At 69.4% G+C, this 111198-nt stretch carries 111 protein-coding genes, 1 tRNA gene and 1 pseudogene (2 of these 113 only partly in view); 52 read left to right on the top strand and 61 right to left on the bottom strand.

The genetic code is table 11. The features are described from left to right. On the top strand, window positions 1–838 hold the 3' portion of the coding sequence (locus tag F3H10_RS01365) for a methyltransferase domain-containing protein (protein ID WP_149783062.1). The gene continues 182 nt to the left of window position 1, outside the view; the window shows 838 of its 1020 coding nt (coding positions 183–1020); the start codon falls outside the window, past its left edge; it ends in the stop codon at window positions 836–838. A gap of 586 nt (window positions 839–1424) precedes the next feature. Beyond that, window positions 1425–1712: pseudogene (locus tag F3H10_RS01355) on the top strand (DUF5779 family protein); the annotation flags it as partial. A 23-nt stretch (window positions 1713–1735) separates the two neighbouring features. Here F3H10_RS01355 and F3H10_RS01350 read toward each other — a convergent pair. The 3 genes from F3H10_RS01350 to F3H10_RS01340 all read right to left on the bottom strand — a co-directional run bounded on the left by F3H10_RS01350 (window position 1736) and on the right by F3H10_RS01340 (window position 3029). After that, window positions 1736–2173 (bottom strand): RNA-binding protein, encoded by a 438-nt coding sequence (locus tag F3H10_RS01350; RefSeq protein ID WP_149783059.1) that lies wholly within the window; start codon window positions 2171–2173, stop codon window positions 1736–1738. Window positions 2174–2185: 12 nt separating this feature from the next. Beyond that, a complete protein-coding gene (locus tag F3H10_RS01345) occupies window positions 2186–2374 on the bottom strand; it encodes a DUF1918 domain-containing protein (protein WP_142986002.1) in 189 nt (62 codons plus the stop codon). Between the two features lie 73 nt (window positions 2375–2447). After that, on the bottom strand, window positions 2448–3029 hold the full coding sequence (locus F3H10_RS01340) for a DUF7524 family protein (RefSeq protein ID WP_149783058.1): 582 nt from the start codon (window positions 3027–3029) through the stop codon (window positions 2448–2450). Window positions 3030–3132: 103 nt separating this feature from the next. Here F3H10_RS01340 and F3H10_RS01335 point away from each other — a divergent pair, with 103 nt between their 5' ends. Next, the gene (locus F3H10_RS01335; RefSeq protein ID WP_149783057.1) at window positions 3133–4002 is read left to right on the top strand and encodes a universal stress protein; all 870 of its coding nucleotides are present in this window, start codon (window positions 3133–3135) and stop codon (window positions 4000–4002) included. Between the two features lie 26 nt (window positions 4003–4028). Here F3H10_RS01335 and F3H10_RS01330 read toward each other — a convergent pair whose 3' ends face one another. After that, window positions 4029–4229: a methytransferase partner Trm112 gene (locus tag F3H10_RS01330; RefSeq protein ID WP_149783056.1), complete on the bottom strand. Its 201-nt coding sequence runs from the start codon at window positions 4227–4229 to the stop codon at window positions 4029–4031. Window positions 4230–4345: 116 nt separating this feature from the next. On the opposite strand from F3H10_RS01330, the gene F3H10_RS01325 reads away from it, so the two are divergent. Next, a complete protein-coding gene (locus F3H10_RS01325; RefSeq protein WP_149783055.1) occupies window positions 4346–4624 on the top strand; it encodes a ribonuclease P protein component 4 in 279 nt (92 codons plus the stop codon). 90 nt (window positions 4625–4714) lie between these two features. On the opposite strand, the gene F3H10_RS01320 is transcribed toward F3H10_RS01325, so the two are convergent. The 3 genes from F3H10_RS01320 to F3H10_RS01310 form a co-directional block, all read right to left on the bottom strand. Beyond that, window positions 4715–5416 (bottom strand): HAD-IIB family hydrolase, encoded by a 702-nt coding sequence (locus F3H10_RS01320; protein ID WP_149783054.1) that lies wholly within the window; start codon window positions 5414–5416, stop codon window positions 4715–4717. A 74-nt stretch (window positions 5417–5490) separates the two neighbouring features. Then, on the bottom strand, window positions 5491–6660 hold the full coding sequence (locus F3H10_RS01315) for a Cdc6/Cdc18 family protein (RefSeq protein ID WP_149783053.1): 1170 nt from the start codon (window positions 6658–6660) through the stop codon (window positions 5491–5493). Between the two features lie 85 nt (window positions 6661–6745). Then, window positions 6746–6946, bottom strand: a complete 201-nt coding sequence (locus F3H10_RS01310) for a hypothetical protein (RefSeq protein ID WP_149783052.1) — start codon at window positions 6944–6946, stop codon at window positions 6746–6748. 121 nt (window positions 6947–7067) lie between these two features. On the opposite strand from F3H10_RS01310, the gene F3H10_RS01305 reads away from it, so the two are divergent. Next, entirely contained in the window at window positions 7068–7469 is a 402-nt protein-coding gene (locus F3H10_RS01305) for a hypothetical protein (RefSeq protein ID WP_149783051.1), read from the top strand. A 15-nt stretch (window positions 7470–7484) separates the two neighbouring features. On the opposite strand, the gene F3H10_RS01300 is transcribed toward F3H10_RS01305, so the two are convergent. Then, a complete protein-coding gene (locus tag F3H10_RS01300; RefSeq protein ID WP_188127837.1) occupies window positions 7485–8579 on the bottom strand; it encodes a hypothetical protein in 1095 nt (364 codons plus the stop codon). Continuing rightward, window positions 8580–10121, bottom strand: coding sequence for a glycerol kinase GlpK (glpK, locus tag F3H10_RS01295; RefSeq protein ID WP_149783050.1), 1542 nt, complete (start codon window positions 10119–10121; stop codon window positions 8580–8582). A gap of 384 nt (window positions 10122–10505) precedes the next feature. Here glpK and glpA point away from each other — a divergent pair, with 384 nt between their 5' ends. From glpA to F3H10_RS01275, 4 genes are all read left to right on the top strand, one after another. Next, complete coding sequence (glpA, locus tag F3H10_RS01290) at window positions 10506–12323, top strand: anaerobic glycerol-3-phosphate dehydrogenase subunit GlpA (RefSeq protein WP_149783049.1); 1818 nt, start codon at window positions 10506–10508, stop codon at window positions 12321–12323. Further along, window positions 12310–13710: a glycerol-3-phosphate dehydrogenase subunit GlpB gene (gene glpB / locus F3H10_RS01285; RefSeq protein WP_149783048.1), complete on the top strand. Its 1401-nt coding sequence runs from the start codon at window positions 12310–12312 to the stop codon at window positions 13708–13710. The genes glpA and glpB overlap by 14 nt, the downstream gene beginning before the upstream one ends. Then, window positions 13707–15272 (top strand): anaerobic glycerol-3-phosphate dehydrogenase subunit C, encoded by a 1566-nt coding sequence (locus F3H10_RS01280; RefSeq protein WP_149783047.1) that lies wholly within the window; start codon window positions 13707–13709, stop codon window positions 15270–15272. Before glpB ends, F3H10_RS01280 begins: the two co-directional genes overlap by 4 nt. Window positions 15273–15353: 81 nt before the next feature. Continuing rightward, window positions 15354–16262, top strand: a complete 909-nt coding sequence (locus F3H10_RS01275; RefSeq protein WP_149783046.1) for a hypothetical protein — start codon at window positions 15354–15356, stop codon at window positions 16260–16262. A gap of 262 nt (window positions 16263–16524) precedes the next feature. On the opposite strand, the gene F3H10_RS01270 is transcribed toward F3H10_RS01275, so the two are convergent. After that, window positions 16525–18177, bottom strand: a complete 1653-nt coding sequence (locus tag F3H10_RS01270; RefSeq protein ID WP_149783045.1) for a DUF7282 domain-containing protein — start codon at window positions 18175–18177, stop codon at window positions 16525–16527. 550 nt (window positions 18178–18727) lie between these two features. On the opposite strand from F3H10_RS01270, the gene F3H10_RS01265 reads away from it, so the two are divergent. The 11 genes from F3H10_RS01265 to F3H10_RS01220 all read left to right on the top strand — a co-directional run bounded on the left by F3H10_RS01265 (window position 18728) and on the right by F3H10_RS01220 (window position 27313). Continuing rightward, the gene (locus F3H10_RS01265) at window positions 18728–20137 is read left to right on the top strand and encodes a CRTAC1 family protein (protein ID WP_149783044.1); all 1410 of its coding nucleotides are present in this window, start codon (window positions 18728–18730) and stop codon (window positions 20135–20137) included. 79 nt (window positions 20138–20216) lie between these two features. After that, the gene (locus tag F3H10_RS15880) at window positions 20217–20390 is read left to right on the top strand and encodes a DUF7576 family protein (protein WP_188127836.1); all 174 of its coding nucleotides are present in this window, start codon (window positions 20217–20219) and stop codon (window positions 20388–20390) included. Window positions 20391–20432: 42 nt separating this feature from the next. Continuing rightward, window positions 20433–21158 (top strand): ribosome assembly factor SBDS, encoded by a 726-nt coding sequence (locus F3H10_RS01260; protein WP_149783043.1) that lies wholly within the window; start codon window positions 20433–20435, stop codon window positions 21156–21158. Between the two features lie 76 nt (window positions 21159–21234). Continuing rightward, window positions 21235–21714: a YbaK/EbsC family protein gene (locus F3H10_RS01255; RefSeq protein WP_149783042.1), complete on the top strand. Its 480-nt coding sequence runs from the start codon at window positions 21235–21237 to the stop codon at window positions 21712–21714. Window positions 21715–21811: 97 nt separating this feature from the next. Continuing rightward, window positions 21812–22789 (top strand): alpha/beta hydrolase, encoded by a 978-nt coding sequence (locus F3H10_RS01250; RefSeq protein ID WP_149783041.1) that lies wholly within the window; start codon window positions 21812–21814, stop codon window positions 22787–22789. A 114-nt stretch (window positions 22790–22903) separates the two neighbouring features. Next, a complete protein-coding gene (locus tag F3H10_RS01245; protein ID WP_149783040.1) occupies window positions 22904–23968 on the top strand; it encodes a metal ABC transporter substrate-binding protein in 1065 nt (354 codons plus the stop codon). Between the two features lie 86 nt (window positions 23969–24054). Continuing rightward, window positions 24055–24798, top strand: coding sequence for a metal ABC transporter ATP-binding protein (locus F3H10_RS01240; protein WP_149783039.1), 744 nt, complete (start codon window positions 24055–24057; stop codon window positions 24796–24798). Then, entirely contained in the window at window positions 24795–25862 is a 1068-nt protein-coding gene (locus F3H10_RS01235) for a metal ABC transporter permease (protein ID WP_149783038.1), read from the top strand. The genes F3H10_RS01240 and F3H10_RS01235 overlap by 4 nt, the downstream gene beginning before the upstream one ends. A 111-nt stretch (window positions 25863–25973) precedes the next feature. Further along, window positions 25974–26258: a DUF7545 family protein gene (locus tag F3H10_RS01230; protein ID WP_149783037.1), complete on the top strand. Its 285-nt coding sequence runs from the start codon at window positions 25974–25976 to the stop codon at window positions 26256–26258. Between the two features lie 97 nt (window positions 26259–26355). After that, on the top strand, window positions 26356–26790 hold the full coding sequence (locus tag F3H10_RS01225) for a thiol-disulfide oxidoreductase DCC family protein (RefSeq protein WP_149783036.1): 435 nt from the start codon (window positions 26356–26358) through the stop codon (window positions 26788–26790). 4 nt (window positions 26791–26794) lie between these two features. After that, window positions 26795–27313 carry a GIY-YIG nuclease family protein gene (locus F3H10_RS01220; RefSeq protein ID WP_149783035.1) on the top strand — a complete coding sequence of 173 codons (519 nt, stop codon included), beginning with the start codon at window positions 26795–26797 and terminating at the stop codon, window positions 27311–27313. Here F3H10_RS01220 and F3H10_RS01215 read toward each other — a convergent pair. From F3H10_RS01215 to F3H10_RS01205, 3 genes are all read right to left on the bottom strand, one after another. Beyond that, window positions 27310–27753, bottom strand: a complete 444-nt coding sequence (locus F3H10_RS01215) for an acyl-CoA thioesterase (protein ID WP_223174168.1) — start codon at window positions 27751–27753, stop codon at window positions 27310–27312. The genes F3H10_RS01220 and F3H10_RS01215 overlap by 4 nt on opposite strands. A 174-nt stretch (window positions 27754–27927) precedes the next feature. Beyond that, complete coding sequence (locus tag F3H10_RS01210) at window positions 27928–28380, bottom strand: bifunctional nuclease family protein (RefSeq protein ID WP_149783033.1); 453 nt, start codon at window positions 28378–28380, stop codon at window positions 27928–27930. Between the two features lie 45 nt (window positions 28381–28425). Beyond that, the gene (locus F3H10_RS01205; protein ID WP_149783032.1) at window positions 28426–29169 is read right to left on the bottom strand and encodes an ArsR/SmtB family transcription factor; all 744 of its coding nucleotides are present in this window, start codon (window positions 29167–29169) and stop codon (window positions 28426–28428) included. 153 nt (window positions 29170–29322) lie between these two features. Here F3H10_RS01205 and F3H10_RS01200 point away from each other — a divergent pair, with 153 nt between their 5' ends. The 3 genes from F3H10_RS01200 to purM all read left to right on the top strand — a co-directional run bounded on the left by F3H10_RS01200 (window position 29323) and on the right by purM (window position 32854). After that, entirely contained in the window at window positions 29323–31068 is a 1746-nt protein-coding gene (locus F3H10_RS01200; protein WP_149783031.1) for a TraB/GumN family protein, read from the top strand. 6 nt (window positions 31069–31074) lie between these two features. Then, window positions 31075–31743 carry a M50 family metallopeptidase gene (locus F3H10_RS01195; protein ID WP_149783030.1) on the top strand — a complete coding sequence of 223 codons (669 nt, stop codon included), beginning with the start codon at window positions 31075–31077 and terminating at the stop codon, window positions 31741–31743. Between the two features lie 70 nt (window positions 31744–31813). Further along, window positions 31814–32854, top strand: coding sequence for a phosphoribosylformylglycinamidine cyclo-ligase (purM, locus tag F3H10_RS01190; protein ID WP_149783029.1), 1041 nt, complete (start codon window positions 31814–31816; stop codon window positions 32852–32854). Between the two features lie 389 nt (window positions 32855–33243). Here purM and F3H10_RS01185 read toward each other — a convergent pair whose 3' ends face one another. From F3H10_RS01185 to F3H10_RS01175, 3 genes are all read right to left on the bottom strand, one after another. Beyond that, window positions 33244–33540 (bottom strand): DUF6360 family protein, encoded by a 297-nt coding sequence (locus F3H10_RS01185; protein WP_149783028.1) that lies wholly within the window; start codon window positions 33538–33540, stop codon window positions 33244–33246. 15 nt (window positions 33541–33555) lie between these two features. Then, entirely contained in the window at window positions 33556–35322 is a 1767-nt protein-coding gene (locus tag F3H10_RS01180) for a nitrite/sulfite reductase (protein ID WP_149783027.1), read from the bottom strand. Between the two features lie 90 nt (window positions 35323–35412). Further along, window positions 35413–35721 carry a hypothetical protein gene (locus F3H10_RS01175; protein WP_188127835.1) on the bottom strand — a complete coding sequence of 103 codons (309 nt, stop codon included), beginning with the start codon at window positions 35719–35721 and terminating at the stop codon, window positions 35413–35415. A gap of 216 nt (window positions 35722–35937) precedes the next feature. Here F3H10_RS01175 and F3H10_RS16420 point away from each other — a divergent pair, with 216 nt between their 5' ends. Then, window positions 35938–36063: a hypothetical protein gene (locus F3H10_RS16420; protein ID WP_262488547.1), complete on the top strand. Its 126-nt coding sequence runs from the start codon at window positions 35938–35940 to the stop codon at window positions 36061–36063. After that, window positions 36060–36314, top strand: a complete 255-nt coding sequence (locus F3H10_RS01170; protein ID WP_149783026.1) for a hypothetical protein — start codon at window positions 36060–36062, stop codon at window positions 36312–36314. Before F3H10_RS16420 ends, F3H10_RS01170 begins: the two co-directional genes overlap by 4 nt. A 48-nt stretch (window positions 36315–36362) precedes the next feature. Here F3H10_RS01170 and F3H10_RS01165 read toward each other — a convergent pair whose 3' ends face one another. The 11 genes from F3H10_RS01165 to F3H10_RS01115 all read right to left on the bottom strand — a co-directional run bounded on the left by F3H10_RS01165 (window position 36363) and on the right by F3H10_RS01115 (window position 46876). Next, entirely contained in the window at window positions 36363–36902 is a 540-nt protein-coding gene (locus F3H10_RS01165) for a CBS domain-containing protein (protein ID WP_149783025.1), read from the bottom strand. A 48-nt stretch (window positions 36903–36950) separates the two neighbouring features. Then, window positions 36951–37331, bottom strand: a complete 381-nt coding sequence (locus F3H10_RS01160) for a DUF555 domain-containing protein (RefSeq protein WP_149783024.1) — start codon at window positions 37329–37331, stop codon at window positions 36951–36953. A gap of 82 nt (window positions 37332–37413) precedes the next feature. After that, the gene (locus F3H10_RS01155) at window positions 37414–38412 is read right to left on the bottom strand and encodes an isocitrate/isopropylmalate family dehydrogenase (protein ID WP_149783023.1); all 999 of its coding nucleotides are present in this window, start codon (window positions 38410–38412) and stop codon (window positions 37414–37416) included. Continuing rightward, the gene (gene leuD, locus F3H10_RS01150) at window positions 38409–39065 is read right to left on the bottom strand and encodes a 3-isopropylmalate dehydratase small subunit (RefSeq protein ID WP_149783022.1); all 657 of its coding nucleotides are present in this window, start codon (window positions 39063–39065) and stop codon (window positions 38409–38411) included. The genes F3H10_RS01155 and leuD overlap by 4 nt, the downstream gene beginning before the upstream one ends. Continuing rightward, window positions 39062–40483 (bottom strand): 3-isopropylmalate dehydratase large subunit, encoded by a 1422-nt coding sequence (leuC, locus tag F3H10_RS01145; protein WP_149783021.1) that lies wholly within the window; start codon window positions 40481–40483, stop codon window positions 39062–39064. Before leuC ends, leuD begins: the two co-directional genes overlap by 4 nt. 97 nt (window positions 40484–40580) lie before the next feature. After that, window positions 40581–41633, bottom strand: a complete 1053-nt coding sequence (ilvC, locus tag F3H10_RS01140; RefSeq protein ID WP_149783020.1) for a ketol-acid reductoisomerase — start codon at window positions 41631–41633, stop codon at window positions 40581–40583. Window positions 41634–41643: 10 nt separating this feature from the next. Then, on the bottom strand, window positions 41644–42297 hold the full coding sequence (ilvN, locus tag F3H10_RS01135) for an acetolactate synthase small subunit (protein ID WP_149783019.1): 654 nt from the start codon (window positions 42295–42297) through the stop codon (window positions 41644–41646). Continuing rightward, the gene (gene ilvB / locus F3H10_RS01130; RefSeq protein WP_149783018.1) at window positions 42294–44129 is read right to left on the bottom strand and encodes a biosynthetic-type acetolactate synthase large subunit; all 1836 of its coding nucleotides are present in this window, start codon (window positions 44127–44129) and stop codon (window positions 42294–42296) included. Before ilvB ends, ilvN begins: the two co-directional genes overlap by 4 nt. Window positions 44130–44535: 406 nt before the next feature. Beyond that, on the bottom strand, window positions 44536–45717 hold the full coding sequence (locus tag F3H10_RS01125) for a LeuA family protein (RefSeq protein ID WP_149783017.1): 1182 nt from the start codon (window positions 45715–45717) through the stop codon (window positions 44536–44538). Between the two features lie 213 nt (window positions 45718–45930). After that, window positions 45931–46242, bottom strand: a complete 312-nt coding sequence (locus F3H10_RS01120) for a DUF7111 family protein (protein WP_149783016.1) — start codon at window positions 46240–46242, stop codon at window positions 45931–45933. Between the two features lie 91 nt (window positions 46243–46333). Further along, window positions 46334–46876 (bottom strand): carboxymuconolactone decarboxylase family protein, encoded by a 543-nt coding sequence (locus F3H10_RS01115; RefSeq protein WP_149783015.1) that lies wholly within the window; start codon window positions 46874–46876, stop codon window positions 46334–46336. A 121-nt stretch (window positions 46877–46997) separates the two neighbouring features. Between F3H10_RS01115 and F3H10_RS01110 the strand changes: the two genes are divergently transcribed. Together F3H10_RS01110 and F3H10_RS01105 are read left to right on the top strand one after the other, a co-directional pair. Next, complete coding sequence (locus tag F3H10_RS01110; protein ID WP_149783014.1) at window positions 46998–47927, top strand: 1,4-dihydroxy-2-naphthoate polyprenyltransferase; 930 nt, start codon at window positions 46998–47000, stop codon at window positions 47925–47927. Continuing rightward, a complete protein-coding gene (locus F3H10_RS01105) occupies window positions 47927–49006 on the top strand; it encodes a mandelate racemase/muconate lactonizing enzyme family protein (RefSeq protein ID WP_149783013.1) in 1080 nt (359 codons plus the stop codon). The genes F3H10_RS01110 and F3H10_RS01105 overlap by 1 nt, the downstream gene beginning before the upstream one ends. 33 nt (window positions 49007–49039) lie before the next feature. Here F3H10_RS01105 and F3H10_RS01100 read toward each other — a convergent pair whose 3' ends face one another. Beyond that, on the bottom strand, window positions 49040–49591 hold the full coding sequence (locus F3H10_RS01100) for a hypothetical protein (protein WP_149783012.1): 552 nt from the start codon (window positions 49589–49591) through the stop codon (window positions 49040–49042). An 87-nt stretch (window positions 49592–49678) separates the two neighbouring features. Then, window positions 49679–50044 (bottom strand): hypothetical protein, encoded by a 366-nt coding sequence (locus F3H10_RS01095; protein ID WP_149783011.1) that lies wholly within the window; start codon window positions 50042–50044, stop codon window positions 49679–49681. 109 nt (window positions 50045–50153) lie between these two features. Here F3H10_RS01095 and F3H10_RS01090 point away from each other — a divergent pair, with 109 nt between their 5' ends. After that, on the top strand, window positions 50154–52868 hold the full coding sequence (locus tag F3H10_RS01090; RefSeq protein WP_149783010.1) for an AAA domain-containing protein: 2715 nt from the start codon (window positions 50154–50156) through the stop codon (window positions 52866–52868). Window positions 52869–52928: 60 nt separating this feature from the next. Here the strand turns inward: F3H10_RS01090 and F3H10_RS01085 are convergent, their stop codons facing one another. Continuing rightward, on the bottom strand, window positions 52929–53999 hold the full coding sequence (locus F3H10_RS01085; protein ID WP_149783009.1) for a pyridoxal-phosphate-dependent aminotransferase family protein: 1071 nt from the start codon (window positions 53997–53999) through the stop codon (window positions 52929–52931). A 109-nt stretch (window positions 54000–54108) separates the two neighbouring features. Between F3H10_RS01085 and F3H10_RS01080 the strand changes: the two genes are divergently transcribed. Together F3H10_RS01080 and F3H10_RS01075 are read left to right on the top strand one after the other, a co-directional pair. Beyond that, the gene (locus F3H10_RS01080) at window positions 54109–55008 is read left to right on the top strand and encodes a YqcI/YcgG family protein (RefSeq protein WP_149783008.1); all 900 of its coding nucleotides are present in this window, start codon (window positions 54109–54111) and stop codon (window positions 55006–55008) included. Next, the gene (locus F3H10_RS01075) at window positions 55001–55579 is read left to right on the top strand and encodes a cysteine hydrolase family protein (RefSeq protein ID WP_149783007.1); all 579 of its coding nucleotides are present in this window, start codon (window positions 55001–55003) and stop codon (window positions 55577–55579) included. The genes F3H10_RS01080 and F3H10_RS01075 overlap by 8 nt, the downstream gene beginning before the upstream one ends. A gap of 74 nt (window positions 55580–55653) precedes the next feature. Here the strand turns inward: F3H10_RS01075 and F3H10_RS01070 are convergent, their stop codons facing one another. Then, entirely contained in the window at window positions 55654–56844 is a 1191-nt protein-coding gene (locus F3H10_RS01070; protein WP_149783006.1) for a trans-sulfuration enzyme family protein, read from the bottom strand. Window positions 56845–56966: 122 nt separating this feature from the next. Between F3H10_RS01070 and lipA the strand changes: the two genes are divergently transcribed. Next, on the top strand, window positions 56967–57908 hold the full coding sequence (lipA, locus tag F3H10_RS01065; RefSeq protein ID WP_149783005.1) for a lipoyl synthase: 942 nt from the start codon (window positions 56967–56969) through the stop codon (window positions 57906–57908). 6 nt (window positions 57909–57914) lie between these two features. Here the strand turns inward: lipA and ggt are convergent, their stop codons facing one another. Then, on the bottom strand, window positions 57915–59543 hold the full coding sequence (gene ggt / locus F3H10_RS01060; protein WP_149783004.1) for a gamma-glutamyltransferase: 1629 nt from the start codon (window positions 59541–59543) through the stop codon (window positions 57915–57917). A 165-nt stretch (window positions 59544–59708) separates the two neighbouring features. On the opposite strand from ggt, the gene F3H10_RS01055 reads away from it, so the two are divergent. Then, entirely contained in the window at window positions 59709–60635 is a 927-nt protein-coding gene (locus F3H10_RS01055; protein WP_149783003.1) for a DMT family transporter, read from the top strand. Between the two features lie 45 nt (window positions 60636–60680). Here F3H10_RS01055 and bcp read toward each other — a convergent pair whose 3' ends face one another. Further along, window positions 60681–61148: a thioredoxin-dependent thiol peroxidase gene (bcp, locus tag F3H10_RS01050; RefSeq protein ID WP_149783002.1), complete on the bottom strand. Its 468-nt coding sequence runs from the start codon at window positions 61146–61148 to the stop codon at window positions 60681–60683. Window positions 61149–61269: 121 nt separating this feature from the next. Between bcp and F3H10_RS01045 the strand changes: the two genes are divergently transcribed. Both F3H10_RS01045 and map read left to right on the top strand, forming a co-directional pair. Next, window positions 61270–63321 carry a histidine kinase N-terminal 7TM domain-containing protein gene (locus F3H10_RS01045; protein WP_149783001.1) on the top strand — a complete coding sequence of 684 codons (2052 nt, stop codon included), beginning with the start codon at window positions 61270–61272 and terminating at the stop codon, window positions 63319–63321. 75 nt (window positions 63322–63396) lie between these two features. After that, on the top strand, window positions 63397–64305 hold the full coding sequence (gene map, locus F3H10_RS01040) for a type II methionyl aminopeptidase (protein WP_149783000.1): 909 nt from the start codon (window positions 63397–63399) through the stop codon (window positions 64303–64305). 32 nt (window positions 64306–64337) lie between these two features. Here map and F3H10_RS01035 read toward each other — a convergent pair whose 3' ends face one another. The 5 genes from F3H10_RS01035 to F3H10_RS01015 all read right to left on the bottom strand — a co-directional run bounded on the left by F3H10_RS01035 (window position 64338) and on the right by F3H10_RS01015 (window position 68487). Then, window positions 64338–65441 (bottom strand): ATP-NAD kinase family protein, encoded by a 1104-nt coding sequence (locus tag F3H10_RS01035; RefSeq protein ID WP_149782999.1) that lies wholly within the window; start codon window positions 65439–65441, stop codon window positions 64338–64340. 258 nt (window positions 65442–65699) lie between these two features. Next, entirely contained in the window at window positions 65700–66386 is a 687-nt protein-coding gene (locus F3H10_RS01030) for a competence/damage-inducible protein A (protein WP_149782998.1), read from the bottom strand. A gap of 101 nt (window positions 66387–66487) precedes the next feature. After that, window positions 66488–67264 carry a DUF5803 family protein gene (locus F3H10_RS01025; RefSeq protein ID WP_149782997.1) on the bottom strand — a complete coding sequence of 259 codons (777 nt, stop codon included), beginning with the start codon at window positions 67262–67264 and terminating at the stop codon, window positions 66488–66490. A gap of 3 nt (window positions 67265–67267) precedes the next feature. After that, window positions 67268–67963, bottom strand: a complete 696-nt coding sequence (locus F3H10_RS01020; protein WP_149782996.1) for a DUF2110 family protein — start codon at window positions 67961–67963, stop codon at window positions 67268–67270. Beyond that, window positions 67963–68487, bottom strand: a complete 525-nt coding sequence (locus F3H10_RS01015; protein ID WP_149782995.1) for a transcription factor — start codon at window positions 68485–68487, stop codon at window positions 67963–67965. Before F3H10_RS01015 ends, F3H10_RS01020 begins: the two co-directional genes overlap by 1 nt. A gap of 131 nt (window positions 68488–68618) precedes the next feature. Here F3H10_RS01015 and F3H10_RS01010 point away from each other — a divergent pair, with 131 nt between their 5' ends. Then, complete coding sequence (locus F3H10_RS01010; protein WP_149782994.1) at window positions 68619–69578, top strand: hypothetical protein; 960 nt, start codon at window positions 68619–68621, stop codon at window positions 69576–69578. 51 nt (window positions 69579–69629) lie between these two features. On the opposite strand, the gene F3H10_RS01005 is transcribed toward F3H10_RS01010, so the two are convergent. Then, window positions 69630–71108, bottom strand: coding sequence for a PAS domain-containing protein (locus F3H10_RS01005; protein WP_149782993.1), 1479 nt, complete (start codon window positions 71106–71108; stop codon window positions 69630–69632). 120 nt (window positions 71109–71228) lie between these two features. On the opposite strand from F3H10_RS01005, the gene F3H10_RS01000 reads away from it, so the two are divergent. Continuing rightward, a complete protein-coding gene (locus F3H10_RS01000) occupies window positions 71229–72710 on the top strand; it encodes an ATPase domain-containing protein (RefSeq protein ID WP_149782992.1) in 1482 nt (493 codons plus the stop codon). Window positions 72711–72756: 46 nt separating this feature from the next. Here F3H10_RS01000 and F3H10_RS00995 read toward each other — a convergent pair whose 3' ends face one another. After that, complete coding sequence (locus F3H10_RS00995; protein ID WP_149782991.1) at window positions 72757–73308, bottom strand: tRNA (cytidine(56)-2'-O)-methyltransferase; 552 nt, start codon at window positions 73306–73308, stop codon at window positions 72757–72759. A gap of 167 nt (window positions 73309–73475) precedes the next feature. Here F3H10_RS00995 and F3H10_RS00990 point away from each other — a divergent pair, with 167 nt between their 5' ends. Both F3H10_RS00990 and F3H10_RS00985 read left to right on the top strand, forming a co-directional pair. Next, on the top strand, window positions 73476–74537 hold the full coding sequence (locus tag F3H10_RS00990) for a phosphoribosylaminoimidazolesuccinocarboxamide synthase (RefSeq protein WP_149782990.1): 1062 nt from the start codon (window positions 73476–73478) through the stop codon (window positions 74535–74537). A gap of 169 nt (window positions 74538–74706) precedes the next feature. Continuing rightward, entirely contained in the window at window positions 74707–75162 is a 456-nt protein-coding gene (locus F3H10_RS00985; RefSeq protein WP_149782989.1) for a DUF4112 domain-containing protein, read from the top strand. A 280-nt stretch (window positions 75163–75442) separates the two neighbouring features. Here F3H10_RS00985 and F3H10_RS00980 read toward each other — a convergent pair whose 3' ends face one another. Further along, window positions 75443–76408, bottom strand: coding sequence for an asparaginase (locus F3H10_RS00980; protein ID WP_149782988.1), 966 nt, complete (start codon window positions 76406–76408; stop codon window positions 75443–75445). 123 nt (window positions 76409–76531) lie between these two features. Here F3H10_RS00980 and F3H10_RS00975 point away from each other — a divergent pair, with 123 nt between their 5' ends. Then, window positions 76532–77710 (top strand): M24 family metallopeptidase, encoded by a 1179-nt coding sequence (locus tag F3H10_RS00975; protein WP_149782987.1) that lies wholly within the window; start codon window positions 76532–76534, stop codon window positions 77708–77710. A 33-nt stretch (window positions 77711–77743) separates the two neighbouring features. On the opposite strand, the gene F3H10_RS00970 is transcribed toward F3H10_RS00975, so the two are convergent. Both F3H10_RS00970 and F3H10_RS00965 read right to left on the bottom strand, forming a co-directional pair. Next, window positions 77744–78280: a DUF4870 domain-containing protein gene (locus F3H10_RS00970; protein WP_223174156.1), complete on the bottom strand. Its 537-nt coding sequence runs from the start codon at window positions 78278–78280 to the stop codon at window positions 77744–77746. Window positions 78281–78364: 84 nt separating this feature from the next. After that, complete coding sequence (locus F3H10_RS00965) at window positions 78365–79348, bottom strand: D-2-hydroxyacid dehydrogenase (protein ID WP_149782986.1); 984 nt, start codon at window positions 79346–79348, stop codon at window positions 78365–78367. Window positions 79349–79480: 132 nt separating this feature from the next. Between F3H10_RS00965 and F3H10_RS00960 the strand changes: the two genes are divergently transcribed. Continuing rightward, window positions 79481–80758, top strand: coding sequence for an amidohydrolase (locus tag F3H10_RS00960; RefSeq protein ID WP_149782985.1), 1278 nt, complete (start codon window positions 79481–79483; stop codon window positions 80756–80758). Between the two features lie 31 nt (window positions 80759–80789). Here F3H10_RS00960 and F3H10_RS00955 read toward each other — a convergent pair whose 3' ends face one another. Next, window positions 80790–82151 carry an aminotransferase class III-fold pyridoxal phosphate-dependent enzyme gene (locus tag F3H10_RS00955; RefSeq protein ID WP_149782984.1) on the bottom strand — a complete coding sequence of 454 codons (1362 nt, stop codon included), beginning with the start codon at window positions 82149–82151 and terminating at the stop codon, window positions 80790–80792. A 192-nt stretch (window positions 82152–82343) separates the two neighbouring features. Beyond that, window positions 82344–84041, bottom strand: a complete 1698-nt coding sequence (locus F3H10_RS00950) for a BCCT family transporter (protein ID WP_149782983.1) — start codon at window positions 84039–84041, stop codon at window positions 82344–82346. Window positions 84042–84429: 388 nt separating this feature from the next. Here F3H10_RS00950 and F3H10_RS00945 point away from each other — a divergent pair, with 388 nt between their 5' ends. Further along, a complete protein-coding gene (locus tag F3H10_RS00945) occupies window positions 84430–85584 on the top strand; it encodes an arginase family protein (protein ID WP_223174155.1) in 1155 nt (384 codons plus the stop codon). 42 nt (window positions 85585–85626) lie between these two features. On the opposite strand, the gene F3H10_RS00940 is transcribed toward F3H10_RS00945, so the two are convergent. From F3H10_RS00940 to gcvH, 6 genes are all read right to left on the bottom strand, one after another. Further along, window positions 85627–86487 carry a serine hydrolase gene (locus tag F3H10_RS00940; protein ID WP_149782982.1) on the bottom strand — a complete coding sequence of 287 codons (861 nt, stop codon included), beginning with the start codon at window positions 86485–86487 and terminating at the stop codon, window positions 85627–85629. Window positions 86488–86668: 181 nt separating this feature from the next. Beyond that, window positions 86669–87178, bottom strand: a complete 510-nt coding sequence (locus F3H10_RS00935) for a metallophosphoesterase (protein WP_149782981.1) — start codon at window positions 87176–87178, stop codon at window positions 86669–86671. 87 nt (window positions 87179–87265) lie between these two features. Beyond that, window positions 87266–87667: a hypothetical protein gene (locus F3H10_RS00930; RefSeq protein WP_149782980.1), complete on the bottom strand. Its 402-nt coding sequence runs from the start codon at window positions 87665–87667 to the stop codon at window positions 87266–87268. 144 nt (window positions 87668–87811) lie between these two features. After that, window positions 87812–89242 carry an aminomethyl-transferring glycine dehydrogenase subunit GcvPB gene (gene gcvPB, locus F3H10_RS00925; protein WP_149782979.1) on the bottom strand — a complete coding sequence of 477 codons (1431 nt, stop codon included), beginning with the start codon at window positions 89240–89242 and terminating at the stop codon, window positions 87812–87814. 1 nt (window position 89243) lies between these two features. After that, complete coding sequence (gene gcvPA / locus F3H10_RS00920) at window positions 89244–90563, bottom strand: aminomethyl-transferring glycine dehydrogenase subunit GcvPA (protein ID WP_149782978.1); 1320 nt, start codon at window positions 90561–90563, stop codon at window positions 89244–89246. A 220-nt stretch (window positions 90564–90783) separates the two neighbouring features. Continuing rightward, window positions 90784–91167 carry a glycine cleavage system protein GcvH gene (gene gcvH / locus F3H10_RS00915; RefSeq protein ID WP_149783175.1) on the bottom strand — a complete coding sequence of 128 codons (384 nt, stop codon included), beginning with the start codon at window positions 91165–91167 and terminating at the stop codon, window positions 90784–90786. 203 nt (window positions 91168–91370) lie between these two features. On the opposite strand from gcvH, the gene tmk reads away from it, so the two are divergent. Continuing rightward, window positions 91371–91970, top strand: a complete 600-nt coding sequence (gene tmk, locus F3H10_RS00910) for a dTMP kinase (RefSeq protein WP_149782977.1) — start codon at window positions 91371–91373, stop codon at window positions 91968–91970. Between the two features lie 139 nt (window positions 91971–92109). Here the strand turns inward: tmk and F3H10_RS00905 are convergent, their stop codons facing one another. Beyond that, entirely contained in the window at window positions 92110–92430 is a 321-nt protein-coding gene (locus F3H10_RS00905) for a hypothetical protein (RefSeq protein ID WP_149782976.1), read from the bottom strand. 82 nt (window positions 92431–92512) lie between these two features. Then, complete coding sequence (locus tag F3H10_RS00900; RefSeq protein ID WP_394349698.1) at window positions 92513–93097, bottom strand: DUF5813 family protein; 585 nt, start codon at window positions 93095–93097, stop codon at window positions 92513–92515. Between the two features lie 126 nt (window positions 93098–93223). Here F3H10_RS00900 and F3H10_RS00895 point away from each other — a divergent pair, with 126 nt between their 5' ends. Continuing rightward, window positions 93224–94540 carry a carboxylate--amine ligase gene (locus tag F3H10_RS00895; protein ID WP_149782975.1) on the top strand — a complete coding sequence of 439 codons (1317 nt, stop codon included), beginning with the start codon at window positions 93224–93226 and terminating at the stop codon, window positions 94538–94540. Between the two features lie 31 nt (window positions 94541–94571). Here F3H10_RS00895 and F3H10_RS00890 read toward each other — a convergent pair whose 3' ends face one another. Both F3H10_RS00890 and F3H10_RS00885 read right to left on the bottom strand, forming a co-directional pair. Next, window positions 94572–95567 (bottom strand): LLM class flavin-dependent oxidoreductase, encoded by a 996-nt coding sequence (locus F3H10_RS00890; protein ID WP_149782974.1) that lies wholly within the window; start codon window positions 95565–95567, stop codon window positions 94572–94574. After that, window positions 95564–96697, bottom strand: a complete 1134-nt coding sequence (locus tag F3H10_RS00885) for an acyl-CoA dehydrogenase family protein (RefSeq protein ID WP_188127834.1) — start codon at window positions 96695–96697, stop codon at window positions 95564–95566. The genes F3H10_RS00890 and F3H10_RS00885 overlap by 4 nt, the downstream gene beginning before the upstream one ends. A 159-nt stretch (window positions 96698–96856) precedes the next feature. Here F3H10_RS00885 and F3H10_RS00880 point away from each other — a divergent pair, with 159 nt between their 5' ends. After that, on the top strand, window positions 96857–98365 hold the full coding sequence (locus F3H10_RS00880) for a class I adenylate-forming enzyme family protein (protein WP_149782972.1): 1509 nt from the start codon (window positions 96857–96859) through the stop codon (window positions 98363–98365). A gap of 249 nt (window positions 98366–98614) precedes the next feature. Here F3H10_RS00880 and F3H10_RS00875 read toward each other — a convergent pair. Further along, window positions 98615–98688 (bottom strand) — tRNA-Ile (locus F3H10_RS00875). 113 nt (window positions 98689–98801) lie between these two features. Continuing rightward, entirely contained in the window at window positions 98802–99458 is a 657-nt protein-coding gene (locus F3H10_RS00870) for an FxsA family protein (protein ID WP_149782971.1), read from the bottom strand. A gap of 116 nt (window positions 99459–99574) precedes the next feature. Here F3H10_RS00870 and F3H10_RS00865 point away from each other — a divergent pair, with 116 nt between their 5' ends. Then, the gene (locus tag F3H10_RS00865; protein WP_149782970.1) at window positions 99575–100282 is read left to right on the top strand and encodes a DUF1405 domain-containing protein; all 708 of its coding nucleotides are present in this window, start codon (window positions 99575–99577) and stop codon (window positions 100280–100282) included. Window positions 100283–100349: 67 nt separating this feature from the next. Continuing rightward, a complete protein-coding gene (locus F3H10_RS00860; RefSeq protein ID WP_149782969.1) occupies window positions 100350–101396 on the top strand; it encodes a hypothetical protein in 1047 nt (348 codons plus the stop codon). Window positions 101397–101733: 337 nt separating this feature from the next. Here F3H10_RS00860 and engB read toward each other — a convergent pair whose 3' ends face one another. Then, window positions 101734–102354 carry a GTP-binding protein EngB gene (gene engB, locus F3H10_RS00855; RefSeq protein WP_149782968.1) on the bottom strand — a complete coding sequence of 207 codons (621 nt, stop codon included), beginning with the start codon at window positions 102352–102354 and terminating at the stop codon, window positions 101734–101736. A gap of 89 nt (window positions 102355–102443) precedes the next feature. Then, window positions 102444–103163 (bottom strand): DUF4013 domain-containing protein, encoded by a 720-nt coding sequence (locus tag F3H10_RS00850; protein ID WP_149782967.1) that lies wholly within the window; start codon window positions 103161–103163, stop codon window positions 102444–102446. A 211-nt stretch (window positions 103164–103374) separates the two neighbouring features. Between F3H10_RS00850 and F3H10_RS00845 the strand changes: the two genes are divergently transcribed. Next, complete coding sequence (locus F3H10_RS00845) at window positions 103375–104145, top strand: 5-formyltetrahydrofolate cyclo-ligase (protein WP_149782966.1); 771 nt, start codon at window positions 103375–103377, stop codon at window positions 104143–104145. 107 nt (window positions 104146–104252) lie between these two features. Next, on the top strand, window positions 104253–105050 hold the full coding sequence (locus F3H10_RS00840; protein ID WP_149782965.1) for a ZIP family metal transporter: 798 nt from the start codon (window positions 104253–104255) through the stop codon (window positions 105048–105050). Here the strand turns inward: F3H10_RS00840 and F3H10_RS00835 are convergent. Further along, a complete protein-coding gene (locus F3H10_RS00835; protein WP_149782964.1) occupies window positions 105047–106531 on the bottom strand; it encodes a cytochrome P450 in 1485 nt (494 codons plus the stop codon). The two genes, F3H10_RS00840 and F3H10_RS00835, sit on opposite strands and share 4 nt — an antisense overlap. 121 nt (window positions 106532–106652) lie before the next feature. On the opposite strand from F3H10_RS00835, the gene F3H10_RS00830 reads away from it, so the two are divergent. Both F3H10_RS00830 and F3H10_RS00825 read left to right on the top strand, forming a co-directional pair. Continuing rightward, complete coding sequence (locus F3H10_RS00830) at window positions 106653–107363, top strand: helix-turn-helix domain-containing protein (RefSeq protein WP_149782963.1); 711 nt, start codon at window positions 106653–106655, stop codon at window positions 107361–107363. A gap of 278 nt (window positions 107364–107641) precedes the next feature. Then, a complete protein-coding gene (locus tag F3H10_RS00825; protein ID WP_149782962.1) occupies window positions 107642–108091 on the top strand; it encodes a GNAT family N-acetyltransferase in 450 nt (149 codons plus the stop codon). A 270-nt stretch (window positions 108092–108361) separates the two neighbouring features. On the opposite strand, the gene gatE is transcribed toward F3H10_RS00825, so the two are convergent. Next, on the bottom strand, window positions 108362–110245 hold the full coding sequence (gene gatE / locus F3H10_RS00820) for a Glu-tRNA(Gln) amidotransferase subunit GatE (RefSeq protein WP_149782961.1): 1884 nt from the start codon (window positions 110243–110245) through the stop codon (window positions 108362–108364). 121 nt (window positions 110246–110366) lie between these two features. Here gatE and F3H10_RS00815 point away from each other — a divergent pair, with 121 nt between their 5' ends. Both F3H10_RS00815 and F3H10_RS00810 read left to right on the top strand, forming a co-directional pair. Continuing rightward, window positions 110367–110762, top strand: coding sequence for a DUF7344 domain-containing protein (locus F3H10_RS00815; protein WP_149782960.1), 396 nt, complete (start codon window positions 110367–110369; stop codon window positions 110760–110762). Continuing rightward, a protein-coding gene (locus F3H10_RS00810) for a DICT sensory domain-containing protein (RefSeq protein ID WP_149782959.1) crosses the window boundary here: on the top strand, window positions 110759–111198 show its 5' portion. It continues 265 nt past the right edge of the window; the window shows 440 of its 705 coding nt (coding positions 1–440); its start codon is at window positions 110759–110761; its stop codon lies beyond the right edge, outside the window. The genes F3H10_RS00815 and F3H10_RS00810 overlap by 4 nt, the downstream gene beginning before the upstream one ends.

Genomic DNA, 111198 nt, shown 5'->3' with positions numbered 1-111198 from the left:
GTGGGGGATCCTGCCCGACGAGGTGGTCTACCGCGGATACGACCTCCGCGAGGAGGCGATCGACCGCGCGGTCGGCGGGATCGCGACGTGGGCCGACGGCGCGGGCTACGTCCTCGAGATCGAGGAGGGATCGACCGGTCCCGACGCGGGTCCGGGTCGAACGCTCCGTCTATCGGGCGAGGACGACTCGTCCGCGACCGCGACGTTCGCCGCGGCGGACGCGGTCGAGGTCGCCCGTCGAACCGACGCGGAGTACGACCTGCTCGTCGGCTGTGCGTTCCTCGACATCGTCGACCTCGACCGGGCGCTCGGCCCGCTCCTCGGACTGGTCCCGGACGGGCTCGCGTACTTCCCGATCACCTTCGACGGGGAGACGTTCCTCCGCCCGTCGTTCGGGGGAGACGGGACTATCGACGGTTCGATCGAACGGGCCGTCCTCGATGTCTACCACGCGACGATGGACGCGCCGGACCGTCCGGGCGGGAGCCGCACCGGACGGGAACTGCTCGAGGCGCTGCCCGCCGCGGGAGGCGAGGTCGTCGCCGGCGGCGGCTCGGACTGGCTCGTGACGCCGCCGTACCCCGACGACGAGGCGTACTTCCTCCACTACCTCGTCGACGGGATCGAGGGGGCCGTCAGCGAGGCGATCGCGGACGACGGAGACGTGGACGGTTCGTCAAGCGTCGCCGGCGCGGACGCCGCCGCCCGGCTCTCGCCGGAAGCGGTCTCGGAGTGGGCCGAGGCGAGACACCGCGGGATCACGGAGGGTCGACTGACCTTCGGCGCGCACAACCTCGACGTGCTCGCACGCGTCGAGTCGGACGACCGGATCGAGTGACCGTTGACCTGCTCCCTGTTTCGAAGGGCCTCGCGGGCGCTCGGAGGCGCGCCACCGCATCGCGAGTCGGTCGTCCTCCCGTCTTCGTGAGGTCGTCGTCTCGCCTTTGCGACTGACGAGGACTTCTCCCCTGAGGGGTATTTTGAAGAAACGTATACGTACACATTAACTATACGTACGGGATTTGAGACCGAATCATGGCGCATAGCCCAGAACACGTCGAGGAGTTCGTTTGCGAGGACTGCCAAGTGATCCATGCGGGTACGCCGGTTCAGAGTTCATCCGGCGGGCATGCGTTCGAACCACCCGAATCCTGCGGCGTGTGTGGCGGGTCCGAGATGGTTCCGACCGAAAATTGGGTCCACCAACAGGAGTGATAACCCACCTCGGCGGTCGAGTATCCCGGTTCACCGTCGCCGATCGGTTTCTGTCACCAGCGAGTCCGTTGAGGGGAAACTGCTCACGTCAGTGACGGGCTGATTCGGCGTCGTGATCTCCGTAGCCGGCTCGAGACCGACCGCCGAGCCTCGTTCCGCGCCGGGGCCCTCCCCCGAACGCTTTTGCCGGCGTGAGTCGTCGCTCGGGTATGAGCGACTGGGACCTCGACTTACGCGACGCCGAAGAGCAGATGGACGAGGCGTTCGCCGACGCCGGCGACGTCGTCCTCGGCGTCCTCGACGGGACGACCGACCCGGAGACGTGGATCCGCAGCGTCGACTACGGCAACACGCTCGTGTTGTCCGTCGAGGGCGACCTCAACGAGCTCGCTGCCGGCTTCGCCCGCGAGATCAAGGACATGGGCGGCGAGCTGATGCACTTCCGCGGGTTCCTTATCGTCTCACCTCCCGGGACCGGCATCGACACGGACCGGCTGGACGGGTAGTCCCCCGACCGCCGCTACGACGCGTCGGCGAGCCGGGAGAGCGTCTCGCGGGCGTTCTCGACGGCCGCCTCTTTCTTCGCCGGGTACGCCTCGACCTTCGCCCGGACGGTGATCCCGGGGCCGAGCCGCACGTCGCCGCGGAACGCGGCCTGTTTGTCGAGCCGCATGAACAGCGCGCAGTTGTCGTCGACCCGCTGGTCGAGCTCCTCGAGCACGCGGTCGAGGTCGTCGAGCTCGGCGATCCGGTCGAGCACGTGGCGCATCCCGTCGGCGCGTTCGATCCGCGCGGAGAGGACGACGATCCGGTCGCCGTGATGCCCCACGTTCTCGACGCGGTCGAGCTCGGCGTCCTCGGGCAGCAGCGAGCGGAGCGCCTCCTCCACGCGCTTCTCATCCTCGGTCGCGTACGAGAACGCCCGGAGGTCGACGTAGTGGAACGGGACTGCGGGCACGGGCGAGGGGGGTTACTCCTCGCTCTCGACGGCCTCGAGCGACTCCTCCGGAACGCCCGTCTCCTGGCCGTCCTCGAAGCTCACCGTGTAGGTCGCGTCGCCGAACATCGTCTCCATCACCTGCGTGATCCGCCCGGTCTCGCCGTCGTACTCGCTGTGTTTGTCGTGGAGGACGACCTCGTCTTCCTTCTCGAAGCTCATGTCTCACGGTTCCGCCGGGACGCTTAAAAGCGCGCGGATCCACCCCGAGCGGCAGTCTTCGGGGTTCCGCTCCTCACCACAGCAGGTACAGCGCGGCCGCGAGCGTCACCGCGAGGACGACGCCGACGGCGAGGAAGACGAGCACGCTATCGATCGCGAACGCGGCCGCGACGCCGAGCGCGACCGCGAGAAACGAGACGAGGAGCGCCGGCACGCCGCCGCGTTCTATCGCCCGTTCGAGCCCGGCGACGACTCGGCTCGACAGCGGAGCCGGCGGGCTGCGCTCGGGCGGTTTCGAGAGCCGCTCGTCGACGACGACCTCGTCCGGGGCCACCTCCGGCGGCGGCTCGATCCGCACGTCGACGTACGCCGTGTTCGATCCGTACCCCGTCACGACCTTCAGCTTCCCGCGGACCGGCTCGTCGACCTCGACGGCCGAGACGTGAACGCGTTTGACCGCGTCGTCCTCGACGTAGTGGTTCACCTCGGCGATCGAGGCGACCCGATCGAGGTCGTCGTCGAGGTGGAGGTGGACGTGGGTCGATCGGCCGCGGTTCGCGAGCTCGATGGAGAACGGAGCGGTCGTGGCGAACCGGTCGGGGGCGCTGATCGAGTGGACTTCGTCCCCGTTCAGTTCGACGGCGAGGGTCGACACGCGTAGTAGCTCACGCCGCGGTCAAAAAAAGATTCAGTTAATTGAGGGCGAATCGGACCGATGCGAACCCATTAGCCCCTCGGGCTCGTAGCCCTCGGCGACCATGTACGACGACGTCCTGCTGCCGTTCGACGGGAGCGACGGGGCCGCCGACGTTCTCGAACACGCCGCCGACATCGCGCGCTTCGCGGACGCGACGGTCCACGTCCTGTTCGTCGCGGACACCGCGCGCGACAGCGTCACCGTGATCGAGGGCGAGACCGTCGACGCGCTCGAACGACGGGGCGAGCGCGTCGTCTCGGAGGCGACCGAGGAACTCGCGGCGGCGGGCGTCGACCACGACGCCGAGGTCCGTCAGGGGAACCCCGCGCCGACGATCGTCGATCACGCCGAACGGGAGGGCCACGACCTGATCGTGATGCCGACGCGCGGTCGGCGGGGGCTCTCCCGGCGCCTCCTCGGCAGCGTCTCGGAGAAGGTCGTGCGGAACGCGTCGGTTCCGGTGCTCACGGCGCGGACCCGCCCAGACGAGCGGCTCGCGTTCCCCTACGAGGGGATCGTGGTCCCGACGGACGGAAGCGTCGGGGCGGACGCCGGGGTCGACCACGGCCTCGCGCTCGCCGCCGCCCTCGACGCGACGGTCCACGCGCTCGCCGTCGTCGACGACGCCTTCGACCCGCTTGAGGGCCTCCTCGGCACCGACGCGGACGAGGACGAGGCGACGGCCGCCGCGAACGCCGCCCTCGACGACGTCGTCGCCGCGGCGGAGGAGTACGGGGTCGATCGCGTCGAGCGACACGTCGAACGCGGGGACCCCGTCGAGGCGATCCGCGACCGCGTCTCCGCGGACGGCGCGGACGCGGTCGTGATGGGTGCGACCGGGGAGCACGGCGACGATCGAGTCCTGCTCGGGAGCGTCGCGGAGCGGACCGTGCGGACCGCGCCGGTCCCGGTCCTCACGGTGCGGGAGTGAGAGCGGAGAAGGCGACGACTCGACGGTTACGCCGCGGCCTCCTCCTCCTCGCGCATGTCCGGCGGGAGGAGGTTCGGGATCCCGTCCTCGATCGGGTAGACCTCACCGCACTCCGTACACGTGAGCGTCCCCTCGAGGACCTCCTCGTCGTCCCGCTCGTCGACATCGAGTTCGAGGTCGGCCTTCTCGAGCGGACAGCAGATCACGTCCATCAGGGATTCCTTCATGCCGCCCGGTTGGCGTGGACCGTTCAAAAAGGATGCGGGTCGGCCGGGTTTCGGACCGGGGAGTCGGTCCCGCCGCCGACGACAACGCCTTTGTGCCGCGGTCGCCCCGAACGCGTATGGGGATCCCCGAGGAACGGATCGAGCGGCTGTTCGGGCTCGCCCGCGAGGCGGTCGTCGACGACGAGTACGACCGCGCGCGGGAGTACGTCCGCCTGGCGCGGCGGATCGCCGAACGGAACCGCTGTGGCGTTCCCCGCGAGTTCGAGCGGAAGACCTGTGACGACTGCGACGTGTACCTCCGGCCGGGAAGGACGAGCCGAGTCCGGCTCGGGCCCGGTCGCGTGGTCGTCCGCTGTCGCGAGTGCGGCGCGACGGGTCGGTACCCGTACGCCTGATCGGACGAACGATCCGAGCGGGATCAACGCCGCCGATCGACGGGATCAACGTCGCCGATCGACGGGATCAACGTCGCCGGTCGACCGGGATCAACGCCGTCGTCCGGGCGGCGTCTCGCCCGCCGCCAGCGCCTCGAGGACCGCCGCGGTGCCGTCCATGTAGCCCGCCTCGAGGACGACGTCCGCCGCCGCGGTCGCCGCCGGATCCGCGTTGGCGACGGCGTAGGCGGTCCCGGCGACCTCGAACGTCGAGACGTCGTTCTCGCTGTCGCCGACCGCGACGAACGCCTCCGGGTCGACGCCGAGCGAGCCGGCGACCCGCGCGAGCCCCTCGCCCTTGTTCACGTCCGGCGATTTGACGTGGAACGCGTAGCCGGTGTCGACGACCTCCACCTCGTCGCCCGCGGCCGCGGCGACCTCGCGCAACAGCGCCTCGTCGGCGTCGACGGAGACCGCCACCTCGGTCTCGCGCCACCGGTTCACGGTCTCGTCCCCGCCCCAACCCAGGTCGCCGCCACGTTCGAGGAACGCCTCGATCACGGCGCGAGGAGCGGAAGGGTCCGCGAGGAGGCTCGTCTCGTCGTCGACGTGGACGACCCCGCCGTTCTCGGCGATCACGGTCGCGTCGCGGCCGAGGAATCCCGCGAGCGCGACCGGATACGGGAACGCCTTGCCGGTCGCGAGCACCACGGGGGCCTCCCAGTCGGGCAGCAGCTCGAGGACGCGGGGATCGAGCCGGCCGTCGACCGTCGTCAGCGTCCCGTCGATGTCCAGCACGAGGGGCGGAACCATACGCGAGCCTCCGGAACCGCGGAGGCAACTGTCTTCCGTTCGACGGGGCCGGAGAGAAGGACGGAGGTCGGGATTCAGGCGCGGGCCGACCGGTCGAACAGCTCGCGGTAGACGAGCGTCGGAAACCGCGGGACGAGCCGGCTCGGCGGCCGTCCCTTGCCGTCGCTCCGCCGGACGGTCACTCGGTCGAGCAGCCCGGCGTCCGCGAGCTCGTAGAGCACGCGCCGCACCGTGGACGCCGACAGGTCGACGCGCCGCCGCGAGGCGATCGTCTCCGTCGCGGCGCTCACCGAGGACCGGTCGGACTCGGGCAGCGTCACGAGTTCGTAGAGGAGCCGGCGGCGGCTCTCCGAGAGCGACAGGACGCGACCCAGCGTGACGCACGGCTTCGGGACCTCCTCTATCCCCGCGTCGACGTCCTCGGGACGGATCGTCGAGACGCCCGCCCGCTCGGCGCGGATGGCGGCACCCGAGATCGCCGCGAGCGCGTCGTGGGCGTCGCCGGAGGCCCACTCGCCGATCTCCCGGACCTGGTCGTGGCTGAGCGCGTCGCGGCCGAGCCCCGTCGAACACCGGCTCGTCAGCAGTTCGACGAGCACGTGCCGCCGGTACCGCGAGAGCGCGACCGACTCGTCCGGGTCCCAGTCGATCTCCTCGGGCGGCTCGCGGCCGAGACACACCGGAACGATGTGGCCGCTCACGTCGGTGAGCCACTCGACGACGGTCGACGCGCTCGGCGTCTCGGGCTCGTTGGTGTGGTCGACCGCGACCACGACGTCCGGACCCGTCCGGACCGCGTCCCGGAGCGACTCGGCGAGGTCGTCGGTCCCGATACCGTGGTCGGGGACCGTCTCGTCGCCGACGGCCGCGAGCGCGTCGTGGTAGAGCCGGAACCGCGTCGAGGCCCGTCTGGCGTCCACGTAGACGAAGCCCGGAAGCGTCGGCTCGACCGCCCGCGTCGACGTCTGGATCGCCTGCGGCGGGCCGCTGTGGGTCGCGAGCCGGGAGAACAGCGCGGAGACGACGGCGGACTTGCCGCTGCCCTTCGGGCCGTGGACGTAGGTGCTCGGCGGCAGCGCGCCGGAGAAGGCCGGACTGAACGCGTCGAGCAAGCGCTCGAGCGCCGGCCCCCGCCCGATCGGCGACTCGAGGTGGAACACCGGGGAGACGGCGTCAAAGTCGACGAAGACGCCCGCCCCGGTGTCGTATCCGAGTCGCCGCTCGATCCGGTCGTCGATGTTCACGCTACCTCCTCCTGGGTACGGGAATAAAACCGGCACGAACCGCGGTCGGCTCGTTCCGGCCGCCGACCGGCTCGGCGACGCTCCCCTACCAGTGGTTCGGCTTGTACCGGTTGATGAGAAGCGTCGAGACGACGAAGACGATGCCGCTTATCGCGCCGGCGAGCACGCCGGCCACGACCCGCACGCCGAGCGGCCCCTCGGCGGTCACGGCCATCACGACCGTGACGACGGCCGCGACGAGCAGCATGTTCCGTCCGTCGCGTCTCTCGAGACCGAGCGTGTTCATGTCCGCCGATCGGCGTGAGATCGGTTAAATCCACCCCAGCCGGGATCGTCCCGGGTCGGGCGATCGTGAAGGGCGACGTTCCGACCACACACTTAACCCACCCGAACGCGTCTCCGGGGGTATGTCGGAACAGCCGTTCCACGAGTCGGTAGTCGCCGCCGACAAGCGGAGCAAGGTGATCGCGCTGCTCGTCGCGATCGCCGCGTTCCTTCTCGTCCGCGAGCTCGTCGATGACGTCCAGTTCGCGTCGATCGTCGCCGCGACCGCCGGCATCGGTACCCGTCTGTACATTCCGTACCACGCGAGCATCCGGGTTCCGGAGCCGGAGCGGACGCCGCTCAGCGAACATCCGACCGCGGGCGAATACCACCACGGTGCCGCCGGTATCGGTCTGGTCGTCCTGTCGGTCGTCGCGGTCGCCGCGTTCGTCTTCACTCACGGACTCGTCACCTCGATCGGTGTCGGGATCATCTCTGGTGTTGTCTCCTATGTGATGCTTTCTTCGGCGCTTCCGGCTCAATAAAAAACGCGCGTCGGCTCAGGCTCCGGGTACCCAGATCGATCCGAGGATCCCGAGGATCGACAGGAGCGCGAGGATCGAGGACGTAATGAAGATCGCCGCCGCGGGCGGGTCCACGTGGGTGTCCCCGTGAGCGTAGAACACGCGCTGGAACGCCTCGCCGATGACCGCGCCGAGCAGTCCGAACCCGGCGCCGGCCAACAGCCCGACCGTCGGGCTGAAGCCCGCTCCCGTGAACGCGGCCCACGCGGTCGCCCCCGGAAGCGTCATGTGGTGGGTGACCGGGATCCGGTCCACGCCGAGGTTCAAGAAGAGCAGCGTCGCCGCGCTGATCCCGAACCCGAGGAACACGTTGCCGGTCTGGATCGTGGCGTAGGCGGCCGCCAGTCCGGCGACCGCTCCGATCGCCGCGACGTGCGACCACTTGTACATGTTCGGCAGCCACGGCTCGACGGCGAGGCGGTCCTCGCTGTCCTTCTCGCCGTCACCGGGCATCTCGCCGGGTTCCCGCATCTCTCCGCGCTCGAAGGGACCCATGTCCATGAACCCGTTCGCCTTGTCGCTGACGACGCCGATCACCGAGTAGCCGAACACCGCCCGGTGTAACAGGGCGCTGGCGACGACCGTGAACGCGATCGGGTCGGTCGGGATGGCGAGGTTCCGAAGGGTCTGTTCGAGCACGATCCCGAACACCCCGAAGAGCGCCCCGACCGCGAGGATGTCCGGCTTGCTGCCGAGCGCGAAGCCGATGTCCTTCGCGTTGTGGTAGTCGAACCCGGACTCCATCTCGCCGTTCTTTGCGGCGTACGCCGCCGCGGCCGCACCGCCGGCGAAGGAGATGTGCGGGCCGAACACCGGACCGAAGCCGACGCCGACGCCGACCCCCGATGCCGCGTCGCCGCCGAAGACGCCGGCGATGACGAGGAATCCGGTGAAGATGAACGCCGGCAGCGCACCGAGGGCGGCGCCGAACGCGCCGCCGGCCGCCGCACCGAGCCAGTACGTCGGGTCGAGGAGGATGTTGAGAACCGCGTCGATCGATCCGGCGTTCCAGCCGGCCGACTGTGCGAGCACGTCTCCCGACGCGAGCAACGCCGAAGCCTCGGCGCTCATCTACTCGTCCCCCTCGTCGTCTTTCGCCCAGTCGAGCGACTTCTCGACCGCGTCGCCCCACCGGCTGTACAGTTTGTCGACCTCCGCTTGGCTCTTCTCGGGGTTGAACTCGCGGTCGACCTGCCAGTTGTCGCGAAGCTCGTCGACGGTGTCCCAGTAGCCGACCGCCAGCCCGGCCGCATACGCCGAGCCGAGCGCGGTCGTCTCGTCGACCTCCGGCCGCGCGATCTCCGTCTGGATGATGTCCGACTGGAGCTGACAGAGGAAGTTGTTCTTGACCGCGCCGCCGTCGACGCGGAGGCTCGTCGTCTCCACGCCGGAGTCGGCCTCCATCGCCTCCGCCACGTCGCGGGTCTGGTAGGCGATCGACTCGAGCGTCGCCCGCACGATGTGTTCCTTGCTCGTCCCGCGGGTCATCCCGACGATGGTCCCGCGCGCGCGGCCGTCCCAGTGGGGCGCGCCGAGCCCCGTGAACGCCGGGACCATGTAGACGCCGTCGGTCGACTCGACCGACCGTGCGAGTTCGGCGGTCTGGGCCGCGTTGTTGATCAGGTCGACGTCCTCGAGCCACTCGATCGCCGCGCCGGTGATGAAGATCGAGCCCTCGAGCGCGTACTGGACCGGCTCTCCGGACATCTGGAAGCCGATGGTCGTCAGGAGTCCGTGGTCGGACTCGACGGCCTCGGTGCCCGTGTTCATCAGGTAGAACGAGCCGGTGCCGTAGGTGTTCTTCGCGTCGCCCTCGTCGAAACAGGTCTGGCCGAACAGCGCGGCCTGCTGGTCGCCGAGCGCGCCGGCGACCGGGACCTCCTCGCCGAGGAAGCCGTCCGCGTCGGTGTGGCCGTAGTACTCCTCGTCGGAGGAGGGCCGAACCTCGGGGACCATCTCCTTCGGCACGTCGAACTCGTCTAAGAGCTCGTCGTCCCACTCCAGCTCCCGGATGTTGTACAGCATCGTCCGGGACGCGTTCGTCACGTCCGTGATGTGGTTGCCCGTGAGGTTGTAGATGAGCCACGAGTCGATCGTGCCCATGACGAGTTCGCCCTCGCGGGCTCGGTCGCGGAGGTCGCCGCCGCGGGAGCTCTGCATCTTGAGCGGCTCGGCGTTGTCGAGGATCCACTCGGTCTTGGTCGCGGAGAAGTACGCGTCGGCCTCGAGGCCCGTCTTCTCGCGGATCTCCTCGACCTTGTCCGCCTCCTGTAGTTCCTCGACGCGGTCGGTCGTCCGGCGGTCCTGCCAGACGAGGGCGTTGTGGACCGGCTTGCCGGTCTCGCGGTCCCACACGATCGTGGTCTCGCGCTGGTTCGTGATCCCGATCGCATCGAGCTGGCTCGCCTCCAGGCCCGCGTCCGCGAGCCCGTCGAGGACGACCTCCTGCGTGTTCTCCCAGATCTCTATCGGGTCGTGTTCGACCCATCCCGGGTTGGGATAGATCTGTTCGTGCTGTTCGTAGGCGTTCGCGACGACCTGCCCGCCGTGGTCGAACACCATGAAGCGGGTTCCGGTCGTCCCCTGGTCTATCGCACCGACGTACTGTGTCATGTTCTGGATCCCTCCTGCGGCGCTGGTCCGGCCGAAACGACGACGCCACCGTCCGTGTCCCGATCCGATCCGGGACCGAATCCGTCTCCCACCCCGCCCCGAAACGTCGCGTCCGGGCCACGCGTCGGCCCGTAGACCGGGAACGCGGGGTCGCTGTCGTCGCCGCCACGGCATATCTTCACGGAAGCTACCACGCCATCCGTGAACATAATGTACTACCATAATAATCTTCCTGTTAAAATCCGGATATCACCTCGCATAAAAAAGACTTATATATAAATATGTGGGTGAATCCCCCGGCGAGTCGGTGTGGATATCCCTGATAGTTATGAACGGGTCGGTGCGAGAGGTAAAGTAAAGTGATCCCGGTCCAAGCCCTATGACATGGACGATCAAGTGGACGTCGTCGTCGTCGGTGGGGGGTCGACCGGCTGTGGCGTGATACGGGACCTCGCGCGCCGGGGGCTCGACGCGGTCCTCGTCGAGAAGGGGAACCTCACGCACGGGACGACCGGGCGGATGCACGGGCTCCTCCACAGCGGCGGGAGATACGCCGTCTCGGACCAGAAGAGCGCGCGCGAGTGTATCGAGGAGAACCGGGTGCTCCGCGACATCGCCGCCCACTGCGTCGAGGAGACCGGGGGGATGTTCGTCAAGCGGCCCGAGGACTCCGAAGAGTACTTCCAGGAGAAACTCGAGGGCTGCCGCGCGTGCGACATCCCGGCGGAGGTGATAGACGGGGAGGAGGCGCGCAGGCGCGAGCCGTACCTCGCGCGCGACGTGGAGAAGGCCATCGTCGTCCCCGACGGCGCGGTCGATCCCTTCCGTCTCTGCGTGGCCAACGCGGCCGACGCCCGCGAACACGGCGCGCGCGTCGAGACCCACGCGGCGGTGACCGACGTGCTCGTCGAGGACGACGAGGTCGTCGGCGTCGAGATCGAACACGACACGGGACCCGGCAAGCGCGTCCACCGCGAGCCGGGCACCACCGAGGAGATCCGCGCGCGCTACGTCGTCAACGCGACCGGTGCGTGGGCCGGGCAGATCGGCGAGATGGCCGGCGTCGACGTGGAGGTCCGGCCGTCGAAGGGCGTGATGACCGTGATGAACACCCGGCAGGTCGACACCGTGATCAACCGCTGCCGGCCGAAGGGCGACGCCGACATCGTGGTCCCCCACGAGACCGCCTGTATCCTCGGAACGACCGACGAGGAGGTCGACGACCCCGAGGACTACCCGGAGGAGGAGTGGGAGGTCGACCTGATGATCGAGACGCTCTCGGAGCTCGTCCCCGCGCTGAAGGACGCCCGCACGCTCCGGTCGTTCTGGGGCGTCAGACCCCTCTACGAGCCGCCCGGAACGGGCACCGACGACCCGACCGACATCACGCGCGACTACTTCCTCCTCGACCACGCCGAGCGCGACGACCTCCCCGGCATGACGAGCATCGTCGGCGGGAAGCTCACCACCTACCGGATGATGGCCGAGTCGATCACCGACCACGTCTGTGAGAAGCTCGATCACGACGCCGACTGTGACACCGCCGACGCGCCGCTGCCCGGCTCCGAGGACTTCAGCGTCCTGCGCGACTACATGGAGGAGTTCGGGATCCGATCGCCGATCGGCCGCCGGTCGGCCCAACGGCTCGGCTCGCGGACCGACGACGTGTTGGGAGGGACGGACCCCAACCCCGTCGTCTGCGAGTGCGAGGGCGTCACCCGCGCGGAGGTCCGGAACGGCATCGAGGAGGCCGGCTCCGACCTGAACGCGGTCCGGCTGCGGACCCGCGCCTCGATGGGGAACTGCCAGGGCGGCTTCTGTACCCACCGGATCGCCTCGGAACTGGCTGCGGAGTACCCCGGACCCGTCGTCCGCGACGCCGAGGACGAGCTCTACCAGGAGCGCTGGAAGGGCCAGCGACACGCGCTGTGGGGCCGCCAGCTCTCGCAGGCGATGTTGAACCACCTGCTCCACGCGACGACGATGAACCGCGACGGCGACCCGGCGACGACCGACGCGGACGTGGACTTCGGCGCGTTCGACGCGGGGCCCGCGGGGTCCGGCGAGTCCGCAGGCGACGGCTCGTCGTCGGACGACTCGGGGTCGGACGACTCGCCCGCGGGCGTCACGGCGACCGACGGCGGGCTCGACGCGACCGGAAGTCCCGACGCGACCGACGGGGGGATCGATGGCGATCGATAGCGAGGTCCTCGTCGTCGGCGGCGGGATCGCGGGGATCACGGCCGCGATCGCGTCCGCCCGCGAGGGGGCCGACACGCGGCTCGTCTCGCACAAGGCGAGCACGCTCCGGCAGGCGTCCGGGCTGATCGACGCGCTCGGCTACCTCCCCGCGACCGAGCCGGCGAAGCCGCTGCGGGAGGGGCCGCCGACCGCGGGCCGGAACCTCGACCCCGACGAGTGGCCCGACCCGGAGGGGCCGCTCTCGGACCCGTTCGAGGCGATCGACCGGCTCCCGGAGGACCACCCGTACCGGCTCGTCGGCGCGGACGCGCTCCGGGAGGGGCTCGAACTGTTCGACGAGCTCGTCGGCGACGCGTACCTCGGGGGCCACACCGACCGGAACGCGCTGGTCCCGACGTTCGGCGGCAGCGTCAAACCCACCGCCCGCTACCCGGCGTCGGCGGCGGCCGGGGTCGCGAGCGACGACCGCCCGACGCTGATCGTGGGGTTCCGGTCGCTCACCGAGTACGACGCGCGGGCGTTCGCGGACCGGCTCGACGCCGCGGGCGTCCCGTTCGACGTGGCCGGCACGGAGGTCGAGTTCGCGGAGGCGTTCCGCGCGGACGCGAAGATCACCCGCCTCGCGAAGGCGCTCGACCGCGACGAGGAGATCGACGGGACGCCCGCCCGCGAGGCGCTGGCGAAGGCGGTCGGCCCGCACCTCCACGACGTGGTCGACGAGGAGGGCGGCGTCGACCGCGTCGAGCGAGTCGGGTTCCCGGCGTTCCTCGGGGACGACCACGCGGCCGAGGTCCGCGCGGACCTCGCCGACCGGCTCGGCGCGGACGTCTTCGAGGTCCCGATGGGGCCGCCGAGCCTGCCGGGACTCCGGCTCGAGGACCTGCTGTACGACGCGCTCGACGACGCGGGCGTCCGGTTCGAGACCGGGACGCCCGTGGTGGGATACGCGGTCGACGACGAGGTCGAGGGTGACGGGAGCGGCGACCGGATCGACCACCTCGTGATGGACCGGAAGGGCAGCGAGGTGCCCTACGGCGCGGAGGCGGTCGTGCTCGCGACGGGCGGGCTGGTCGGGAAGGGGCTCGACTCGGACCGCGACGGAGTGCGCGAGCCGGTCCTCGACCTACACGTCCCGCAGCCGGCGGACCGCTACGAGTGGTTCGTCGACGACGCGTTCGGCGAGCAGCCGTACGCGCGGTTCGGGGTACGACCGGACGAGCGGCTGCGCCCGCTCGACGAGACGGGGGAGGTGGCGTACGGGAACGTTCGGGTCGCCGGCGCGGTCGTCGGCGGCGCGGACGTGGCGCGGGAGAAGTCCGCGAGCGGCGTCTCGCTCGCGACCGGCCTCGTGGCCGGCCGCGAGGCGGCACGGGAGGTTCGACAATGACACGACACACAGGGAGCGACGACGAGACGGACGGGATCGACGGATCGAACCGAGACGGTCGAACGAACGGCGACGACCGCTGCGGCTGTGGGTCGTCGCCGCAGCCGAACGTTCCGGAGATCGGCCGCGACGAGCGGCCGGCGATCTTCGTGCCCGACGACGGGGAGGAGGCGGGAACCGCCGCAGAATCGTCCGCAGCGGACGGACGGACCGGGTCGCCCGCGGCGGACGCCCCCCGAACGGCGACCGACGGGGGCGTCGAGAGCGCGACCGGCGGCAGCGACTCGACCGAACTCGACCCCGACGCCTACGACCCGATCGACGTGTTCCCCGAGGGGGACCTCGACCTGCGCGACGGGGCCGACTCCTGTTATAAATGTACGTCGTGTGACACGTCCTGTCCGGTCGCGGAGGTCGACGACGAGTTCCCCGGCCCGAAGTTCCAGGGGCCCGAGCAGTGGCGGCTCAAGCGGAAGGACGACCACGACATCGACGAGTCGATCACTTCCTGTTCGAACTGCATGCGGTGTGACGACGCGTGTCCCTCCTCCGTGCCGCTCTCGCAGATGCACAACGAGGCGCGCGGCCAGTTCGTCGAGGAACAGATGGAGAAGCTCTCGCTGGAGTACGTCCGCAACCGCATCCTCGCGAACTACCGGACCTCGGCGCGGCTGGCGAGCGTGGTCCCGCGGCTCTCCTCGTTCGCGATGAACTTCGGACCCGCACGCTGGGCGATGGACAAGGTGCTCGGGATCCCGAAGGAGCGGGAGTTCCCCGAGTTCGCGACGACGACGTTCCGCGAGTGGTGGCGCGACCGCGGCGGCGCGCAGGTCGAGAACCCCGACAAGCGCGTGGCGTACTTCCACGGCTGTTACTCCAACTACAACACGCCGGAGGTCGGCAAGGCGATGGTGCGGGTGTACGAGCACTTCGGCTACGAGGTCATGGTGCCGCCCCAGAAGTGCTCGGGGACGCCGATGTTCGCCAACGGGATGTTGAAGGACGCCCGCCGGCACGCCGAGACCAACGTCGAGAACCTGATCGAGGCGATCGGCGACGGCGCGGACGTGATCGCGTCGTGTACCTCCTGTTCGATGTCGCTGCGGCAGGAGTACCCCGAACTGTTCGACATCCACGGCATCGAGGACGTCTCCGATCACACCTTCGAGGCGCTGGAGTACCTCCGGATCCACGAGGACCTGAACGACGAGCTGGCCGAGGCGCGCCCGGAGGACGACCGGTCGTTCGCGTACCACGCGCCGTGTCACGCCCGGAACCAGGGGCTCGCCCGGCAGGCCGTCGAGACGTTCCGCGACGTCGACGGCGTCGAGATGGAGGACGTGGGGGACTCCTGTTCGGGTATCTCCGGCACGTACGGCTGGAAGAGCGAGAAGTACGAGAAGTCGATGCAGATCGGCGAGGAGATGTTCGGGCACATGGAGGACGCGGAGGGCGAGGTGGGGATGACGGAGTGTCCGACCTGCGCGATGCAGATGGAACACGGCACCGGTTACGAGATCGAACACCCGCTCCAGCTGCTCGAGGAGACGCTCGTGGCGTAGGCGGGCCGATCGTCACCTTCGTTTTCAGATCCGATAACGGAGGACCAACGTTTATCTCCGATAGCCGGCTGATCCGAGTACGTGACCCTCGGACAGCTCGTCGATCGCTTCGAGAGCGCGGAGCGATCGATCGTCGTCGTCAACCGGAGCGATCCGGACCCGGTTCGGAACATGCTCGTCGAGACGTTCGGCGACGGGACCGTCCGTGTGACCGAAGAGGACCTCCGAGGCGACGGGGGAGCCGCGGCGGACGTTCTCGAGGCGATCGCCGCAGGCGGTTCCGTCGAGGCCGACACGCTCTCGTTCGGTGACGGCGTCGGCGACGACGTCGCGAACGCGGAGAACCTCGTGTTGCTGATCGAGGGCGACGAGGTGGTCGCCGGATCGACGCTCGAGGAGCTCGGCGACGCCATCCTGTTCGTGAACTCGGACCTGTACACCACCGGCGCTCGCGGGCTGGACGATCTCGAGTTGCCCTCGGTGATAACCGGCCTCGACGACACGGTGTTCACCCTGCGCGGCTATCCGGAGTCGAACCGACAGAAGCTGCTTTTGATAACCGTCTCGCGGTTCATCGAGCGGGCTGCCCTGACCGCCGGTTCCGGCACGCTCCGGTCGTCGTTCCAGCGGCTCTCACGGCTCGAGGACGAACTCGGCACGCGACGGGTGTACGACCGCGTCGCTTCCGACGGCATCGACACGCACCTCTACGGCGTTCCCGACGACCCGCCGACCGACCTCGGGGCCACGATCCACGGCGGGCGTTCGAGCGACTTCACGAAAAGTTGGTTCGTCGTGTTCGACCCGCCGGACGGGCCGAGGGTCGTCGATGCGGAGACGGACCTCGAGCGGGCGGCGGACGGCGGCGTCGGGCTGCTCGCGGTGGAGACGGAGCCGCGGGTCTGGCGCGGCGTCTGGACGTTCGATCCCGACCGGCTCACGGCGATCAACCGGTACATCAGGCGAAACCTCTCGGCCGCGGGCGGGTGACGCCGCGACGGGACCGAACGATCGCACAACCGGTTCGCGGATCGCTACCCGTCGTTCCATCGTTCACCTCGCCGGGAACGATGCCATCGAGTTGGCCCTCGCATTCGCTCACGACGGTCGTCCCGTTAGGACCGATCGCTCCGTCACCGTTTGAATCGTTACTCGGGTTTCGAAAGCCGTTCTCTCGTGAGGATAAAGGCTACGTTAGACGACCGAGCCCGTGAACTCGGCAGAAGGAACGGATCTGAGGAAACCGGGTTAGCTACCCGTCCTCAGGAGTTTCCGGCTGCTCCTCGTCGCTCTCGTCAGCATCGGAGTCGTCGTCGCCAGCATCGGAGTCGTCGTCGCCAGCATCGGAGTCGTCGCCGTCTTCGCCGTCATCAGCATCCGCACCGTCGTCAGCATCGCCGTCTTCACCGGAGTCATCGTCGGCATCTCCATCTTCGCCGTCGTCGCTCTCGTCTTCACCGGAGTCGCCGTCTTCAGCATCGCCGTCGTCGACATCGTCACCGTTGTCAGCGTCTCCGTCTTCACCGGAGTCGTCGTCGCCAGCATCATCATCGCTGTCAGCGTCACCATCGTCCGCATTCTCGCCGTCTTCAGCATCCTCTCCGTCGTTCGCATTGCCGTCGTCGCTCTCATCTTCACCGGAATCGCTCTCGTCTTCACCGGAATCGCCGTCGTCAGCGTCGCCGTCGTCAGCATCGCCGTCGTCAGCGTCGCTGTCGTCAGCGCCGCCGTCTTCATCGGAATCATCGTCGTCAGCATCATCTCCGTCATCGGCATCTCCGTCATCGGCATCTTCATCGTCGTCGTCCGGGGCTTCGATCGTGATGATCGCGTCTTGCCCGAAATCGTTCGAGAAGACGCTGTGGATGTACATGCCTGCGGGAGTCCCGTCGGTGGCTATCTCGAACTGAACGTCCGTCGAGGTCTCGCCGTCGAGCTCGACGTTTCGAGTCTCCACGAGGTCGCCGTCGAACCGGAACTGGACCGGCTGTTCGTGGGCGAACTCGTTGGGATTCGAGACGGTGGCGCTCACGGTGACGTCGTCGCCTGCGGTCGCCGAGTCGGGTGCGGTGAGGTCCGAGATCTCGAAGGAGACGATCTCGTCGACGATCAGGACCTGAGCCGGCTGCCCGTCCTCACGCGTGTACACGCCGTGGATGTACGCGTCGGAAGCGACCTCCGACGTGTCGACGGAGGCAGTGAAGTCGGTCGATTCGCCGGCATCGAGGCTGACCCGCTCGCGGGCAGACACGTTACCGTCGAACCGGTACTCCACGGTCTGTGTGTCCGCCTCGTCGTTGGGGTTCTCGACGGTCGCACTGACGTTCAGCGTGTCGCCCCGTTCGACGACCTCGGAGGCGGTCAGGTCAGCCACGACGAACGATTCACCGGTGGTCTCCGCGGTTTCCACGGTGACGTTCGCCGAATCGGTTATCGCCGACCCGTCGGCGGCGTACGGGCCGTCCTCCGACCCGTCGCTCGCGACGAAGTCGTAGGTCTCGTTCCCGTTCGTGTCGCGATGCGGCATCGCGATCAGCGTCTCGTTTTCGGTTAGTTCCGTCCGGTCGAACGTCGCTCCCGGAACGCCGTCGAACAGCGTGACCGTTACGTTCTCGTTTTCCCCGGGTTCGAGGTACTCCGAGACGCCGATCACGCTCCCGGTGACCTCCCCGTCGAGCAGGCTGTCGTCGTGGATAACCACGAACCCGCCGTCGGACGTGTTCACCGAATCGACGGTCACCGACGTGCCGTCCGTCGTCTGGTCGGAGAACGCCACCGTGGCGTCGTTGCCCGCCGGAGCATCGACCTGTGGCCGCAGTTCTTGGGCTCCGACCATCCCCGCGACGGAGCTCATCATCACCGCCGCGAGTACGATCGCGATGAGTTTCTTCGTTGAATCTTCCATGTGTGTTGTAACTCAGCTCAACCGTCGCGTTTCGTCCGTCGAACTGTCCTCCGCTCGCTCGTCTACGACCCTCGTGTGAACCACAAACACAGCACGACCCGGCCTTGCTTTGTTATGCAACGCGGTGGTTCGATTTCGATCAGCTTACTCTCGCCCGATGTTCTCCGCTAACGGCCGGGCCTCTGTCGTGACCGATAAGCATCGCTTAGTAGCGAGTTCCGGCGGTATCGCCCGGATTACCCCGGAGGATCACCGGGCGTTCAGGATCCCTGACACGGGGAGTAATCCCTACCAACCGACGCGTGACGGAGGTTCCGCGTCGGCGACACCGGTGTCGCCGTAAACGCCACCCGGAGGGAATCCCGTCGGGAGGGGCGGATCTCGACAGACTCACGGCGATCAACCGGCACGTCGGGCGAAGCCTGCGACCACGGGCGGCTGAGCCGACCGCGACGATCCCACGGCGAAACGCGGGGCGACGAAGTCAATAAACGGCACGTCGGGGTATCCAACCCGTGCGTTCATTACCCCTGGGCGGTGACGGGCGGCCATGTTCGCGGACCGTTCCGACCTGCTCGCCGATGCCGACCCCGTCCGCGGATACGGGGTCGCCGTGACGCCGGGACGGGACGGACCGCTGGTCTTCGTCGCCGGATACGGGAAGCCAAACCGGCTCTACGCACGCGAGAACGGCGGATCCGGTCGGTTCGCCGACACCGCATGCGGGATCGTGGCCGACGGCGACAGACACGCGATGGGCGTCTGTGCGGCCGACGTCGACGCGGACGGCTGCGAGGAGATATACGTCCACAACTGCGCCAACAGCGTCGGCGTCGCCGGCGACTCCGACCTCCTCCTGGACCGGTTGGAGGCCGACCGATACCGGTGGACCGACGCCTTCGCGCTGCCCGTCAACGCCGACCGGCTCAACTTCCGGGCCGGCCGGTCGGTCGCCGCGCTCGACCGGCTCGGAACCGGTCGGTACGGCGTCGCCGTCGCGAGCTACGGTGCGCCGCTGGCCTTCTACGAACTCGGCGACGACGGCGAGGCCTCGGACATGGCCGATGCTGTCGGGCTGGCGGTCGAGGACGGCTGCCGGTCGTTGCTTCCCGGCCCCCTGTGCTCGGCGGGGACCGACCTGTTCGTCGGCGTCGAGTCCGGGCCGAACCGGCTGTTCCGCAACGATGGCGGCCACTACGAGGCGGTCGACGGCGGGCCCGACCTCGCCGACCCCGCCGGGGACGCCCGAGGGGTCGCGCTGGTCGACGAGGACGGGTCCTTCGCGCTCGCGGTCGGCAACTGGGAGGGGCACAGCCGGCTCCTCAGGCCGGACTCCTCGGGACGGTACCGCGACGTCGCCCCGTCGGAGCTCCGCGCGGCCGAGGGCGTTCGTTCCGTGGTCGCCGCCGACTTCGACAACGACGGACGACAGGAGCTGTTCTGTAACGGGTTCGGGGAGACGAACCGCCTGTTCGAGCGGGTCGATCCCGCGGAGAACGCCGGGTCGGCCGAGCCGCGGTGGGCTCCCACGGAGACCGGAGCGGCGGCCGAGCCGAGAGGGTTCGGAACGGGCGCGGTCGCCGCGGACGTCGACGGCGATGGGATCTTGGAACTCGTCGTCGTCCACGGCGAGGTCGCCGCCCAGCCGATCTCGGTGTACGCCGCGCCCGAAGCGGCCGAGAACGACTGGCTTCGCGTCCGCCCGACGACGCCGCAAGGCGCGCCGGCCCGGGGAGCGATCGTGAGGCTCCACGTCGCGGGCGGTGGAACCCAGCGTCGGGTGATCGACGCCGGCGGCGGGTACCTCTGTCAGACCGAGCCGGTCGCACACTTCGGGGTGGGAGACGCGGAGCCGTTACGGGCCGTCGTGCGCTGGCCGGACGGCCGCGAGCGGACGATCGTCGACCCGGAGCCGAACGTCGAACTCGACGTGGCGCACCCGACGGTCGTCGGCGAGTGACCGGACTGCGGTGCGAATCCCGGCCGGCCAGAACTGCCGCGCTTCGCGGGTTCAAGTGGCCGGGAGCCCACGGACGGGTATGGTGGATCCGACATCCGACCTCGGCGAGGAGGACGAGGCGTCCGCGCCGCGGTGTGCGTCCTGCGGGGAGCCCGCCCTCGGCGTCGAGAGACGGACGGTGACGTGGGTGGCGGGCGGCTCGGTCGAACGACGGCACTTCTGCGGGGAGGCGTGTCGAGAGGAGTGGGGGTGAAAGCGCGGGAGGCTTTTTACTACGGGGTGAGAACCGTTCCGTATGATATCACTCGACGAAGCGGTGACCGCGAGACTTGAGTCACACGGGGAGCGATTCGAGGTCCTCATCGACCCGGACGCCGCGCTGGCGATGAAACGCGGGGAGTTCGAGGGCGAACTCGAGGACGTGATCGCCGCCGAGGACGTCTTCGAGAACGCCTCCCGGGGCGACCGGCCCGCCGAGGAGGACCTCGAGACCGTCTTCGAGACGACCGACCCGCTCGAGATCATCCCGCAGGTGGTCGAGCGCGGCGAGATACAGATCACCGCCGAGCAGCGCGAGGAGATGCAAGCGCGCAAGCACAGACAGCTCGTGAACACGATCACGCGCAACGCCGTGAACCCGCAGATGGACGACTCGCCGCACCCGCCCGAGCGGATCGAGCGGGCGTTGGAGGAGGCGGGCTTCCAGATCGACCCGATGGAGCCGGTCGAGAACCAGGTTGACGACGCGCTCGAGGCGCTCCGGCCCGTCATCCCCATCCGGTTCGAGGAGGTGACGATGGCGGTCCAACTCCCCGCGGACTACGCGGGCTCCGGACAGGCACAGATCCGGGAGTTCGGCGATCTGGAGCGCGAGGAGTGGCAGAACGACGGCTCGTGGGTCGGCGTGCTCACCTTCCCCGCCGGGCTTCAAAACGACCTCTACGACCTCGTCAACGAGGTCACCTCCGGGGAGGGGGACGCCCGCGTGATCAAGGACAAGGACGAGTTGCGGACGCGGTGAGGGTCCCCCGCCTCCGGATCGTCCGACGTTCACCGCATCCCGAGGCTTGATGCCGCGCGACCGCGCGGGATCCGGCATGCATCAGCGAGCCTCGGAGTTCGCGGAGCGGGCGCACGACCGATACGGCGTCGACCTCGAAGTCCTCGAGTTCGACGCGGGCACGAAGACGGCGGCGGCCGCGGCGGACGCGGTCGGCTGTGAGACCGCGGCGATCGCCTCGACCATCGTCGTCTCGCTGTCGGGCGGCGACGACCTCGTCGCCGCGATCACGAGCGGGGCGAACCGCCTCGATCTGGACGCCGTCGCCGAGCACTTCGGCGCGTCGTCCGCCTCGATGGGCGACCCCGAACGGATCCGCGAGGTCGTCGGCTGGAGCATCGGTGGCGTCCCGCCGATCTGCCACGACGAGGCGATCCCGACGGTGATGGACCCGACGCTCGAGACGTTCGAGACGGTGTACGGGGCCGCGGGGACCCCGAGCGCGGTGTTCGCGATCGAACCGGGGCGCCTCGCCGACCTGGCGGACGCGACGGTCGTCGACCTGACGGAGTCGTAGGCCGCGGGGTCGTCCCCGGCGGAGACCCGCCGGAGTCGAAGCGGCAACATGCCCGATCGATCCTGACGTTTATCGCATCATCGAGCCAATCGGTACCATGGCACGAGACCTACCACCGATGGATCCGGAGCTGTCGGCGACGCTCGAGGCGATCCCGGACGAGTTCCTGCTCGCGACCGTCGTCGACTTCGACGACCTGCCAGCGACGCGCGAGCGGATGACGCAGTTGATGGAGACGATGCTGGAGGAGGTGCCCGACCGGCCCGGCGTCGAGTCCGAGGACGTGACCGTCCCCGGGCCGGCGGAGGACCGGGACCTCCCGCTCCGGATCTACCGGCCCGTCGACGCCGAGGGGCCCCTTCCCTGCGTGTACTGGATCCACGGCGGCGGCATGGTGTTGGGCGACTTGGACCAGGACGACCCGACGTGTGAGCGGCTCGTCGAGGAGGTCGGCTGCGTCGTCGTCTCGGTCGACTACCGGCTCGCGCCCGAACACCCCTACCCCGCCCCCGTCGACGACTGCTACGCCGGACTGGAGTGGGTCGCTGGAAACACCGCAGACCTCGAGGTGGATCCCTCCCGGATCGCGGTCGGCGGCCAGAGCGCCGGCGGCGGGCTCGCGGCGGCCGTCGCGCTCCGCGCGCGCGACGAGGGCGGCCCCGACCTGTGTCACCAACACCTGATCTACCCGATGTTGGACGACCGGAACGTCACCGAGTCGAGCGAGCAGGTCACCGACATCGGGATCTGGGACCGGGAGATGAACGTCCGAGCCTGGGAGGCGTACCTCGGTGATCTGAGCGGCACGGACGACCTTCCGCCCTACGCCGCGCCGGGGCGGGTCGAGGACCTCTCGGGACTGCCGCCGACGTACCTCGACATCGGGACCCACGACGTCTTCCGCGACGAGACGAGCGCGTACGCCGAGCGGCTGCTCGGCGGCGGGGTGGAGACCGAGTTCCACCTCTGGCCCGGCGCGTACCACGCCTACGAGACGTTCGCGCCCGAGGCGCGGATCTCACGGGAGACGTGGCAGGCGCGCGTGAACGCCCTCGACCGGGCGTTCGACGAGTAGTCACGGGACGACCCGGCGGGCGTTGTTAACTCGGGCGGCCATACTCGATCCGTTTTATTAAATTTGTCTTGTGAAATAACAATTCTTTTGTGTTAATCGCGCGTATCGATCGGCATGGGCGACACGCGCAGATCGGTGTTGCGGCGGAGCGGAGGACTCCTCGGCGTCGGCGCCGCCGGATCCCTCGCCGGGTGTGCCGGCGCGGGTGGCGGGTCGGGTGCCGGCGGCGGATCGGACGGGAGCGCCGCGGGGATCGACTCCGGCTACGCGATGTTCTTCCCCCTCCACGACTGGACGAACAGGGTCGCCGGCGACCACGCGACGTTCACGAACCCGGTCGACGTGGGACAGCTCGGCCACGGATGGGAGCCGAGCGGGAACCTCACGGCCGAGGTGGCGTCGAGCGACGCGTTCGTCTACTTCGACACGCCCGAGTTCACGTGGGCACAGGACGTGGCGTCGACGCTCGAGTCGGACTACGACGGCGTGGCCGTCATCGACGGACTGAGCGGCCTCGACGAGCAGCTGCTCGCCTGGGATCACGGGGAGGAGTCACACGAGGGGGAAGGAGAACAGCAAGAGGAAGGAGAACACCAGGAGGAGGGCGACCACGAAGCGGAAGACGACCACGACCACGGGGACGAGATCGACCCGCACGTCTGGGTCGACCCGGTCCTCGCGAAGGGGGTCGTCGACACGATCGCGGCCGAACTGGGCGAGGCGGACCCGGACAACGCGGACGACTACGCCGCGAACGCCGAGGCGTACACCGCGGAACTCGACGAGGTGGACGAGGCGTTCGCCTCCACCGTCGACGCCGCCGAGCGCGACGTCGTCGTGCTCGCCGGCCACGACTCCTTTCAGTACCTCTCCGAGCGGTACGGCTTCGAGATCCACTCGCCGGTCGGCGTTTCACCGCAGAACGAGCCGAGCGGGAGCGACATCGCGGACACGATCGCGGTCGTCGACGAGAACGACATCGACGTGGTGTTGTACGACCGGTTCGAGTCGCCGAACCTCGCCGAGACCGTCGTCGAGAACAGTAACGCGACGGAGACGATGGCGGTGACGTCCGCGGGCGGGTCGACCCGGGAGTGGAACGAGGCGGGATACGGCTACCGCGAACAGATGCTCGAGGTCAACGTCCCCGCCTTCGGGCGCGCGCTCGGCGCGGAGTGATGGGGGCGTTCGACGCCCACATCGACCGCGTCGTCGATTCGAATGGAAGAGCTAAACGTTCGGAGGACGGAACGTCGGCACACACAGTGGACCCGGCCATCGAACTCGAGGACGTGACGTTCGCGTACGGCGACACCCCCGCCGTGAGAGACGTCTCGCTCACGGTGGAGGCGGGGGACTTCCTGGGGCTCGTCGGCCCGAACGGCTCCGGGAAGACCACGCTCCTCCATCTCATGTTGGGCCTTCACGCTCCCGACGAGGGGACGGTCAGGCTGTTCGACCGGCCGATCGACGAGGTCGACGACGGGAGCCGGATCGGGTACGTCTCCCAGCAGGCGACGAACCGCGGCGGGGCGATGCCGGTCACCGTCCGCGAGTGCGTCACGATGGGACGGTTCGCCCACGTCGGACACGGTCGGCTCGGTGGAGAGGATCGGGAGGCGGTCGCGACCGCGATGGAGACGGTCGGCATCGTCGACCTCGCGGACCGGCTGATGAACGAACTCTCGGGCGGCCAGCGCCAGCGCGCGTACATCGCCCGGGCGCTGGCGAGCGAGGCGGACCTGCTCGCGCTCGACGAGCCGACCGTCGGCGTGGACGCCGAGTCGCGTGACGCCTTCTACGCGCTCCTCGACCGGCTCAACGACGACGGGATCACGATCGTGTTGATCGAACACGACATCGGCGTTGTCACCGACCGCGCCGACCACGTCGCGTGTATCAACACCGAACTGTACCACCACGGCGACACCGAGTCGTTCGTCGAGAGCGACGCCCTGGCGGACGCCTACGGCGCGACCGGACAGGTCGTCCACCACCACCACCCATGAGCGGCGACGGACCGAACTCGGGAAAGCCGACGACCCCGGAGAACGCCCCGGCGCGCGGCCGTCGCCGGACCGTCGAACTCGCCGGCATGGCCGCCACGACCGCCCTCTCGGCCGCCATGATCGGGTTCGTGCTCCTCTACTGGGCGCAGGACCTGCCGGTCGCGAGCGACCTGTACGCCGGCTTCCGCGCGCTCGGACGCTCGATGGACGCCGCGTTCGGAACCAACGTGTTCAGACACCCGTTCATGTGGCAGTCGATGGCGACCGGCGTGCTCATCGGCGTCGTGGCCCCACTCGTCGGAACGTTCCTCGTCCACCGCGAGATGGCGCTCATCGGCGAGACGCTCGCGCACACGGCCTTCGCGGGGGTCGCCTTCGGCTTCCTCCTGAACGCGGTCACGGGCTGGGACGCCCCGCTACTTCTCGTCGCCCTCGTCGTCGGTATCGTCGGCGCGATCGGCGTCCAGTGGCTCACGGAACGGACCGACGCCTACGGCGACGTGCCCATCGCGATCATGCTCTCGGGGAGCTTCGCGGTGGGGACGCTGATCGTCAGTTACGGCCGCGGGCTCACCGGGATCGCCATCGAGGGGTACCTCTTCGGCAACCTCGGGGTGGTGACCGTCGAGGGCGCGCGGCTGATGGCCGGACTCTCCGTCGTCGTCGTCGTCGCGGTCGCGGCCACGTACAAGCAGCTGCTCTTCATCACCTTCGACGAACAGGCCGCCCGCGTCGCTCGATTGAACGTGACGGGTTACAACACGTTGCTCGTGGTGTTGACCGCGGTGGTCGTCGTGGGCGCGATGCAGGTGCTCGGCGTGATCTTAGTCGCCGCGATGCTCGTCGTCCCCGTCGCCGCGGCCTCCCAGATCGCCCGGAGCTTCCGGGAGACGACGTACCTCTCGGTGATCTTCGGCCAGCTGTCGGTGATCGGCGGGTTCGCGCTCGCGATCGGCGGGGAGCTGCCCTCCGGCGGGTCGATCGTGGTCGTCGCGATCGCGATCTACCTCCTCACCGTCGCCGCCTCCGGCTTCTCCGTCCGGGCGATCTCCGCACACGGCTGATCGCCGGGTCATCGCCGTCACGGGTCGACGGCCCGTGTATCGTCCGGTCGTCCGTGCGCGCACCGAGCACGGTTTCCACAGACCCTTATGTCCCGACCGCGAGTCGGAGGTATGGGAGAGACAGAGACCTACACCGTCACCGGACCCGACGGCGAGGAGGAGTCGTTCGAGCTACCCGCCGGCCTCGTCGACGTGCTCAGCGAGCAGGGCGAGCCGTCGACCCGCGTCGTCAGCGACGTCATCGTCCAGGCGATGGCCCAGCAGGCGCACGTCATCGCCCACCACAGCGAGGGCGGCGTCCCCGACGACATCGCCGAGATGAACGAGACCGCGGAGGAGCTCTTCGAGGAGCGGTTCGGCCAGTCGCTCGAGGACGCGCTCGGCCACTCGCACTAGTCGGGTCGAGCCGGTCCGACTTCGCGGTTCGGAGGGGCCGGCGATCGCCACCGACCGCGGGCGACTTCTTAAGTCGGGTCGGAACGTACCTTCACCCATGAGTGACCCGACGGACTCACCGGTGTTGATCTTCGACGGTGACTGTCCGTACTGCTCGATCGCGGCGGTCGCGCTCCGCCGGCTCGACGACGTGGCGGCGGTGCCGTGGGAGGCCGATCCCGTCGGCCCGTTCCTCGACGCGCAGTTCGGCGCGCGGCCGTTCGCGATGGTGCTCGTCGACCCCGACGAGCGGCGGGTGTACGCGGGCCGGGCGGCGGCCGAGGAGCTCGCCGAGCGGGCCGGGACGCCCGGGATCGTCGGCGGGCTCGTCCGCGACAACTACGACCGGATCGCCGGCGTCGTCGGCGCACTGTCGGGACGCGACCGCGACCCCGACGACTTCCACGACGCCTACGATCTCACCGACGAGGCCGCAGCGCTGGTGGAGACGCTTCGACCGGCCGCGAGCGAGCCGCCGGAACCGACGGCGTGAGTGGATGACCGAACCGAACGCGGTCGCGTCGTCGAGGACGGAGCCGGAGCGGACGGAACCCGACCGCGACCTCCCCGCGGACGCCCCCGGCGGGACCTACACCCTCCTCGTCGACCTCCCGTCCGCGACGACCCCGTCCGTCGGCGCGCTCGGAGCGCGTCGGTTCCCCGCCGGCGGGTACGCGTACACGGGCAGCGCGCTCGGCTCCGGCGGGTTCTCGCGCGTTCGCCGGCACCGCCGGACCGCCCGCGGCGACCACGACGTGCGCCACTGGCACGTCGACTACCTGCTCGGCGAGACGGACGCCCGGATCGACCGGGTCGTCCACGCGCCCGGCGTCGACGCCGAGTGCGCGGTGGCCGCGCGGCTCCCGGAAGGACCGGTCGACGGGTTCGGCGCGTCCGACTGTGAGTGCCCGAGCCACCTCGCGGCCGCGGCGAGCCTCGACGACTTGGCCGGGCAGGTGATCCGCGCGTACGACGCCGAGGGGGCGAGCATCCGGATCGCGGACGTCGACGGCTAGACGTCGTACCGGTCGACGACCTCGCGGAGCTGTTCGCGGCGTCCGTCGACGGCGCGCGTTCGGAGGGCCTCCTCCGCGTCGGTCGGGCACGCGAGGTCGGGGACCTCCGTCGGCCGGCCCTCGTCGTCGAGCGCGACGAACGTGAAATACGACGCGGTCGTGCGCCGCTCCTCGCCGGTTCGCGGGTTCTCGGCGCGGACGTCGACTTTCACGTCGAGGCTCGTCCGTCCGGTGTTGAACACGTATCCCTCGATCACGACGACCTCGCCGGTCTCGATGGGGGCGATGAAGTCGACGTGGTCCATCGACGCCGTGACCACCTGCCGGCTCGAGAAGCGCATTCCCGCTATCGCGCCGCAGACGTCCATCCAGTGCAACACCGTCCCGCCGAGCGCCCGCCCGAGGTTGTTGGTGTCGTTCGGCAGGAGCATCTCGGTCATCTCGGTGTGGGAGTCGGCCAGCGTCGCGTCGTTCGCGCTGACGGCCGGGTCCGATCCGTCCTCCGACGGTTCCGCGTCGAGGTCGCTCATGCGTCCGCTCCGGCGGGCGCTCACTTGAATCCGCGGCACCGGCACGTCGCGGGGGTGGATCGCCGTGGCCGCGTGTGGTCGCGGCTACGGACCGTCGCGGCTACCGTCGCCGAAACGGATCGAGTCGGGCGGCCGACCCGCCTCGTCTATCACCTCCTCGGAGACGACGATGGGACACTCGACGCGGACGGCGAGCGCCAGCGCGTCGGAGGGTCGCGCGTCGAAGACGAACCGCTCCGGCTCGCCCGACTCGTAGCGCTCGGCGTCGACCTTCGCGTAGAAGGTCCCGTCCGCGAGGTCGTCGATCCGGACCCGGTCTATCGCCCCGCCGAACTCGGTGAGGATCTCCACGAGGAGGTCGTGCGTGAGCGGCCGGTCGAACGGTTCTCCCTCCAGGACCGTCCCGATCGATCGGGCCTGGTCGCCGCTGACGAAGATGGGGACGTACTCGTCGCGGACGCTCAGGACCACCGCCGGGACGTCGCCGCCGGGTGCCGACCCGGCTCCGACCCCGACGACCTCGGCTTCGTGTTCCATACGGGTGGATGGTGGCACGCGCATGAATAGCTGTCCCCGGCGACATCAGGGAGCAGTTCGGCCCCGCCGGTACCAGTAGAGCACCCCGAGCGAGAACACGAGCGCGGCTCCCAGAAAGAAGACGACGCCGGGCTCCGCGAGCACCGCCGCGGGGTCGGTGAGGAGGTCCGTCGTGAGATCGCCGGCGACGTCGAGGACCCCGTCGCTCGCCTCCGCGTCCACCGTCGGCTCCTCGGGAGACGCGTCCGGCTCCGTGGTGGCGATCCCCACGTCGCCGCCGTCTCCGGAACCGCCGCCGGCGTCGTCGCCGTCGGCGGCCCCGGTGTACCGCTCGGCCGTGGCGTCGGGTGTCGCCATCGCCGCGAGGCGTTGGACGGCGAACGCGGCGACCCCGAGGAGCGCGTACCCGCCGAGGAGCCGCTTCAGCGCCGTCTTGATCCCGGAGGACTGCTCCTCGCTTCCCGCGAACAACACCAGCGGCTCGTCGGCCGGCGCGTACACGTTCATCTCGCGACCCTTCTCGGAGTAGGTCGTGTCGATGACGTCGACGACGTCCGCGTCCTTGAGGTTCGAGAGGTGGTACTGAACGTTCTGGAGGGAGGTGTCGAGCTCGTCGGCGAGTTCGGAGGTCGTCGCCGGCCGCTCGTGAAGCGTCGAGAGGACGTTCCGGGCGGTCTCGGAGCCGAGCGCCGCGAGCAGCTCTTCGGCTTCCTCGTCGTCGACGCCGACGACGCGCGGATCACGGTCGTCGGGTTCGGGGTCCGGCAGGGAGGGCAACAGCCGCGACATACGCGGGTATGCGCGGGGTGTGGATACAAATCTGTTGGGACTCGCGCGCCACGTCCGAGCGACCGACGTGTCGATCCGACGGAAAGGAGGGCCCCACGACCGCTCGATACCGACTCACAAGCACTAAACGCCGGGACGCAGTACGTCGGGGTGATGACAGAGACGCCCGAGGGATCGGCCGACGCCGCGCCGGCCCCCTCCGAGAGCACCCCCGTCGCCGCCGAGGACGGAGAGACCGGGTCGGTGACGGTCGTCGGCACCGCACACGTCTCGGAGCGCTCCGTCGAGGAGGTCGAGGAGGCGATAACGCGGGAGCAGCCCGACGTCGTCGCCGTCGAACTCGACGAGGGCCGCTACCGACAGATGCAGGGGGAGACCCCCGACGACCTCGACGCGAGCGACCTGCTGCGCGGGAACACCGTCTTCCAGTTCCTCGCCTACTGGATGCTCTCGTACGTCCAGACCCAGCTCGGCGAGCGGTTCGACATCGAGCCCGGCGCGGACATGAAGGCCGCCGTCGACGTCGCCGAGCGTCTCGGGATCGACGTCGCCCTCGTCGACCGTGACATCCAGACCACGATCCAGCGGTTCTGGGCGCGCATGACGCTCGCCGAGAAGCTCCGGATGGTCGGCGGACTCGCGTTCGGGGTCACCGACTCCCGCGTCGTCGGCGTGGTCGCCGGAATCTTGATCGGCGTGATCGCCGGGCCCGCGATCGGCCTCTTCGGCGGCTCCTTCGGCGTCACGGAGCCGATCCTGACCAGCGTCACCGCGGGGATGCTGGCGGCGGTCCTGGTCGCGCTCGTCGTCGACCAGGTCGGGAAGGTCGGCCTCTCGCCGGACGCCCGGCTGTACGCCGCGGCCACGGTCGGGCCGGTCGCGGGCGTCGCGGTGGCGGCCTCCGGCGTCGCGGACGGACTCGTCGCGACGTACCTCGGCGGGCTCACGGTCCGGGCGATCGGCAGTCTCGGGCTCGGACTCGCGCTCGGGCTCTCGGTCGGCGTCCTCGGCGCGGCGCTGCTCGGGCTGTTCGGGCTCGCGAGCCCCGACGACGACGCGGAGTACGGCGGGATCGAGGAGATCGACATCGAGGAACTCACCGACACCGACGTGGTGACGATGATGATGGAGGAGTTCCGGCAGTTCTCCCCTGGCGGCGCGGAGGCGCTCATCGACGAGCGCGACGCGTTCATCGCCCACCGGCTCGTCGCCTTACGCGAGGCCGGCCGCGACGTGGTCGCCGTCGTCGGCGCGGGCCACCGGGCCGGGATCGAGGGCTACCTCGCGAACCCGGCGACGCTGCCGCCGATGGCGGACCTGGTCGGCGAGGAGTCGGGACGGGGATTCCCCTGGAAGAAGGCGGTCGGCTACGCGATAACGGTCGGGTTCGTCGGCTTCTTCGTCCTGCTCGCGATGGCCGGCGTCCGGAACGGGTTCCTGTTCCGGCTGTTCGGCGCGTGGTTCCTGATCAACGCCGCCTTCGCGTTCGGGTTCGCGAAGCTCGCCGGCGCGCGGTGGTCCTCGGCCGGCGTCGGCGGCGCGGTCGCGTGGATGACCTCGATCAACCCGCTCCTCGCGCCCGGCTGGTTCACGGGCTACGTCGAGTTGCGCCACCTGACGGTGAACGTCGGCGACATCGGCACGCTCAACGAGCTGTTGGCCGACGAAACGCGCCCGCCCTCGGAGCTCGTCTCCGAGATGCTCGACGTGCCGCTTTTCAAGCTCATCGTGGTCGTCGCGATGACGAACGTCGGCAGCATCGTCGCGAGCTTCCTCTTCGCCGTGTACGTCCTGCCCGCGATGTTCGGCGACATCGGCGGCGTCGAGGAGGTCTCCCGGCTGATGATACAGGGCGCGCGTAACAGCGCCGAACTACTCCGCGGGCTGATCGCCCCCTGACACACCATGGCAACGAACATCGCCGGCCGCCGGATCGGCGGCCTCTACTTCAGCGGCACCGAACTCAGAGACCTGCTCGTCGCGTGGCTCGCGCTCGGCGCGGCGTTCACGCTCTTCTTCGTGGGCGGGAGCGCCGGCATCGACCGGATCGTCGCCGCCGGCGTGGTGCTCCCGCTCCTCGTCGGCCTCCTGACCGCGGGCGTGGCCTTCCTCCTCCACGAGATCGCCCACAAGGTCGTCGCCGTGCGCTACGACCAGGTGGCGGAGTTCCGCGCGGACAACGGGATGCTGTTCCTCGCGGTGGCGAGCTCCCTGCTCGGGTTCATCTTCGCCGCGCCCGGAGCGGTCCACCACCGCGGACGGCTGACCGCGGGCCAACACGGACGGATCGCCCTCGCCGGCCCGGTCGTCAACCTGCTCTTGATGCTCGTCTTCCTGCCGGTGTTGTACGCCGGGACGCTGGTCGGCAGCGACGTCGTGGCGCTGGTCGGCGAGCGAGGGATCGCGATCAACGTCTTCCTCGCCGCGTTCAACCTGGTTCCGTACGGACCGCTCGACGGGAAGACGGTGCTGAACTGGAGCCGGGGGGTCTGGGCGGCGACGTTCGTTCCTTCGGTCCTGCTCACGGTGCTTCTCGTGTTCGTGCTCGGGCTCGGGTTCGGCGGGCCGTTCTGAGGCGGCCGCGGCGTCCTCCCGTCGAGGCCGCAAACGGTGTCCTTTTGCTCCGGCGCGCTACGACACGCGTATGACCGAGAACGGCGACGGGAGCGATAGCGGCGGTGACGGCGATCGTGGCGGCGACGACGGCGACGAACTCACGTACGCCGACGCGGGCGTCGACATCGACGCGAGCGAGGCGGCGACCGCCGCGCTGATCGGGATGGTCGGCGAAGGCGAGGGCGACTACGCCGGCCTGCTCGACATCGGCGACCGCTACCTCGCGCTGGCGACCGACGGCGTCGGGACGAAGCTGCTCGTCGCCGAGGCGCTCGCCGACTACTCGACGGTCGGGATCGACTGCATCGCGATGAACGTCAACGACCTCGTCGCCGCCGGCGTCCGCCCGGTCGCGTTCGTCGACTACCTCGCGGTCGACGAGCCGAACGAGGAGTTCGCCGAGCAGGTCGGCGAGGGGCTCGCCCGCGGCGCGGAACTCGCCGACATCGAGCTCGTCGGCGGCGAGACCGCGGTGATGCCCGAGGTCGTCCGCGGGCTCGATCTGGCCGGGACCTGCGCCGGCCTCGCCGCCAAGGAGGGCGTGTTCGACGGCGAGGCGCAGGCGGGAGACGCGCTCGTCGGGTGGGAGTCGTCGGGGATCCACTCGAACGGGCTGACGCTCGCGCGCGAGGCGGTCACGCGCGCACGCGAGTACACGGACCCCGCGCCCTTCGACGGGTACGACACCCTCGGCGAGGCGCTGTTGGAACCCACGCGGATCTACACCGACCTGCTCGATCCCATGCGCGAGCACGGGGTGCGGGCAGCAGCCCACGTCACCGGCGGCGGCTGGACGAACCTGACGCGGCTGGGAGCGTACCGCTACGTCGTCGACGAGCCCTTCGATGCCCAGCCCGTCTTCGGGTTCGTACAGTCGGAGGGGAACGTCTCCGACGAGGAGATGCACCGCACGTTCAACATGGGGACCGGCTTCGTCGCCGCGGTCGATCCCGAGGCCGCCGAGTCGCTTGCGGCGGCGACGGACGGACGCGTGATCGGTCGGGTGGAGGAGAGTGGCAGCGGCGGCGGCGACGCGGGAAGCGTCGCGATCCGCGGACTGGAGTTATAAGAGGCGACAGTCGCCCGGATCCACGCCGTTGCCGACTGGATCGACGCCACCGAATCTCCAGTCATTCGATAGTACGAAGCAGAAAACAGGGTCGTGCGGATCCCCGCCAAAGCCCCAGTCGTGAGGGCTCGATGCGCTCGCTGTGCTCCTCACTCAGTCGCTATCGCTCCTTCGTTGCGGTGCTTGCGTCGCGCGTCTTCGTCCTCACGACTGCCCCTTTGAGTCCCCCTCCCGAACCGCACAGCACTGCGACCGCACCTCACGCCTCCCCAGCCTCGTTGCTCGCGCGTTCGCGCTCGCAACTCCCTCGCGTTCCGGTCGCGGGCCGCCGGCCCGCGACCGGGCGCGCCACCGCCAGATCAATCGGTGAGTGATGCCGCCGCCGCGATTCACTCGTCGTCGGCGTCGCCCTGCGCGGCCTCGACGCGGTCCGCGGCCGACTCCAGCGCCTCGGCGAGGGTTCGCGCCTGCGCCGGCGACAACTCGACCTCGTCGGCGTGTGCCGGGAGGTCGTCGATCGCCGTCTCGTCGAGTTCGACCTGGAGGTCGACGCGGTCGGGGTCCTCCCGCGGCGCGGTGACGTTCACGATGCCCGGCGCGTCCGCCTCGAAGTCGTGTCCTCGCGCCCGCGCGTCCACGAAGTCCAGCGTCGTGTACGCGTTCACGCGGAGCAGTCGGTCGCTCATCTCTACCCCTCCATCTCAGTCGTCCGCCGGGGTCGGCGGGGCGTCCTCGAGCCCGTCGTCCTCGGCGTACGGGTACCAGGTGCGCTTCGTGTTGTGCATCATCGGGTCCTCGTAGTCGGTCTCCTCGGGGTCGACGAACGCGTCGAGTTCCTCGTCGTCGTGGCGGGCGACGAACGCGCGGAACGACTCGCCCTCCTCGCGCCGGTCGGCGAAGGTCTCGAGCAGGTTGGCGATCGCGCCGGGCACCTCGTCCACGGGCACGCGCTGGGTCACCCAGCGCGCGAACCCGGGGTCCTCGCCGAGCCCGCCGCCGAGTCCCACGTCGAGCGCCTCGACCGGGTCGCCGTCCTTCCGCGTCTTCATGCCCCGGAGGCTCACGTCGGCGATCTGCGGCTGCGCACACGACGCGGTACACCCCGAGAGGTGGACGTGGAACTCGTCGACGTCGGCGGGGAGTTCCGCGTTCTCCTTGAGCCAGCGGGCGAACCGGACCTGCCGGTTCTTCGTCTCGACGATGGAGAGCGAGCAGAACTCCGTGCCGGTACACGCGACGGAGCCGCGCATGAACGGCGACGGGTCCGGCGAGTAGTGCTCGAGTAGCGGCTCCTCGAGGAAGTCCTCGAGGGCGTCGTCGGGCACGTCGGTGACGATCACGTTCTGCCGCTGTGAGAGCCGGACCTCTCCCGATCCGTACTCCTCGGCGAGGTCGGCGAGGTCGAGCACGTCGGCCGCGCCCATCCGACCGACGAGCACGTTCAGGCCGACGAAGTTCGTCCCGTCCTTCTGGTCGTGGACGCCGATCAGGTCGTTGCGCTCTCCCTCGCCCGCGTTGTAGGTGTACTCTTCGCGGACGTCCCGGCCGGCGCTCTCGAGTTCGAAGTCGACGTACTCCTCTTGAAGCGTCTCGCGGACCTCCTCCGCGCCCCACTCGTCGACGAGGAACTTCACCCGGGCGTTGTATCGGTCCTCGCGGTCGCCGTAGTCCCGGAAGAGCCCGGAGAGCCCGCCGGCGACGTCCGGGACTCGCTCCGGCGGCACCCAGACGTCGATGTCGCGGGCGAACCGCGGCTCGTTGCGCGCGAGCCCGCCGCCGACCCGGACGTTGAAGCCGACGACGTCCTCGCCGCCCGCCGCGCCGTCCCCGTCGACCGCCTTGTAGGCGGGCTCGAACGCCAAGTCGTTGATGTCGCCCTGTCCGGAGCCGTCCGCGGAGCCAGTCACGGAGACCTTCCACTTGCGGGGGAGGTTCTCGTGGTCCTCGTTGCCCTTGAACGTCTCGTTGAGCTCGCGGATGACGGGCCAGGCGTCGATCACCTCCTGACCGTCCTTGCCGGCGACGGGGTTCCCGACGATGTTCCGCCAAGAGTCGCCACACGCCTGCTGGGTGGAGAGCCCGTTCTCGTCGAGCTTCTCGAAGATCGCGGGCACGTCCGAGAGTTCGATCCAGTGGAGCTGGATCGACTGGCGGGTGGTGAAGTCGGCGTAGGCGTCGCCGAAGATCGGGTTCCTCCCCGGGCCGCGGGCGTACTCGTCGGCTATCTCGCCGACGACGCGGAGCTGTCCGGGTTCGAGCACGCCGTTCGGCGTCCCGATCCGCATCATGAAGTATCCCTCCTGGCCGTTCCGCTGGTGGTACAGCCCCCACCACTTGAACCGCTCGAACCAGGCGTCCCGCTCGTCGTCGGGGATCGAATCGAACCCCGCCTCGGCGAACTCGAAGAGGCGCTCGCGTACCTCCTCGCCGTAGGCCTCGGATTTCCATTTCTCGACGTCCGTTGGCATCGTGTTCCGACACACGGCCGCCGATCACATAGGGGGACCCGTGGAGTCAACGTTGCCCGGTGCCCCTCCGAAGGGGCAACACCTGCCGGGTCAGTCGCGTCGCGTCCGGCGGACGCAGGAACGGTCGAACTCGACGAACTCGCCGCCCCGTATCCGGCCGACCGGGAGCCAGTCGGTGATCCCGGTCTCGCCGCACGCGATACACTGACCGTAGACGCGGACCTCCACTCGTGACCCGTCGACGCCGACCTCCTGGAAGTTCTCGACGACGAGGTCCGCCAGATCACAGCCACAGAAATCGGGCGCGTCGAGCCGCCAGAGTTCGCTCACGCGGACCTCACGGCCGTCGTCGATCGATATCCACGCCCCGTCGTCGAGCACGCGCAAGCGAGTGGTCACACCCCCGCTTCGAGCGCGAGGACCCAATGTGTAGCGGTGCTCGCAAGCCGGGTCGACGTCGGGGACGGAGTGGATCGAGAAAACCGCCCGACAGCGGGCCGGTCGGGTCCGATATCGGCGTCACGAGTACCGGACATGGGTTCCGCTACCCGGGAGTAGTGGTTCGATTTACTCGTGAGGCGTCCCTTATGATCGGGGCAGTCGTAGGCGGGATCGATGACCGAGACGACACCCGAGACCGTTACCGACCCCCCGAGCGATCCCGACGGCGGCGGAGCACATCGCCAGCACGCGTCCGCCGACGTCGCGCCCGAGCTGTTCGAGCCAGGGGTCGACCGATGACCCAGAGACGCCAGTCTCGGCGGCGGACCGCCAACGGCGGCGGTTCCCGACCGTCCCCGGACGACGTCGAGAGCGACGACTCGGCCGGCGAGCGATCGACCGAGGAAACCGCGAGCACCGATCCGGATCCGGACGCGGAAGCGCCCCGAAAACCGGCGGGCGGCGACGAGGCCGATCACCTCGAGGACCTGAAGGACGGTGCCGGCTGTACGGAGATCTGGGAGCACCTCTCGGAGAGCCGCGAGGAGTGACTCGCAAGCGGAGCCGACTGACGCGCCGAACCGAGCCCCCGAACGTGCCTACGACAGGTGTGCGGCGATGTCGGCCTCGGTGAGTATCCCCACCGTCTCCCCGCCGTCGGTCACCATCACGGCCTTGTAGTGGTCGAGCAAGTTCCGGACCTCGTCGACGGTCGCGCCGGGCGCGACGGTGGGGAACGACTCGCTCATCACCTCGCTGACGGGGTGATCGCCGACGTTCTCGCCCGCGTGGACCACGTCCCCCTGGCTGATCGAGCCGACGGGGACGCCGTTCTGGAGAACGGGGAGCTGGGAGTACGCCTCCCGCTCCATCAGCTCGACCGCGTCGCTCACGGCGTCGTCGGGGGCGACGCTGATCACGGTCTCGTTCATCAGGTCGGACGCGCGTACGACCTCCCCTTCGGCCTCCTGGAGGGCGTTCACGATCCGCCGCAGCGTCGAGAGCCGCGGATCGACGTCGCCGCCCTCGATGCGGGCGATGAGCGGCTGTGAGACGCCCGCGGCGTCCGCGAGCGCGCTCTGGGTCAGTTCGAGCGACGTGCGTCGTTCGCGCAGGTCCTGTGGCGTCGGAAGCTCCATACGGCTAATAACCTCTGGTTATTAGAAAAGGTTTCGGCGGTCGGTCGTTCAGCGCGCGCCGTCGTCCGTCTCGTCGTCCTCGTCCGCCTCCGTTTCGACGATCTCGATGACCTCGAGCGGGACGTCCCGGAGCGCGCCGCCGACCTCGCTCTTCGCGATCCGCTCCGCGTGCTCCTCGCTGTCGGCGTTGAAGACGTCGATCTCCAGGAGGAGTCCGACGAGCGCCGTGTTCGCCGCGAGGAAGGCCGCGTCGAACGGCTCCCCGCAGGCGGGACAGCCGGTGACGCCGGGCTCGACCTCGACGTACTGCTTGTCCGTCTCGTTGAGTCGCTTTCCGGCCTCGCTGACCGCGACGCCGATGGCGTCGTCGGTCTCCTCGACGTCACGGACCAACCAGGCTGCTTCCATCGCGACCGCGTAGTTGCTCATACCCCTCCGAGGTGCCGCAGGGTTTCGTCTCTTGTGGTTCGTTGGCGGCGTCTCGGAGGAAGCAGTGGAGGGGGGAGACGACCTACAGCCGGTCGACGATCGCCGCGGTGACCGCCTCGGTCGTCGCGTCCCCGCCGAGGTCCCCCGTCCGGGGGCCCTCCGAGAGCACCGACTCGACCGCGGTCCGGACCCGCGTGCCCTCCTCGACGTGTCCGAGGTACTCGAGAAGCATCGCGGCCGAGAGCACCGCCGCCGTCGGGTTCGCGATCCCCTCGCCGGCGATGTCGGGCGCAGTGCCGTGGACGGGCTCGAAGAGCGCGTTGTCGTGGCCGACGTTCGCCGAGGGAAGCAGGCCGAGCCCGCCGACGAGCCCCGCCGCCAGGTCCGAGAGCACGTCGCCCGCGAGGTTCGGACAGACGACCACGCCGTACTGTGAGGGGTCGAGCGGGAGCTTCGTCGCGAACGCGTCCATCAGCTCCTCGTCGGCGTCGACGCCGCGCTCCTCGGCGACGGCGAGCACCGCCTCGCGGAAGCGCCCGTCGGTCTCGCGCATCACGTTCGACTTGTGCGCGACGGTGAACCCCTCCTCGGGGTCGCCGGCGGGCCCGCGACCGTCCTCGACGAACTCGCAGGCGTACTCGGCCAGCTCGCGGGAGGCTGAGGACGTGACCACGCGCGTCAGCGTCGAGAGGTCGTCGCTGAGCCGGTCCTCGTGGCCGGCGTAGACGCCCTCGGTGTTCTCACGCAGGAAGACCACGTCCGTCTCCGGGCGCAGCGCGTCGACGCCGGGATACGCCTTCGCGGGCCGGACGTTGACGAAGGAGTCGACCGCCTCGCGCAACGGGAGGATGACGTCCGCGGCCGTCTCGCCGGCCGCGCCGAACAGCGTCGCGTCGGCGTCGGCGACCTGTTCGTACGTCTCCGCCGGGAGCGCCTCGCCGGTCGCCTCCCGAACCGCGTCGCCGGCCTCGCCCTCGACGAACTCGAAGTCGACCTCGAGCGCCTCGAGCACCTCGATGGCGGCCGGGACGACCTCCCGTCCGATCCCGTCGCCCTCGATGACGGCGATCTCGTGGCTCACGCGCCGTCCCCCGGAACGTCCTCCTCGGGGACGTACGGCAGCGACCGGGCGGTCTCACGGACCGCCCCCGCGTTCGCGCCCATCAGCGCCGTGGTGTCCCAGACGCCCTCGACGAGCGCCTTCCGCTGGGCGTCGTGGACCGTCGCGTCGATCACGGTGTCGTCGTAGGTGATCGTCTCGGCCGCGACGTCGATGTCGATCTCGGCGTCGGGATTCGCCTCGACGTAGTCCTGGAGCGCCTCGATGGACTCCTGGTCGGCGGTGACCGTCGGGACCCCGAGCGCGAGACAGTTGCCCGCGAAGATCTCCGCGAACGACTCGCCGACGACGGCGTCGATCCCCCAGCGCATCAGCGCCTGCGGGGCGTGCTCGCGCGAGGAGCCGCAGCCGAAGTTCGCGTTGACGACGAGCACGTTCGCGCCCCGGTACTGCTCCTCGTTGAAGGGGTGGTCCTTCTCGTTGTCGTCGTCGTCGAACCGCTGGTCGAAAAAGGAGAACTGTCCCAGCCCGTCGAAGGTGACGACCTTCATGAACCGGGCGGGGATGATCTGGTCGGTGTCGATGTCGTTCCCGCGGACGGGGATCCCCGTCCCGGTGACCTCGGTCACCTTCTCGGCCGGTGCCTCGCCGGCGCTGAACTCGGGCGAGCTCATACGGTCGCCACCTCCTCCATCTCGCGCACGTCGGTGACCTCACCGGTCACCGCCGCGGCCGCGACCATGATCGGACTCATCAGGACGGTCCGGCCGTCCTTCGAGCCCTGCCGACCGACGAAGTTCCGGTTCGAGGACGAGGCGCTCGCCTCGTCGCCCTGGAGCTGGTCGTCGTTCATGCCGAGACACATCGAACAGCCGGGCTCACGCCAGTCGAAGCCGGCGTCCTTGAAGACCTCGTCGAGCCCCTCCGCCTCCGCGGCGTCGCGGACGCGCTGGCTGCCGGGGACGACCATCGCACGCACGTCGTCGTCGACCTCGCGACCCTCGACGAACGCCGCGGCCTCGCGGAGGTCCTTCAGCCGCGCGTTGGTACACGATCCGAGGAACGCCACGTCGATCTCGTAGCCCTCCATCGTGTCGCCCGGCTCGACGCGCATGTGTTTCTGCGCGCGACGGGCGGTGTCGCGGTCCTCCTCGGGCAGGTCCTCGGGGTCCGGGATCGGCTCGGTGATCCCCGCGGTCTGTCCGGGGGTGGTCCCCCAGGTGACCGTCGGCTCGATGGCCGAGCCGTCGATGGTGACCACGTCGTCGTACTCGGCGTCGTCGTCGGTCCGGATCGACTCCCAGTAGGGTTTCAGCCGCTCGAATTTCTCGGGATCGTTCTCGAAGGCGTCCGTCCCCTCCAGCCACTCGTAGGTGGTCTCGTCGGGGTTGACGTACCCCGCGCGAGCGCCGCCCTCGATGGACATGTTACAGATCGACATCCGACCCTCCATGCCCAGCTTCTCGATGGCCTCGCCGGCGTACTCGTAGACGTAGCCCACGCCGCCGTCGGTCCCGAGCTTCCCGATGATCGTCAGGATGACGTCCTTGGCGGTGACGCCCTCGCCGAGCTCGCCGGTGACCTCGATCCGACGGACCTTCTGTTTCTCCATGGCGACGCAGCCCGTCGCCAGCACGTCGCGGATCTGTGAGGTGCCGATGCCGAACGCCAGCGCGCCGAACGCGCCGTGTGTCGACGTGTGCGAGTCGCCACAGACGATGGTCATGCCGGGCTGGGTGAGCCCCTGCTCCGGCCCGATGACGTGGACGATGCCCTGATCGCCCGAGTCGGGATCGGAGAAGTCGATCCCGGACCCGCGGACGTTCTCCTCGAGTTCGGCCATCATCTCCTCCGCGGCCTCGTCGCGGTACGGCCGGTCGCGGTTGCCGGTCGGCACGATGTGGTCGACCGTCGCGTGCGTGCGCTCGGGGAACGCGACCTCCTGATCGCGCTCCTTCAGCATGCCGAACGCCTGCGGACTGGTGACCTCGTGGACGAGGTGGAGCCCGACGAACAGCTGGTCCTGTCCGGTCGGCAACTCCGTCACCTTGTGGCGGTCCCACACCTTGTCGTACAGCGTCCCCTCGCTCATCGGGGATCACTCCGGGATCGGGGATCACTCCGGGATCGGGGATCACTCCGGGAACCCGCGGGCTCGTCCGAGCGGTTCGCGTCGCCGCTCCCGCCCATCAGGCCTTCACCTCGGCCGACTCCTCCTCGTCCTCCTCCTCCTGCCAGGCGAACAGCCCGCGCAGCTCCTCGCCGACCTCCTCGATCTCGTGGTTCTTCTCGGCGTGACGGAGCTGGGTGTAGGAGGGTCGACCGGCCTGGTTCTCCGCGATCCACTCACGGGCGAACTGGCCGTTCTGGACCTTCTCGAGGATCTCTTCCATGTTCTCGCGGGCGTGCTCGTCGACGACGACGTCGCCCTGGGTGAGCCCGCCGTACTCGGCGGTGTCGGAGACCGAATCCCACATGCCGCCGAGCCCGTCCTCGTACATCAGGTCGACGATGAGCTTGAGCTCGTTGAGACACTCGAAGTACGCCATCTCGGGCGAGTAGCCGGCGTCGACGAGCGTCTCGTACCCCTGCTTCACGAGCGAGGTGACGCCGCCACAGAGCACCGCCTGCTCGCCGAACAGGTCCGTCTCCGTCTCCTCGCGGAACGACGTCTCGACGACGCCGGCGCGGGTACAGCCGATCGCGGCCGCGTACGCGAGCCCCTCGTCGTGGGCCTCGCCGGTGGCGTCCTGGTACACCGCCAGCAGGCCGGGCGTCCCCTCGTCGTTCTCGTAGTTCCGGCGGACGAGGTGGCCCGGCGACTTCGGCGCGACCATCGTCACGTCGACGTCCTCGGGCGGCTGGATCTGGTTGTAGTGGATGTTGAACCCGTGCGCGAACTGGAGCGTGTCGCCCGCCTCCAGGTTCGGCTCGATGGCGTCCTCGTAGACGTCCGGCTGGACGGTGTCGGGAACGAGTACGCTCACGATGTCGGCCTCGGCGGCCGCCTCGGCGGGGGTCGCCACGCGGAGCCCGTCGCCCTCGGCGGCCTCGCGCGAGGAGCTGCCCTCGCGGAGACCGACGACCACGTCGACTCCGCTGTCGGAGAGGTTCTGGGCGTGCGCGTGCCCCTGCGAGCCGTAACCGAGCACGGCGACGGTCTTCTGGACGATCGCCTCGCTGTCGGCGTCGTCGTCGTAGTATACTGTCGAATCGAACGTCTGGTTGTCGTCTTCTGTCATGGTGTGTGGATCAGTCTGTGTTCGGCGTCGTCGGTTCGCCGGCCGTTCCGGGTTTCTCTCCTGGCGCGGTGGGGATGTTCCCCCGTGCGAGCGCGGTCTGACCGGTCCGGGCGATCTCGATGATCCCGAACTGGTCGAACGCGTCGATCGCGTCGTCGATCTTCGACTCGTCGCCGGTGAGCTGCACCGTGATCGTCTCCGGCCCGGCGTCGAGCGTCTGGCCGTCGTACATCTCCGCGACGGCGTGGACCTTGTCCGGCTCCTCGCCGTGAACCTTGAGCAGGACGAGCTCGGACGTGACGGCGCTGCCGGAGACTTCGCCCACGGAGATAACGGGCTTCAGCTTCGCCATTTGTTTTTCGATCTGGTCGATCCCCGGGTCGGTCTCCTCGACCACCATCGTGATGCGGGAGTGACCCTCGACGGTCGTCGGCCCGACCGTCAGGCTCTCGATGTTGAACTGTCGGCGGGAGACGAGCCCGGAGACGCGCGCGAGCACGCCGGGCTCGTCCTCGACCAGCGCGGAGATGACCGCGCGCCGGGAGTCGTGTTCCGCCTCGACGACGGGGTCGATCCGGTGGCCCTCCAGGTTTCGACGCCCCTCCGGCTGGGGGCGCTCGTCCGGTGCGGGACCGGGCATGCCGGCCGCGTCCTCCCCGCTCATAGCTGGTCCTCCGTGAGCGCGAACCGGCCGTTCGCTCCGCCGCTCGGCACCATCGGCAGCACGTTCTCCTCGGGGTCGACGTGGAAGTCGATCACCGCGGGCCCGTCGTACGCGAGCGCCTCCTCGACCGCCGGGGCGACCTCGTCGTAGCCGTCGACGCGGATCCCGAGCGCGCCGAACGCCTCGGCGAGCTTGTCGAACTCCGGCATCCAGTTGTAGTCGGAGGCCATGTGCCGCCCCTCGAAGAACGCGTCCTGCCACTGGCGCACCATCCCGATGTACTCGTTGTTGAGCACCGCGAACGTGATGTCGAGGTCCTCGCGGACGGCGACCGACAGCTCCTGCATCGTCATCAGGAAGGAGCCGTCGCCGTCGAAACAGATCACGTCGCGGTCGGCGTCGCCCATCGCGTCGGCGGCGACGCGCGCGCCGACCGCGGCCGGAACGCCGTACCCCATCGTGCCCAGTCCGTGCGAGGAGACCCACGTTCGGGGCTCCGTGTACGTCCAGAACTGGGAGGCCCACATCTGGTGTTGGCCGACGCCGGTCGTGACGATGGTGTCGTCGTCGGTCGCCTCGTCGAACGCCTCGACGACGAACTGCGGTTTGAGCGGCTCGTCGTCGGGCGTCGCGTACGTCATCGGGTACGTCTCCTTCCACTCCTGACACTGCTCGCGCCATTCGTCCGCGTCGGGCTCCTCGTGGATCGCCTCGAACAGCTGGTCGAGGACGGTCCCCGCGTCGCCGACCAGCGGGTAGTCGGCGTACACGTTCTTCGAGATCTCCGCCGGGTCGATGTCGATGTGGACGACCTCGGCCTCCGGCGCGAACGTGTCGATCCCGCCGGTGAGCCGGTCGTCGAACCGCGTGCCGACCGCGATCAGACAGTCGGTGTGGGTGATCGCCATGTTGGCGTAGCCGGTCCCGTGCATCCCCGCCCACGAGAGCGACAGCTCGTCGTCCTCGGGGAACGAGCCGATCCCCGGCATCGTCGTCGTGACCGGGATCTCGTACGTGCGCGCGAACTTCCGCGCGGCCTCGCTTGCCTCCCCCTTGATCACGCCGCCGCCGAACAGACACAGCGGCCGGTCGGCCTCCTCGATCGCGCGGGCCGCGGCCGCGACAGCGTCCTCGCGGGCGCTCGGGTTCGGGTCGGTCCCCGCCGGCGCCTCCGCGGGACCGGGCGACTCCTCCGTGTCGTCCAGCGTGACGTCCTTCGGCAGGTCGACGAGCGTCGGGCCGGGCCGGCCGACCCGCGAGAGCTCGAACGCCTCGCCGACGACGTCGCCGACTGAGTCCGCGTCGCCCGCGAAGTAGTTGTGTTTCGTGATCGGTCGCGTGACGCCGACCGTGTCGGTCTCCTGGAACGCGTCGTTGCCGACGAACTCCGTGGGGACCTGCCCGGTCAGCGCCAGCATCGCGTCGCTGTCCATGTCGGCGTCGGCGATGCCGGTGACGAGGTTCGTCGCGCCGGGGCCGGACGTGGCCAGACAGAGGCCGGGCTCGCCGGAGACGACGCCGTACGCGTCGGCCGCGTGAGCGGCCCCCTGTTCGTGAGCCATCGTCAGGTGGCGGATCGACGAGCCGTACAGCGCGTCGTACACCGGCATGATCGCTCCGCCCTGCACGCCGAAGGCGGTCTCCGCGCCGGCGGCCTCGAGGGCGGCGACGACCGACTCCGCGCCGGTCGACACCGCCGTCGGCGTCTCGCCGTCTGGTCGGTTCTCCTCGCCGGCCGGGTCCGCCGCGCCCGGGCCGTCCGCGTCGGCCGGGTCGGACGCCGGCTCGGCGTCGGGGTCGTCCTCTCGTGGGTGTGCTGCTGAATCGCTCATCGTGTGTGGTGTGTTTGTGTCTCTCGAGTTCGAGCGTCGGTCGATCCGGACGCGGGTCGCGCCGTCGAATCGACGGCGGTCGACGAGTCGTAGTCGGCGCGCCGGCGTCCGTCGGTACGTCGGGTCGGTGAGGAAGGGGTGTGGTAGGGGATCAAACCCCTACGATGGCTACAGCGACGGCTCCCGTCCGAACGTCGTCCGCGCGGGTGTACCGTGACCGTCGCATTCGATCCGAACCCACGTGGGCCGCCTATAAATTCCTGTCGGCGTGAGCGATCCGTGCGCCGACCCGTCGGCACACACCGGGCGTCCGGCGTGGATCCGTCAGGGACGGATCCGCCAGCGGGCCGACCGCACGACGCGTTCGGCAGTCGCTGGCGAGTCGTTGCGACCACGGAGGAGGCCATCAGATCCGGACCTCCTCCTCGCGCTCGACGCCGGCCTCGCGGGCGAACCGCTCGACGTCGCCGGCGGTCACCTGCCGCTTGCCGGACCCGTACTCCTTGACCCGCTTCGTGATCTCGCGGACCTCCCCGTCGGAGGGATCGAAGCCGGCCTCGACCAGGTGCTTGCGCACGCTGTGGGTACCCGTGTGTTTCCCGAGCACGAACTCGCGTTCCGCGCCGACCATCTCGGGGGTCATCACGCCGGTCTCGAACGTGTCCGTGTTCTCGATCACGCCCGCGGCGTGGATGCCCGACTCGTGGGCGAACGCGTTCCGTCCGGTGACGGGCTTGTTCGCCGGCACCGGGATGTCCGAGGCGTCCTCGACGATCCGCGCCAGCTTCGTGATCTGGGTCGTGTCGATCCCGGTGTCGACGCCGTAGACCGACTCGACCGCCATCACGACCTCCTCGTAGGCCGCGTTGCCGGCGCGCTCGCCGATCCCGTTGACCGATACCTGCGCCTGCTCGGCCCCGTTCTCGAAGCCCATGACCGCGTTGGCCGCGGCCATCCCGAAGTCGTCGTGGGTGTGGACGTCGACGCGGGCGTCCGTCGCCTCGACGACCGCCTTCACCGTCTTGCCGAAGCTCGTCGGCATCGCGACGCCGCACGTGTCCGGGATGTTGATCCAGTCGGTGCCGGCGTCCGAGACCGCCTCGACGATCTCCGTCAGGTAGTCGGGGTCGGTCCGCGTGGCGTCCATCGGCGAGAACATGCACTCGACGCCGGCGTCTTTCACCTGCTCGACGGCGTCGACCGCGCGTTCCTTCGCCTCCATGCGCGTCGCGTGCATGGAGTCCTCGAGTTGGACGTCGCTCGTCGAGACGAACACGTGGACCATCTCGACGCCCGAGTCGATGGCGGCCTCGATGTCGCCCTCGACGACGCGGGCGAGCCCACAGACGGTCGTGTCCGTCGCGGCTGCGATATCGCTCACGGCCTCGAACTCCGCCTCGGAGTTCACCGGGAACCCGGCCTCGATGACGTGGGTCCTCATGTCGTCCAGCGTCGCCGCTATCTCGCGTTTCTCGTCGTAGCTGAACGAAGTACGTGGTGACTGTTCGCCGTCTCGTAACGTCGTGTCGAAGATCCGTACAGGACCGATTTCGATGTTAGAAGCTATCGTGCCCTGGAAGAACTCGATCCGCCGGGGTGTCCGACGAAGCCTCCGTGATGTCTGTCATCGACTGACAGCAGAACGTTCGTCTACTTAAGAGTTACGTCCCTCGGGGGATCCGATCGTTCGATCAGTCGCCGTCGTGTGCGGCGGAGACGTGGCGGAAATCGGCGGGAGATCGCGTGAGAGAAGTGAGGGGAGAAGTGATGGTGGGAGTGAGAGGAGAAATGACGAGGGGAGTCACATCCCCATGTCGGCCGCGGGGTCCGGCACGGGGAGGTCGTGGACCGCCACCCCGAGCAGCTCGGCGGCGTGATCGAGCGCCATGTCGAACCCGTAGTACCGCTCCAGTTCGTCGCCGTCCGGGCCGGTCCGGACCTTGAGCATGGCGTATCCCTCCCGGTTCTGTGCGACCGTCGCCGTCCGTCCGTCCGCCGAGAACGTGAGCAGCCGCTCGGCGTCCGTCTCCTCGTAGCGGGCCGTGACGCCCTCCGCTTCGGCGGTCGCCGTCCCGTCCGATCCGACGTGATCCGACTCCGTCGTGTCCGTCATACGCGACGTTGGCCCCGAGCCCTGTCGTATCTGTCGGTCCGGATCTCCTCACCCCGGATCGCCTCGACACGCTGCGTCGATCCCCTCCTGCTCACCGCGGGTCCCACCCGTGGAACGTCGTCCCCGGCTCCAACTCGAGGTCGAACGCGCGAATCAGCCCGCCGAGCGCGGCGTAGCCCTGCGCGGTGGCGGCGATACCGACGACCTCGTCCTCGTCGTACAGCGCCTCGATCGACTCGTGGGTGACCGCGTCGACCGACTCCTCGGCGACGGCGCGAACGTACTCCACGAGGGTCCGCTCGTCGCCGTCGAGCGCGGTCGGATCGTCCGTGCCGATCCCGGCGATGACCGCGTCGTCGATGCCGACCTCGCGCGCGATGTTGACGTGCTGGTGCCACTCGTAGCGGTTGTCGATCGTCGCCGCCGTCGCGAGGATGACGAGCTCCCGTTCCCTGTCCGTGAGCCCGCTGTCGTGCCACAGCGAGCGCAGGAACGCCCGCATCCCCGCGAGCACCGCCGGGTTGTTGCCGAGCGATCGGTACACGTTGAGCGGCTTCCCCTGGAGGACCGACTCCAACAGCTCCTCGTGTTCGTCCGGGACGTCCGCCGCCTCGACGTATGGAACGCGCGCCATACGTCCGAGGCGGTCCCGCGAGGGTTAGGTGTACGTGAGTCGGTAGCGTTCACCGCGAGTCGGTTCGATCGGGCGGCCGCCGATGGGAAGCTTAAGGGGCGAGACCGACCAAGCGTCGGTAATGGCTACGGAGGTCTCGCGTCGGCGGGCGTGGGTGATCGCCGCGCGACCGCAGACGCTCCCCGCGGCGGCCGCGCCCGTGATCGTCGGCGTCGGGCTCGCGATCGGGGCGGGCGTGTTCGCCCCGCTCCCGGCGCTCGCGGCGTTCGTCGGCGCGGCGCTGATCCAGATAGGGACCAACTTCGCGAACGACTACTACGACGCGATCCAGGGAGCCGACACCGACGACCGCGAGGGGTTCACCCGCGTCGTCGCCAGCGGACTCATCGACCCGCCGGAGGTCAAACGCGCCATGTGGCTGACGTTCGCGGCCGCGATCGGCGTCGGCACGTACCTCGTCGCCGTCGGCGGCGTCCCGATCCTCGTCATCGGCCTCGCGAGCGTCGCCGCCGGCATCGCCTACACCGGCGGCCCCTACCCGCTCGGCTACCACGGGCTCGGCGACGTGTTCGTCTTCGTCTTCTTCGGCGTGATCGCGGTCACGGGCACCTACTACGTCCAGGCGGCCGCGCTCGTTGGCGGGACCTTCCCGCTGTGGATCCCCGATGGGACCGTCACGCTCGCGGCCGTCGTCGCCAGCCTGCCGGTGGCCGCGCTCTCGACGAACATCCTCGTCGTCAACAACGTCCGCGACCGCGAGGAGGATGCGGAGACGGGCAAGCGAACCCTCGCCGTCCGCTTCGGCTACCGGTTCTCCCGGGTCCAGTACGTCGGCCTCCTCGCGCTCGCGTACGTCACCCCGTTCTGGTTCGTCGCGGCCGGGGACGGCCTCGCCCCCCTGCTTCCGCTCGTGACCCTCCCGCTCGCGGCTGCCGTCGCCCGAACCGTCCTGACCGAGACCTCCGGCGACGCGCTCAACCCGGCGCTGGAGTCGACCGGCAAGCTGCTCGCGGCCTACGCGGTCGCGTTCGCCGTCGGCCTCGCGCTCTGATGCGGATCCGTCCCTTCTCCCTCACGCTCGCGAGCCCCCTCCGGACCGCCCGCGAGGAGCTGACCGAACGGGAGGGCTTCCTCGTCGGCGTCGGGTTCGACGGTGGCGAGGACGGTCCGGTCCCCGGCGTCGGCGAGGCCACGCCGCTGCCCGGCTGGACCGAGTCGTTCTCCGCGTGTGAGGCGGCGCTCCGGGAGGCGGGGTCGGACACGGCGTCGGCCGGCCGGGTGGCCGCCCCCGAGGACCTCGCCGTCATCGACGCCCGCGAGACGCCCGCCGCCCGCCACGGCCTCGCACTCGCGCTCGGGGACGCGGCCGCCCGCGAGGCGGACCGGTCGCTCGCCGATCACCTCGCCGATCGAGCCGACGCACCGAACCCCGCCGATTCCGTCCCGGTGAACGCGACGATCGGGGACGGTACCCCGGAGTCGACGGCGGCGGCCGCGGCGCGCGCGGTCGAGGACGGCTACCGCTGCCTGAAGGTGAAGGCGGGCGCGCGTCCGCTCGCCGACGACCTCGACCGGCTCCGGGCGGTTCGGGAGGCGGTGGGATCCGCGATCGACCTCCGCGTCGACGCCAACGGCGCGTGGGACCGCGCGACCGCGCGGCGGGCGCTCGACCGACTGAAACCGCTCGATATCGCGTACGTCGAGCAGCCGCTCCCCGCGGCCGACCTCGGCGGAACCGCCGGGCTTCGCGCGGAGAGCGAGGTGCCGATCGCGCTCGACGAGTCGCTCGCGGCGCACTCCGTCGCGGACGTGTTGGCGGCCGGCGCGGCCGACGCGCTCGTCATCAAGCCGATGGCGCTCGGCGGTCCCGACCGCGCGCTCGACGCGGCGCTCCGGGCCCGCGAGGCGGGCGTCGATCCGGTGATCACCACGACGATCGACGCGGTGGTCGCGCGGACCGCGGCGGTCCACGTCGCGGGCGCGGTCCCCGAGGTCCTCCCCTGCGGGCTCGCGACCGGCGACCTGCTCGCCGCGGACCTCGCGCCGGATCCCCGTCCGGTCGCCGACGGTCGGATCGCGGTTCCGGACGGTCCGGGGATCGCGGACGGCGCGTTCGACGAACTGGTGTGAGGACGGCAGGTGGGAGGGGCGAACGCCGGACCCTCAATGGAAGCCGCGGTCGACGTCGTCCTCGTCGATCAGGTCCTCGAGCTCCGCCGAGAGCAACTCCTCGGCCTCCTCGAAGGTGTCGCCGAGCTCGTCGAGCTCGTCGGGACGCCCGTCGAACTCGTAGGCCATGGGGCCGAACGCCGGCGAGTCGATCGCCTCCATCACGTCCTCGAAGAGGTGGTTTGGCTCCGTGGGGGCTTCGGCGTGGACCTTCAGCGTCTCCTCCAGTCGGGTCGCCACGTCCTTCGCCTCGTCCTCGTTCTCGGGCGGCGTGCGCACCGCGAACCGCCCCGCCGAGTCGTCGCCGGGAAGCAGCGGGTCGAGCTCGTCGTCGACCTTCCGGGCCACTCGAGTTCCGACCCCACGGAGGTCGCGCGGGTTCTTCGCGTACGTCTTCAGGTGGTAGACGCCGACGCTCGGATGCCCGAAGTAGAGGTCCTCGCCGAGCCCTCCGCGTCGGGAGCCGGCGACGGCGCGCCAGCCGTCCGGGTCGGTCGAGTCGCTCGCGACGTCCGCGAGGATCTCCTGCCAGTCGCGTACGCGCATGTCGGCGTCACGTTGCGACGGAGCGCGCATGAGGGTGTCGGTCGCGGCGACCGGGCTCGCGGACGCGTGTCACGACCGGACGGAACGTTACCGCTCGTACACCGGTTTCCCCCGATCGCGCGTGTGAGAATACGATTCCCAGGCGATCAGAAGCGAGCCGCCGATCAGGAAGAGGTACGGGATCGCCCCCTCGGACCCGGCGATCAGATCGGCCGACCCCCAGAGCACGAGGACGCCGTAGAGCGCGATCCGGAAGCGGGCGGTGTCGTACCCCTCGCGGAACGTCCCCCAGACGACGACCCCGGCGATGTAGAGGCTGATCAGCGCGTCGCCGGCGGCCGCGAGCCCGGCGCTCGAGACGCGGAGGTACGCGCTCGCGACGGACAGCCCGGCCAGCACGACGACGAACCCGACGACGACGGGTCGCCCGTACCGGTCGTACACCTCGCTCATGTGCCATCCCACGCGGCGAGGGATAAGGAATCCTCGGGTTCTCCCCGTCGGCGTCCGGATCCGTCCCCCGCACCGACAGCGTTTTTCGCCGCGGCCGAGGATGGAGGGCGTGAACGTTCGGGGACCGATCGTCTCCGTCGGGGAGACGCGGACGGTGTCGACGTCGTACGGCGAGCGCGACCTCCGCGAGCTCCGGATCCGCCCGGAGCGCGGAGCCGGCGACCCGGTCGACGTGACCCTGTGGGGCGACTGGACGGAGACGGCCGAGCACGCCGAGCCCGGCATGGAACTGCTCGTCACGGGGGCGGAGGAGGACGACTACGGAGGAGAGACGGGGTACGCGACCACCGGCGACTCGTGGGTCGTGCTCGAGCCCGACTTCCTCGTCGACGTGACGGGGATCCGGTCGTGGGTCCAGTGTCCCCGGATGTACTACCTGAACAAGCTCTCGGGGATCCCCCTCAACTACCCGGTCGTCAAGGGGACGATCGTCCACGAGGTGTTCGGCGACCTCCTCCGTGGGATGGACCTCGAGGCGTCCGTGAGCGACCGCGTCGAGGAGGCGGGCCTCGAGCTCGGCCTGCTCGGCTACGAGACGGCGGAGGTGGAGGACGAGGTCCGACGCAACGCGGCAGCCATCGAGGGATGGCTCGCGCAGGGAACGCTGACCGACGAGGACACGTGGCGCTCGGAGTTCACGCTCCTCTCGCCGACCTTCGGGCTGAAGGGACGCGCCGACGCGCTGCGGCGCGGGACCCCCGTCGAACTCAAGACGGGCAAGAACACGAACCGCGAGCCGCGGTTCCAGGACAAGATCCAGGCGGCCTGCTACGCGCTCATGCTCGATGAGCGCGGCGTCGACCCCGACATCGGAACCCTCCTGTACACGAAGAACACCGCGCTCGACCGCAACGAGGAGAGCGGCGACCTCGCGCCCGCCAAGGAGTTCACCGTCGGCGACGGCCTGCTGAAGTTCGTCGTACGCGAGCGAAACGCGCTCGCCGCGATGGAGTGGCGCGCGCTCAACGACCCCGGCGAGCGCCCGACGGTGCCCACGGGGTACGAGGCGGACGCGAACTGTAACTACTGTTTCGAGCAGGACACGTGTATGGTCGTCTCCGGCCGCCTCGACCAGGAGTCGAAGGCGGGGCAGGTTGGAAATCCCGTCCCCGAGGACGAACGCGACTACTTCGACCGCTTTTACACCGCCATCGAGGAGGAGCGACGCGAGACGCACGCGGAGTACCGGAAGCTGTGGGAGCAGAGCCCCGAGGAGCGGGCGGCCGACGACCGGGCGCTGATCGACTTGGAACCCGTCTCGCGGACCGAGATCGACGACAACCGCTGGGAACTGCGCGCCCGCAAGCCCGACGACGCGGTCTCCAAGCTGCGCGAGGGCGACGTGGCGCTCGCGAGCGACGGCGACCCCGTGACCGGCCACGCCGAGCTTGGGCGGATCCGCGAGCTGGGCGAGGAGGTCGTCGTCGAGACGGACGAACCGGTCGACCTCCGGCGGCTCGACGTCTACCCCTCGGAGATCTCCGTCGACCGGATGCTCACCGCCCTCCACGATGCGGTGTTGAAGGGGGGAGAGCGCCGGAAGGACGTGGTCTTCGGCCGTCGCGAGCCGGAATTCGCCGGAAGGACTGCCGCCGTCGACGGCGACCGCGGAGGCGACGCCGCCGATCGCCCGACCTACATCGACAACAACGCCGCCCAGAACGACGCGGTGTCGCTCGCGGTCGACGCCGAGGACTGCGCGCTGATCCACGGCCCGCCGGGAACGGGCAAGACGTACACCATCGCGCGGACGATCCGCGCGCTCGTCGCCGACGGGAACCGGGTGTTGCTCTCGGCGTTCACGAACCGCGCCGTCGACAACGCCCTGGAGGCGCTTCGTGATCAGGGGTTCGACGACGTGCTCCGGGTCGGCAGCGAGACCGGCGTCCGGACCGACATGCAGGACGTGCGGCTGATCGAGCGCGGCGACCCGAACCGGAAGGCGGCGGAGCTTCGGGACGCCCCGGTCGTCGCGGCCACGACCGCCGCCTGCGGCTCGCGGGTCATGCGCGAGTGCGAGTTCGACGTGGCGCTCGTCGACGAGGCCTCACAGCTCACGGAGCCGAGCACCCACGCGGCGATCACGCTGGCGGACCGGTTCGTGCTCGTCGGCGACCACGAGCAGCTACCTCCCGTCGTCCGAGCCGAGAACGACCTGAAGACCTCCCTCTTTCAGCGACTCATCGAGGCGTATCCCGACGCGAGCGTGATGCTCGACCGGCAGTACCGGATGAGCCAGCGGATCCAGGCGTTCGCCTCCCGGGAGTTCTACGACGGCGCGTTGCGCCCGGCGACCCCCGAAGTGGCCGGCCAGCGGCTGTCGGACCTCGGCGTCGACCCGGCGGCGTTGCCCGACGGACTCGCCGGGGGGGTCGACTTCCACGACCCCGGCGGGGAGCGCGACGGCAACCGGAACGTCCGCGAGGCCGAGCGCGTCGCCGAGGTCGTCGAGGCCTATCTCGCGGCCGGCGTCGACCCCGACGACGTCGGCGTCATCGCCCCCTTCCGCGCGCAGGTCGCGGAGATCGGCCGCCGCACGGACGTGACCGTCGACACCGTCGACCGGTTCCAGGGCTCCTCGAAGGAGGTGATCGTGGTCTCGTTCGTCGCGACGGGCGACCTCGACGGGCCGATCTTCGAGGACCACCGCCGGATGAACGTCGCGCTCACCCGCGCGAAGAAACAGCTCACGCTCGTCGGCGACGCCGATGCGCTCGCCTCCGAACCCTTCTACGGGCGGATGCTCGAGTGGGCGCGGCAGTAGGCGTGGCGACTGGCGACGGGCGTCGGGCGTCTGCGGAGGCGTCCGGCGAGAGCCCCGCGCTCACAACACGGCGTCGAGCGCGTCCATCGTCTCGTCCACGCGCTCGACGCGCGCGGCGTGGCCCATGTGTCCGACCCGCAACACGTCGTCGGCGAGGTCGCCGAGCCCGGTCGCGACGAGCACGTCGTGTTCCTCGTGGAGCCGGTTCTGGAGCTCTTCCGCCCGGCCGGGGACCTCGAAGGCCGTCACGGTCGGCGAACAGCGGTCGAGGTCGGCGAACGGCTCCAGCCCCAGCTCCGCGCCGCGCTCGCGACAGCGTTCCGCGGCCGCCTCGTGGCGGGCGTGGACGTCGTCGATCCCCTCCTCGAGGAGGAGCGAGAGCGCCTCCGACAGCGCCACGACGTTCGTCGTGAGGTGGGTGTAGGGGAACCCCTCGTCGGTGTCGCGCCACGGCAGGAAGTTCGTGTACAGCGAGTGCGGGTCGCGTTCCTCCATCGCCGCCCACGCGCGGTCGCTGATCGCGGCGGTCGTGAGCCCCGGTGGCGCGCTGAAACACTTCTGGGAGGCCCCCAGACAGACGTCGATCCGGTCCGTCGGGACGGGCGTCCCGCCGAGCGAGGAGACGGCGTCGACGACGGTGAGGACCTCCCCGTCCGCCGCCTCCAGCAGGTCGAGGGCGGGGGCAAGGTCGTTGAGCGTCCCGGTGGGCGTCTCGCAGTGGACCATCGTCGCGACGTCGAAGGCGGCGTCGTCGGCCGCGAGCGCGTCCTCGAGGTCCGCGAGCGGGAGCGGTTCGTCGTAGGGGGCGTCGACCACGGTCGCCTCGCCGCCGTACGACTCGACGAAGTCCGCGAAGCCGTCGCCGTAGAGCCCGTTCGACAGACACAGGACCTCGGTGCCGGGCTCGACGAGGGAGGCGACCGCGGCCTCCAGCCCGAGGATCCCCTCGCCGCCGGGGACGACGACGTCGTGGGAGTCGCTTCCTTCGAGGCCGTATACGGTTCTCAGCCGCGAGACGAGGTCGCCGTAGATCCCCTGAAACGCGGGGTCGACGTCGGGGTTGATCAGTTCGCGGCTCATCGCGTCGCGGACGGGTTCTGGGACCGCGGTCGGCCCCGGCGTCATGAGCATACGTCGTCACTCGCGGCCGACGGAATAAACGTCCCGGCGGTGCGGGGCGACCCTCTCGAGACGCGGGTCTCGCCGAAAGCCAAAAGCCGGTCGCCCACGGAGAGAGTCCATGAACGAGCCCGGAACCGAGGGCGTGCTGTTGGACCAGGAGACGCTCCACGGTCGGCTCGAGGACGCTCCCGGCTGGCTCCGGGAACACTACCGCACGTTCCGCGAGTCGATGCTCGGCGAGCGCGACGGGTCGCCGTTCCCGTGTTACTTCGGGATCGAGGTCGAACGCGAGGGCGACCTGCTGTACGCGGCGTGTGGGTCAACGAGCGACCCGGCCGCGCTCCTCCGCCTCCGCGACGTCCTCTCGGAGTACCTCGAGACCTACCCGGACCACGCGGAGCGGGCACCGCTTGCGGTGTTCTTCCGTCCACCCGGAGGGGACGAGACGGATCCGACGGACGCGACGGAGGCCGACTACCACGAGGCGCTCTGGCACGTCCTCGAGTTCCTCCACGTCCACGACCCAGAGCCGTGGCCCGAGGACATCCCGACCGACCCCGACGACCCCTACTGGGAGTTCTGTTTCGGCGGCGAGCCGCTGTTTCCCACCTCGCGGGCCCCCTTCTACGACGAGCGGGCCAGCCGCTACTCGCCGGTGGGCCTGGAAGTCACCTTCCAGCCGCGCGCGGTCTTCGAGGGGATCACGGCGGACACGGAGGCCGGAGAGCGCGCCCGCGACGCCATCCGCTCCCGGATGGAGGCGTACGACGGGGTCTGCCCGCACGCCGACCTCGGCGACTGGGGCGCGGCGGGCGACCGCGAGTGGAAGCAGTACCTCTTCCGCGAGGACGACGAGGAGAGCCCCGACGAGTGCCCACTCCGGCCGACCCGCGAGCACCCGAAGGCCCCCGCCGAGCTGCTCGAACGCGGCGCGTGGCGACGGTTCGCCGGCTCGGACGGTGCCGCCGGCGGATCGGGCGAGTCGCCGGCGACGGTTCTGGGGGTCGGCGATGACTGACCCGTCGCACGCCGACGCGGACACCCCGCTCCCCGACGACGCCGTCCTGCTCCTCGTCGACTTCCAGACCGGCTTCGACGAGCCCGGATGGGGCGAACGGAACAACCCGAACGCGGAGGCGGTCGCCGCCGACCTGCTCGCGCGCTGGCGCGCCGCGGACCGTCCGATCGCGCACGTCCGACACGCCTCGAGCGAGCCCGAGTCGCCGCTCCGGCGCGACGCGCCGGGGTTTGCCTGGAAGGCCGAGACCGCCCCCGCGGAGGGCGAGGCGACCTTCGAGAAGTCGGTCAACGGCGCGTTCCTCGGGACCGACCTCGGCGACTGGCTGACCGAACGCGGCTACGACACGCTCGTCGTCTGCGGGCTCACCACCGACCACTGCGTCTCGACGACCGTCCGGATGGCGGAGAACCGCGGCTACGACGTGTACCTCGTCGCCGACGCGACCGCGACCCACGAGCGCGAGGCCCACGACGGGGAACGGATCGACCCGGAGACCTCCCACCGAGTCGCGCTCGCGCACCTGAACGGGGAGTTCGCGACGGTCGTCGACGCCGTCGACCTCGGTTGAGCCGGGACGACGTCGCTCGGCCGCGGCGTCCTCGGTCCGCTCGCGGGAGGACGTCGGCGACCCCGTTCGACGGCTCAGAGGTACCCTAATCCACGCTCCAGGTCGGCGATCAGGTCGTCGGCGCTCTCGGTGCCGATGGGCGCCCGGATCAGCGAGTCCGTTATGCCGGACGCCAGTCGCTCCTCCTCCGGGACGTACGAGGCCGACATGCTCGCCGGGTGTTCGATCAGCGACTCGACGCTACCCAGGCTGACGGCCAGGGTGAACAGGTCGAGCGACTCGACGAACGCCCTCGCCTCCGCGGCCCCGCCGTCGATCTCGAACGAAACGACCCCGCCGAAGCCGTCCATCTGGCGTGTCGCGAGGTCGTGTCCGGGATGGGTGTCGAGACCGGGGTAGTGGACCGTGGTGACCTTCTCGTGTTCCGATAGGTAGTTCGCGACGCGCTTCGCGTTCGCCTCGTGCTGGCGCATCCGGAGCGGGAGGGTCTTGCTGCCGCGGAGGACGAGGTAACAGTCGAACGGCGACAGCATCGCGCCGAGGGCGTACTCCTGAACGAACCTGACCTGCTCGGCGAGCCCGTCGTCGTTCGTCACGACCGCACCCCCTATCGAGTCCGTGTGGCCGTTGAGGTACTTCGTCGTGCTGTAGACGGACACGTCCGCACCCAACGCGAGCGGCCGCTGGAAGTACGGCGTGGCGAACGTGTTGTCCACGACCAAGCGGGCGCCGTGGCGGTCGGCGATCCCGCCGATGGCCTCGATGTCACACAGTTTCAACAGCGGGTTCGTCGGCGACTCCATCCAGAACAACGCGGTCTCGGGGGTGACCGCGTCGGCGACGACGTCCGTGTCGGTCGCATCGACGTAGTCGACGGTCACGTCGAAGTGCTCGGTGAGGTAGTCGTCGAAGAACACCTTCGTTCCCCCGTAGATGCCGTCGAACGCCACGACGTGGTCGCCCGATCCGAGCACGCTCAGACACGTCGTCGCGATGGCGGCCATGCCGGACGCGAACGTCATCGCGTGCTCCGCGTCGCTCAGCGCCGCGACGCGGTGCTCGAGGGCCTCTCGGGTCGGGTTCCCGAGTCGAGAGTACTTGTATCCGTGGCTCGGATCGCCGGCCTCGTCCATCGCGAACGTCGACGACAGGTGGATCGGTGACACGAGGTCGCCGGTCCCGCCGGGACCGAGGTCCGGTTCCTCGCCGGCGTGGACCGCTTCCGTCTCGAAGGCGTGATCCGAGCGTTCCGAGGGGTCTTCCATACGTCCACACCGAGGAGGGGTTCCATATAGGTTCTTCCACCGGGGCGACGAGGCGATTCCGACGCCTTCGACGACCACGGTCGACCCGCACGTTTTTCCACTCGCCCCCCGAGGGATCGAGCATGCAACGCGGCCGGCGGAAACCGGACTGGCTGAAGTCGCGTCCCCCCTCGGGGAGCCGGTTCACGGAGATCAAAGCGAGCCTCCGCGATCGCGACCTCCACACCGTCTGTGAGGAGGCCAACTGCCCGAACATGGGCGAGTGTTGGTCAGGGGGCACGAACGGACCGGGCACGGCGACGTTCATGCTCATGGGCGACCGCTGCTCGCGCGGGTGTAACTTCTGTGACGTCGAGACCGGCGGGATGGACCCGCTCGACTCCGACGAGCCGGAGAACGTCGCGGACGCGGTCGCGGAGATCGGCCTGGAGTACGTCGTTCTCACCTCCGTCGACCGCGACGACCTCGCGGACGGCGGGTCCGCACACTTCGCCGAGACGATCCGCGCGATCAAGCGGCGCGACCCCGAGATCCTCGTGGAGACGCTGATCCCCGACTTCGGCGGCGACCCCGAAGCGGTCGACCGGATCGTCGACGCCGGACCCGACGTGATCGCCCACAACGTGGAGACGGTCGAGCGCCTCCAGTGGCCCGTTCGCGACCGTCGCGCGAACTACGAGCAGTCGCTCGCCGTGCTCGATCGAGTCGACCGCGAGTCCGAGATCCACACCAAGACGAGCCTCATGCTCGGCGTCGGCGAGTACGACCACGAGGTGTACCGGACGCTCGGCGACCTCCGGGAGGTCGGCGTCGACGTCGTCACCTTCGGACAGTACCTCCAGCCCTCCCGGTCGCACCTCGACGTCTTCGAGTACGTCCACCCGGACGTCTTCGAGACGTGGCGCGAGGTGGCCGAAACGGAGTTCGACTTCCTCTACTGTGCGTCCGGCCCGATGGTCCGGTCGTCGTACAAGGCCGGCGAGCTGTTCGTCGACGCGCTCCTCCGTGAGGGGCGGTCGCCCGAGGACGCCAGACGGCGGGCGCGGGCGGCCGGCGGGGACTGAGGCCCTTTAATACCCCTGCGCGTTCCCGTCCTTGCGCGGCTCCGTCGCCGCCGAGAGGACGCCGTCCTCGTTCCGAGCGATCTGCGCGCCGCCGAACACTCCCGGCGACATCGTCCGCACGTCGTGGCCCTTCCGGACGAGTTTCGCCGCGACGTCGTCGTCGAAGTGCGGCTCCAGCGCCAGCGTCCCGTCCTCGCGGTACCGCCACCGCGGCTCGTCGAGCGCGCGCTGGATCGGCATCCCGTAATCGATGACGTTCGAGAGCGTCTGGAGGTGCCCCTGCGGCTGCATGTACCCGCCCATCACGCCGAAGGCCGCCCAGTCGTCCTCGGCGAACCGGACGAGCCCCGGAATGAGGGTGTGGAACGGCCGCTTGCCGGGCTCGAGGCTGTTCGGGTGGTCGGGGTCGAGCGAGAACGACGACCCCCGGTTCTGGAGGGCGATCCCGGTGTCGCCGGCGACGAGCCCGGAACCGAACCCGGCGAACCGCGAGTTGATGTACGAGACCACGTTCCCCTCGTCGTCGGCGACGGTGAGGAGGACGGTGTCGGCGTCCTCGGCGTTCGCGTCGGGCACCCCGAAGCTCACGTCGTGGTTCGCGGTCTCGCCGACCTCCGCGGCGCGTTCCCTCGCCCACGACTTCGACCCCAGCGGCGGGTGGTCCTCGTACTCGGGGTCGGTGATGTAGCGGTGGCCGTCGTGGAAGGCGACCTTCAGCGCCTCCGAGAGGTAGTGGACGCGCTCGGCGGAGTCGTAGTCGTACTCGCCCGCGCCGAGCTCCTCGGCGACGTTGAGCGCCTCGAGCGCGATGAGCCCCTGGTTGTTCGGCGGGAGCTCGTACACCTCCGCGCCGTTGTACGTCGTCGAGACCGGCTCGGGCCACTCGACCTCGAAGTCCGCGAGGTCGTCGACGGTCATGAACCCGCCCGCGCGCTGGACCTCCTCGGCGATCGCCTCGGCGATCTCGCCCTCGTAGACGACGTCGGCGCCCTCCTCGGCGATCCGCTCCATCGACGCGCCCAGTTTCGGGAGGGTCACGCGCTGGCCGACCGACGGCGACTCCCCGTCGAAGAGGAAGGCGTCGCGGGCGTGGTCGGTCTCGAAGAGCTCCTCGCCGTGCTCCCACTGGGCGGCGACGACCTCCGAGACGGGGTATCCCTCCGTCGCCAGCCGGATCGCGGGTCGAAGCAGCTCGCCGAGGTCCATCGTTCCGAGCGTCTCGGCGGTCGCCTCCCAGCCGCGAGCGGTCCCGGGGACGGTGACGGCGTGCGGGCCGGTCGTCGGCATCTCGGCGTCGGCCGGGTCGTCGACGTCGCTCCCCTCGTCGGCGGCGATCGCCTCCCGAGCGTTCTCGATCGTCGCGTCAGCGGGCGCGCCGCCGCAGGCGCGCATCGCGCCCACGTCGCCGTCGGCGGTCCGGTACAGCGCGAACACGTCGCCCCCCAGTCCGGTCGAGGTCGGCTCCACGACGTTGAGCGCGGCCGCCGTCGCCACCGCGGCGTCGAAGGCGTTGCCGCCGTCCCGCAGGACGCCGATACCCGCCTCGCTCGCGAGCGGCTGGCTCGTGGCGACGACCCCGCTCTGGCCGTAGACGGTCGATCGTCGGGACGTAAACCGGTCGAGGTCTGGTTCCATGACTCACGCTCACGGTCGATGGGTGTAAATACCCCCGTAAACCGGATCGTTCGTGTCCGTTCGGCCGCCGTTTGACCGGTCCGCCGGAGATCGCTATGGCGTCGATTCCCCCGCTCGCTGACCGGAACGGACACCGATATACGGGAGGACGCCGTCCGCATCGTCGTGTCCAGGTATCGCGACGTCCTCCTGTTCTTCCTCCTCGCCAGCCTGTGGGGCGGCTCGTTCGTCGCCATCGAGGTCGGGCTGGCGTACTACCCGCCCGTGTTGTACGCGGCCTACCGCTTCGACATCGCCGCGTTGGTCCTCGTCACGTACGTCCTCCTGACCGAGTCGAACCCGCTCCCGCGGACCCGCGGCGACCTCGCCGCGATCGGGCTCAGCGGCGGGTTCAACGTGGCCGTCAACAACTCGCTGCTCTTCACGGGCCAGCAGTACACGACGAGCGGGATCGCCTCGATCACCTACAGCCTCGTCCCCATCGTCACCGCGGCCGTCGCGGCGGTGTGGATCGGCGAGTCGAGCCTCGACGCGCGGGGAAGCCTCGGCGTCGTGCTCGCGTTCGTCGGCGTCGGCCTCGTCGCCCAGCCGGACCCCGCGAACCTGGCCGGCGGGGTGACGATCGGGGTCGCGCTCATCTTCGTCGGCGTGGTCTCCGTCTCGTTCAGCAGCGTCGGGCTCCGCGTCGTGGAGACGACGTTCTCGAGCGTCGCGCTCACCGCCTGGGCGATGCTGTTCGGCGGCCTCCTGATGCACGGGTTCAGCCTCGGTCTCGGCGAGGGACAGCGGCTCCCAGCGACCGAACTCCCGGCGCTCGTCGCGTTGGGCTTCCTCGGCGTGTTGTCCTCGGCGGTCGCCTACACGATCTACTTCACGCTTCTCGACCGGCTCGGCGCGTTCGAGATCAACCTCGTCTCCTACGTCGTCCCCGTGGTCGCGACGGTCGCCGGTGCCGTCCTCCTCGCGGAGCCGGTGACGGCGACGACCGTCGCCGGATTCGTCGTGGTCCTCGGCGGCTTCGTGCTGGTCAAACGCCACGCGATAGCGGAGGAGGTGCCGAAGCTCGTCTCGCGAGCCGGCGGGTTCTTCTGAGCGGGACGCGGGACCCGTCCGGACGACCCGGGCGTCTCGACGGTCTCACTCCCCGAGCGCCGCGACGTCCTCGAGGATCCGGTCGGCGTGACCCTCCGGGGAGACCCCCTCGTACGCGAGCGCGATCGTCCCCTCGGCGTCGACGACGTACGTGTTCCGGAACACGCCGTCGAAGACGTTTCCGAACATATCCTTTTCACCGTAGGAGTCGTACGCGCTCGCGACCTCGCCGTCGGGGTCCGAGAGGAGTTCGAAGGGCAGGTCGTGTTTCGCCGCGAAGTCGGCGAGGTCCTCGACGGGGTCGTCGCTGATCCCGAGCACCGCGACGCCGGCCGCCTCGAAGGCGTCCCACTCGTCGCGGAAGCCGCACGCCTCGGTCGTACAGCCCGGGGTGTCCGCGCGCGGGTAGAAGTAGACGACCGTGTACGACGCGTCGGTGTCGCCGAGCGAGACCGGCTCGCCGTGCTGGTTCTCGAGGGTGAACGTCGGCGCGTCTTCGCCGGAGTCGAGCATACGGTCCGTCGATCCGGAACCCGCTTATCGGCACCGATCGATCACCGAACCGGAAGAGCGGACCGAAGCGTTCGCGTTCTCCGTTCGATTTTTATCGCCGACTCGCATCCCTCCGGTATCGATGGTCTGGCAGACGACGCCGTACACGGTCCCGCTCCTCGTGGCCGGGTCGGCGTCGTTCGTCTTCGCGGCCTACGCGTTCGTCCGCCGGTTCCGCGGGTCGAAGTGGCTCGTCCGGTCGTTCCTCGGCGTCACCGTCGGCGCCGGGGTGTGGGCCACGGCGTACGCGGTCCAGCTGTCGGCGACCACCCTCCCCGCGATGCTGTTCTGGAATCGGTTCGTCTGGCTCGGCATCGGAACGCTGGCGGCCGCGTGGCCGGCGTTCGTGTTGGCGTACATCGGGCGAGTGGAGTGGTTCCGCCCCCGACGGCTGTCGGCGATCTGTCTGGTCCCCGCGTCGGTCGTCGTCGCGGTGTGGTTCCTCGGTGCCGTTCCCCTGTTCTATCGATACCCCTCGATCACGATCGCCGACGGCGGCTATCTCGCGGTTACCTATTCTCCCACGCTCGCGCTTCTGGCGTTCACGGCGTACACGTACGTCGTGAACCTGATCGCCTTCCTCGTGCTCGGGTACGCCGTGGTCGACCGGACCGGCATCTTCCGGCGGCAGGCCGGACTCCTGTTCGCCGCCGGCACGGTTCCGATGGCCGTCGGCGTCATCGGCGCGTGGACGTCTCTGGGGCCGGAGTTCGTCGATCTCACGCCGATCTCGTTCTCCGTGACGGCCGGGATCGTCGCCTGGGTGGTGTTCCGGTACCGGCTGCTCGACCTCTCGCCGGTCGCCCGGAAGGCGGTGTTCACGAACCTCTCCGACGGGGTCGTCGTCCTCGACGGCGACGACCGGGTCGTCGACGCGAACGACCGGTCACGGGGGCTGTTCGACTCCCTCGAGTTCGGGCGGCCGGTCGAGGCGGCGTTCTCGAACGCGCCGACGGTCGTCGACGCCGTGCGGAACGGCGGAACCGGAGAGACCGGGCAGGTGACCATCGAGACCGAGAACGGACCCCGATTCCTCACCGTCACCGAACACGCGCTCTCCACGGCCGGATCTGGGGACGAACGCGGCGGGAGCGTCCTCCTGTTCCGTGACGTCACCGAACGCGAGACGCTCCAGCGTCGATACCGGGCGCTCATCGAGAAGTCGCCGAACGTCATCGCCGTGTGTGGTACCGACGGCCTGCTCCGGTACGTGAGCCCCTCCGTCGACCGGCTCCTCGGCCACGACGCCGCCGCGGTCGAGGGGCGGCCGGTTCTCGACCTGATCCATCCGGAGGACCGCGAGGAGTGTCAACGTCGCTTCGAGGCCGCACTGGAGACCGGCGAACCGCAGGTGTTCGAACATCGGATCGCTCGCGAGAACGGCGACTGGCGCACCTTCGAGACGACCATCGAGCCGCTCTTCGAGAACGCCGCGGACGAGGTGGTCATCACCGCGACCGACGTGACCGAGGGGCGAAGACACGAACAGCGGCTCCAGGTTCTCAACCGCGTGCTCAGACACGACCTGAAGAACGACGCGAACGTGATCGGCGGGTACGCGGACCTCCTTCGAGACCACGTCGACGGGGAGGGACGCGAGCACCTCGACGTGATCGACCGGAAGGTGGAGACGCTGACGCACCTCAGCGATCAGGCCCGCGAGATCGACGTGGCGCTCCACGACGATTTCGACCGGGCGGAGATCGACCTCGCGTCGCTGCTCCCGCGGCTGTGCGACTCGCTGGAGGCGGCGTTCCCCGACGCGTCGGTGTCGCTCTCGGCACCTGAGGAGGCGGTGGTCTCGGCCGACGAGCTCCTCGAGTCCGCGGTGCGGAACGTCCTGGAGAACGCGGTCGTCCACCACGACGGGTCCGTCGCGAACATCGAGGTACGCGTCGCGGTCGACCGCGACGGCTATCGCGTCGAGATCGCCGACGACGGCCCGGGCATTCCGCCGGTCGAGCGGACCGTGTTCTCGGAGGGACGCGAGACGCCACTCGAGCACGCGAGCGGCCTCGGGCTCTGGCTCGTCCACTGGATCGTCACGGGATCCGGCGGCGAGCTGGCGATCGAGACCCGCGAACCAACCGGAACCCGCGTCTCCATGTGGTTCCCGGCGGGGAACCGCGCGTGAGTCGGGTGCGAGCGCCCCTTCGGTGACCGATCCGCTCCCGCAACCTCTTTGCGGCCCCTCGACGAACCCGAGGACATGAGTCACGGACCCCTCGACGACGACGCGGTCGAGAGCTATCGGGAGGCCGGCGCGGTGCTGGTCGAGGCGATGAACGAGGCCAGATCGATGGTCGAACCGGGCCGGAGTCAACTCGAGGTCGCCGAGTGGGTTGAGGACTTCGTCCGCGAGTCGGGCGCCGGGCTGGCGTTTCCGGTCAACCTCAGCGTCGACGCCGAGGCCTCCCACGCGACGCCGTCCCGCGACGACGAGACGGAGTTCGGCGAGGAGATGGTGTGTCTCGACGTCGGCGTCCACGTCGACGGCTACATCGCCGACGCCGCGGTCACCGTCGACCACACCGGCAGCGTCGAGCTCGTGGAGGCGGCCGAGATGGCCCTCGAGGCCGCGATCGACGAGGCGGGACCGGGCGTCGAGGTCGGCGTCGTCGGGAAGGCGATCGAGGACGTGATCCGCGGGTACGGCTACACGCCGGTGCTCAACCTCTCCGGCCACGGCGTCGAGCGGTACGACGCCCACACCGGCCCGAACGTCCCGAACCGCGGGGTCGACCGCTCCGTCGAATTACAGCCGGGGCAGGCGGTCGCCATCGAGCCGTTCGCGACCGACGGCCGCGGCAAGGTCGGGGAGGGCACCGACGAGGAGATCTTCGAGCTCGAACGGGACAAGAGCGTCCGGGACCGCCGGGCGAGACAGGTGCTCGAGGAGATCCGGGAGTTCGACGACCTCCCCTTCGCCGCCCGGTGGCTCCCCGACGACCGCGCCGGCATGGCGCTTCGCCGCCTGAAGCAGGCGAACGTGATCAAGGGGTATCCCGTGTTAAAGGAGGCCGACGACGCTCTCGTGAGCCAGGCGGAACACACCCTGTTGATCACCGACGACGGCGTCGAGGTGACCACCGCGGGCATTCACGGCTTCGACGACTAGCTCGCCGACGGATCCCTCGCCGGGGGACCCGGTCACACGATCTTCATCATCCGCGTCTCGAACTTCCCGACGCGGACGCGCACCCAGCCCGCCAGCTCGGCGTCGAGCTCGGGGTCGTCCGTGTCCACCCGCAGGGCCCGCACGTCGTCGAGCTTCGCGCGGGACGCGACGATCGTCACGTCACACTCGCGGATCACCGCCGGCGAGAGCTGCGGGTTCCCCCGCCCGAAGACGAACCCCTGTCCGCCGATCGGCGAGACGACGATGGCGTTCTCCTCGCCGAGTTCCGCGAGGATCTCCGACTCCGTCGCGTCCAAGGCAACCACCTCGCCGTCGCGCCAGACATCGACGCCGATCGGGGAGGGCGAGAAGCCGAGCTCGGCCTTGATCGCACCCACCGTCGACCCCGGGCCGAGGACGTAGGTGACCCCATCTCCCTCGCGCTCCCGGATGTCGTCGGCGACCCCCTCGGCGAGCGACTCGACGGTGCCGCTCGCGGTCTGTTTCGACGACTGGAGGTCCTCGGCGACGGGGACGTGGGCGACCCCGCGAAGCTCCGGGTGGACCTCCCCCTCCCGATAGGCGTCCTCGTCGATGTCCATCACCTCGCGGCGCTCGGTCCGCGAGAAGGTCGCCGCCACCTCCGCGGCGTCCTCCGGGGAGACCGCGAACACCGACGAGTACACCTTCACGCCCGCGGGAACGCCGAGCATCGGCGTGTCCGTGCCCTCCAGGGCCGTCGCCACGTCCGCCGCGGTACCGTCGCCGCCGACGAACAACACGAGGTCGACGCCCGCCTCCAGAAAGGCCTCCACCGCGCGGCGGGTGTGCTCGGCGGTCGTCTCGGCGGGGGCGTCGTCGGTCCCTCGCCGCTCTCCGCTCTCGAACGGATCGACGACCCGGACCGGCTCGAAGCCGGCCTCGCGGACGATCCGCTCGCCCATCGGGTCAACCGCCGTCGAGACGGCCGTCTCGGGCGCGACCGCGGCGAGCCGATCCATCGCCCGCTTCGCCCGGTCGGGAGCGCGCGGCTCCGCGCCGCGCTCGCGCGCCTCCGCGATCTTCCCGTCGGTCCCCTTCAGCCCCACGCGACCGCCCATCCCGGCGATCGGGTTCATCACGACGCCGACGTGCATACCCGACGTTGCGGCGGCGGCCACTTAACGGATCGCGGACGATTCGAACGCGGAGCGGTCCGTCGGCGAAGATCAACATTTAAGCCGGGACCCGGACAACCTCCGGACATGATCCTGTCCGCCGTCCAGCCCGAGCCGCTCCCGATCGAGGCGACCGCGCTCGCCGTGCTCGCCGTCAGCCTGATCGTCACCGCCGTGTGGGTCGCCTACCTCGCGCGCTGACCGCGGCGACCGGCAGCCGGCTCCTCCCGACGCCTCTCACTCGACCAGATCCGCCCGTTCCCGCAGCCACGCGGCGGCCCGTTCGGCCTCCGCCGCGTCGCTCGCGGTGATCTTCACCCTGACGCTCTCGCCCGGGTACGACCCGACGCTCACGTCGAACCGCTCCCTGAGTTCTGCGAACCGACCGATGAGCGTGCTCTCGGGCTCGTCGACGGCGACGACGACCGCGTGGGACGGGACGCCGTCGAACTCCGCCGCGACCCGCTCGAACATCGCCCGCATCTCCGCGGGGACGCCCGGCAGCACGTAGGCCGACTCGACGACCGCGCCCGGGGCGACCCCCTCGTCGTTGGGGAGCGGCCGACAGTCCGCGGGCAGGTGCGTCGTCTCCGCGGCGAGGTCGTCGGCGCTGTATCCCCGTTCCTCGAGCCACGCGGCCGCCTCCTCGTTCTCGACGACCTCCCGTCCGAAGGCGGCCGCGACCGCCTCCATCGTCACGTCGTCGTGGGTCGGGCCGAGCCCGCCGGTGACGATCACGGCGTCGTACTCCGCGTGGTACTCGTTGACGACCCGGGCGATCTCCGCGACCTCGTCGGGGACGACGGTCACTCGCCGGACCGGGACGCCTCGGTCCGCGAGCCGACCGCAGAGCCAGGTCGCGTTCGTGTTCTCGGTGTCCCCGACGAGGAGCTCGTCCCCGACGGTGACGATCGCGGCGTTCATGCGAGGATCCACGCGGGGGCGATAAAAAAGGCCGCCGGCGGACGCCCCGAGGGCGCCGTCGGGGGACGGGGCGATAGCAGTCGCGGGACCGCTCCGCCGTCCTAGAGGAACCCGTCGTCGTCCTCGTCGTCGTACACGTCGAGGCCCATCTCGCGGCGTCGCTCGCGGAGCTCCTCGAGCTGGCGTTTGAACCGGAGCGTCCCCACGACCGCGATGAGGGTCGCGACGGCGAGGATCCCGCCGAAGACGACGAGGTCGGGTTCGCGATACGCCTGGACGACGATCGATCCCGTCACCTCCTCCCAGACGATCCGGTCGCGGTCGCCGACGGTCTCGACCTCGTAGCTCCGCGGCGAGACGTGGCCGACGATCGGGAAGTCCGTGCTGAACCCGGGCGGGAGCGTCACGGCGTAGGAGCCCTCGACGTACGCCAGCGACGTGAACCGCCGGGGTGAGCCCGCCCCCGAGAACGCGGCCTTCCCGCCGTCCATGTCGTCGCCGAGGCGGATCCACGTCTCGTCGGGCGTCCGCTCTATCTCGCCGCCGCGAGCGCGGAACTCGCTTCCGGACACCACCTCGCCGTCGGGGAACCGGTACCGGAACGCCTCGAACTCGAGGGGTTGATCGCCCGCGTACGGGGTCTGCCGGTACAGACGGAGCTCGTCGCGGCCGGAGAGGTCGTAGACGACCGTGTATCGGGAGTCCGTCGAGAGCTCGAAGGCGGCGTCGCGGTCGGTGTCGAAGTCGTACTCGCGCGGCGGTTCGGAGTCGAGCGTCTCGTTCGTGACCTCGCCGCCGCCGGTCGCGTAGTCGAGGCAGCCGGCGCTCGCGGCGAGCAGCGCGACGAGGGCCACGGCGAGGACGAAGCGTCGGTTCACGGCTCAGACGACACAGCGCATCTCAGCCGGGAGGTACGAGCCGATCGCGGCCAACAGGCCCGGCGGGTCGGTTCCCTCCGCACAGACGACGCTCTGTTCCAAGAGCCCCAGCCGCTCGACGGTGACGATGTCCTGGGCGTGGCCCGCCCGGTTCACCGTCGCGCGCACCTCTCCGCGGGTCGCGGAGTTGACGTTCAGCCGACCCGGTCCCCGCTGCCAGTCGTAGAGGCGGTCCCGTTCGGCGTCGGCGAGCCGGTGTGGATCGGCGTCCGTATCGCCGTGGTCGCCGCCGTAGACGAACGTCATCGGGAGGTGTTGGACGAGGCCGAACCGCTCGACGACCTGTTCGGGGGACCCGACGCCGAGGCCCAGCTCGTCGGCCGGGACGAACACCTCCTCGCCCGCGTCGAGGACGAAGCCCTCGGCGTCCCACGACTCGAGGGTGCCGACGTACGTCTCGTCGGCGACGAGTCCCTCGTCGTGGGCGACGACCTCGCCCCACGTCTCCGCGAGGACGTTGCGGGCGACCGTGGCGTCATCACCGCTCACGTCGACCTGGACGAAGTCGTCGTCGCGGACGCCGACCGTCCAGTCGACCGCGAGGTCGCCGACGTCGTTGTCGACGAGCGAGTACATGCCGTCGAGCGCGCGGTCGCGGGCGTCGCCCTCGACGTAGCACTTGGTCGCGAGGACGACCATCAGCCGGTCACGTCCGCGTTGAGTTCGTCTCGAAGCTCCTCGAATCGCATCGACAGCGCCTCCTGGAGCCGGTCGTTCTCCATCGCGTCGAGCGGCGACCCGCACTCGGGACACTCGAAGCCGAAGTCCATCGCCTCGCCGAACTCGAAGCGGAGCGAACACACCTCACAGAGGTAGAACTCGTGGGTTCGCTCGTACTCCTCGCGTTCCTCCAAGGCCTCGAGCAGTCGGTACATCTCCTCCTGGAGGTTCTCCGGGATGTTGTCGTAGTGGAACGTCCAGAGGTACGTGAGCCAGCCGGAGTCCTCGTCGCGGACCCGCCGATAGGTGGCGAGGTCGTTCTCGTAGAGGATGAACAGCGCGCGGCGGACGTCGTTGAGCTCCAGTCCGAGCTCCTCCGCCAACTCCTCGTCGGTCACCTCGCCGTCGGGGGGCGCGGCCGCGACCGGCATCCCCGTCGGCCCCACGAGCTCGTGGAGGTACTTCTGGATGACGGGGTCGTTCAACAGGTCCTCAAAAGCCATTACCGTTATTTGGCGGTGGAGCGGGGTTAAAAGCTCCGGAAGGGAGAGCCCTCACGGTTCCCGCCGGTCCCGGCCGCCCCGTCCGTCGGCTCCGGCAGAGCTATACGCCGCCCGCGACACGGCTTCCGCGTATGAGTTCCGGTTCGATCGAACGGGCATCCGCGGTCGTCGGCGCGCTCGCGCTCGCGACGGTCCCGGTCGTCCTCGCGGCGATCCCGGTCGTCCCCCTCGCGTGGCTCCTCGGCACCGTCGGCGGCCTCGACGTCGGCGTCGGGATCGGCGTGCTCGTAGCCGCGGTCGTCGGGATCGCGACCTCGGCCGCGCTCGGTCCCGTCCTCGTCGATCGGCGGATCGCGCGGCTCCCCTCGGCCGACCTCGACGACCGCCCCGCGGCGTTTATCGACTCCCGCGTCGAGGCGGTCGCGGAGGCGGTCGGCGTCGACCCGCCGCCGGTCACGGCCGTCCGGGCGGAGGCGGCCAACGTCGCCGTCGCCGACGGCTTCCGAGGGCCGCGGCTCGTCGTCTCCACGCGACTCCTCTCGCTGCCCGCGGCTGACCGCGACGCCGCGTTGCGGCACGCGATGGTCCGGCTTCGGACCCGAGAGGCCGCGTTCACGACGGCGGCGTTGCCCGGACTCGTCGCCGTCGAGACGGTGACGCTGCTCGCGACGCTGCTCGTCGGCCGCCGGTCGGACCGCAGCCCGGCCGACCGCCGCGTCAACCGAATTCACGGATACGAGCCCGACCGCGAGCGGATCCCGGGACCGGCGTACGCAGTCGCCGGCCTCCTCGTCTGGCTGGTCGCGCTCCCGGCGTGGATCCCGGCGGTCGTCGGCGACCGACTGTTCGTCGCCGGGCGCCGGCGCGCCGCCGACGCCGCGGTGTCCCGCGCCGGCGAGACGGAACGTGACGGGCTCGCGAACGCTGTCGCGTTCGCGGGCGAGGCCGCCGGCGCGGCCGACTGGCCCCCCCTCTTCGACCGGCTCTCGCTCGTCTCGATGGCGGACGACGAGACCGGCCGGGTGCGCGGGACGAGCCGGCAGGAGGCGCGGGTCCGGCTCGCGAGGCTCCGGTCGAAGCGAGCGATGTAGGCGGCTTCTCGGCGGTTCCACCGACCGTTTCCCGGTCGACGGCGACGGACTTCAGGACTCCGTCGGAACGGACAGGCGAAGGGTCGTCCCCTCCCCCTCGCCGGTGGACACGGAGAAGTCGCCGCCCGCCCTGTTCACGACCCAGTACATCAGCCAGATCCCCAGCCTGTCGGCGTGTTTCAGCGATGTCTCGCCGCTCCTGAGCACTCGGGTCTCGTGGTCGGGTATCCCGGGTCCGTCGTCCTCGATCTCGATCACGATCCACCCCGGATCCGGGCGCTCGACCCGGATCTCGACGGACGGGTTCGGGTCGTCGTTGTGTTTGATCGCGTTCTCGATGCCCTCCTCGATCGCCGTCGAGAGCCCGACGACGGCGACCTCGAGCGGGTCGTCTTCGGGGACGGACAACGCGAAGGTCGCGTTCGGGTATCGGCCCTCGTACGTGCTCAGCAGTTCCGAGAGCCGGTCGCGCAACGCGATCGGGGCTCCCCCGGGGTCGGACGACGACAGCGTGTGGTCGATCTTCCGTACCGCCTCCGCGATCCGCATGAGGTCGTCCGTCGTCTCCTCTATCACCTCGATCGGTTTCCGGTGTTCGTCGCCGAGTTCCTCGCGGAGGAGCTCCGTGTAGCCGTCGATGAGGTTCATCTTGTTCCGGAGGTTGTGGTTGAGCACGCGGTTCATCACCTCCAGTCTGCGCTCGCGGATCTTCCGGTCGGTGATGTCGGCCTGGAACCCGACGTAGTTCGTGACGGTCCCGCTCCCGTCGCGTATCGGCGCGACCGTGAGGCGGTTCCAGAACTTCCGGCCGTTCGCCCGGTAGTTCAGGACGTCCACGGAGACCGGTTCCTCCGCGTCTATCGCCTCGCGGATCGCCGTCCGCGTCTCCTCGTCGGTCTCCTCGCCCTGGAGGAATCGACAGTCCTCCCCGAGCATCTCCGGGCCGTACCCGGTGAGCTCCTCGAACTCCGCGTTCGCGTAGATCATCGGGTTGTCTCCCGATCCCGGCTCCGCGAGCGTGATGCCGACCGGCGCCTCGTCCATCGCCCGCTCCTTCAGCGTCAGTTCCTCGACCGCCTCCTCGAGCCGCCGCTCGCGCTCGGCGAGCCGCAGGGACGTCTCCCGCCGCCCGATCAGGTTCTCGATCCGGGCGGCCAGTTCGGCGCGTTTCACCGGGAGATCGATGACGTCGTCGACGCGTTCCCACGCGTTCTCGACGGCCGAGTCGCTCGTTCCCTCGGGGATCAACAGGACGAACGGGAGGAAGACGGGGTCCGACCGTTCCCGTCTCGATTCGACGACCTCGGCCGCCCGCCCGAACCCGTCGGCGTCGAGGAGACAACAGTCGAACGTCGACTCGAGTGCCGCCACGTCCGTCGCCGTCTCGATCCGATATCGGCCGGACAGCGCCTCCGCCAACAGCTCGCGGTCGCGTCCCGGCCGCATGAACAACAGGACAACGGACCGGCCCTCGGGGTCCTCGGTGCCGCGGCTCGTGCCCGCGTCGATCCCTTCGGAGCCCGAGACCATTTCCCCTAAGAGAAGCGTACACGTCCACTAAGCGTTGTCCCTTCTTCACGTCCTCTGCCGCCCGAACGCGAGCACGTTTCCTTGTAGCATTTATACGTTCACCCGTCGAATGGCCTACGGATGTCACCATCACTGTCCGAGCGACTCTCGACCGGCGTCGGCGGTCTCGATGAGGTCCTGTCCGGCGGACTCGTTCCGGAGCGGAGCTACATGATCAACGGGCGGGCGGGAAGCGGGAAGACGATCCTCGGACTCCACTTTCTCGCGGCTGGCGTCGAGCGAGGCGAGACGGCGCTCTTCATCAACCTCGAGGAGGACCTCGACGACCTGAAGGCGAACGCCGAGGCGCTGGGATTCGACACCGAGGCGATAGACTTCCTCGACCTGAGCCCGAGCGCGGACGTCTTCACCGAGGACCGGTCCTACGAGGTGTTCGCTCCCTCGGAGGTCGAGCGGGAGTCGCTCACGGAGCGGATCGTCGAGGGGGTGACCGAAGTCGATCCGGACCGTGTCGTCGTCGACCCGCTGACGCAGCTCCGATTCCTGACCGACGACGACTACCAGTTCCGCAAGCAGGTCGTCGGATTCATGCGGTTTCTCAAGGAGCGGAACGCGACCGTGCTGTTCACGGTTCAGGACACGGAGTCGCTGCCGACCGACGACCTCGAGTTCATCACGGACGGGACGATCGTGTTGGGAACCGAGGCGCACGGGAGGTCCATCCGCGTACCGAAGTTCCGCGGTTCCTCAACGCAGAGCGGCGACCACGCCTACCGGGTAACCGACGGAGGGATCGAGGTCTATCCGGCGCTCCAGCCGGGCGAACACGTCGGCGAGTACGAGATCGAACAGATCTCCTCGGGGATCCCCGAGGTCGACGAGCTCCTCAACGGCGGGCTCGAACGCGGGACCGTCAGCATCGTCAGCGGGCCGACCGGCGTCGGCAAGACGACGCTGTCCACGCAGTTCATGAAGGAGGCGGCCGGCCGCGGGGAACGATCGGTCATCTACCTCTTCGAGGAGACCGAGGAGACGTTTCTCAGCCGGTCGCGGGCGGTCAACATCCCCGTCGATCGGATGATCGAGAAGGGGACCCTCCAGGTGAACGAGGTCGAGGCGCTCGAACGGTCGCCCCAGGAGTTCGCTCGAATGGTCCGCGAGGAGGTCGAAGGGCGGGACGCCGACATCGTGATGGTCGACGGGATCTCGGGGTATCGACTCACCCTCCGCGGCGAGGGGAGCACGATGCTCCAACAGATGCACGCGCTCGGTCGCTATCTCAAGAACACGGGCGCGACGGCCATCTTCGTCGACGAGACGCGAAACGTGACGGGCGAGTTCCAGGCGACGATGGAGAACATCAGCTACCTCGCCGACAACATCGTCTTTCTACGACACCTCGAGGTGAACGGGGAGATCCGCAAGGCGATCGGCGTGTTGAAAAAGCGGACCAGCGACTTCGAGCGGACGATCCGCGAGTTCCGGATCACCGAACACGGGATCAAGGTCGGCGAGCCGATGTCGGGCATGCGCGGCATCCTGAGCGGGACGCCGGAGGTCGTCGACCGACGGCGCGATCGATGCGACGCCGAGGACGGGTAGTCCGAAGGGTGACAGTCCGAGGGCGGTCGGAGTCCGACGAGTCGGGCTATCGGTCGTCGTCCGCGTCGATCACCGTCTTTCCGGTCGCCTCCGGCACCACGCGACGGTCGGCGTCGACCCACTCGCGGTCGAGTTCCGTGCCCTCGAAGAGCCGGTCGAGGAAGACGGCGAGCCCGGCGACCTCCGAGTGCGGCTGGTTCGTCACGCCCACGTTGAAGTCCGCGCGCTCGTACAGCGCCCATGGGACCTTCTCGCCGCCGACGACGACGAGGAGGTCACGGCCCGCGTCGTGGACCTCCTCGCGGACCTCGACTTCGACGTCCTGAACCCGCTCGCCGTACATGGTGAGGTGGACGACGACCCCGTCCCAGTCGCCGACGATCGCCTTCTGGTCCTCGCGTAACTCGACCGCGAACGGCCCGCCGAACCGGTTCGTGATGTCCCGGACCGTCTCGGCCGACTGGCCGGCGTTGTCCGGGAGGATCACCCGGTCCGCGCCGAGCGCCCGCGCGGTCAGTCCCACGTGCGTCGTCATTCGGTCGTCCCGTCCGGGACGGTGGCCGTACCGGAGGACGACGACCTCGCTCTCCTCGTTCATACGTCCATCTGCGGGGAGGGGGCGTGAGGGCCTTTCGATGCGGACGGACGGTCTCCCGCCGCCTCCGGGCGAAATACGATCCACGTCTATGGATCGCTTCGGTCGAAGATCCACCGAGGTGACCACGTAACTGAAAGATTCATTTGGGAGGCGGTCGCGGATCCGGTATGACGAGCGTCAAGGAGTTCCGCGTCGTCGAGCCCGCGACCGCCGACGGCCTCGGCCGCGGCCGGTTCGCGTTCACCGACGCGTATTCCGTGTTCGACTGGGGGCGGATGCCCGACGCGATCCCGCGAAAGGGCGCGAGCCTCTGTGTGATGGGCGCGTTCAACTTCGAGCGACTGGCCGACGCCGGGGTCGCCACGCACTACCGCGGCGTCGTCGACCCCGTCGCGGTCGAGTCGGGAGCCGACCCCGAGGACGCGGTCGTTCCCCTCGCGGAGGCCGACGCGCCGCCGACGGAGATGGCGATCGAGTTGACCCGGGTACCCGACCTCCCGTACGCGGGTCCCGAGGCGGGGTACGACTACGACGCGTTCCACGCCGCGGGCGGGGAGAACTACCTCGTCCCCCTGGAGGTCGTCTTCCGGAACACGGTCCCCGTGGGCTCGAGCCTCCGGAGCCGGCGTGACCCCGCCGACTTCGACCTCCCCTTCGAGGAGTGGCCGGACGAGTCGGTCGACCTGCCCGAACCCGTCGTGGAGTTCTCGACGAAGTACGAGGAGCAGGACCGCTACCTCTCGCGGGAGGAGGCCGACCGGATCGCCGGTCGCGCCGACGTCGACGCGCTCGCGGACCTCGCCCGCGACGTGAACCGCGTCGTCACCGACCGCGCCGAGGAGACCGGGTTCGTCCACGAGGACGGCAAGATCGAGTGTCTCTACGTCGACGGGGAGCTCCGCGTCGCCGACGTGGTCGGCACCTTCGACGAGAACCGGTTCTCCTACGGCGGTCAGCAGGTCTCCAAGGAGGTCGTCCGCCAGTGGTACAAGCGCGCCGACCCCGAGTGGGTCGAGGCGGTCGGCGAGGCGAAATCCGCGGTCGCCGACCGCGACCTCGCCGACTGGCGCGAACTCTGCGAGGAGGAGCCGATCGATCTCCCCGACGGGGTCCTCGAGGCGGTCTCGGCGATGTACGCCGCCGGCGCGAACGCCTACACCGGGACCGCGTGGTTCGACGCGCCCCCCGTCGACGAGGCGGTTTCGGCCGTCCGGTCGCTGGGCGAGTAGGGGCCCGTTCGTCGGGCGAGTCGACCCGTCGTCCCGTCCCGTCCCGTTCCATCCCTCGATCGTCGATACGTTCGAACCGGATAGCTCAGTACAGCGACAGCGTCCCGTGCGTCCTCACGACCGACTACACCGACATCGGAGTTATCCGGCAGGGGGCCATACGTGACCTATGACGGGAGAGCAGAAAAGCGAGTTTCTGACCGAGTTCAACGAGAGGATAGAGCACCTCCCGAGATCGGTTGACCGAGCGGCGGTCAAGCGTATGCAGGTCGTGGCGTACGTTCTCGATGAGGGCATTCGCGTTCCGGGAATGGACTATCGTATCGGTATCGATCCACTGCTCGGGATCCTCCCGGGGGCAGGAGACGTACTCAGCGGCGGTGTCTCGCTGTACATCGTGGTTGAGGCGGCCCGTCTCGGTGTGTCCTACACGACGCTGCTCAGAATGATCGCGAACGTCTCCTTGGATGTGGCCGTGGGAACGATCCCGGTCGTCGGTGACGTCTTCGACATCGTCTGGAAGGCCAACAAGCGTAACTTCGAACTGGTGTTGGAAGACCTCACGACGGATCACGACCGCTCGTCTCGGTCCTCGGGCGAGCGAACCACGATCGAGATCGAGTAACGTGCGGATCCCGGCGGTTCCCGGCATCCCCGTGGCTACGGGGTTCGACTGAACCGCACAACTGTCTCTCGAACCAGAGACCTGTCCGATATGGAGTACGGTTCGATGTATCGGACAGAGTGACGACGGACGGGATCCCGTTCAGTTCGCCGGTTTCAACGACCAATTGTTTCGGGCGGACAGGTCCTTGAAACGGGAGTTCAACGGGTCCAACTAGCCGATCCGTTTCCGATACGGGAGACGTGTGAGTGAAGGTGCGTATAGCGTCTGATTCGAGGTCTCATTCCCCTGGCCGTTCGAAGACGTCGTCGAGACGCCCGGCCGCGAGCCCGACGATCGTCCGAATACGCGTCTTCTGGAGGTTCAGATCGCCGTAGTAACACCCGAGTTCCTGGAGGGTCCGTTCGCTTCCACGAAACCCGTACGTGTCCCGCGCGAGGCGACCCTCGGGACACCGCGTGGTCGCGACGATCGGAACGCCGTTCTCGACGACCGATTCCAACTCGGGGACGATCTTCGGAGGGATGTGGCCGGCCCCCGTCGTCGCGAGACAGAGCGCGTCGCTCTCGCGGGCTGGAGCGAGGTGTTCCGGAGCCACGTCCGCGGTCACGAACGCCGCGTACACGTCGTTCGTGAGGTCGTCGTACTCGACGGCGAGGTCCGGGTCGGGCGACTCGGGCGTCCGACGCCACGTGACTCGCGACTCGTCGATGACGCCGAGCGGGCCGAACTCCGGCGACCTGAACGTGTCGAGGTTCATCGAGTTCGTCTTCGTCACCTCTCGAGCGGCGTGAACACGGTCGTTGAACGCGACGAGCACGCGTCCGGACGCGTGCTCGTCCGTCGCCGCTCTCACGCTCGCGAGGAGGTTCGCGGGGCCGTCCGCGCTCGGAAGCGACGGGTTCCGCATCGCTCCCGTGAAGACGACCGGCGTCTCGCCGCGATAACAGAGATCGACGAAGTACGCCGACTCCTCGAGGACGTCCGTCCCCTGCGTGACGACGATCCCGTCGACGTCCGGGTCGTCGTCGAGCTCCGTGAGGAACCGCGCGAGCGCTCCCATCTGCTCGATCGTGAAGTGCGCGCTCGGGACGTTGGAGAACTCCTCCGTGTCGATCTCCGCGACGTCCGCGAGTTCGGGAACGGCGGAGACGAGGTCTTCCCCGGTGAGCTGTGGGCTCGCGTCTCCACCGGAGTCCGGTGTCGAAGCGATCGTACCGCCCGTGGAAACGACGGTTACCGTCATGCCCCGTCCTGACAAGCGAACTCGTATAAGTATTCCTCCCGCCACGTCGTAAACGGTTTCCGTAGTTTTGATACACGAAATATTTTACACTCGGGCGAGAGACACGTCCGTAGAGTCCGGACCATGCCACACGATGTCTTCCCACGGTCGGAGTACGAATCGCGGGTCGAACGCACCAAAGAGCGGCTTCACGAGCGCGACCTCGACGCCATCGTGGTCGCGGACCCGGCGAACATGAACTACCTCGCGGGCTACGACGGCTGGTCCTTCTACGTCCACCAGGCCGTCGTCGTGGCGCGCGAGTACCCCGAGCCGGTCTGGGTCGGCCGCGACATGGACCGTAACGGCGCGCGCGCCACGACGTGGCTCGCCGAGGAGAACATGCGGGCCTACAGCGACGACCACGTCCACTCCCCGTACGATCTCCATCCCATGGACTTCGTCGCCGACGTGCTCGAGGACCTGGAGGTCGACGGCGGCCGGATCGGCCTCGAGATGGACGCCTCCTACTTCACGGCGAAGTCGTACACCCGGCTCCAGTCACAGCTGCCGAAGGCGGAGTTCGTCGACGCCGACTTGCTCGTCAACTGGCTCCGCATAAAGAAGTCCGACCGCGAGATCGAGTACATGGAGGAGGCCGCCCGCATCTCCGAGGAGGCGATGCTCGCGGGGCTCAACGCCATCGAGGCGGGCGTCCCCGAGTACGAGGCCGCCGCCGCGATCTACGACCGCCTGATCCGAGGCACCGACGAGTACGGCGGCGACTACCCCGCGATCGTCCCGCTCATGCCCTCCGGCGACCACACGGGCACGCCGCATCTCACCTGGACCGACCGCGAGTTCGAGGAGGGCGACCCCGTCCTCATCGAGCTGTCGGGGTGTCGCCACCGCTACCACTCGCCGCTCGCGCGGACGACGTTCGTGGGCGACCCGCCGGACGCCATTCAGGAGACGGCCGACGTCGTCGTCGAGGGGATCGAGGCCGCGCTCGACGTCGTCGAGCCGGGCGTCACCTGCGAGCGCGTCGAGCGGGAGTGGCGCGAGACGATCGCGCAGTACGGCGTCGAAAAGGAGGACCGGATCGGCTACTCGATGGGGCTCGGCTACCCGCCGGACTGGGGCGAACACACCGCCAGCATCCGCCCCGGCGACGAGACCGTCATGGAGGAGGGGATGACCTTCCACATGATCCCGGGGCTGTGGGAGGACGAGTTCGGCGTCGAACTCAGCGAGACGTTCCGGGTCACCTCGACGGGTGCGGAGACGCTCGCCGACTTCCCACGCCGGCTGTTCACGGCGTGAGAAGGGATCGGGCTCGGAGTCGGGTCGACCGGCTCACTCGTCGACGGTCGCGTATCGCCGGGCGTACGAGCCCACGAGCGGCACCACGTACTCGTCGCCCTGGTACGCCTCGTACATCAGGAACGCCCACGCGAGGAACGCGACCGGCGTGAGGACCAGGCTCCCGATCCCCAGCACCGCCGCCGCGATCCAGCCGACGCCGGGGACGAACGACACCAGCGTGAGGACGACGGACAGGACCAGCGAGGCGACGAACAGCCCGCCGAAGACGAGCGTGCTCTGGACGGCGTGGAACCGGACGAAGGCGTCCTCGGGTTCTAGGACGTAGAACAACACGCCGGTGATCGGACCGAGCAGGTAGCTGAGCGCGCCCGCGACGTTGGGTTCGAGCCCGGTACCCGTCGTCGCGTCGGCGGTCGTCGCGGCCGTCTCCGGCTCCGTCGTCCCCGCCTCGCCGATCCCGCTCGTCGCCTCCGAATCCATCGGTTCCTCTCCCGTGAGCGAGTCGTCCGTCGTGTCCTCGACGACGGCGTCGACGGCGTCCCCCGCGGTTGACCGGTCGGTTACCATTGATTATACACCGAAAACATATACGCTCGCTGAGGTATTAAAGACGGGTGGTTGATCGGAAACTCCCTTCGAGGACCGGAACGGTCAGTTCCCGTCGTCTGGGGCAGCCACGAGGTTCCGGAGGTCGGCGGGGTCGCCGCCGGAGTCGAGCGCGGCCACGTTGTCGGCGACGATGTCGGCGAGGCGGTCCCAGTGCTTCGGCGTGTGACCGCCGGTGTGAGGGGTGATCAGGCAGTTCTCGAGGTCCCACAGCGGGTGGTCCGCCGGGAGCGGCTCGGGGTCGGTCACGTCGAGGGCGGCCCCGCGGAGCCCGCTTGACCGGAGCGCGGACACCAGGGCGTCGGTGTCGACGATCCCGCCGCGGGCTGCGTTGACGACGACGGCGTGCGGCGGCAGCGTCGCGAGCTCCTCCTCACCGATCAGCCCGCGCGTGAGGTCGTTGAGCGGACACGCGAGAACGACGTAGTCGCTGCGGGAGAGGGCGTCGTGGATCGCGTCCGTCTCGAAGCCGACGACCTCGTCGGTGGGGCCGCCCTTCGAGGGGGTGTACCGGACGCCGATCGTGCCCACGCCGAACCCCTCGAGGCGTTCGACGACGTGCTGGCCGATGGAGCCGAGCCCGATCACGGTGACGGTGCTGTCCGCGAACTCGTACGACTGGAAGTGCCGCCACTCCGCGTTCGACTTGCGGCGCCACCCCTCGTGGAGCCGGCGGGCGAAGACGAGCATGTTGGCGATCGACTGCTCCGCGATGCCCGGCGCGTGGATCCCGCCGGCGTTGGTGACGGCCACGCCCCGGTCCGTGAGCGCCTCCACGGGCACGTGGTCGGTGCCGGCGAAGGTGCACGCGAACAGCTCTAGGCGGTCCGCGTCGGCGATCCGTGACCTCTCGACCGTGATCCCGGTGACGACCCGGGCCCGCGGGACGAGGTCGCGCTCCTCGGCCGGCGTCCGCGCGAGCGCGACCTCGTGGTCGGGCAGACGCTCGCGGAGCGTCTCGGCGTACGATCCCATCGACAGTCCCTCGGTCCCCTCGCGGAGGACGACGATATCTGGCTGGTCGCTCATGGTGGATCCGCCGCCGTGCGGCGGTGACGTCCGCGGATTCGACGGTACGCTACTTACCTTTTTTGTAGTTCCTGTAGCTATCGTACACGATCATCGTGTACGCTTAAGTGCGTCCGGGCGCCACGGGCTCACATGACACGCCCGATCGCGGACCGGCTCGTGGAGTTGCGTCGGGGGTTCCACCGCCATCCGGAGCCCGGCTGGCGCGAGTACTACACGACGAGCCGACTGGTCGAGGAGATAGAGGGGATCGGCGTCGACGAACTCGCGGTCGGGAGGGAGGCGTACGACCCCGACGACCGGATGGCCGTACTGGAGGACGACGCCCACGACGAGTGGGTCGAGCGGGCCCGCGAGCGCGGCGCTCGCGAGGACGTGCTCGAGCGGACCGCGGGCGGCGTCACCGGCTGCGTCGCCGTTCTCGACCGCGGCGAGGGCCCGACCGTCGGCCTCCGGGTCGACATCGACGGCCTGTTCATCGAGGAGTCGACCGACGACGACCACGAGCCGGCCCGCGAGGGGTTCCGGTCGGAGACCGACGGGACGGTGCACGCGTGCGGGCACGACGCGCACATGACCTGGGGGCTCGCGACGCTCGAGGCGGTGAAGGAGAGCGACTTCGAGGGGCGGTTCGTCGCCTTCTTCCAGCCCGCCGAGGAGATAAGCGGCGGCGGTCACCCGATGGCCGAGAGCCGCTTCATCGAGGGGATCGACCACCTCTTCGCGGTCCACGTCGGGCTCGACCACCCGACCGGCCGGGTCGTCGCCGGGATCGAACGGCCCCTCGCGATGGCGCACGTCGACGCGTCGTTCCGAGGGACCTCGGCGCACGCGGGGAAGGCTCCCGAGGAGGGGGACAACGCGATGCAGGCGCTCGGCACCGCCATCTCGAACGCCTACGGGATCCCCAGACACAGCGACGGGATGACCCGGGTGAACGTCGGGTACGCGGAGGCCGGGAGCGCGAGCAACGTGATAGCGGAACACGCGCGCGTCGAGGCCGAGGCCCGCGGTGAGACCACCGCGTTGAAGGAGTACGCGAAGTCTCGGCTGGAGCGGGCGTTCCGCGGGGCGGCGGTGTCGCACGGCTGTGAACTCGAGTTCGACGTCGTCAGCGAGTCGCCGCGGGCGGACAGCGACCCCGAACTCGTCGAGCACGTCGCGAACGTCGCCCGCGGAGTCGACGGCGTCACGGAGGTGGTGCCGACCGCTGACTTCGGCGCGAGCGAGGACGCGACGTTCCTGATGGAGCGCGTCCAGGAGGCGGGCGGGCTCGCGACGTACCTGATCGTCGGGACCGACCACCCGACCGCCCACCACACGCCGACGTTCGACGTCGACGAGCGCAGCCTGCGGATCGGCGTCGAGGTGTTGACGGGGGCGGTCCTCGGCGTCGGCGACGTGGAGTGATCGAGACCGATCGTGGCGAGCGCGCCCCGAATCAGGCGGTCGTCGGCGTCGGTCCCGCGGCCGACACCGCGTCGAGGAAGATCGAGACCCCGAGGTCGATCTCGCGTTCCGTCGAGTCGAGCGGGGGGAGGAGCCGGATCGTCTTCTTGCCGCAGCCGAGCGTGAGCAGGCCGCGTTCCAACGCCTCGGCGACCACGTCGTCGCGGCGGTCGGGCGTGTCGAACTCGACGGCGAGCATGAGGCCCTTCCCGCGCACGTCGACGACGTGGTCGCCCGCGTCGTCCGCGAGCAACTCCTTCGCCTGCCGGCCGCGCGTTTTCGCGTTCGCGAGCAGGTCGTGCTCCTCGATCGCCTCTATCGTGAGCGCGCCCATCATCGACGCGAGGAGGTCGCCGCCACCGAACGTGGAGCCGAGCCGGTTCTTCTCCGACGGGAACAGCTCGGAACGACCGACCGTCGCGCCGACGCGGAGCGCCTTCGCGGCGCCGATCACGTCGGGCTCGACGTCGTAGTGCTCCGACGCCCAGAACTCCCCGGTGCGCCCGACCCCCGACTGGATCTCGTCGACGATCAGCGGGATATCGTACTCGTCGGTGACCGCGCCGACCTCCGCCATGAACGGCTCGCTCGGGAAGCGGTAGCCGCCGACGCCCTGGATCGGTTCGAGGACCACGAAGGCGACCTCCGCGGGATCGACGTGGCCACCCTCCGGCGCGAGCGCGTTCCGCAGCTGCGAGCCGCCGCCGGCGAAGAAGCCGCAGTCGCACGTCTCGGGGGTACACTCGCGGTCCGCACAGAACGGGACCGTCTCGATCCCGGCTATCTCCGGATAGTGGCGGGTGTACACGTCCTTTGAGTTGGTGAGAGAGAGGGTTCCGAGGGTGCGGCCGTGGAAGCTCCCGCCGAACGCAAAGCCGTACTTCGCGGCCGGCTTGTGGTCGTGTGCGACCTTCATCGCGTTCTCGATGGCCTCCGCCCCGGAGTTCGAGAGGAAGACGGTGTCCAACCCGAACGTCGAGGAGACCTCCGTGAGCTTCTCCATCAGCTGTGTCGAGCCCGGGAACGGCGCGTCGTCGGGATCCGGTCCGGAGCCGAAGTACATGTCCTGTCCCGCGATCTTCATCGGCTCGACGAGGTCGAACTCCCGGAGCGTGCCGAGCACCTTCTCGTTGTTGTAGCCGAGCGGCGCGGCCCCGATGTGGCACGTGAAGTCCATGAGGACGTTGCCGTCGACGTCGGTGACGAACGGGCCGTCCGCCTCCCGAGTGACGTCCCAGACGAACTCGTGGGAGTACTCGCTGGGCGCGGCGTGCTCGCCGTAGTGTTCGACCCACTTCTCGGCGTTCGGTCCCGGCAACCCGCCGGTGTCCGGCTCCGCGGTGTCCCTGTCCATACACAGTAAGTGTGTATAGTGTCCATTAAAACCTTCTCCCGACACGCGAGCGGGCGGGAGCGAGGACGTGAGCGGGCGAGAAGGAGTGTGAACCGGAACCGAATCCGACCGACCGAGTCGTCGTCGATCGGTTCGGTCGTCAGCCGATTCGACCGTCAGCCGATCCGGTCGATCGGTTCGACCGTCAGCCGTTCAGTCGTCGTCGGACTCGACCGGCGACCCGGTTCGCGACCCGGAGTCGTCCTCCGACCCGTACAGCACGGTCTCGTTTTGGAAGAGCACCTGGTCGTAGTTCTCGCCGAAGTCCTTGATCAGCGCCAGCATCGCGAGGAAACAGACGAAGGCGAACGGCGTGCCGGTGATGATCGCCGCCTGCTGGAGCGTGTTCGCGCTGCCGGTGCCGCCGAGGATCATCAGGATCGCCGCGGTCATCCCGAGGACGACGCCCCAGAAGATCCGGTTGATGTTCGACGGCTCCGCCTTACCACCGGTCGTCATCATCGAGACGGCGAGCGTCGAGGAGTCCGCCGAGGTGACGAAGAACGTCGTCACGAGGATCATGAACGCGTAGATCAGCACGGACCCGATCGGGATCGTCATCGACGTTCCTCCGAGGTTCAACGTGAAGTTCAGCGCCTCGAAGAGGATGAACCCGGACACCTCCGGACCGGCCTCGCCCGCGATCACCGCGCCGAAGTCGGCGATGCCGTTGTGCTGTGCCCAGACCGCGGTGCCGCCGACGAAGGTGAACCACGGGATGGTGGCCGCGGAGGTCGCGACGATCCCCGTGAACGCGACCTCGCGGACGGTCCGTCCCTTGGAGATCCGCGCGATGAACAGCCCGGCGAACGGCGACCACGACAGCGCCCACGCCCAGTAGAACACCGTCCACGCGTTGATCCAGCCGGTCGCGCTCGCGTCGCCCGTCCCCATCGGGCCGGCACCGGTGAAGAGGCTCATCGAGACGAAATCGGAGATCATCCCGCCGAACGCCTGGGTGCCGAGAAGCAGGAGGAACAGCGTCGGCCCCACGACGAACGTCACCAACATCAGCGCGACGAAGAGGACCATGTTGAAGTTCGAGAGCCGACGGATCCCCCTGTCGACCCCGAGCACCATGGAGGTCGTGAACAGCAGGGTCATCATGGTGACGACGAGGAGGATGCCGAGATCGCCCATGTCGATCCCCCACTGGTAGTCGAGCCCGGTGACGAACTGGCTCCCGATGAAGCCGAGCGACGTGGCGACGCCGCCGATCGTGGCGAAGACGGCGAGGACGTCGATGACCTTCGCGAGCGGACCGTCGAGGTTGTCGGCGCCGAGGATCGGCGTGAGCGCCGAGGAGACGCGCAGCGGGACGCTCTCGTAGTTGTACGCGAAGTACCCGATCGCGATGCCCATTATCGTGAACACCGCGAGTTGCGGCAGCGCCCAGTGGAACAGCGTCTGCTGGACGGCGACCGTCATCGCCTCGGCCGATCCTCCCTCGACGGTACTGAAGAGCGGCGAGGGGTTGTCGTAGTAGAACAGCGCCTCGGTCGGCCCCCAGAACACGACGCCGGCCGCGAAGCCCGCCGAGTACAACATCGCGAAGAAGGACAGGAAGCTGTACTCCGGCGGCTCGTCGCCGAGCTTGATTCCACCCCACGGCCCCACGATCAGGAAGAGGAGGAACAACACGATCAGGAACACGATCAGCATCATCGCCCAGTTGAACGCGCCGAGAAGCTGGTCGTTCAGCGACGAGATGCCGTCCTCGACGGCGGACGGACTGATGAAGAACGCGACGATCACGCCCAGGGTGATCAGGGCGCCGAACGCGAAGACGACCGGGTCGATCTCCTCGCGGAACCTCGTGATCGGGCTCTCCGCCTCCTCCGGGTCGCTCACGCCGGATCACCCCCGTCGGACCGGCTCGAAGCCGAGCGCACGCGACGGTCGTCGTCCGATTCCCCCCGACGGCCGACTGCCGTGATACGTGATAGCACAGTCCGGTTGTTGAATCGGTATTACATAAATGTTGCTCATTTTCGTACCCGTAGTACACGGTTGTTGTGTACGATCTGGTCGAGCGGGTGAGCGAACCGGCACGGAATGCCGGGAAAGCCGAACGTCGATCCGACGCCGGGATTTTTCACACCCGCCGCGAAAGCGAGGGCATGCGACACACGACACGCGGGTCGTCCGGACGGACGACCGCCGGAGCGAGGAGGGACCGAACGGCGTCGGATCCGGCCGAATCGAACGTGAAGGGTCCGGTTCACGGACGGAGGGGACGATGACCGACGAGCCGACGACGGACGGCGGGAGCGACGCCGACCTCACGGTCTACTGGCACGACCGCATGCTGGATCACGAACAGCCGGCGGGCGCGTTCAAGCACCCGTCGACGCCGATCGTCGCCGCCGACGAGACGCATCCGGACCGCCGCGAACGCGTGGAGAACGTCGTCGCGACGGTGGAACACGGCTTCCCGGAGGAGAGCCGCTTCGTCGAGCCCGAGCGAGCGAGCAGGGAAACCATCGAGCGCGTTCACGACGCCGAGTACGTGGACTGGCTGGAGGGGTTCTGTGCCGACGGCGGCGGCCGGATCGGCCGGACCACCACCGGCGCGAACGAGGCGACGTACGACGCGGCGCGGGTCGCGGCCGGGGCCGCGGTCGCCGCCGCCGACCACGCGCTGTCGGGGCGGCCGGGAGTCCCGTACGCGCTCTGCCGCCCGAGCGGCCACCACGCGCAGCCGACGCAGGCGGACGGGTTCTGCTTTCTCAACAACGCGGCCGTCGCCGCCGAGGACGCGCTCGCGTCGGGCGCGGACCGGGTCGCGATCGTCGACTGGGACGTCCACCACGGCAACGGGACCCAGGAGGCCTTTTACGACCGCGACGACGTCCTCCTCGTGAGCGCGCACCACGACCACGGCTCGTGGTCCGAGTACCACCCGCAGGAGGGGTCACTCGAGGAGGACGGCGAGGGCGACGGGACGGGGTACACCGTGAACGTCCCGCTCCCGCCCGGAACCGGCGACCGCGGATACGAGCGATTGTTCGACGAGGTTGTGGAGCCGATCGTCCGGTCGTACGACCCGGACCTCGTCCTCGTGAGCGCCGGACAGGACGCGGGCACCGTCGATCCGAACGGCCGCAACCTCGTCACCCGCGGCGGGTTCCGAACGCTCGGGTCCCGCGTCCGCGACCTCTCGAGGGAGGTCGCGGACGACCGGCTGGCGCTGATCCAGGAGGGCGGCTACCAGCCCTCGCACCTCTCGTTCGCCACCCTCGGCGTCCTCGAGGGCGTCCTCGACCGGCTCGTCGACCTGGAGGGATACGGCCACGACGACCCGATGGGATGGCTCGACGAGCCGACGGAACTCGTCGACGAGTGGCTGGACGAGGCGATCGACCACCATCGGGCGCACTGGCCGATCGAGTGAGGTCTCGACGGGAGCGCGTCGGACGGGACGTGCCCGTGCCGCTCACCGCGAAGCGATCCGTTCGAACGCCGCCTCGCCGACCGCCGCGACTACATCGCTCGCGTCGCCGCCGTTCTCGGCCTCCGTCGCGAACGCGGCGAACGCGAGCGGCGACGGGTCGGCGTCGGGCGGGTCGAGGACGCCGGCGTCGAGCGCCGCCGTCGGGAGGCCGCCGGTCTTGTGTGCGATGGGGGTCCCGTACGGGAGGTAGCGGGCGAAGAGCGAGGCGTCCTTCTGTTCGTCGAGCGGCACGCGAAGCCGCTCGTAGGCCGGAGCGGAGAGCGTCGCCTCGTGAACGAGGTCTGCGAAGAAGCGGGCGCAGTCCATCGGGGTCGTGGCGTTCGCGGGCTCTCCTTCGGGCTGCTCGCCGAGCGGTTCGAAGTCGTGGCCCTCGAGCGTCGCCATCAGCTTCCGGCGGAGCCGGGTGTCCGCCATGCCGAGCCGCGTCGCGGCCGCCTCGATCCGCTCCGCGCCGAGCTCGTCGATCAGCTGGTTGGTCGCCGCGTTGTCGCTGATCGCGATCATCGCCCGGGCGAGGTCCTCGAGCGACGGGGTCGGGTCGTCGAACAGGTGAAGGACCCCGCTGCCCCCCACGCGGTTCTCCGCCGCGATCGGCCGCGGCTCCCCGAGATCGTCGAGCCGCCCGTCGTAGGTCTCATAGAGGGCGTAGAGTATCGGGAGCTTGATCGTGCTCGCGGCGACGAACGTCTCGTCCGCGTTCCGCCGGTGGAGCACGTCGAACTCGTCCGGTCCTCGCGGCACGCCGAGGAAGACGCCGAGCCGGCCGTCGAAGCGGTCGGCGATCGAGTCGACCGCTCGAGCGAGGTCGGCGTCGGTCTCGACGGGCGGTCGGTCCGGTCTCATCCGTGTCGGACCTCGTCCCGTTCGGGGAACGCCGTGCGTGTCGCCTCCGCGGGCGCCGCCCCGTTCGTCTCGAGTACGACCGTCGGTTCGGACATGTCACGACGCTCCCGGCGGAGCGACATAACCACTCGGGGAGGGGCCGCGGGATGCCGGCTCCCGACCGTCGGCTCGATCGTCCCACTCAGCGGTCCAGCCGGTGGTGCGTCACGGCCGCGACGCCCGACTCCGTCGTGTCGAGCGTCGCCACGTGGAAGTCGTCGTCCGCGCCCTTGACCGGGATCGGGAGTCCGCCGGGGTTCACCCGAACGGTGCCGTCGCGTTCCTCGACCCCGCGTCCGTGGGTGTGGCCGTGGAGGACGTAGTCGTAGTCGCCGCAATCGACGAGCGCGTCGACGACGACCCCGCTCGTTCCGTGAGCCACCGCGACGTCGACGGAGTCGAACGCGAGGGTTCCCGCCTCGCCGAGGTACGTCCCGAACGAGTTCACCGTGGACTCGACGGCCCACTCGCCGTCGTTGTTCCCGCGGACCGCGTAGAAGTCGAACCCGGCGTCGAAGGGGGTCACGGAGAAGGGGGCGACGAAGTCGCCGCAGTGGACGACCGCGTCGACGCCCCGCGACTCGAACAGGTCGACCGCCGCCTCGACGGCGGCGAGGTCGTCGTGCGTGTCGGAGACGATGCCGACGAGCATGGTCGGTGAGGTACGTGCGGGACGAGAAAAGTCCACCGGCGGTCCGGGACCGTCGTCACCGCTCGTTCCCACGCCTCGTTTCCGCCGTCAGAACTGGCTTCGCGCTCGGCGACGCCGCCGGAACTCGCGGAGCGCCGCGAGGGCGTACGCGACTCCGATCGCTTTGAGGATCCGCGTGGACCGATCGGCCCACCGGACCTCCTCCGAGCGTTCATAGAGGAACCGGGCGGCGAACTCGCGATACGCCTCCGGGAACGCGAACACGACGACGCCGAAGACGCCCGTGAGGTTCAACAGCCACGCGTAGGTACGACCACCGAGCAGCGCGACGGCGACCGCGAGGACCCCCTCGGCGCGAACCGCGGATCCGACCCACGGCCTGGTGTCGGCGCCGTCCTCCTCGATCGCGACGGTCTCGAAGGCGTCGACCATGCGGTCCGGGAACAGCGCGGTGAGGGCTCCGACGAACCCGAGGATCGCTCGTATCATGTGTCGTCGTAGGGTCCGGCGGGAGATAAGGACTGGCGACCGTTCCCGTCCGGCGGGAGGATCACGCTCGATCGCCGGGAGCGGTCGGCGGTCGCCGGATCGCCGCCGGGACGTGTCCGGGTCGCCTCCGGGCCGTTATCGACCCTACTCCCCGTCGAGCGCCTGCCAGGAGAGCCGCGGGTTGCGGGCGGCCCCGACCTGATCGATCCGCGCCGCGGCGGTCCGGTTCGGCGCGGTCTCGAGCGCCTCGTCGACGTCGGCGTACGCGAGGTCGAACGCCTCCGCGAGGTCGTCGAGCGACGACTTCCCTTCGATCTCGGTCGGCTCGGTCAACATCGCCTCCGGCACCATCTCGGGCCACTTCGTCGTCGGCGGGTGGACGCCGAAGTCCAGCATGCGCTTCGCGACGTCGGCCGCGTCGCGGTCGCCGGCGGTCGCCGCGAACTCGTGGTGGAACGGCCCGTAGGGGACCTCGAGGTCGATCCGCTCGGCGAGGTAGTTCGCGTTGAGCACGGCCTTGGCCGCGGCGTCCGCGAGCCCCTCGTCGCCGAGGCGAGCGATGTAGGCGTACGTCTTGATCAACACGAGCCAGTTGCCCTCGAAGCCGTGGACCTGCCCGATCGTCCCGCCGGGCTCGAAGCGCTCGTAGCCGCTTCCGTCCTCCGTCTCGCGGACCCGGGGGCTCGGGAGGAACTCGGCCAGCTCCTCCGTGACGCCCACCGGTCCCGCGCCGGGGCCGCCGCCGCCGTGGGGCGTCGCGAACGTCTTGTGGACGTTGTAGTGCATCACGTCGAACCCCATGTCGCCCGGCCGACCGCGACCGAGCAGGGCGTTGAGGTTCGCCCCGTCGTAGTAGAGCAGGCCGCCGGCGTCGTGGACGATCTCGGCGATCTCGGTGATGTCGCGCTCGAAGAGCCCGACCGTGTTCGGGTTGGTCAACATGAGCGCCGCGGTGTCGTCGCCGACGGCGGCCTCGAGCGCCTCCAGGTCGACGCGCCCGTCCTCGCCGGAGGGCAACTCGACCACGTCGTAGCCGGCGGTCGCGGCGGTCGCGAAGTTGGTCCCGTGTGCGGACGCCGGGATCACCACCTCCGAGCGGTCGTTCCCGTGGTGCTCGTGGTACGCCTTCGCGATCAGGATGCCCGTGAACTCGCCGGCCGCGCCCGCGGGCGGCTGGAGCGTAACGGCGTCCATCCCGCCGACGTCCGCGAGGAACTCCTGAAGCCGGTACTGGAGCTCGAGGTTCCCCTGGATCGAGCGGTCCGGTCGGTCCGGGTGGACCGCCGCGTTCGGGTCGGCGGCGACGTCCTCGGTGAACTTCGGGTTGTACTTCATCGTACAGCTCCCGAGCGGATACGGCCCCGAGTCGATCGCCCAGTTCATCTGCGAGAGCCGGGTGTAGTGGCGGGCGATCTCCGGCTCCGAGGGGGCGGGCAGCGTGAGTTCCTCGCGGGTCAACTCGTCCGGCAGGGGCGAGTCGTCCCGCACGTCGACGGTCTCCTCGCCCTTCTCGGAGAGCAGGGGTTCGTGGACCGGCTCGTCCTCGCGCGCGTAGTCCGCCTGGTCGTGGATCACGTCAGATCACCTCCTCGATCGCGGCGACGAGGTCGTCCGTCCGCCCGACGGTGAGGTCGGTCACGCACACCTGAAGCAGGTGCTCGTCGACGACGTGGACGAGGAACCCGACGCTCGCGAGGTCGTCGGCAACCGCGGCGGCGGGCTGGTCGGTCCGCACCGTGAACTCCCGGAAGTGATGGCGGTCGTGGACGGGCGCGGTCGCGCCCGAGACGTCGTCGACGCGGTCGGCGAGCGCGGCGGCCTCGCGCACGCAGTCGTTCGCGAGGTCGACGAGCCCGTCCGGTCCGAGCCACGCGGCGTGGATCGCCGCGCGCAGCGCGACCCACGCCTGGTTCGTACAGATGTTCGAGGTCGCCCGCTCCTTGCGGATGTGCTGTTCGCGGGTCTGGAGCGTGAGCGTGAACGCCCGGTCCCCCTCGGCGTCCTCGCTCGCGCCGACGAGCCGGCCGGGCACCTGTCGGAGGTGCTCCTCGCGACAGGCGAAGATCCCGAGTCCCATGCCGTAGGCGGTCGGGAGGCCGAGCGCCCCGGCTTCGCCGACGACGACGTCGGCCCCGACGTTCGCCGGCTCCTCGAGGACCGACAGCGCGACGACATCCGAGCCGAGCGTGAACAGCGCGTCGTTCTCGGCCGCGACCTCGCCGATCGCGGCGAGGTTCTCCTCGATACAGCCGCGGAGGGTGGGGTTCTCCGCGTACACCATCACGACGTCGTCGTCGACGCGGTCGGCGAGGGCGTCGACGTCGGCGATCCCGTCGTCCATCGGGTACGACTCGACGGTCAGGTCCGCGCCCGCACAGTAGTTCTCGAGGACCGCCCGCTTCCCCTCCCGGAGGTGTTCGGGGACGAGGACGACGTCGCCGTCGGTCGAGCGCGTGCGGTCCGCGAGCGTCGCGGCCTCCGCCAGCGCGGTGGCGGCGTCGTACATCGAGCAGTTCGCGACCGGGAGGCCCGTCAGTTCCACGAGCATCGACTGGTACTCGAAGAGCGCTTGGAGGAACCCCTGTGAGACCTCCGGCTGGTACTGCGTGTAGCTCGTGAGGAACTCCGCGCGGTCGGCGAGGTGGTCCACCACGCTCGGTACGTAGTGGCCGTAGTGGCCGCGGCCGAGGAACTCGGTCGCGTCGTCGTTGCGGCCGAAGATCCGGGCGCACTCGTCGCGGATGCCGCGTTCGGTCCGGGCGTCGATCCCGAACTCGCCGTCGAAGGCGACGTCGTCCGGGATGTCGAACAGGTCCGCCTCCTCGTCGACGCCGATCGTCTCCAGCATCGCCGCGGTCTCGGCGTCGGTGTGTGGCGCGTACGGGCTCCCGCTCATCTGTGCCCCGCGTCGGCGTCGACCGTGGCGTTCGGTCGGGAGCGCTCGTCCGGCTCCGTTCGTCCGGTCGGTTCGGATGGGCGGGTCGATACGTATCGTCCGGTCGGTTCGGATGGGCGGGTCGATACGTATCGTCCGGTCGGTTCGGATCGTCCGGTCGGTTCCGGCTGGGGTTGGTGTCTCGTCATGTGGTGTCGGTTCGGTGTGTCGGGACGATGTCTCAGGCGATCTGGGCGTCGTACTCGTCGGCGTCGAGCAGCTCCTCGTATCCGACGCCGTCGCTCGGGGCGATCTCGATCATCCAGCCGTCGCCGTAGGGGTCCTCGTTGACGAGCTCGGGTCGGTCGAAGAGCTCCTCGTTGACGGCGAGGACCTCGCCGGAGACGGGCGAATACACGTCCGAGACCGCCTTGATCGACTCGACCACGCCGAACTCCTCGCCGGCGGCGATCTCGTCGCCGGCGTCGGGCAGTTCGACGAAGACCACGTCGCCGAGCTCGTCCTGTGCGAAGTCGGAGATGCCGACGCGAACGCTCTCGTCGTCGACGGTGGTCCACTCGTGCGATTCCAGGTATCGTAGCTCGTCGGGAACTTCGAAGCTCATTGTGGGATCGATCGCGGCACACGCGGCCGTGACGGCGCTCGGATCGAGCGTCACGGGGCTCGGGTCGAACGCCGGTCGGTCGCGCGTGCTCCGCGATGCGCGTGCGTGGTCCTACCGAGGACGGGGAAATAAAAGGTGTGTTCCCGGCGGTCGATCGACCGGATCCCGACGGTTTATTCTCCCGGCGGGTCGGAGCGCGACTCATGCTGATCACGCTCGAGGGACTGGACGGGAGCGGGAAGACGACCGTGTGGGAGGCGTTACAGGACGTCCAACCGGACGCCGTCTTCACCCGCGAGCCGACCGACAGCTGGTACGGCGACGCGGTGTACCGCTCGATGGGGGACGCGGACGCCGATCCCCTCGCCGAGCTCTTCTTGTACACCGCCGACCACGCCGACCACCTCTCGGGGACGGTTCGGCCCGCGCTCGCCGAGGGGAACCTCGTGGTCTCGGACCGGTATTCCGACTCGCGGTTCGCCTATCAGGCCGCGACGCTCGCCGAGAGCGACCTCGAGATCGCCCGACCGATGGAGTACGTTCGCGGGATCCACAGCGCCTTCTCGCGTCCGCCGGACGCGACGATCTACCTCGACCTCGACGCGGCCACCGCCGCCGAGCGCGCGGGCCGCACGGACAAGTTCGAGCGGGACGGCTACCTCGCCGAGGTCCGAGCGAACTACGAGCGGCTGATCGACGCCGAGCCCGGCCGGTTCGTCCGAGTCGACGCCACGCAGGCCCCCGAGGACGTGATCGCCCGCGTCGAGGAGGTCGTCGCGTCCCTCCTCGCGGACGCTGAGTAGCGGTATCTGACTCCATGACACCCCCGTGGACGGACCCACGATATCCTCGCGAAACGGACCACGACTCCCACGCGGAAGCGGACCTCGACGCGTTCACGCGGCGGTGTGGAGGACCTCACCGCGTGTCAGGGGGGTCGTTTCACCGCGTGTCGGGGAGCTCGTACTCGTCGGGCGGCGGCACGTAGAGGTAGTCGATCGCGACGCCGAGGACGATCGGAAGGGCGACGAGCGCCGAGACGACGATCGTCGGGCTCACGAGGTCGACGCCCGCGCCGACCCCGATGCCGGTGAAGAACAGCGTCGAGACGAAAAGCAGCATCGGCGTCAACACGACCGTGTACACCACCCATCCCCACGAGGTGGCCAGCCGCAGCCTGAAGAATCGGGTCGTCACGCCGGCCACGAGCGTGTGGAATGCGACGAGCGCGACGAGGCTCGCGAATCCGAAGAGCGCGATCATACCCGCACTACGGCCCCCCGGCTTTTGCCCCTATCGCCGCGTGTCGAGTCCCGGTTCGTCCCGCCGACCGTCCCCTCACGGGTCAGAAGCCCTCGGATCCGCCGCCCTGCCGTCTGGCCGACGAGATGATCCCCTCGACGGGCTCCGTGTACTCGTACCCGGGGATCACGCCCTGGACGTAGGTCCCCTCGACGAAGTCGACCAGCGCGCCCGCGTCGTCGACGCCGCGGCGCTCGTTGATGTCGGTCAGCTCGAACCGCACGACGATCTCCCGGTCGTCCCGTTCGACCCGCGGGTCGAACGCGTGGTTCCCGCGGGTGAGACCGCCGACGTCGACCACGCGGCGCTCGAAGGTCTCGTACCACCCCGTCTCGACCACGTCCGCCACGTCGTCGACGGTCACGGCCGACAGCGGCGGGACGTGGACCGTGACCGAAAAGCGGATCCGACCGTCCTCGGAGGCGGGTTCGGCCTCGACCTCGGCGTCGAAGGCGGTCGTCGTCGCGGTCCAGACGCCGTCGCCGGCCGGTTCGAACGAGCCGTGGTCCCGGAACGCCCGGCGGACGCGGCCCGGAAGGTCGCCTCCGGTCCCGGCGTCGCGTTCGCCGGTGCCGTGCTCGTCCATGCCACGCTCGTTCGCGTCGCCCTCGCGGTCGCTCTCGCGCATGTCCCGGATTCGGTCCGCGTCCTCAAAAGGGCCGCGTCGGCGGCGTGACGGCTGCCGGTCGTCACCGATGGGGGCACGTCGGACCGGTACTGGTGTGCCTTTGTATCCGGACGCGCGAGGAGCCGTATGGCAGACCGCTTCCGCTCGACCGAGGGGCTGATCGACGCGCTCGCGGACGCGTCGTTCGACCGGCCGCCAGCGCTCGTCAGCAACGCACACGTCACCGGGCTCGGCGTCGCCCGCGCGCTCGACGCCCACGGCGTGCCCGTGATCGCGCTCGACCGTGCGGCCGGCGACGGAACGGAGCCGGTCACCCACGACGGGCTCGCGCCCCCGTCCGAGGCCGTCGACTTCGCCGGCGCGGTCACCTACCCGCTCGAGGACCTCGATGGCTTCCGCGAGGACGTGGAGGCGATAGTCGACGCCGCCGGCACCGAGGCGGTCGCGTTCGGCTGTATGGACGAGTGGGCGCTCGCGTACGCCGAGGCCGACCCCGACGGGGTCCGGCTCCCCTACTCGGGGATCGACACGATAGACGACGTGTTGAACAAGTCGCGGCTGTACGCGACCTGCGAGGACCTCGGGATCCCCTACCCGGAGACGCATCGTCTCGGGGGCGGAGCCGACGGAGACGCCGGCGATACCGGCGGGATCGACGAGGACGCCCTCGATGCGGCGGCCGACGCGCTCGGCTTCCCGCTCGTGGTGAAACCCGCCCGCAAACGCGAGTTCGAGGAGGCGTTCGGCACGAACGTGCTGACCGTCGCCGACCGCGAGGAGTTCGAGGAGGTCGTCGCCGCCGCGGCCGCGGAGGGCGTCGAGGTGATGGCGCAGAAACGCGTCGACGTCGCAACCGGGAGGGACCACTCGCTGGCGTCGTACGTCCCGCCCTCCGGCGTCGACGACGCGCTCGCGGTCGTCGGCAACGCCGCGGTTCGGTACCCGCTGCAGTTCGGGACCTCCTGTCTCGTCGAGACGGCGGACGAGCCCGCGATCGAGGAGCGCGCGCTCGCCGTGCTCGACGACGCCGGCTACCACGGGATCAGCGAGGCGGAGTTCGTCTACGACGACGAGCGCGAGGAGTTCCTGCTGCTCGACGTCAACACTCGGCCGTGGAAGTGGATCTCGCTGCCGGTCGCGGCCGGCGCGAACCTCCCGATGGCCGCGTACGCCTCCGTCACCGACGCGGAGTACGAGTCGAGCAGGGTGGACCCGACCGAGACGACCCGGTGGGTGTACCTGCGCGACTACCTCTCGCTTCTCGCCGGCGACGACGCCTTCTGGGACCTGCTTTCGGGCGACGACTGGCGGCGGCTCGTCTCCGGCTCCTTCGAGCGCGAGGGCACCCTCACGACCGGCGTCTACCGCCCGTCCGACCCGGGCCCGGCCGCGAAGCTGTTCGAGACGGAGTTCATCGACCGCGAGTACTACTGCTCCTGTTGAGGGGTGAGCCCGCGGAGTCGGCCGATCCGGCTCACTCCGTGAGCGATCCGAGGTGGTCGACCGTCTCGCGCATGAGGTCCGCGTCCGCACGCCGCGGGAAGTACAGCGAGAGCCCGTCGACGCCGAGGTCCTCGTAGGCCGCCAGACGCTCGGCCGCTCGTTCGGGCGTGCCGGCGACGGCCGCCGCGTCGACGACCGCGTCGGGGACTCGCTCGGTCGCGGCCTCCGAGCCCTCGTTTCGCCAGGCGTCTCGGATCGCGTCGGCCTCGTCGTCGTATCCGGCTTCCGAGAGCATCCGGTGGTAGAACGACCCCATCGTGCCGACGTAGAACGCGATGTGGTGTCGAACCATGTCGCGAGCGGCTTGCCCGTCCTCCGCCACCGCCGCGACGGTGTTCGGGACGACGGCCAGCTCGTCCGGGTCGCGTCCCCGTCCCTCCGCACTGTCGCGGAACTCCTCGTAGAGCTCCTCGAACCGCCCCTCGGGCATGAACACGGGCATCCAACCGTCGGCCTCGGCGCCGGCCATCCGAACGTTCGTCTCCCCGAGCGCGCCGACGTAGACGGGGACGTCGCCCGGCGGGTCCACCCTGAGCCGGAAGCCCGAGAGGTCGAAGTCCGTACCGTCGTGGTCCACGACCTCGCCGGAAAGGACCCGCTTTACGATCCGAACGGTCTCCGCCGTCCGGCCGACGGGACGGTCGAACCCGACGCCGTGCCAGTTCTCGATGACGGCGGGACCGCTGACGCCGATCCCGAGGAGGAACCGGCCGTCCGTAGCACGAGCGGCCGTCGCGGCGGCCTGTCCCAGCAACGCGGGTGATCGCGAGTAGACCGGGACGATGCCCGTTCCGAGCGTGACGGTCTCGGTCACCTGTGCGAGTTCTCCGAGCAACGTGAACGCCTCCCAGCCCCAGGTCTCGCCGAGCAAAACGGTCTCGAGTTCGGCCCGTTCGGCGCGACGGGCGAGGTCGAGCGTCAGGTCGTGATCGATGTCGCTGACGTTGATTCCGACGTTCATCGTCATAGCGCCCCCTCCGCGATCACCTCTCGCAGTATCTCGTTGGTTCCCTCGTATATCTGTGGGACCTTCGAGAAGCGGAAGAACGTCTCGACGCGGTACTCGTCGAAGACGCCGTACCCGCCGTGTAGTTGGACGGCCTCGCTCGCGACGTCCTCCAGAAGCGTGGTTGCGAGCAGCTTCGCCTTCGCCGACCGGTCGGAGTCGACCTCCCCTTCGCGCTCGAGGTCACGCCCGACCTCGTAGACGAGCGCCCGACCGGCGTCCAGTCGCGTCTCCAAGTCCGCCACCCGGTGGCGAACGGCCTGCTTCTCGGCGACGGCGTCCCCGAACGCCTCCCGCTCCGTGACGTACTCGCGGAGCAGGTCCATCGCGCCGCGGGCGGCGCCGATCGACGCCGCCGCCACCTCCAGACGGGCCTCGTCGAGGAAGGCCATCGCCTGATAGAAGCCGTCGCCTTCCTCCCCGAGGCGGTCCTCGACGGGCACGCGTACGTCGTTCAGGAAGACTTGAGCGACGTCGGTCGGGGCCGGTCCGAGATACCCGTCCATCGACGTCCGGTCGACGCCCTCCCGGTCCGTCGGGACGACGAAGGCCGAGATACCGCGATGGAGTTCCTCCGGTTCGCTCGTGCGCGCGTACACGACGAGCGCGTCGGCGACGCTGCCGTTGCTGATGAACACTTTGTCGCCGTTCAGCAGGTACTCGTCGCCGTCGCGCTCGGCCGTCGTCCGGATGGTGGCGAAGTCGGAACCCGCTTCGGGTTCGGTCATCGCGACCCCCGTGACCGCCTCGCCTCGGGTGGCGGGTCGAACCCACTCCTCGACGTGTTCGTCGCGGCCGTACTCGACGAGCGGTTCACAACCGAACGTCGTCGACGTAACCGACTCGGCGATACCCGGGTCAGCCCGGTGGAGTTCCTCGTTGACCAGTAACGAGGCCACGACGTCGAGCTCCGCACCACCGACCGACTCGTCGAGTCGGGGGGCGAGCAGGTCCGCCTCGGCGGCGGTCTCGATCACGTCCCAGGGGTAGCGGCCCTCGCGTTCGTGCTCGACCGCAACCGGTTCGATCTCCTCGCGGCCGAACTCGCGCACGTGTCGTCTGATGAAGCGCTCCTCGTCGGTGAGTTCCATGCGAACCAGTATCAACGTTTTCTGGATATAACTACCGGCGGCGTCGACGCGGCGGTCCCCGGCCATCCGCGGCCGAGTCCTCGATCGATCCACCGTAACCCTTTTGTCTCGATGTGACACCGGTCCGCCTGTCATCGGATCCCGTGGACGACGTCGCCAATGAACTACCTCGACTATCTGGCATCGAACGAACGCGCGTTTCCCGATCGGGTCGCCGTCCGCGAGGGTGATGTAACGTGGACCTACGCGGAACTGCTCGAGGACGCCCGCTCGGCGGCCACCGTCCTCGGCGATGCCGGGGTCGACGCCGGTGATGCCGTCGTGGTGATGCTCCCGAACACCTACCACTTCGTTACGTCCACACTCGGGTCGCTCGCCCGGCGGGCGGTCGTCGTCCCCGTGAACACCCGTTTCCAGCGGCGAGAAGTCGTGTCACTGATAGATCAGGTCGAGCCGAGCGCCGCGATCGCGAGTGAGGCGACGCTACCGGTGGTCAACGACGCGCTCGACGAGAGCGACGCCACCGACGTCGCCGTCTTCGGCGTTCGCACCGACGACGCCCCGGACGACGTCGGACGGTGGGACGTCGCGGTCCGCACGACACGTCCCGCCGTCGCCGTCCCCGAGACGATGGGCGAGCGCGAGGCGTTCGTCCTCCATACGAGCGGAACGACCGGTCGTCCGAAGGGCGTGGTCCACACGCATGCCAACCTGATCGCCGTCAGCGACGCCTCCGTGGTCTCCTACGAGATGGAACCGGGGAGCGTCTTTCTCGCGGTCATGCCGCTGTACCACTGTACGGGTATCGGAACGATCCTGGGGCCGACCCTGAAGGTGGGCGGCGAACTGCTCCTGCGCGAGGAGTGGGACCCGGTGGCGGCGCTCGACGACGTGGAGGCCCACGGCGTGAACGTCTTCTCCGGCGTCCCGGCCATGTTCAAAGACTGGCTGGCCGTTGCGTCGGACCGCTCGGTCGACACCGACTCGGTGCGCACTGGCGTCATCGGCGGGGCGGGCGTGTCCGCCGACCTGATACGGCGTTCGGAGGCGTTCCTCGACGCCCCGGTCCTCAACGGCTGGGGCATGACCGAAACCTTCGCCGCCGGCCTCTGGGAGGACAGACGCGGGCCGCGGCGGCTCCCGAGCGTCGGCCGGACCTCCGGGCGGCTCATCGAGGCGAAGGTCGTCGACAGATCGACCGGCGGGGAGGTCCCGACGAACGAACCCGGCGAACTGCTGGTTCGCGGCGAAGCGTTGTTGACGGGCTATCTCGACCACGAGGCGGAGTGGACCGGCGAGTGGTTCCACACCGGCGACTACGCCCGCGTGGACGAGGACGGCTACGTCTACGTGCTCGACAGGGTCGACTACACGATCATCACCGGTGGCGAGAACGTCTACCCCCAGGAGGTCGAGGGCGTCATCGAGGAACTCGACGACGTCCGCGAGGCCGCCGTCGTCGGGAAACCCGACGGGTGGAAGGGAAGAAAGCCGGTGGCGTTCGTCGAACGTCACCCTCGATCCGATCTCACCGCCGAGGAGGTGAGAGACCACGTTCTCGCGGAGCTCGCGGCGTTCAAACATCCGCGGCAAGTGACCTTCGTCGACGCGCTCCCGCGGAACGCCACCGGAAAGCTCGACCGACAGACGTTGGAAGAACGGCTGTAACCTCTTCACGACGTGTGGAGCGATGAACGATCAGCTCGGCTACAACGAGAATGAAGGACAACCACGATTCAGGACGCGATGACGAGGGGAGCTAATGATAGATCTGTGATGTAGGGAGGGTGCGTGGAAACAATGGTCGAACTCTACGGCTACAGAGGGTTCTAACTATCGAGAGTTGGAACGGAATTAGGTGGCTGGGGAGTTCCCGGCCCCTAACACGCCACGGCCAAGGACCGTGGACGTTGTAGGTGGGCCAACACGGATTTGAACCGTGGACCTCCCGGTTATCAGCCGAGCGCTCAACCTGACTGAGCTATTGGCCCAGGTGAGCGCATCAGATGATTTCGTGGGTAGGATTTTAAGGGTTTCCTTTCAATAGCGCGCCGCCGTCACGCGGTTCCGGAGCGGATCGCGAGACCCGAACGGGTCCGAACCGTCACCCGGAGCGCTCCTCGCGTTCCGGATCCTCGTCCTCGACCGTGTACTCCACGTCGACGACGTCCTCGGAGTCGTCGTCGCCTGCGCGTCCTCCCGATCCGGAGCCACCGGAGCCGCCGACGCCGCCCGGGAAACCAGCGTCGTCGCCGTCGTCTCCGGGCGAGCCCGGAGACCCGCCGGGGAAATCCTCGGGGTCTCCGGAGAACCCGCCCCCGCTTCCGGAGGCGTCTCCCCCGGGGAAGCCGCCGATGTACACGTTCCCGGTGGCGAAGCCGCCGGTCTCGCTGTCGATGTACGGCACGACGACGTACTTCTTGACCGCCATGCGGATCGGGACTCGCGTGAGCGGCAGCGCGAGGAGGAACCCGAGCGCGTCGGTGACCAGCCCGGGCGTGAGCAGGAACGCGCCGGCGGCGATGAGGAGCCCGCCGTCGAGCAGCTCGTCCGTCGGCGGTTCCCCGCGAGCGAGCTTGCGTTGGACCCGCGCGAGCGTTGCCCGTCCCTCCGCGCGCAGGAGGAGCATCCCGAGGATCGCCGTCAACACGACGAGCCCGACGGTGACGACCCACCCGAGCCGCGTCGCCACGAAGACGAGGAACAACGCGTCGACGAGGGGGACGACGAGGAGCAACGCGAGCATCGTTCGCGGGCGCATGCCTTCGGGTTCCGGCCGGGCCCCCATAGCCCTTTTCGTCGCGGACGGTCCGCTTCGCTCCCACCGGTTCCGCCCGCGACCGCCACGGCTTTGAGCCGCGGGGTCGACTCCCGAACATGGACATCGACGGCGCGCTCGGACGCGACCCGCCCGAGCGCGGATCCACCGATGGCGACCGGCTTCCCCGATGGGTCGCGCCGTTGCCCGCGGCGCTGGAGGACGTCGCCTACCGGTTCGTCTGGGTCATCGTCGCGATCAACCTCCTCGGGACGGCCTTCGGCTTCTGGTACTACCGCTTCCAGTTCGCGCGGGTGCCCGTCGAGATGTGGATGTTCGTCCCCGACAGCCCGGGCGCGACGCTGCTCATCGCGCTCGCGCTCGCGTCGTGGGCGGTCGGGCGGGGAAGCGACACCCTCGCCGCGCTCGCCTTCTTCGGAAACATCAAACTCGGGCTGTGGACGCCGTACGTGCTCGTCGTCTTCTACCCCGAGTTCCTCGCGAACTCGGGCCCGGCGCTGTACGCGTTCCTGTTCGTGAGCCACCTCGGGATGGTGGTTCAGGCGTTCGTGCTCCACCGGATGACCGACTTCCCGGTGCGGGCGGTCGCGGTCGCGACCGCGTGGTACACCCTCGACCTGCTGATGGACTACTTCGTCCCGGTGATCGGCGAGGTCACCCACACGTCGCTGCCGTATTCGGACGCCCAACCCTGGTTCACGTCGACGGTCCTCCAGGTCGCCGCCGCGGGCGCGGTCGTGCTCACCGTCGTGCCGGTGTTTCTCGCGCTCGCGACCCGCGTCGAGACGCTGCGGACCCGAGCGTGAGTCCGGGGCTTCGGAAAGGTCTCGGCGACGACACCCGTTTAAGTCCCCGGCCGGCGTCGGACGACCCATGAGCGCGTACGAGCGGATCGCGGACCTCTCGGTCACGATCGAATCGGTCGGGAGACGACGGTACACCGCGGACACGACGAGCGGGTTCGAGCGGACGACGACCGAGTTCCGGCTCGCCGGCGACGGCCTCGTCGGCCGCGGCGAGGACGTCACCTACGACACGCCCGACCACGACGCGCTCGCCGGGACCGACCCGATCGACCTCGAGGGCGAGTGGACGATCGACGAGCTCTCGGCCGCGCTCGACGACGTCGACCTGTTCGCGGCGAAGCCGCCCGAACGGGAGACCTCCCGGCACTACCGCCGGTGGGCGCTCGAGAGCGCCGCGCTGGACCTGGGGCTCCGACAGGCCGACGCGAGCCTCGGGGAGTTCCTCGGGATCGAGCCCGAACCCGTCAGGTTCGTCGTCTCCACCCGGCTCGGCGACCCGCCCTCCGCCGATCGCGTCGATGAACTGCTCGCGCTCGACGACGACCTGGAGTTCAAACTCGACCCGACCCCCGACTGGCCCGACTCGATCTTCGAGCGGCTGCGCGAGACCGGCGCGGTCCGCATCGCCGACCTCAAGGGCTGGTACGAGGGGACCGACGTGGACGTCCCCGCCGATCCCGAGCTGTACCGCGACGTCCTCGCCGCCTTCCCGACGGCCGTCGTCGAGGACGCGGCGTTCACGACCGGGACCCGGCCCCTCCTCGAACCGCAGGCCGACCGGCTCTCCTTCGATTACCCGATCGACGGGGTCGACGCGCTCGAGTCGCTTCCCGTCGAGCCGGGATGGTGTAACGTCAAGCCCTCGCGGTTCGGAACGCTCGAGTCGCTCTTCGAGACGATCGCCTACTGTCGCGAGGAGGGGATCGAGCTGTACGGCGGCGGCCAGTTCGAACTGGCGAGCGGGCGGACCGCGATCCAGACGCTCGCGGCGCTGTTCTACCCGGACGGCCCCAACGACGTCGCGCCCGGCGCGTTCAACGACCCCGACGCGTCCCCGCCGTACCCGAGGAGCCCGCTCGAACCCGACGACGACGCGGTCGGCTTCGAGTTCTAATCCCACCGTACGGCGCGCCTCCGAGCGCCCGGCAGGGCGCGAGGAGCCCGCGAGGGACGCGGCGAACGAAGTGAGCCGCGAGGCTGGGGAGGCGTGAGGTGCGGTTGTGGTGCTGTGCGGGGCGGGGCGGAGCGGTGCGGGGGGGACTCAAAGGGGCAGTCGTGAGGACGAAGCCGGGCGACGTAAGCACCGCAGGGAGCGAGTGAAACGAGCGACTGAGGAGCGCACCGAGCCGCGCGAGTCCTCACGACTGGGGCTTTGGAGGTGTTCTCCGCGATCGTGATTCCCGCTTCGTATTGCCGATAGGCTGGGGTGTTGATGCCACTCTGTTTCCGATCTAGGAGACGAACTTCAACAGGTCGTCGCGGTTGTGCTCGTGGAACCGATCGCGCAGGCACTCCTCGAGCGCGTCGATGTCGCCGCGTTTCGCACAGATCGGCGCGACCGTGTCGGACCACTGCTGCCACGGCGGGTAGAGGCCGAGCCGGTCGCAGATCGCGTCGAGCCGTTCGTCGAGGTCGTCGATCTTGTCGGTCTTGTTCACCGCCACGATCGGGTCGACGCCGACGTCCTCGAGGAACGCGAACATCTCCACGTCGTGCGGGACGTTCCCGCGCTCGCGGTGGCGGTCGATGATGTCGACCGCGCTCTTCCCGTCGAGGACGACCACGCCCGCGAGGATATGCTCGGCGTTCTCCTCGACGTACCGGATCACGTCGGTCTTGATCTGTTCGCGCCGGTCCTCCTCGACGCCCGACATGAAGCCGAATCCGGGCAGGTCCGTGAACATGAACGACTCGCTCGTCCAGTCGAAGTGGTTCGGCTGGCGGGTGACGCCGGGTTTCCCCCCGACGGAGACGTCGTGACCCGTCAGCTCGCGCATCACCGTCGACTTGCCGACGTTCGATCGCCCCACGAGGACGACCTCCGCGTCGCGGTCCGGCCGGTCTTCGAACATACCGTGACTCGGCCCGCGAGCGGGTTAAATGGCGCGTCGCACGTTCGACGGCGTTCACGAGCGTGAGTCACGTCCGGTGACCGGTCAACTCAGTTCGCCGTCGGGTCGACGGGGTCCGCGGCTCCGGCGTCGTCGGACCCCGCGGAACCGGCGTCGAGCTCGTCGCTCTCGCTCGCGAACGCGGAGCCGAACATGCGGAACACCGCGACCTGTCCGTAGAACTGGAGGAAGGGGACGAGCAGCAGCCCGACGATCGTGACCGCGAGGACGCCGGTCGCGATCCAGAGGACGAACGTCACCACGAGCGGCATGAAGATCGCGACGAGGTACTCCGTGCTCAACAGGGTCGGCTTCAGGAGTTCGACGTCGAAGGCCGCGCCGATCTCGCCGCGGGCCGCGTAGGCCGTCAGCGCCGCGGGAACCGCGTAGTAGACGAGCAGCAACACCGGCAGGAACGCGAGCGCCATGAGCACGCCGAGCACGCCCACGAACGCGCCCGCGTCGCCGCCGATCGCCCCGCCGGCACCGACCACGACGAAGACGAGGATCAGGTACGCGAGCACCGGAACGAACGTGTACGCGACGGTGATGACGGTCCCGATGATCCCCTTCACGAGGAGGTCGCCCCACTCCTCGAACTCCGGCGGGTCCTCCGCCCCCTCGACGGTGGTCTCGAGGACCCGAACCAGGTATCCGAGGATGACGAACGCGGGGAGCAGGAGCACGGAGAGGAATCCCAACACGCCGCCGATGAGGATACGCCCTATCCAGTCGCCACGTACCGGGTACGAGAGTCCGTCTTCGAGCATGGGCGGACGATCCCACAGGAGGTATATAAATCTGCGTCGACGATCCGGATCGGCTCGTCCGGCGTGGCGACCAACCGATCGGAACCGGCGGGACGATCGGAATCGACGGGACGGTCCCGAACCGTTCCCACTCGAATCCCTCTTTCCCGAACTGCCACCTCCGAACCGCCACCCCCGAACCGCTTAATCGTCCGCCGTTCCCACGACGCGTATGGACAAACAGGAGGTCCGGCAGGCGGTGTGGGACGCCCTCGAGGACCGTGGAATCGCTCGATTCCCCTTCCCGCCGCACGACCGGATCCCCAACTTCGCGGGCGCGGACGAGGCCCGCGATCGGCTGACCGAGACTCCGGAGTGGGAGTCGGCGGAGACGGTGAAGGCCAACCCCGACGCCCCGCAACTGCCCGTCCGCCGGGCCGCGCTCCGCGCCGGCAAGACCGTCTACGTGGCCCAGCCACGGCTCCGGGACCCGGACCCGTTCCTCCGGCTCGATCCCGCCGAGATCGACGACGTCGACGCGGCCACGACCGTCTCGGGCATCTCCGAGCACGGCGTCCCGACCGCCCCCGAGGACGTCGCCGGGATCGACCTGATCGTCTCCGGCTCCGTCGCGGTGCGGACGGACGGGACCCGGATCGGCAAGGGCGAGGGATACAGCGACCTCGAGTGGGCGGTCCTCCGCGAACTCGACGCGGTCGACGACGGCACCACGGTGGCCACGACGGTCCACGAACTCCAGGTCGTCGACGAGACGGCATCGCCCGCAGACGACGAGGAACCGTCGCCGATCGAAGACGCCGAACGGCTCCCCGAACCCGACCGCCACGACGTGCCCCTCGATCTCGTCGTGACGCCCGAGCGCGCGATCCGAACGGGAAGTGACGCCGAGCGACCCGCGGGCGTCGACTGGGACGCGCTCGACGGGGAGAAACTGGCCGACATCCCCGTGTTGGCCGAGCGTGCGCCCGACACGGAGCGGTAAGCCCCGACGGGTCGGCGAGCCGCGGGTCGCGACTCCGAGCCCCTGATCCGGATCGCGCCGCCTCCTCCGTCATTGATTTGTCGCCACGACGAGAACTCTTGACACGGATGGCCCTTCTCGAGAACCTCACGTTCGTCTTCCTCGCGGGACTCGTTACGGCGCTCGCGACCGGGCTCGGCGCGCTCCCGTTCTTCTTCTTCGAGTCCATCAGCGACCGCGGAAACGTGGTCCTCTGGGGACTCTCCTCCGGTATCATGGTGACCGCGTCGCTGTTCGGGCTGATCGACGAGGGATTGGCCGAGGGGACGATCGTGGAAGTCGCGGTCGGGATGGCGGTCGGCGTCGTCCTCGTGGTCGTGGCACACCGCGTCCTCGCGGACGCGGAGGTCGACCCGCACGAGTACGAGGAGGCGGACTTCCGCAAGCTCGTGTTGATCCTCGGCGTCCTCACGGTTCACAGCTTCCCCGAGGGCGTCGCCGTGGGCGTCTCGTTCGCCGACCTCGGGTTGGAGGGCGGCGTATCCGTTCTGGGATTCACCGTCCCCGCGCTCGCGGTCTTCATGACCGTCGCGATCTCGATCCACAACGTCCCCGAGGGGACGGCCATCTCGATCCCGCTGCGGGCGATGGACGTGCCCGAGTGGCGGATGGTGTGGTGGGCGGTGTTCTCGAGTCTCCCGCAGCCGATCGGCGCGGTGATCGCGTTCGCGTTCGTCCGGGTCGCCCGGGAATTCCTCCCGTACGGGTTCGGGTTCGCCGCCGGCGCGATGGTCTACCTCGTCCTCACGGAGTTCCTTCCCGAGGCGCTCGACGCGGGCGAGGGGCTTCCCTACGGCGGCAAGCGCGAACTCGCCGGCGGGATACTCCTCGGCGCGGCGGTGATGGTCCCGCTGGCGTACGTCTAGGGGTCGTCCGCCTCCATCTCGGCGGCCAGTTCGCGGACCCGAACGCGGACCGGTCCCGCCGGGCGCGTGTTCGCGCTGGCGCGAAGCTCCAAGTCCCCGTCCACCGCCTCCAGTCGGACCCGCCGGAGGAGCGTCGCCGTGGCGAGTCGGAGCTCCTGGCGGGCGAACCGCATGCCGATACAGTGGCGCGGCCCGCCGCCGAAGGGGAAGTACGCGTACTCCGGACGCTCGCCGACGGCCGGGCCGGGTGCCTCGTCGCCGACGGAGACCGCCCCCGACGGCGACTCGTGAAGCCACCGCTCCGGCCGGTACGTCTCCGGGTCGTCCCACCATCGACCGTCGCGGTGGACCACCCACGGCGAGAGCGACACCACCACGCCGGCGGGGATCCGATACCCGCCGAGCGTCACCGGTTCGGTCGGCTCCCGGAAGAAGGTGTGAACCGGCGGATACAGCCTGAGCGCCTCGTTTATCGCGGCGGTGAGCGCCGGGCAGTCGCGGACCTCGGCGGCCGTGGGGTCGTCGTCGAACGCCGCGACCTCCCGCCGGACCCGCTCCTGGATGTCGGGGTGCGTCGCGAGCGCGTGGAGCGTGTACGTCAGGCCGAGCGCGCTCGTCTCGTGGCCGGCGAACAGGAACGTCACCGCGTTGTCGACGAGCTCGTCGTCGTCGATCGCTCCCAACTCCGCGGCGGCGACGAGCGTCCCGAGGAGGTCGTCGGCCGAGCCCGGATCGGCCGGCGGACCGGCCGCGCGTCGGTCGTCGACGAGGTCGCGTAACGTCTCCCTGAGTGCGTCGAGTCGGCGGCGATACCGCCGGTTCGTCGGCGTCGGAACCCACTCCGGCAGAAAGGAGGCCAGCCGCCGCATGTCGAACCGCTCGGTGATGCTCTCGGCGGCCGCCCGCACCGTCTCCCGTTCGCCCTCGATGTCGTCGCCGAGGAGCCCCTCGGCGAGGACCGAGAACGCGTACTCCGTGGCCGCCTCGTGGAGGTCGACCGCGTCGCCGTCGTCCCACCCGTCGACCGTCCGCCGGGCGTGTTCGGCCATGGCGTCGCCGTACTCGTCGACGCGCTCGCGGAAGAACGCCGACCGCACCGCGGTCCGCTGTTCGCGCCACCGTTTTCCCTCCGCGAGGAAGAGCCCGTCGCCGAGGAGGTTCCCGAGCTGCTCGCGGGGCATCTCACCTTTGACGTAGGTCGCGTGGTCCTCGACGAGGACCCGCCGGATCGCGTCCGGGTCGGTGAGGAGGTAGCTCTCCGTGCCGAACACGTCGTACCGGGCGACGCCGCCGCGTTCGGCCGCCCGACGCTCGTAGAAGTCGAGCCCGTCGGCGGCGATCGCGTGGACGTTGCCGAGGACCGGAAGCCCGTCCGGATCCGGCGGGCGAACGGGCGTCTCACTCCCCTCGCCGTCGCGACCCGCCGCGCCGGTCGCGGGTCGATCGCTTCCGCCATCGTGTCGCCGAACGGAGTCGCTCATGTGTCAGGATCGATCCGCCCGCGTGCTGACGCTTGGGGCGGACACGTCCGCCTGTTTTTATTGGGTTGACGCGTGCGGATCGGCTCGTACCTTCAAGTCGCCGGCGGCCGACGACCCCCGCATGCGGTACGTCCACGTCGAGTTCCGGTTCCCCCCGTCGATCCGACACCCGATGCACGACTTCCTCGACTGCGATGAGGGCTGGCGCTCGGAGCTTCTGACCTGGCGACGGCTCGACGACGGGACGCTCGCGACGCTGTTCCGGGTCACCGCGCCGCGAGAGCCGTACCTCGAACGGCTGCGGGCGGTCGACTCGATCGAGCGGTTCGAGATCGGGCCGGCGAGCGGGTCCGCGGCCGCCGACGGCGACGGGGACGGTAGCGACGGCGCGACCGCGGAGGGAGACGAGACCTTCTACCTCAGGGCACACGAGACGCTCGACGGCCCCCTCGACGCGTTCCTCGGCGCGTTCCTCGAGACCGAGTTCCTCTCGGTTCCGCCCGTCGTGTACCGCTCCGAGGGCCGACTCGCGCTCGGCGTCGTCGGCCCGCCCGACCAACTGCGCGGGGCGCTCTCGGCGCTCCCGGACGCGATCGACGTCGACGTCGACCGGATCGGCTCGTACGACGGCGGGAGCCGGCTCGCCGGTGTCGAGGTGACCGACCGACAGGCGGAGGCGCTCCGCGCGGCGCGACGGGCCGGGTACTACGACGTGCCGCGCACCGGGTCCGTCGCCGACGTCGCCGACGCGCTCGACTGCTCCTCCTCGACGGCGGGTTCACACCTCCGGAAGGCGGAGGCGGCGCTCGTCGACGCGTATCTCGACGGGTGAGCGCGACCCCGTTGAAACACGCTCTTTTGGACGTGTTTCCGTCCGAAACGGCAGGTCGCTGAAGGTTACGAATCGGCCGTTGCCATCTCTATCGGGTCAAAGGGACGTTCCAGTGGTCGTACGAGATACGCGGCGCGAACGTAGCAGCGCTGGGACACCGATCTCGGGTTGATCGAACGTTCAAGACATGTACTAGGGAACTCGCCACGAGGGACTCGTCGTGTCAGCGGACGCGTGGTGTACAAGGCTTATTTTCTCACGCTCGGTCCGATGTAGACATGGAAAACGAGACCATCACTGAATTAGGATCTGAGAGCGAACTTCGCGAAGCATACCCGATCATCGATCAGTTGCGGCCCATCGGAGAAGAGGTGTTCCTCGAATTGGTCGCTGAAATGCGTGATGAAAGCGGGTATCGATTGTTCGGCCTCCGTGATGAGAACGGGTCCCTGGTAGCTGTCACGGGTTTCGTGAAGCAAACGAACCTCTACAGTGGATCCCACGTCTGGGTGCATGACCTCGTCGTTGACGAACCCGCCCGCGGGAACGGATACGGGTCGAAACTACTCTCCTGGGTATTCGACTGGGCGGAGGAACGGGACTGTACCTGTGTCGAACTGGCTTCCGGTCTCTGGCGTGAAGACGCTCACCGGTTCTACGAAGACCTCGACATGGAGAAGTATTGTTATACCTTCCAGAAGAGCCTCAGTGCCGAAACCCCCTACTGATCGGGCGTTTTCGGCATACCCTGGCGGATGGTTTCGAGATACGGACTCACTTCGCGGTTAGTTCAGCGTCAAGAAGACGGAACGGACGAGGTCTCCGCGATGGATACGTCCTCCACGTTCAGCAGTTCGTCCCTGACAGGTCTCGAGTCGGGTACGACCGGTGTGGGACGGCGTTATTCCGTATTGACCGGATCGGCCTAGAACGGGGCTTCGGACGAGCGTTCGAACGGAGCAGTGAGCGGAGGGGACGTCCGGACCGAGTCGGGAGTCCTACGAGCGCTTCGAGATCTCCTCGCGGAGGGCATCGGAGACGACCTCGCCGTCCGCCTTCCCGCGGAGCGCGCCCATCGCCTCGCCCATCAGGCCGGAGAACGCACCCATCCCCTCGGCTTCGACCTGGTCGGCGTTGCGATCGACGACCTCGCGGACCGCCTCGCGGACCGCCTCGTCGCTCACGCCCGAGAGCCCGGCTGCCTCGACGGCCTCCGCCGCAGAGAGATCGGGATCCGCCGCGAGCGTCGAGAGCACCTCCGGGACGCCTTCCTTCGCGAGGTCGCCCGACTCGACGAGCTCGAAGACCGCGAGGAAGTGGTCGTCGGTCAGGTTCTCGACGGACGCGCCGTCGCGTCTGATCTCCGTCGTCGTCGACTCCAGCGTGGAGGCGGCGAAGGTGGGGTCGACGCCGCGCTCGACGGCGGTCTCGAACAGCGGGAAGCGCCGGCCGAACGCCACCTGTTCGGCGAGCCCGCGGTCGAGGCCGAACGACTCGACGTATCGGTCGGTCTTCTCGTCGAGCAGCTCGGGCCGGTCGACGTCCGACGGGTCGGGCTCGACCGGCGGCACGTCCGTCTCGGGGTACATCCGTGCCGCGCCCGGCAGCGGCCGGAGGTATCGCGTGGTGCCGTCGTCGTTCGCGCCGCGAGTCTCCTCGGGGACGCCCTCGATGGCGGCGGCGGCGCGGTCCGCGGCGGCCTCGATCGCGAGGTCGGCCGTCTCCGGGTCGGCGGCGACGATCGCCACGGCGTCGTCCTCGCCCGCGCCGACCGACTCCCGGAGGGCGTCGACTTCCCCCTCCGTCACGCCGTAGGCGGGCAGCTCGTCGGTGTGGAAGATCCCGCCCGCGCCGTGGCGCTTGGCGTGGTCCGACAGCTCCGTGCCGAGCCGGCGGTCCGGCTGGATCTCCCGACCCACGAGTCCGTCGAACCCGTACAGCGGGACGGCGGTCACCTTCCCGCCCGAATCGAGCGCGCCCCGGATCACGCCGGAGTCGGTGTCGGCGAGGACGTCGGTGACGTCCCGTACGTCGCCCACGCTCGCGTCGCGCTCGCGGAGTTCGTCGCGGATCGCGAGCAGTTCGGCCTGTCGACCCACCTCGCCGCGGACGATGTCCTCGATCCCCTGGAGGTCTTGGACGCCTTTCACCTCCACGCGTGCCCCCTCGGCGATCGAGACGTTGACGTCCTGTCGGATGGTGCCGAGCCCGCGTTTCACCGCCCCCGTCGAGCGGAGCAGCATACCGATGCGTTCGGCGGCCTCCTTGGCCTGCTCGGGGCTCCGGATGTCCGGGCCGGTCCCGATCTCGACGAGCGGGACGCCGAGTCGATCGAGCGAGTAGACGACGCCGTCGTCGGTCTCCTCGACGCGCTTTGCGGACTCCTCCTCCAACATGAGGTCCTCGATGGAGACGGCCCCGTCGTCCGTCTCGATCTCGCCGTCCTGTCCGAGCAGGATCGACCGCTGGAAGCCGGAGGTGTTCGAGCCGTCGATCACGAGCTTTCGCATCACGTGCGCCTGGTCGACGACGCTCACGTCGAGTAAGTCGGCGATCTGGAGCGCCACCGACAGCGCCTCCTCGTCGACGCGGCGGGGCGGCTCGTCATCCTCCTCGACCAGACAGGTGGTGTCGTACGCGAGGTAGGTGAACTCGCGGTCGACCCGGCTCTCCTCTACGGCGGCCTGGTCGAGCTCGCCGAGTTCGCTCTTCGTCGGGTGGAGCCGCCGGGTGAGTTCCCGGTCGGCCTCGGCGGGGTCGCGCTCGACGGTCGGGGAGTCACAGAACAGCTTCGTCGCCGTATCGAGCTGCTGGTGGATCTCCAGCCCGGCGACGAGACCCAACTCCTCGTGGTCGTACTCGGGGGTCGCGTCCGTACTCATTACGCAGTACTCCGGCAGGCCGGGACTAAAAGGGTGGCAGTTCGGGCGGAACGTCGGTCCGGAAGCGACCGGCGAAACGCGGAGTGATGATTTATTGTCTCAGAGACATATACGCGCACGCATGGGAGATCCAGGTGAAGCGCCTGATGGGCGAAACCACGCGGTGGGTGAGATCCCACCGCGATTAGCGGAGGACCAGTTCTATCGGGCGCTCACCTCGCCCCACCGTCGACGTCTACTCCATTACGTACTCGAAAAGGAGGAATCCACCGTCGAGGAGCTCGCGACGGTCCTCAGTGGGTGGGAAGCCACCACAACGGGAACGATGTACACGTCGGCGGACCGATCGGAGGTCCTCCTCCAACTCCTCCACAACCACCTGCCGCGACTCGATGATGCGGAACTGATAGAGTACGACTCGAACGTCGGCACCGTCCGGCGTGGATCGCTCCATCCACGGGTCGCGGACGTCATTCGGTGGAGCGTCGAGGCTGAACGACCTGACGAATCGGGATGACGTTCAGTTCGTTGATAGCCGAGATCCAGGGGAGGCGGCAACGAGTCGTCGTCTACAGGAGCGGTGACCGACTCGAGATCGAGACGTGGTTCGCCGATCACGGCGTCGACGTCGAGTCGCGATCGCTCCCGGCGGACGGTCCGAACCCGTTCCTCGAGATCGAAACCGACGGCGAGGTCACGGGCGTTATCGGAGTCGAGGCGGTCGAGGCGTTGCTCGAGCCGCCGATCCGCCGACCGGACGACCGAACCGGGATATCCGACGGATACCGAGCGCTGTTCGATGTCCTCGAGAGGACGGTGTTTTCCGGGATGAACCGCCGAGAGCTCCTCGCAGTCAGTCGCGAGATCGAGGACCGCGCGTTCCGTGTCGGCGACGGCACCCTGTGGGTCAGTTTTCAGACCCTCTCGACGTTCAGGTCTCAGACGGAGGTGTA

Origin of the sequence: Halorubrum aquaticum, assembly GCF_900113615.1 — an archaeon.
GTDB classification, from domain to species: Archaea; Halobacteriota; Halobacteria; order Halobacteriales; family Haloferacaceae; genus Halorubrum; species Halorubrum aquaticum.
Note: the sequence above shows the minus strand (reverse complement) of the source record. Positions and strands in the feature narration are given on the sequence as shown.

Excerpts from the sequence above, each read along its gene's own strand:
- F3H10_RS01345 (WP_142986002.1), bottom strand. The coding sequence starts at position 2,374 with ATGAGCTTCGAGAAGGAAGACGAGGTCGTCCTCCACGACAAACACAGC.
- F3H10_RS01335 (WP_149783057.1), top strand. The coding sequence starts at position 3,133 with ATGTACGACGACGTCCTGCTGCCGTTCGACGGGAGCGACGGGGCCGCC.
- F3H10_RS01330 (WP_149783056.1), bottom strand. The coding sequence starts at position 4,229 with ATGAAGGAATCCCTGATGGACGTGATCTGCTGTCCGCTCGAGAAGGCC.
- F3H10_RS01325 (WP_149783055.1), top strand. The coding sequence starts at position 4,346 with ATGGGGATCCCCGAGGAACGGATCGAGCGGCTGTTCGGGCTCGCCCGC.
- F3H10_RS01320 (WP_149783054.1), bottom strand. The coding sequence starts at position 5,416 with ATGGTTCCGCCCCTCGTGCTGGACATCGACGGGACGCTGACGACGGTC.
- F3H10_RS01310 (WP_149783052.1), bottom strand. The coding sequence starts at position 6,946 with ATGAACACGCTCGGTCTCGAGAGACGCGACGGACGGAACATGCTGCTC.
- F3H10_RS01305 (WP_149783051.1), top strand. The coding sequence starts at position 7,068 with ATGTCGGAACAGCCGTTCCACGAGTCGGTAGTCGCCGCCGACAAGCGG.
- F3H10_RS01300 (WP_188127837.1), bottom strand. The coding sequence starts at position 8,579 with ATGAGCGCCGAGGCTTCGGCGTTGCTCGCGTCGGGAGACGTGCTCGCA.
- glpK (WP_149783050.1), bottom strand. The coding sequence starts at position 10,121 with ATGACACAGTACGTCGGTGCGATAGACCAGGGGACGACCGGAACCCGC.
- glpA (WP_149783049.1), top strand. The coding sequence starts at position 10,506 with ATGGACGATCAAGTGGACGTCGTCGTCGTCGGTGGGGGGTCGACCGGC.
- glpB (WP_149783048.1), top strand. The coding sequence starts at position 12,310 with ATGGCGATCGATAGCGAGGTCCTCGTCGTCGGCGGCGGGATCGCGGGG.
- F3H10_RS01280 (WP_149783047.1), top strand. The coding sequence starts at position 13,707 with ATGACACGACACACAGGGAGCGACGACGAGACGGACGGGATCGACGGA.
- F3H10_RS01270 (WP_149783045.1), bottom strand. The coding sequence starts at position 18,177 with ATGGAAGATTCAACGAAGAAACTCATCGCGATCGTACTCGCGGCGGTG.
- F3H10_RS01265 (WP_149783044.1), top strand. The coding sequence starts at position 18,728 with ATGTTCGCGGACCGTTCCGACCTGCTCGCCGATGCCGACCCCGTCCGC.
- F3H10_RS15880 (WP_188127836.1), top strand. The coding sequence starts at position 20,217 with ATGGTGGATCCGACATCCGACCTCGGCGAGGAGGACGAGGCGTCCGCG.
- F3H10_RS01260 (WP_149783043.1), top strand. The coding sequence starts at position 20,433 with ATGATATCACTCGACGAAGCGGTGACCGCGAGACTTGAGTCACACGGG.
- F3H10_RS01255 (WP_149783042.1), top strand. The coding sequence starts at position 21,235 with ATGCATCAGCGAGCCTCGGAGTTCGCGGAGCGGGCGCACGACCGATAC.
- F3H10_RS01250 (WP_149783041.1), top strand. The coding sequence starts at position 21,812 with ATGGCACGAGACCTACCACCGATGGATCCGGAGCTGTCGGCGACGCTC.
- F3H10_RS01245 (WP_149783040.1), top strand. The coding sequence starts at position 22,904 with ATGGGCGACACGCGCAGATCGGTGTTGCGGCGGAGCGGAGGACTCCTC.
- F3H10_RS01235 (WP_149783038.1), top strand. The coding sequence starts at position 24,795 with ATGAGCGGCGACGGACCGAACTCGGGAAAGCCGACGACCCCGGAGAAC.
- F3H10_RS01230 (WP_149783037.1), top strand. The coding sequence starts at position 25,974 with ATGGGAGAGACAGAGACCTACACCGTCACCGGACCCGACGGCGAGGAG.
- F3H10_RS01225 (WP_149783036.1), top strand. The coding sequence starts at position 26,356 with ATGAGTGACCCGACGGACTCACCGGTGTTGATCTTCGACGGTGACTGT.
- F3H10_RS01220 (WP_149783035.1), top strand. The coding sequence starts at position 26,795 with ATGACCGAACCGAACGCGGTCGCGTCGTCGAGGACGGAGCCGGAGCGG.
- F3H10_RS01215 (WP_223174168.1), bottom strand. The coding sequence starts at position 27,753 with ATGACCGAGATGCTCCTGCCGAACGACACCAACAACCTCGGGCGGGCG.
- F3H10_RS01210 (WP_149783033.1), bottom strand. The coding sequence starts at position 28,380 with ATGGAACACGAAGCCGAGGTCGTCGGGGTCGGAGCCGGGTCGGCACCC.
- F3H10_RS01205 (WP_149783032.1), bottom strand. The coding sequence starts at position 29,169 with ATGTCGCGGCTGTTGCCCTCCCTGCCGGACCCCGAACCCGACGACCGT.
- F3H10_RS01200 (WP_149783031.1), top strand. The coding sequence starts at position 29,323 with ATGACAGAGACGCCCGAGGGATCGGCCGACGCCGCGCCGGCCCCCTCC.
- F3H10_RS01195 (WP_149783030.1), top strand. The coding sequence starts at position 31,075 with ATGGCAACGAACATCGCCGGCCGCCGGATCGGCGGCCTCTACTTCAGC.
- purM (WP_149783029.1), top strand. The coding sequence starts at position 31,814 with ATGACCGAGAACGGCGACGGGAGCGATAGCGGCGGTGACGGCGATCGT.
- F3H10_RS01185 (WP_149783028.1), bottom strand. The coding sequence starts at position 33,540 with ATGAGCGACCGACTGCTCCGCGTGAACGCGTACACGACGCTGGACTTC.
- F3H10_RS01180 (WP_149783027.1), bottom strand. The coding sequence starts at position 35,322 with ATGCCAACGGACGTCGAGAAATGGAAATCCGAGGCCTACGGCGAGGAG.
- F3H10_RS16420 (WP_262488547.1), top strand. The coding sequence starts at position 35,938 with ATGACCGAGACGACACCCGAGACCGTTACCGACCCCCCGAGCGATCCC.
- F3H10_RS01170 (WP_149783026.1), top strand. The coding sequence starts at position 36,060 with ATGACCCAGAGACGCCAGTCTCGGCGGCGGACCGCCAACGGCGGCGGT.
- F3H10_RS01165 (WP_149783025.1), bottom strand. The coding sequence starts at position 36,902 with ATGGAGCTTCCGACGCCACAGGACCTGCGCGAACGACGCACGTCGCTC.
- F3H10_RS01160 (WP_149783024.1), bottom strand. The coding sequence starts at position 37,331 with ATGAGCAACTACGCGGTCGCGATGGAAGCAGCCTGGTTGGTCCGTGAC.
- leuD (WP_149783022.1), bottom strand. The coding sequence starts at position 39,065 with ATGAGCTCGCCCGAGTTCAGCGCCGGCGAGGCACCGGCCGAGAAGGTG.
- leuC (WP_149783021.1), bottom strand. The coding sequence starts at position 40,483 with ATGAGCGAGGGGACGCTGTACGACAAGGTGTGGGACCGCCACAAGGTG.
- ilvC (WP_149783020.1), bottom strand. The coding sequence starts at position 41,633 with ATGACAGAAGACGACAACCAGACGTTCGATTCGACAGTATACTACGAC.
- ilvN (WP_149783019.1), bottom strand. The coding sequence starts at position 42,297 with ATGAGCGGGGAGGACGCGGCCGGCATGCCCGGTCCCGCACCGGACGAG.
- ilvB (WP_149783018.1), bottom strand. The coding sequence starts at position 44,129 with ATGAGCGATTCAGCAGCACACCCACGAGAGGACGACCCCGACGCCGAG.
- F3H10_RS01120 (WP_149783016.1), bottom strand. The coding sequence starts at position 46,242 with ATGACGGACACGACGGAGTCGGATCACGTCGGATCGGACGGGACGGCG.
- F3H10_RS01115 (WP_149783015.1), bottom strand. The coding sequence starts at position 46,876 with ATGGCGCGCGTTCCATACGTCGAGGCGGCGGACGTCCCGGACGAACAC.
- F3H10_RS01110 (WP_149783014.1), top strand. The coding sequence starts at position 46,998 with ATGGCTACGGAGGTCTCGCGTCGGCGGGCGTGGGTGATCGCCGCGCGA.
- F3H10_RS01105 (WP_149783013.1), top strand. The coding sequence starts at position 47,927 with ATGCGGATCCGTCCCTTCTCCCTCACGCTCGCGAGCCCCCTCCGGACC.
- F3H10_RS01100 (WP_149783012.1), bottom strand. The coding sequence starts at position 49,591 with ATGCGCGTACGCGACTGGCAGGAGATCCTCGCGGACGTCGCGAGCGAC.
- F3H10_RS01095 (WP_149783011.1), bottom strand. The coding sequence starts at position 50,044 with ATGAGCGAGGTGTACGACCGGTACGGGCGACCCGTCGTCGTCGGGTTC.
- F3H10_RS01085 (WP_149783009.1), bottom strand. The coding sequence starts at position 53,999 with ATGCTCATGACGCCGGGGCCGACCGCGGTCCCAGAACCCGTCCGCGAC.
- F3H10_RS01080 (WP_149783008.1), top strand. The coding sequence starts at position 54,109 with ATGAACGAGCCCGGAACCGAGGGCGTGCTGTTGGACCAGGAGACGCTC.
- F3H10_RS01075 (WP_149783007.1), top strand. The coding sequence starts at position 55,001 with ATGACTGACCCGTCGCACGCCGACGCGGACACCCCGCTCCCCGACGAC.
- F3H10_RS01070 (WP_149783006.1), bottom strand. The coding sequence starts at position 56,844 with ATGGAAGACCCCTCGGAACGCTCGGATCACGCCTTCGAGACGGAAGCG.
- lipA (WP_149783005.1), top strand. The coding sequence starts at position 56,967 with ATGCAACGCGGCCGGCGGAAACCGGACTGGCTGAAGTCGCGTCCCCCC.
- ggt (WP_149783004.1), bottom strand. The coding sequence starts at position 59,543 with ATGGAACCAGACCTCGACCGGTTTACGTCCCGACGATCGACCGTCTAC.
- bcp (WP_149783002.1), bottom strand. The coding sequence starts at position 61,148 with ATGCTCGACTCCGGCGAAGACGCGCCGACGTTCACCCTCGAGAACCAG.
- F3H10_RS01045 (WP_149783001.1), top strand. The coding sequence starts at position 61,270 with ATGGTCTGGCAGACGACGCCGTACACGGTCCCGCTCCTCGTGGCCGGG.
- map (WP_149783000.1), top strand. The coding sequence starts at position 63,397 with ATGAGTCACGGACCCCTCGACGACGACGCGGTCGAGAGCTATCGGGAG.
- F3H10_RS01035 (WP_149782999.1), bottom strand. The coding sequence starts at position 65,441 with ATGCACGTCGGCGTCGTGATGAACCCGATCGCCGGGATGGGCGGTCGC.
- F3H10_RS01030 (WP_149782998.1), bottom strand. The coding sequence starts at position 66,386 with ATGAACGCCGCGATCGTCACCGTCGGGGACGAGCTCCTCGTCGGGGAC.
- F3H10_RS01020 (WP_149782996.1), bottom strand. The coding sequence starts at position 67,963 with ATGGTCGTCCTCGCGACCAAGTGCTACGTCGAGGGCGACGCCCGCGAC.
- F3H10_RS01015 (WP_149782995.1), bottom strand. The coding sequence starts at position 68,487 with ATGGCTTTTGAGGACCTGTTGAACGACCCCGTCATCCAGAAGTACCTC.
- F3H10_RS01010 (WP_149782994.1), top strand. The coding sequence starts at position 68,619 with ATGAGTTCCGGTTCGATCGAACGGGCATCCGCGGTCGTCGGCGCGCTC.
- F3H10_RS01005 (WP_149782993.1), bottom strand. The coding sequence starts at position 71,108 with ATGGTCTCGGGCTCCGAAGGGATCGACGCGGGCACGAGCCGCGGCACC.
- F3H10_RS01000 (WP_149782992.1), top strand. The coding sequence starts at position 71,229 with ATGTCACCATCACTGTCCGAGCGACTCTCGACCGGCGTCGGCGGTCTC.
- F3H10_RS00995 (WP_149782991.1), bottom strand. The coding sequence starts at position 73,308 with ATGAACGAGGAGAGCGAGGTCGTCGTCCTCCGGTACGGCCACCGTCCC.
- F3H10_RS00990 (WP_149782990.1), top strand. The coding sequence starts at position 73,476 with ATGACGAGCGTCAAGGAGTTCCGCGTCGTCGAGCCCGCGACCGCCGAC.
- F3H10_RS00985 (WP_149782989.1), top strand. The coding sequence starts at position 74,707 with ATGACGGGAGAGCAGAAAAGCGAGTTTCTGACCGAGTTCAACGAGAGG.
- F3H10_RS00980 (WP_149782988.1), bottom strand. The coding sequence starts at position 76,408 with ATGACGGTAACCGTCGTTTCCACGGGCGGTACGATCGCTTCGACACCG.
- F3H10_RS00975 (WP_149782987.1), top strand. The coding sequence starts at position 76,532 with ATGCCACACGATGTCTTCCCACGGTCGGAGTACGAATCGCGGGTCGAA.
- F3H10_RS00970 (WP_223174156.1), bottom strand. The coding sequence starts at position 78,280 with ATGGTAACCGACCGGTCAACCGCGGGGGACGCCGTCGACGCCGTCGTC.
- F3H10_RS00965 (WP_149782986.1), bottom strand. The coding sequence starts at position 79,348 with ATGAGCGACCAGCCAGATATCGTCGTCCTCCGCGAGGGGACCGAGGGA.
- F3H10_RS00960 (WP_149782985.1), top strand. The coding sequence starts at position 79,481 with ATGACACGCCCGATCGCGGACCGGCTCGTGGAGTTGCGTCGGGGGTTC.
- F3H10_RS00955 (WP_149782984.1), bottom strand. The coding sequence starts at position 82,151 with ATGGACAGGGACACCGCGGAGCCGGACACCGGCGGGTTGCCGGGACCG.
- F3H10_RS00945 (WP_223174155.1), top strand. The coding sequence starts at position 84,430 with ATGACCGACGAGCCGACGACGGACGGCGGGAGCGACGCCGACCTCACG.
- F3H10_RS00940 (WP_149782982.1), bottom strand. The coding sequence starts at position 86,487 with ATGAGACCGGACCGACCGCCCGTCGAGACCGACGCCGACCTCGCTCGA.
- F3H10_RS00935 (WP_149782981.1), bottom strand. The coding sequence starts at position 87,178 with ATGCTCGTCGGCATCGTCTCCGACACGCACGACGACCTCGCCGCCGTC.
- F3H10_RS00930 (WP_149782980.1), bottom strand. The coding sequence starts at position 87,667 with ATGATACGAGCGATCCTCGGGTTCGTCGGAGCCCTCACCGCGCTGTTC.
- gcvPA (WP_149782978.1), bottom strand. The coding sequence starts at position 90,563 with ATGAGCGGGAGCCCGTACGCGCCACACACCGACGCCGAGACCGCGGCG.
- gcvH (WP_149783175.1), bottom strand. The coding sequence starts at position 91,167 with ATGAGCTTCGAAGTTCCCGACGAGCTACGATACCTGGAATCGCACGAG.
- tmk (WP_149782977.1), top strand. The coding sequence starts at position 91,371 with ATGCTGATCACGCTCGAGGGACTGGACGGGAGCGGGAAGACGACCGTG.
- F3H10_RS00905 (WP_149782976.1), bottom strand. The coding sequence starts at position 92,430 with ATGATCGCGCTCTTCGGATTCGCGAGCCTCGTCGCGCTCGTCGCATTC.
- F3H10_RS00900 (WP_394349698.1), bottom strand. The coding sequence starts at position 93,097 with ATGCGCGAGAGCGACCGCGAGGGCGACGCGAACGAGCGTGGCATGGAC.
- F3H10_RS00895 (WP_149782975.1), top strand. The coding sequence starts at position 93,224 with ATGGCAGACCGCTTCCGCTCGACCGAGGGGCTGATCGACGCGCTCGCG.
- F3H10_RS00890 (WP_149782974.1), bottom strand. The coding sequence starts at position 95,567 with ATGACGATGAACGTCGGAATCAACGTCAGCGACATCGATCACGACCTG.
- F3H10_RS00885 (WP_188127834.1), bottom strand. The coding sequence starts at position 96,697 with ATGGAACTCACCGACGAGGAGCGCTTCATCAGACGACACGTGCGCGAG.
- F3H10_RS00880 (WP_149782972.1), top strand. The coding sequence starts at position 96,857 with ATGAACTACCTCGACTATCTGGCATCGAACGAACGCGCGTTTCCCGAT.
- F3H10_RS00870 (WP_149782971.1), bottom strand. The coding sequence starts at position 99,458 with ATGCGCCCGCGAACGATGCTCGCGTTGCTCCTCGTCGTCCCCCTCGTC.
- F3H10_RS00865 (WP_149782970.1), top strand. The coding sequence starts at position 99,575 with ATGGACATCGACGGCGCGCTCGGACGCGACCCGCCCGAGCGCGGATCC.
- F3H10_RS00860 (WP_149782969.1), top strand. The coding sequence starts at position 100,350 with ATGAGCGCGTACGAGCGGATCGCGGACCTCTCGGTCACGATCGAATCG.
- engB (WP_149782968.1), bottom strand. The coding sequence starts at position 102,354 with ATGTTCGAAGACCGGCCGGACCGCGACGCGGAGGTCGTCCTCGTGGGG.
- F3H10_RS00850 (WP_149782967.1), bottom strand. The coding sequence starts at position 103,163 with ATGCTCGAAGACGGACTCTCGTACCCGGTACGTGGCGACTGGATAGGG.
- F3H10_RS00845 (WP_149782966.1), top strand. The coding sequence starts at position 103,375 with ATGGACAAACAGGAGGTCCGGCAGGCGGTGTGGGACGCCCTCGAGGAC.
- F3H10_RS00840 (WP_149782965.1), top strand. The coding sequence starts at position 104,253 with ATGGCCCTTCTCGAGAACCTCACGTTCGTCTTCCTCGCGGGACTCGTT.
- F3H10_RS00835 (WP_149782964.1), bottom strand. The coding sequence starts at position 106,531 with ATGAGCGACTCCGTTCGGCGACACGATGGCGGAAGCGATCGACCCGCG.
- F3H10_RS00830 (WP_149782963.1), top strand. The coding sequence starts at position 106,653 with ATGCGGTACGTCCACGTCGAGTTCCGGTTCCCCCCGTCGATCCGACAC.
- F3H10_RS00825 (WP_149782962.1), top strand. The coding sequence starts at position 107,642 with ATGGAAAACGAGACCATCACTGAATTAGGATCTGAGAGCGAACTTCGC.
- gatE (WP_149782961.1), bottom strand. The coding sequence starts at position 110,245 with ATGAGTACGGACGCGACCCCCGAGTACGACCACGAGGAGTTGGGTCTC.
- F3H10_RS00815 (WP_149782960.1), top strand. The coding sequence starts at position 110,367 with ATGGGAGATCCAGGTGAAGCGCCTGATGGGCGAAACCACGCGGTGGGT.